Genomic DNA, 115,343 nt, shown 5'->3' on the forward strand with positions numbered 1-115,343 from the left:
GGTTAAAAAATTCGGCAAGGTGCCGGTCGTTGTGAAGCAGTCTCCCGGCTTTCTCGTGAACCGGATTCTCTTCCCTTATCTCGATGAAGCAGCGCGACTGGTGACGGAAGGTTATTCGCCGCGCGACATCGACCGTGAGGCGAAAAAATTCGGCATGCCGATGGGGCCGCTGGAGTTGCTTGACGTTGTCGGAATCGATGTGGCTTTGGACGTATCGCGCACACTTTCTCCGCTCGCGCAGCAGTCGACTCCCGCGCCCGACCTCTTTCAGCGGATGTGTGACGCGAATGAGAAAGGGCAGAAGACAGGTCGGGGCTTCTATCAATGGAACAATGGCAAACGGGGGGAGCCGACCGAACTGGCCGGAGTCACAATCACATCGCCACCGACACCGCTCCCCGACTGGAATGTGGGGGGGGAAACATTCGGCACACTGCAGCAACGGCTTGTCCTTTCCATGCTGAATGAAGCGAAGAAATGTCTGGCGGAAAAGGTTGTGGAAGAACCCTGGATGGTCGATCTGGGAATGGTTCTCGGGACCGGCTTTGCTCCGTTCCGGGGAGGGCCGATGAAGTGCATTTCGACCTGGGGTGTCGAGACGGTCAATCTGCGTCTCAAGCTGCTGGCTGCCCGTCTCGGACCCCGGTTTGAACCGGCCGAATTGCCGGAAGAGCACGCGTTACTCGCGGAAAAGCATGGCATCAGCTGAAGAATTCCGCGGTCGGACCGGCATCGACTGCCTACGATAGGAGCAGCAGAAATCAGTGCCTCGACGGACAGTTCGAGGGACTACATCTGACAGCGCAGGACTCTGGACGGAGGTCAACAATGTCCACTTCAATGCGAGACAACGACACGCAGGCCAACGACATCAAAGCAACAGTTCCCGGATCGGCAGGCAATCCCTCCTTCGCCGAGACAGCCATGCGGCTCGGGGGAAAATCGGAAGACGAGTCCCGCCGGATGGGTGCCGTCGATGCCGCCGATGAGCAGGTGGAAGAACTCTACGCTCCGCGCTATCAAACGACGGCGAGCCCGGTGCATCGAGCCGTCTGGGATGATCAGTTTCCCGGAGATGTCTTCGGGTTTGCCGAGGCACCCACGCCCCCCTCTGCGAAAGCGGCCGGGGTGATGGAGCGCTCGCTGCAGGTGGTGACCCGGCATGCGCAGAACAAAACGGTTCTGGACGAGCAGGGCAAGATCCGCGATGAAGTGCTGCAGGAACTGGCCGCTGCGGGCTATTGGGGTCTGCTGGTCGACGAAAAGTACGGAGGTGCGGGGGCGCCGTTCTCGCAGTTCGCTCCTTTCCTCACGAAGATGGCAACCGTCGATCCGACCATTGCCGGGCTGGCTTCGGTTCATGCCTGCATTGGTGCGGTCGATCCGGTGCAGGCGTTTGGTAACGATGAACAGCAGGCCCGGTTTCTTCCGCGACTCGCCTCGGGTGAAGCGCTGTCGGCCTTTGCCCTCACAGAACCGTGTGCCGGTTCCGACCTGACCGCGCTGCGGACCCGCGCTGTCCGTGATGGTGACGACTATCTCATCTTTGGCGAGAAACTCTTCATCACGAATGTCCGTCCGGGCAGAACTGTGGCGGTGGTCTGTCTGATTGACGACAAACCGGCCGTGCTGATTGTCGATCTCCCCCAGGAAGAGAACGACCAGTTCCGGCTGAAGAAATATGGCCTCTACGCTCTCAAGCATGCCTACAACCAGGGGATGATCTTCAACGGTCTGCGCGTCCCCGCCAGCAACCTGCTGGATGCGGGTCGCGGAGATGGGCTGACGATCGCCTATCACGGCTTGAATCGTGGCCGCGTCGCTCTCTGTGCCAACGCCTCGGGCACGATGCGAATGATGCTCGCGAATATTCTGCCCTGGGCCCGCTTCCGCGAGACGTATGGCGAAGCGATCGTCAAGCGCGAACTGGTTCGACGTCGGGCGGGTCATCTGGCCGGACTGATCGTCGCCTGCGACGCCCTCACCGACTGGACCGCGGGACTGCTCGATCTGGGTTATCGAGGCGAGATGGAATGCATCATCGCCAAGATCTTCGGCAGCGAAGCTCAGAAGGAAGCGACGATCGAAATCTCCATGAAAACTCATGGAGGACGATCCTTCCTGCATGGACACTGGTTCGGGGACAACGTTCACGACCTGCTGGCCCCCTGCATCTATGAAGGGGAAGGGGAGATGCTGGGAATGGCGTTCTTCAAGTCGCTGGTGAAAGAGCATGGTCGACGGTATTTCGAATCGATTGGCCGTACGCTCTACGAACATCAAATCAAGAATCCGAATCTGCTCAACCCGTCGCACGCGTGGGTGCTGCGCAAGCCACTCATGGCCTACGCCCAGTGGATGGCGACAGAGAGTGCCCGGATGTCTTTCAGTTCGGTCGATACGTCCGCCTTTAGCAGCCTGCCTGCGGGCTCGCGTGAAGAGCGGGAACTGACCGAAGCCCTTCGCGGTCACTATCAGTTTGCCGGCAACTTCCTGCGGAAGTCACGGCTGGAGATCTCGGGGATCATGCGGAAATATCAGCTGAAGCTTCCCGATCGCCAGTGCCGGATGGCCGAGGTTTCCGGTCGGGTGCAGACAGCGGTCGTCATGCTCTGCCTGGCTTTGTACGGAGCCCGTCAGCAGGATGAACTGACCCGACTGGCGGCTGAGGTCGGCTGCAGTGCCCTGGCGCGCAAGCTGACCGGCAAGCGTGTCAGTGATCGGGAACTCCGGAGCGTGACCGCGCTGGGGGCCCGCATCGCCGAAGGGGGCTTCCGGCAGATCGAAGGGATTCCGACGCAGGAAATCCTGATGCCGTATTCCCGTGAGAAAGCGTGACGCAGCGCTGCGATTCCCTCGGTTGCAAACTCTGCAGCCGACGGTGAAGATGGCTTCGTCCGGGCAGCGGACGCGTTTCCCGATGCCGTGTCGTGCGGCGTGCCGCAGGAATGACTGCTGGCACTCTGTTCACGGTCCGAGGAGTTCGGTTCCCCTGCCCGACGCGACGGGAGGTCGCTGGACGATTTCATTTCCTCGACGGACAGGTTTGCCTGATGCGGATCTTTTTGTTTCTTCTCCCTGTCGGGCTGTTGTGCTCGCTCGTCAGTGCCGCTGAGCGGCGATTGCCCAACATCGTGTTCATCATGGGAGACGATCTGGGCTACGGTGACATTGGCTGCTACGGTCAGCAGCAGATCCAGACGCCCCACATTGATCAGCTGGCTGCGGACGGCATCCGTTTCACGAACTATTATGCCGGCTCAACCGTCTGTGCTCCCTCCCGTTGCGTGCTGATGACCGGGCTTCACACCGGACACGCCCGCATTCGGGGGAATGCCGCGATCGAACTGAGCCCAGAGGATCAGACGGTGGCCGAACTGCTGAAGTCGGCCGGCTATGCCACCGGGATGTTCGGTAAGTGGGGTCTGGGAGATGAAGGGGGAACCGGACTGCCGACGCGGCAGGGGTTCGACGAGTTTGTGGGCTATCTCAATCAGGTGCATGCGCACAACTATTACCCGACATTCCTGATTCGTGGCGAGCGCCGGTCTCCACTCCGGAATGTTGTTCCCGACGCCAAAAAGAACGGCGCCGGCGTGGCGAGCTTTCGGGCGGATTATTCTCCGGATGTCATTCGCGAGGCGGCGCTGAAGTTTGTGGATGACGTCCACGATCGTCCCTTCTTCCTGTACTACCCTTCCACCCTGCCGCACGCCAACAATGAAGCCAAAGAGGCAGGGATGGAAATTCCCGACCTCGGCCCTTATGCCGACAAAGACTGGCCCCCTCCGCCAAAAGGGACGGCCGCCATGATCTCCCGACTCGACACCGATGTCGGCGAGCTGCTGAAGAAGCTGCAGCAGTATCAGCTGGAGCAGGAGACGATCGTCTTTTTCACCAGCGACAACGGCCCGCATCGCGAAGGAGGGAACGATCCTGAGTTCTTCCGTTCTTCCGGTGGCCTGAAGGGGATCAAGCGGTCGATGCACGATGGGGGAATTCGCGTGCCGCTGATTGTCCGCTGGCCCGGAAAGATCTCCCCCGGCAGCGTGACCGATCAGGTCGCCTATCATGGCGATCTGCTGGCGACGCTGTGCGAGATCTGCCAGATTCCGCAGCCACCGAACCTCGACAGCATCAGCTACGCTCCGACGTTGCTGGGCCAGCCCACCCGGCAACAACAGCACAAGTTCCTCTATTGGGAGTTTTACGAACGGGGCTTTCAACAGGCGGTGCGCTCGGGGAACTGGAAGTTTATCCTGCAGGACGGAGAGGGGCGGCTGTATGATCTGCAGCAGGACCCGCACGAAGAAAACAATGTCGCCCGGCAGCATCCCGGGACCGTGAAACAGCTGTCGGAGTTTGCCGCGAGTGCGCATGTGCCTGATCCGAACTGGACTGTCAAACGGCGGCAGTCCGGCTTCAAATGATTCCCCCGCTCCGGTTCGCGAGGCCCCGACATGAATGAACCACCCTCACGCATCAGCGGCCTGCTCGAGCAGGCGCGGCAGGGGAATACGTCAGCGCGTGACGAGTTGTTTCAGAGTTGCCGGAACTATCTGAATCTCGTGGCCCGGATGCAGGTGGAAAGCTGGATGCGGACCCGCGTCGACGCTTCCGATCTGGTGCAGCAGACCCTGCTCGAGGCGCATCGCGGTTTCGACAAGTTCGCCGGTTCCTCGGAAGGGGAATGGCTCGGCTGGCTCAAGCAGATGCTGACGCACAACACGCAGGATTTCATCCGTCAGCAGCGAACCGCCAAACGGGGAGGCGCCAGGGAAATTCCGATCCATAACGACTCCGCCTTTCTGGGCGGGATCGGACTGAGTCAGCTGCACGATAAACTGCCGACACCCAGCCAGTTGCTGATGGCCCGCGAACGGGAACTGGAACTCGCGGACTGCGTCGCCGAACTTGCGCCCGACTATCAGGAAGTGTTGCAGCTGCGGAGCCTGCAACGACTCTCCTTTGACGAAGTCGCCGAGCGAATGGGTCGGAGCCGATCAGCGACGCAAATGCTCTGGATGCGGGCCGTGCAGAAGCTGGAACAGATGCTGAGTGGACGTGAGGATCCATGAGCCTGCCCGCCGAGGAAGAGCCGCTCAGTGAAGAGGAACACCGGCTGCTTGCGTGGCTGGAACAGCAGGAGGTCCACGGTGGTCGTTTCGAGCCCTCCGCCGTGCCTGTCGAGCTGCGGCAGACCTTCGAGCGCTTGCCGCAACTGCTGGAGTGCCTGAATCAGCTTCATTCCTTCGCAGGTGAGCCCGCACCCGCCACGGGTTCGGACAACTCGCTCTCGATGAACGTGCTGCCGCGCGATTTTGGTCCCTACCTGCTGGAGGAGGAGATCGGCCGTGGTGGAATGGGTGTGGTCTACAAGGCCCGTCACCGGAAACTGCAGTCGTATGTCGCTCTGAAGATGGTCCGCAGCTGCGAGTTTGCGACGCAGCAGGAAGTTCGTCGGTTCTATCAGGAGGGGCAGGCCGCAGCCCGGTTGCGACATCCGCACATTGTCAGCGTCTACGATGCCGGTGAGCTGCACGGAATTCCGTATCTGGTGATGTCGTATGTTGATGGTGTCACTCTCGCCGACCGTCTCAGGCAGAACCGGGTCGAACTCGATCAACTCGTGAAGTGGCTGGTTGCGGTCGCTCGGGCTGTCGGCTATCTGCATCGCGAAGGGATCGTGCATCGCGATCTTAAACCGGCGAACATTTTGATCGATGCCCATTCCCAGCCGTACGTCACCGATTTTGGTCTCGCCAAGCTCTTCTTTGACGATGGGGAACGGACCGCCACCGGTACGGTGATCGGCACTCCCGCGTACATGGCTCCGGAGCAGGCGTGGGGCCAACCGGTCGATGTCACCCCTGGCTGTGACCTGTATTCTCTCGGGGCGATCCTGTACGAGATGCTGACCGGGAAAGCTCCTTTTGCCGAGCTCAATCCGTTTGATCAGATCCTGCGGCTGCGGGAGGCCGATCCTCCCCGACCCCGCCACCTGCGTGCCGATGTCCCCGCCGAGCTGGAACAGGTCTGTCTGCGCTGTCTCGAACGGAATCCGCAGAACCGCTACGCGACGGCGGATCTCCTGGCCGACGATCTGGAGCGGTTTCTGCGGCAGGAACCGATCACGCTGCAGCCGTTCGGACTGTGGCAGCGGTACCGCAGATGGATGCTGCGCGAGCCGGCTCTGTCGGCACATTTGTCGGCATTTGCCACGCTGGCGATCGTGGTGCAGGCTGCCGAGCTGCTGTCGACACGGCATCGGGAATCGTATTGGCCGGTAATGACTGTGCTGGCGGTCTGGGCCGGTCTGTCGACGGTGCTGCAGTCGCTGCTGTCGCGTGACGTGCAACGGATCAAGCTGGTCTGGGTGGCGGTTGATGGGGTGCTGTTCACGGTGGCGGTCGCCTATGCCCAGGCGCCGATCGAATCGCTGGCGGTCGGTTATGCGGTGCTGATCGCCGCCAGTGGTCTGTGGTATCAGCGGTCGCTGGTCTGGCTGACGACGGCGGTCTCGGTGGTGTCGTACGGACTGCTGATCTGGTTCCGGGGAGCCGCCGAAACTCCGGGGCATTATCCCTTTCTGGTGATGGGAATGCTGGCGGTCGTCGGTGGAATTGTCGGCGGTCTGGTGAAGCGGATTCGCCAGCTGCTGCACGTGCAGGCGGGGGGATAACCCGCAGGCGTGAAGCCGCAAAGAGGGCTCCCGCTGTCGACGAACCGCTTACCCTCCCCGCCGAGGCTCTTCAGTTTGACATCCCGTTCACTCGGCGACGGGGAGTCGAAAAGCCCGTCACCGGTGCCGACCGCAATCCCGGATTGACCAAAATTGAAAAATTGGGGTAAGTTCCGCCGCCTTTCAAACCTCCCCCTTCTGTGGCGGTCAACTTATGTCCCGCAAACGACTCACCGTAGTGCAAGTGCTCCCCTCGCTGGATGGCGGGGGGGTGGAACTCGGTACGGTCGAACTCTCGCAGGAGTTGGCACGCCGCGGGCACCGCTCGATTGTGATCTCCGGCGGTGGAAAGCTGGTGGAACAGATCGAGGCCGACGGCGGTGAACATGTATGCTGGCCCATCGGCAAGAAATCGCCCGCCACCCTCCTCTGGGCAAGACAACTGAAAAAACTGCTGCGTCGGGAGAAGGTCGATATCCTGCACGCCCGCTCGCGGATCCCCGCCTGGGTCTGCTGGGTCGCACTGAAGACGATGATCTTCGGCCGTAAGCCTCGCTTTGTGACCACCGCGCACGGGCTCTACAGCGTCAATCGTTACAGCGAAATCATGACCAGCGGAGAACGGGTCATCGCGATCTCCGAGACCGTCGAACACTATCTCCGCGAGAGTTACCCCCGGTTGAATCCCCAGCGGATCCGGCTGATTCCCGAAGGGATCGATGAAGAACAGTTCCCCCGCGGCTTTCAGCCCTCTTCCCGCTGGATCGACAAGTGGTACGCCGAATATCCGCAGCTGATGGGGAAGCCGGTGATTGCCCTCGTCGGCCGCATCACCCGCTGCAAGGGACATGACGACTTCATCGAGATCGTGGACCAGCTGCGGCTCTGCTGCCCGGACATCATCGGACTGATCGTCGGAGGAGAAGATCCCCGTCGCCGCTCTTATGCGGATGAAATCCGCCGGCTGGTGGAGCAGCGGGGACTCCAGGAACACATTGTTTTTACCGGGCACCGCCGTGACGTGGCCGAGATTTTTTCCAGCTGCAATGTTGTGCTGTCGCTCACGTCCGATCCTCCCGAAGCTTTCGGCCGCACCACGGCGGAAGCCTTGAGTCTGGGGATTCCGGTTGTCGGTTACGACCACGGAGGCACCGGAGAAATCCTGCGGAAAGCCTTTCCCGAGGGGCTGGTCCCTTCCGGGAATGTGGCTGCCGCGGCCCAGCAGGTCGGGCGAATTCTGGCGGAGGGAGCTTCGGTTCCCAGCGATCATCCCTATTTGAAAGACCGGATGCTGCGGCAGACGTTGTCGTTATATGAGGAACTTGCGGCATGACACCCAAGCATGAGTCCGCCGCGTCGGCCCCGAGAGCTGAAGCGACAAGCCTGAACACCGAACACTCTCGCCCCTGGATGGAATTCGGGCAGATCCGCTGGGATTGCCCGCGCGCCCTGTGGAACGAAACCACGGCCGATTTCGGCTGGAAAGCGCAGCGGTTCGATCCGACCATTGGCTTTTTCGCCTGCCTGCTGCTGATCCAGATGATTGTCTGGACGCTGTTGCCGGCGCTTACTCAGCCCAATGTCCCCGCAGAGACACTGGCTCTGCTGACGGCGGGCCGCCAGTTCGCCTGGGGATATCCCGTCGCTCCGCCGCTGGCCGTCTGGCTCGCTTCCGGAGCAGCGGCGCTGACCGCGCCGTCGATCTGGCCGGTCTACTTTGTGTCACAGGTCTGCGCGGCGATCAGCATCTGGTCCTGCTGGATTCTGGCTCGCCGGTTCCTGCACCCCTGGACCGCGCTGTGTGCGGCGCTCGCCCTGATGGGAGGTTTCGCGCTGACGGTCTCTTCCGCAGAGTTCAGTACCGCGCAGGTGGCCCAGTGCTGCTGGACCCTGTCGATTCTGGCGTTCCACACCGCACTGACGAATAACCGCCGCCGCTACTGGGTGGCAACCGGTATCTGCCTCGGGCTGGGCATTCTGGCCAGCTACGGCACGATCCTGCTCATGATTGCGATGTTTGCCTTTACCGTCTGGGAACCGCGTGCCCGCCGCTGCTGGGATTCTTCGTGGCCGTTTCTGGCTGCGTTTGCGATGGCGGTCGTCGTCCTGCCGCACGCGCTCTGGCTGGCGAATCACCAGTTTGTCACGATCCGGCTGAACATCGCCTCGGCCTCTTCAGTCGCCGATCACCTCGTGCAGCCGCTCTCCTTTCTGGGGCTGCAGCTGCTGTCGATGGTTCCGCTGATTCTGGTGCTCGCGCCGCTGGTGGCGTATTTCAGCTTTGAAGAAACTTCGGTCACCGCCGATGATGACCGCGAATTCGCGCGACGCTATCTGTTGTGGATGACCTGCCTGCCTCCTGCAGTGATTTTCTGTCTGGCACTGGTGGCTGGACCTTCGTCCGGGATATTTGCGACCGCCTCGGTCTGGTCCTATCTCGGGATCGTGATCCTGATGTGGAGCCATCTGCGTGAAGACCGCATTCCCTGGCGACGGGTGATTTTGCGGACCGGCGTGGCTGGCGGATTACTGGCAGCGCTGCTGATCGTGCTGAATATCATGTGGCCGCAGCTGCGCGGGAGCGGCAGCTCGGTGCACTTCCCGGGCAATCAACTGGCACAGGCGGTCCAGGGAGCGTGGCTGCGTTCCGGTTACGGTGGCAACGTTCCAGTCGTCGCGGGAGATGCCCATCTGGTCAGGAATGTCGGCTGGTATGCCGAGTCTGACGTTCGTCCGAGTCTGTATCCGGATCTCGACCCGCTGCAGAGTGCCGGAATCAATGATCAGAGTCTGAGCGAGCACGGGGGCGTTGTGGTCTGGAAAATTACCGACCCGCAGGTCACTGTTCCCGCAGAAATTTCGGGACGGCTCACCGGCTCGACCTTGCTGGAACCGGTTTCGCTGCAGTGGCAGTCGCAGCCGACGTTGCCTCCGGTGCAGATCGGCATGGCGATTGTCCACCCCCGTCGGGTGACTCCCGCAGCGGCTGTCGTGCCCCAACAGAATCCCTATCAAGGGACAGCCACGCAGTCGTACCTGCAGTACCCTTACGAACAGCCGACGCTGCCGAACAGTCTGCAGTCCCTGCAGCAGCAACCGCAGACATTACAGGGCCAACCGGCCCAGCAGAGCTTGAGCTGGCCTACGACGAACACGACGCTGCAGCAGGCTCCCACGGGGCAGGCGAACGACACGCAGAGCTATCCCGGTCTGCAGCAGTCCAAAGCGATCAAAGATCCTGAAAAGCCGCAGTGGAACTGGGTTTCTCAGTAGCCGATTCAGTGACGGACGCTGCTGGAACGCGACGGGCCGTGGAGGATCAACTCTCTGGCCGCTGCGAGGGCGCGATGTCATGAATCTCCATCAGCGTGTCGAGTCGGGTCGTCGCCAGCACTTCGCGAATTTCATCGCAGGGGTTGTAGAGGTGCACCTTGGCCCCATGATTCCGGATGGAGGCCAGTAGCCCCAGCAGCCCGCTCGGCAGGAACGTCACCCCGGTCAGGTCGACCGCCATCGTGGTGCAGCGCTCATCTTCCATCAGCTGCAGCAGTTCTTCGCGGCAGGCAGCGACATTGGCGTCGCTGATGACATCTCGGCCACCGAAACCGACAACGGTCGTCGGCCCCTTGGCATAAACTTCAAGGATGGGAGCTGCCATGTGAGGACCTCGTGAAGTGCGACGAAGCGGACTCGGTGACGACTGTCAGCAGACTGTGGAACGGTGAGAATGGTATAACGCTCCAGCGCCTGTGGATTCAATGCCGGCGATCCTCAGGGGCAATCTCCGTCGACTCTCGTTGTCCTTTGTCATTCTGCCGCATTCCTCCCGGTCGGGGCCAGCGATGGTCTGCTTCGCCAAGGGGAGGGAGCCCGTTCGGCGCCCCGTGCCGTCAGCGTTTCGTCTGGTGAAAGGCTCACGTCCGCGTGGGGAGAGCGAGTCAAGCAAATGCCAGAATGTTCTAGCGCAAGGACCCGCGCAGTCCGACCCGATGATTCATGTAATGCCGCAGAACGGCATCGAGCGGTGTACTCGTCCGGACTGTCTGGAAGTCGATGACGTTTCGCGCACAGCGGCGTCGCAGGTCGTCGAGAAAGGCGGTCATCGCTTCGAGGTAGCCCGCCCGCAGCGAATTCGGATCGCAGACGAGATCGCCCGACTCCTCCATGCCGACGAACTTGGTCGTTCCGGTGAAGGTGAAGTCGAGTTCTTCATCATCCAGAATCTGGAAAATCAGCACGTCGTGACCGCGCTGCCGCAGCAGCTTCAGCCCCTTGAACAGGTCGTCCCGATCGCAGAAGAGGTCGGAGATCAGGACCACCATCCCTCGCTGTGACTTCTCATCGGCGACGGTGCGCAGCAGGTTGAGCATGCTGGTCTTGCGGGCCGGCTTGTCGACTGCCAGCACCGACAGAATCGCCCCGAGATGATTCTGGGCACTCCGCGACGGGGCTCGGCCTCGAATCTCTTCATCGAAGACCGCCAGACTGACGGCGTCCTGCTGTCGCAACAGCAGATAGGTCAGGGCAGCGGCGATGGAACAGGCGTAATCGTATTTGGTGGCGTCTTTCGGGCCGAACTGCATCGATTCGCTGGCATCGACCAGCAGCGTGGTCCGCAGGTTGGTCTCTTCCTCGTACTGCTTGACGTAGTAGCGATCGGTTTTGGACCAGACCTTCCAGTCGATCCGGCGGACATCGTCACCCGGAACATATTCGCGATGCTGAACGAACTCGATCGATTGCCCGAAGAACGGACTGCGATGCTGGCCGGAGAGAAAACCTTCCACCAGATGCCGGGCCTTGACCTCCAGCCGGGAAATACGGGCCAGAGCGTCCGGCGGCAGATGGCGATCGAGGTCGTTCTTCATGGCAGATCAAACAGCTCGGACAGGAAAGGGCAGCCGCTTTGTGACGCTTACGAATTGGCGTTCGGTGCCGAGAACATCGCCTTCAGCCGGGGATCGCTGGTCAACTCTCCCTCTTTGGACGGTGTCACCTCCAGCAGCTTGCTGATCACCTTGTCTGTGGTGATGCCTTCGCTCTCGGCCGAGAAGTTGGTGACGATGCGATGCCGCAGCACCGGGCCCGCCAGATGCTGCAGATCCTCGGCAGAGACGTAGGTGCGACCCTTGAGCAGGGCGCGGGCCTTGGCTCCCAGCAGCAGGAACTGCACCGCTCGGGGACCAGCACCCCAGCTGAGCCAGTCGTTCACGAAATCGGGGACCCCGGGCTGGCCGATGCGGGTCTGGCGGACCAGCGCCAGGGCGTAATCGACGAGATGCTCTGTCACGGGAACTTCCCGCACGACCCGCTGCAGTTCGAGGATTTCCTCGCCCGTGAGAACCGGTTCGATGATCTCATGGCGGTTGCTGGTCGTCTGCATGGCGATCAGCTTTTCTTCGTCGAAGGTTGGATAGTCGACGAAGACTTTGAACATGAAGCGGTCCTGCTGCGCTTCGGGCAGCTGATAGGTCCCTTCCTGTTCGATGGGGTTCTGTGTGGCGAGCACGAAGAACGGATCGGGGAGCGCATGCCGCGTTTTGCCAACGGTGACCTGCCGTTCCTGCATTGCCTCCAGCAGTGCTGCCTGAGTTTTCGGCGGGGTCCGGTTGATTTCGTCCGCGAGGATGACGTTGTAGAACAGCGGTCCGCTGATGAACTGGAATTCGCGGCCCCCGGTCGACTGGTTGGTCGTGAGGACATCGGTGCCTGTGATGTCGGCGGGCATCAGGTCCGGAGTGAACTGGATGCGGCTGAAAGTCATTGACAGGCACTTGGCCAGCGAGTTGATCATCAACGTCTTCGCCAGCCCGGGAACTCCTTCCAGGAGGCAGTGTCCCCGGCTGAACAGCGCGATCAGCAGCTGGTCGATGACCTCATGTTGACCGACGATGATTTTGGACATCTGCTGGCGGATGTCTTCGTAGGCCCGGCTGAGCTTGTCGATGGCTTCGGATTTTTCGGTCATGCCTCATCCTGGTTCGGCGGTTGGGTCCGCAACGGGTGCAGCGTGTATGGTAGGCTGCCACGCGCACACTCGCCAAGTGAGGTTGCCGCAGTGAGGAGATTCGCGACCGTTTGACAGGTCCGGTGATGAGCGACCTTGAAATCCCGTCGTGGCTGCAGCGGACTCGGTCAGACGCCTGCCGTGCTGAGACTGGAAAGAGTCGCCTGCGCGGGCGGTGGTGGTGTCCAGCCCATGTAATCCTGCAGCTGTCGACGAAAACGATCGCGCTCAGCAGTGGTGGCAAAGGCGTAAAACGGAATCCAGCAGGGCATCGCGACAAAGGTGCGGGGATTCAGTGGAATTTCAAGATGAAATGCGGTCTCGGTCTCCTGAAATCGACCGACTTGCCGGATCTTTTCCCATGAACACCGAAAGCCAGCAGTCTGGCAGGGATGCGACAGCGGGGAGTAAACCTGACCTTCCATGCCGTTGTCGGTAAAGCGGAGCACCCACAGCTGGGGGCTGCGGACGAATGACTGGCAGAGATCGTCCTGAATTCGTCTCGGAAGCAGCAGGATCAGCGCTGAACACGCAACTGCGAAGCTGGTCATCCAGTACGATTGTGGGCCGCCACGATCAGGCGCAAACAAGCTCAAGCTGCCGAACAGAACGACACTGATGAGGAACAGGGCGGCGCCCAGCTTCAACCCCTTGATCAGCTTCAAATCGTAGGCGGAGGGGGGGACGTTTTCTTTGGTGCTGACAAAACTGAGTTCGAATTCCTTGTCGGAGGCGGGGAGTGGGGCTGGTATCCGATCACGAATCCATTCCGCGGTCGCCTGCATTTCGGACTGGCAGCCAAACTCCCGAGCTGGGATTGTCAGACAGGGGATGGCCGGGTGGCCGACAGGTTTTTCAACCAGGAGGTGGACTCCAAAGTCATTACACAAGACGCTCTTCAGCAGGCCCGGACTGTCCCAGGGAATAAATCGGGACGCGACCGACTTCCGCCTTCGCAGAAGTTCAACATGGACCCCGGCTTCGCGCAGCTTGATCGAGCAGTGTGAGCCCGAATGATACCAGAGTGCTGCAAGACAGCCGACGACCCAGGATGTCAGGAGAAGGAGAGTAAGCAGGGTTGTCGCTAGATGTATCGAAGGGACGAAGAGGGAAATCACCCAGATCGGGTTCAGAGCCACCATCCTCAGAAATGACTGCATCTCCAGCCGGAGAGAAGATCCCCGCAATGCGGCTGCCTCACCCATGGTCAGCGGAAATTCAAAATCGGTTTTCATGATCGCCCTCGTGACCTGACCGACAGCTTGCCCATTGGCCATTATCCCGGTCGATCCCGTTCGACACAAGAGGGATGGCCGACGCGGACGGCAAAACCGGCTGAAAATCGCGTCACCTCAATCGCTGTCGTTGGCAGAGTTGGCGCCGTTCCTCTTGCATCAACGTTCCTTGTTGCCCGGGCGTGACCTCATTACCCTGCGAGGCTTCTGTGATTGCGATAAGGAAAAGTGAATGTCCAGAAATGCCCGCGTCGGCCTGATCCTGTTCTTCTTTTATCTGGCGTTCTACGGCGGATTCGTTGGCCTGAGTGCTTTTTCTCCCGACCTGATGGACTGGACCCCCGTTGCCGGAATCAACCTCGCCATCCTGTACGGATTCGCGCTGATTCTGGCGGCCTTCGTCCTGTCGCTCCTGTACGGAGCCGTCTGCAGTGCTGAAGGGGATCGCCGCGAAGGGGGGCAGGCATGATTTACGAACACAACACGATGGCCATCGTGATCTTTCTGGCATTCGTCGGCGCGACGATGGGGCTCAGTTTCTTTCTGGGTCGGAAAGCCAAGTCCTCGGCCGGTTACTTCGCCGCCCACGGCCAGATCCCCTGGTTCATCAACGGCGTCGCGTTTGCCGGAGATTACCTGTCGGCAGCTTCGTTTCTCGGCATCTGCGGCATGATTGCCTTTTTCGGGTATGACGGGTTTCTGTATTCGATCGGGTACCTCGCCGGCTGGATCGTGGCTCTGTTCGTCGTGGCGGAGCCGCTCAAGCGGATGGGGAAGTTCACCTTCGCGGACGCACTGAATGCCCGCTTTCAATCCAAGGGAATTACGCTGGCGGTCGGCATCAGCACGTTGGCGGTGAGTCTGTTCTACCTGATCCCGCAGATGGTCGGAGCCGGGGTCCTGATTCAGCCGCTGCTGGGGCTTCCGCATTGGGTGGGAGTTGTGCTGGTGGGAGCCGTCGTGATCGCCATTGTCGTCTCGGCGGGAATGGTGTCGACCACCTGGGTGCAGTTTCTGAAGGGTTCGCTGCTGGTGGTGTTCAGCCTGATTCTGACAATGATGATTTTGAATAAGGGGCTCCGGACCGCCGATGGCGGGATCGATGGCTATCACTTCCGGACTCTCGGACCGATCGAGAAATCACAGCTGACTGCCGAGTTCTGGCAGGAACGCCAGTTCGCGCCACTGGAACTGCTTCCGGCAACCGACGCGTGGAAAGATCGTCCCTTCATCCGCACGCGAAATCGTCAGACGGACGAAGTGCTGACCTGGCAGGTTGTCCCGGCGGCAGAAGGGAAAGTGCTGTTGCGGGAGGCCCAGACACTCACCAAGTCCGACGATGGCCAAATCCTGGTCAACAACCTTCCAATGGGGGAGAAAAAGGGGGATCGCGAACTGCATCCCGTCGGTTATATTCAAAAGTTTGAAGGGCAGACCGCAGAGCAGGAATCGACGGGACCACTGAATCCGGTGGAGTATCTCCGCAAGATCCGTGAAAGTGAAATCGTGCTCTGGGGAAGCGAAGTCATTACGGATGAGACTGGAAAAACAACGGTCTACTTTCAGAATCCGACCTCCGGCAAAGATATCCTTCGACCGGGGAACAATCCGACGTTCAAGGGAATTCGCAGCCCTTACCTGAAGGACAAGCTGAACTACCTGTCGTTGATGCTCGCGCTGTTCTGCGGCACCGCATCGCTGCCGCACATTCTGATCCGCTATTACACCGTGAAAGATGAAGCGAGCGCCCGCAAGAGCACGATTGTCGGGATTGCGGCGATCGGCTTCTTTTATGTGTTGACTCTCTATCTGGGGCTGGGAGCCATGACGAGCGGTGCGCTCGATGTCACCAACAGCAACATGGCCGCGCCGCTCTTGGCGAAGAGTATGAATGAATGGCTGTTCGCTGTGATCTCGGCGATTGCCTTCACCACGGTGCTGGGGACGGTCAGCGGTCTGATTCTGGCGGCCAGCGGAGCGGTGACGCATGACCTGCTCAAGAATGTGTTGCAGATTCCGATGACCGATGATCAGCAGGTGCGGCTGGCCAAGCTGTCGTCGATCGTGATCGGAGCGTTGGCCATCGTTCTGGGAATAGTCTTCGAGAAGATGAACGTCACCTATCTGGTCGGCTGGGCGTTCAGTGTGGCGGCCTCTGCCAACCTGCCGGCGCTGGTGATGCTGCTGTTCTGGTCGAAAACGACCCGTCAGGGGGTGATCGCGGCGGTGATTGTCGGCATGGTCACCTCGCTGGCCTGGATTCTGGCGAGCGGGGACACCTACAAGGAGATCTACGGCCTGAACCCGGCCGATGCGGTAGTTCCGTTCAGCCAGCCGGGGATCGTGACGATTCCGCTCGGGTTCATCACGCTGATTCTGGTGTCGTTGCTGACACAGAAAGGTGGCCACGCGGGGAACGCTCGCGTCGAGCCGGCGCGGTAGGCCCTCCGGGGGAGTTGTCCGGTTCGGCGCAACGCTGCGCGCCGACCGGGAGTGGGCGGAGTCTGGAGCGGATCGTTTGGGCGCTCAGGGCGGGGCTGAAACATCCGGACAGCGCGGTATGCGATCTCGGCCAGCATTGCCCCGGGCGCAAAGTGTGACCCGCTGGGGACGAGTCTTCCTCGCGGAGGGGCGGTTGCGGTTTCCTAAACAGCACGGGCGGCACGCCAAGCTTTCCGGGATTTTGCAATCCGGGGACCAGAGTGACGGACTGGCGTTGGTGTATTCCGTACGACTGTCAGAGCCTCTCGCGGTGTCGGAATCCTTCGTGGGCGAAGGGTTTTCGGCTGTTGCGAAATTGCGGATTCGCCCGAAGTTCCAATTCTCTCCTCGGATTCTGCGCCGTAGAATCGCTGAGATTCTTAACTCGATTTTCAGGATTTTTTCTTCCCGCAGGTTTCAGTATGCAACACCTCAAGATCTTCACCATTGAGCGGCTCGAGAACACTCTCGTGGTTTGCCCGCACGGCGAAGGGAGTGCCTTCCGGTATCAGGATCTCCATCTGGAGGCGAATACCATCCGGGGGCACATGATGAAGCCCGGAATTAAAAATCTGGTTGTGGATTTGGGCGATCTGGATTATTTCGGCTCGGAATTCATTGGGGCCCTGGTGTCGATGCTGCGGGAAACCCGGTCGCGGGGGGGGAAAGCCTGTTTCTGTCGGGCCAAGCCGCAAATGCTGCAGGTTCTGCAGAATATGAGCCTGTTCAAGCTGTGGCCGCACTACGAAACCCGGGATGAAGCCCTGGCCGGTGTCATGGTCCCGGTCGGTTGAGAAACGTTTCTGTGGCCCGCATAACCCGAACGAGCGGCACTACCGGTTCGGTCTGTTGCCGCGGGGCGGGCCTCATTCTTGCGCAAGTGGAGCGGGATTCCCGATTAGCGGCGAGAGGGCAAATCGAGAGCGCCCGCCGGGAAACTCAAGTCCGTTCGCTCCGGTGACGATGTTGTGCTGGCAGCAGCGATGTCGCGCATCGCTGTGAAGGGGCACAACGGAGCGTCAGCGGGAGCAGGAGGCTCCTGCCGGTGTCCATCCAGTGTGGTTTTCACCCGGAAGCCGCCTGTGCCTGCGACAGAACAGCCACGTCTCGTATGGAAACGCTCTCAATGGCGCAATTGGCGAATGAAGGCCGGCTGCAAATCGGCTTTCTGCGAATCGCACAAACCGATCAGGGGTACGTCGGGGGATTGCTCGTTACCAATCACCTCGGTCGGCCATTGGAGTTTCAGTGCACGACTCCTGTTCGCCCCAACCGGACGCAGGAAATTCTGTACGGCTCCACGCTGCAGCCGTTTATCTACGCCGAACTGATCGGCAAGACCCTCTTTGAACGGCTCGCCATCAAGCCGCAGCTGCTGGTGATTCAGCAGGAAGAATTGTTCGATCTGCGTCGGCACATTGAACTGCCGCTGGGGCTGCTGTCGACAAAAGAAACAGCGACAGGTCCGACGCAGGCCCTCGGCCGGCAAGTGGTGACGTGTCACGCGGAGTTTCCCCAGGACGCCGCGACGATTCAGAATTACCAGAACAAGATTCCAGCCGATGCCGATTTGCAGGAGCCGTTGGAGCGGGTCAAAGACGCTCTGCAGGAAACCCTGCGGGCCAATGCGGTTGCCTGAAATCCCTGGCGAGCGATCTCGGGAACACCTTCGGGCTCGCTCGGACTCACGGCTCCTGAGGAAAAGGGACGAAGGCCAGAGGACATCGTGCCTCGCGGGCCTTCGAACACAACACTGATTCTTTCGAACCGTCGAATTGATGCGACGGATGGGTGACAGGATGTCACAGTCAAATTCCAATCCGATTCTGGATCCGACCGGCGCTCCATATTCGGGAGCACCGGTTCCAGTCTCCGATCGGCTGGAAGTCGGTTCCCAGGCGATCCCCCTCGACCTGCAGACGGGGAGCGGAATCGAATCACTGAGCTGTGAGATTCGTCAACCGGGCATTCACATCAGCGGGATGAACAGCGCGCTCAAGCGTGTGGTGCCGCCGGCCACGCAACAGCCCGAACTGCTCGACCGGGCCGCCGGTTTTGTCCCGCGCTGGAAACCGTACTGGCCAAAGCTGAAGACCTTTGGCATCACGTTCCCTGCGGGTATCGAGTTCATGCCCCCCAAGGTCGAAAAGGAACCGGGGGAAGGATTGCGGTCGCTGGTCGCGCCACAGGCCAAACCGGCGGAAGGGGAAGAAGCCGCGCCCCGCAAATCGACCCGCATCAAGCCCCCGAGCGATGCACTCTCGATCGAAGATCGCCTGTTCTACGTCTTGCAGCCGCCGCTGGAATCGTGGCTGCGCGGGCAGGAACTGATCATGCCCTTCGAGCCATTCCCTTATCAGTACGAAGGGATCGCCTGGATCTTTTCCCAGCAGGCGGCATTGCTGGCCGACGAAATGGGACTTGGGAAAACGATGCAGACGATCACGGCGGTGCGGCTCCTGCTGCGGGCGGGACAGGTCCGTCGGGTGCTGCTCGTCTGCCCGAAGCCGTTGATTCCCAACTGGCAGCGGGAATTCAAAACGTGGGCGGAAGAGATTCCTGTCACCACGATGGAAGGGGACGGCGCCCGTCGACAGATGCTCTGGCAAATCCCAGGCTCGATGATTCTGCTGGCGAACTACGAGCTTGTGGTGCGCGACTTTGCGGCGATGCAGCCGGACGAACTGCCGCGGTTCGATCTCGTGGTGCTCGATGAAGCGCAGCGCATCAAGAACCGGGATTCGAATACCGCGCAGACGATTCATCAGATTCCCCGGCAGCGGAGCCTGTGCCTCACCGGAACTCCGATCGAGAACCGGGCAGAGGAAATGATCTCTCTGTTCGAGTTCATGAAGGTGATTCCGCCCCATTCTTCGCCCGATATCCGCCAGCTCTCCAAGCTCAGCGAAGAATTCATTCTGCGGCGGACCAAAGATCTGGTGATGAAGGACATGCCTCCCCGGCTCGATCGCGACGAGATTATCGAGCTCAGCCCGGCGCAGCGTCATGCCTACGAGTTTGCCGAGAAAGAGGGGATCATTCAGCTCGGCGGCATGGGGGAAGACATCACCATTCAGCATGTGTTTGAACTGGTGCTGCGGCTCAAGCAGATCTGTAATTCCGATCCGCTGACGGGCGAGTCGTGCAAGCTCGAACGACTCGTCGCCAACATGGAAGAAGTCGCGGCCTCGGGCGGCAAGGCGATTCTGTTCAGCCAGTGGACGAAGACACTCGACTGGCTGGCAGAACGGACGAAGCAGTTCGGCTGCCTCGTGTATCATGGAGGAGTGCCGACTCCCAAGCGCGAGCCGATTCTGAAGCAGTTCAAGGAAGATCCGAAGAGTCATCTCATTCTGATGAGCTATGGCACGGGGGCTGTGGGACTGAACCTGCAATTCGCCGGTTACGTCTTTTTGTACGATCGCTGGTGGAACCCGGCCATTGAAGATCAGGCGATCAACCGGGCCCACCGGATTGGGCAGAAATCGCAGGTGATCGTGAGCCGGCTGATCTGCAAGGACACGATCGAAGAGCGGATCGATCTGGTGCTTCGCCAGAAGCGGGAACTCTTTGCCCGGGTGCTCGGCGAAGGGGACAATGAGGACGCTTCGCTCAGTCTGACCGCCAGTGAAATCTTTGGTCTGTTCGATCTGAAAGCCCGCTCGGGGGGGAAGGCGAAGTCGATTCGTCCTCCCGTTCCGGCCAAGGGTGTCGCCTGATAGCAGGCGGGCGCGATGTCGTGAGGGCCGCCGCCTGCCGGACCGGAAATTTCGCCCGGGCTTATTGGCGTAATTGCCTGCTGCCTGTCAAACTGACTGCATCAGGGGCTGTCGATCGGATGTTCTGCCGAGGCTCCTGACTCACTTGTGCGCGGTTTGACCTCCGCTGTCGTCCGGGAGAAACAATGAAGCGTCTCGTCCTGTTCCCCTGTCTGTTTGCCCTGTTGTCGTCGCTGCTCTCCGCAGCTGACCGTCCTGCTGCCAAGTCGGATTCCACGGCGGCTGGGGGGAAGAGTGCAGACGTGGCGGGTGAGAAGTGGATTTCGCTGTTCAACGGTAAGGACCTCGAAGGCTGGACTCCCAAGATCCGCCTGTGCGATCTGGGCGACAACTATCAGGACACGTTCCGGGTCGTCGATGGCTATCTGACGGTCAATTACGACGGGTATCCGAAGTTTGAAGAACGGTTCGGACATCTGTTTTACAAGGATCGCTTCTCTAAATACCGGCTGCGTCTGGAATACCGGTTCATCGGTGAACAGTGCAAAGGGGGACCGGGCTGGGCCAACCGGAACAGCGGGATCATGATTCACGGCGAAGATCCAGCCGGGATGGAAAAGAACCAGAAGTTCCCAACCTCCATCGAAGTCCAGCTCCTCGGTGGACAGAACAAAGGGGAACGTTCGACCGGCAACCTCTGTACGCCCGGGACGAACGTTGTCATGAATGGTGAGCTGATCACCAAGCACTGCACCAACTCCACCTCGAAGACTTATGACGGTGACCAGTGGGTCACGATCGAAGTCGAAGTGCATGGGGATAAGGTCATCCACCACAAAATCAACGGTGAGACGGTGATGACCTATGAACAGGCCCAGCTCGATCCGACCGATCCCTACGCTGCGAAGCTCATCAAGGATGGCAAACTGCTGCTGAGCGAAGGAACGATTTCGCTGCAGTCGGAAAGCCACCCGGTGCAGTTCCGGAACATCGAGCTGCTGGTTCTGGACGAGTAACCCTCCGCTGGGTGCTCCTGATCAATTGCGATCTTGTCTTGAGTTTTGTTGTCATGCGGAAACGCCGCCCCACACGCACCTGGTCCTCGCTGACGCATCTGGCGAGCATGATTGTGCTGCTGGCGGTGCTGGGGATGTCGATCAAACGGGTGCGTGATCCGGGACTCTGGACCTGGATCACGTCCGAAACTCCGACCGTCGCTGAGGTGGAGGGTGGGGCGAAAGCGTCGCCCCGGTCCCGTTTCGAGATTCCTTCCGACCAGGCCGAAACCGTGGGGCAGGAGTTTTCGCACGTCACCGACAAGTCTCCCATGCGTGCGGGAGATATGCCGGCGTACTGGCGGTTCATGAAATGGAGCGAGGAGAAATCCTTTGCCGAGCTGCAGTCACAGGCGCGGCAGGACCCGCTGTTCACCCATTTCTGGGAAGAGCCCGCCAAGTGGCGCGGTCAGTTGTTCGAACTGAAGCTGCGTGTGCGTCGCGTGCTGACGTATGACGCCCCCGAGAACACCGCCGGCGTCAAGCAGATTTATGAGGCGTGGGGCTGGACTGATGAATCGGGCGCCTTTCCGTACGTGGTGCTGTTTACCGACCTTCCGGAAGGGATGCAGCTGGGTGCTGATGTCCGGGAAGACGTGACGTTTGTCGGTTTCTTTCTGAAGGTGATGTCGTATCAGGCTGGGGATAATCCGCGCGGGGCGCCATTGTTCATCGGAAAAGCGATTCGCGAGACGCGTGTCCGTCCCGCAGCCGATGTGGCCGCCGATGAACGGCAGATGACCTGGCTCATTTATGGCTGCGGAGCGCTGTTTCTGATCACGACGTTCATCACGGTCGGGCAGATGTTGTTTCGTCGGAAGAATCCCCGCGCAGCCTTGCGTGGCGAGACCCCCCGCAGTCCGGAATCGACTCTCGACTGGCTGGCGGGTGGAAATCTCAACGAAACACAGCCGGAGACTGAGGCCGCGCCCCATGCTGAGTTTCCGCGCGGCCCATCTGATCCTCCTCAGCCAGGATAATCATGGCCTTGCCGGCTGAAACCCAGGCGCCGCTGCAACGAGCCCGTTTTTTCTGCAGATGGCTGCTCCTCACCCTTCCGCTGGGGGGAGTCGTCGGTTCCGCCTGCGCACTCTTTCTGTGGCTGCTCGATCTCGCGACGAACACCCGGTTCCAGCATCCGGCGCTGCTGTTTCTGCTGCCGCTGGCGGGGGGAGTGATTGGCTGGGTCTATTCCCGTTTCGGCACGGCTGTCGAAGCGGGGAACAATCTGATCCTCGACGAGATCCATCAGCCCGGAGGGGGAGTGCCGTTGCGCATGGCTCCTCTGATTCTGTTCAGCACGGTCGTGACGCATCTCTTCGGCGGCTCTGCCGGTCGGGAAGGGACCGCAGTGCAGATGGGGGGGAGTCTCGCCAGCGGCTTCGCCCAGCGACTGCCGTGGTTGAAGGAGTCGGACCGGCGGGTGTTGCTCATGGCGGGAATCGCGGCCGGCTTTGGCGGGGTGTTCGGCACTCCTCTCGCCGGTGCGGTCTTCGCACTCGAAGTGCTGATCGTCGGTCAGATTCAGTTCAGCGCGATGATTCCCTGCCTGATGGCTGCGATCCTTGCCGACCAGACCTGTCTGGCCTGGGGAATCGGCCATACGCATTTTCAGATTGTCAGCCTGCTGCCGGAACAATCGGCTCAGCATCTCGCTCCGTTTTCGCTGGGGTTGTGGATACGGGTTGCGGCAGCCGCAGCGCTGTTCGGACTGACGAGCTGGCTGTTCGCCCGACTGGTGCACGGCTTGCACGCCGCGACGAAGAAACGGATCTCGTCTCCGATCCTTCGGCCGATGGCGGGAGGCCTGATCATCATTCTGCTGGTGCAACTGCTGGGGACGCGGGATTACCTTGGGCTGGGAGTCACTTCGCCCGATCCGCATGCCGTCACGATTCTCAGCTGCTTTCAGGCGGGAGGGGCCCATCCCTTGAGCTGGTTCTGGAAATTGCTGTTCACGGTGGTGACCTTAAGCAGCGGCTTCAAAGGGGGAGAAGTGACCCCGCTGTTCTTCATTGGGGCTGCACTGGGCAACAGTCTCGCCGTGTTGTCGGGAGCACCGGTGGATCTGCTCGCCGGGATCGGCCTGGTGGCTGTCTTTGCAGGGGCGACCAACACGCCGCTGGCCTGTACGCTGATGGCGATTGAGCTCTTTGGAGGGGAGTACACGGTTTATTATGCGACCGCGTGTCTCATCGCTTTTCTCTGCAGCGGGCGGGAAAGCATTTACCTTTCGCAGCGGCTCTCGCTTCAGGCCGAGCAGACCGACGCCGGGAGAGAACTCCCGACCGTTCGCTCGCTGCGCAGCCGTCGAGAGCAGGCTTCCTGACACGGAGGCTGATGAGCATCGGATGGACCACAGAGGCACGGAGGAGACCCGGCTTCAGTCGGCTCTTTCGTTGCAGTTCTTTTGCGCTTCTCAGCGTGGTTCGCCACCTCGGGGGGTCTAGTTTTTCATCGAGCCTCTCGACAATCTCAAGCAGGTTGCTCTGTCCTGTGCCCGCGCCGCCAGTGTTTCGTTTAATGAAATGCTCATTTCCGTCTGGTGAGAACGGGGACATCAAAGGCGAAGATGCTGTAAACTCAGCAGTTTAAACAACCTGGACAGTTGAAGCCCGAGGACTGGAACCGCGATGTCTCTGCCACTCCCGACACCCGGAACGCCCCCCGATGCAGCCCGTGTCGGCGCAGCCTTTTCCGAACTGTGTGATGTGATCGCCCGTCTGCGTTCGCCCACGGGGTGCCCCTGGGATCGGGAGCAGACGATGGCCAGTATCAAGCCCTATACGCTGGAGGAGTGTTACGAACTGCTGGAAGCGATTGACGCCGACGACAACGCCGCCATTCAGGAAGAGCTGGGCGATGTGTTGCTGCAGGTCGTGCTCGATGCGCAGATCGCCGCTGACGAAGGGCGGTTTAATGTCATTCAGGTGATTGAGGGAATCCGTCAGAAAATGATCGCCCGGCATCCCCATGTGTTTGGTGATGCTCAGGCCCGCACAGCCGCCGAAGTCCGCCAACATTGGGAGCAGGCCAAAGCAGAGGAGAAGCAGCGGAGTTCCGCCCTCGATGGCATTCCCGCTGATCTCCCGGCGCTGGCGCGGGCGGCCCGGATCACCAAGAAAGCGGCGGGCGTCGGCTACGACTTTCCGCATCGGGCAATGCTGTTTGACAAGTTGACCGAAGAGATCGGCGAACTGCAGGCGGAGTTGTATCCGGCGGGAGACCTGCCTCAGATTCCTGCGGCGGTCGACATGCCGCCGGTGCCTGATGAACCGATCGACGATCCGCAACGACGTGATCGGATCGAAGGGGAACTGGGTGATGTGCTGTTTGTCATCGCCAACATCGCCCGTCGCTGGGGGATTAATCCGGAAGAAGCACTCCGGCGATCGAACCGGAAATTCGGCTTCCGCTTTCAGTTCATCGAGCGGGGGCTGGCGGAGCAGGGAAAGACGATTCGGGACGCCACGCTGCCGGAGATGGAAGCTCTGTATCAGGCGGCGAAGAAGCTCGAAAAACAGGGCTGATCAATCAGCGCGGGGTGCGAACAACCGGTGCTATTGCAGAGCCCGGGCCCGCACCGTGGCGGCCCGTTCGGTCGTGACCCGGACAGCGATGCGGGTTTCCCGCAGCAGGATGATCGAGCCATACATGATGGCGCCGACCGCAACAACGCCTGCGCCGACCCCTCCCACTTCCAGCAGCCGCACCGTCACCGCGGCTTCCAGCGGTTCAAAGATGATGCCCAGCAGGGAAATGAGTGAGGCTGCCGCGAAACCTCCCAGCGCCACATAAAAACTGCGGAGACTGGTGAGCAGGAGCAGTGTGCGCGTTTCGGCAGCGTTCAATTCGCGGAGGCGTCGTTCCGCTTCCGGCGAGGCCAGATCGGTCGTCGCTTCGAGCTGTTTGGAGAGTTCCCGAGCCCGGTCGACCGCCCGCGCGAGCCGGTTACTGGTACTCATGATCATGACCGATGAGGCATTCGTCAAAATCGCCGGTGCCACAATCAGTGAGAGGGCGGCGAAGGGGGTCGGGTTCATGGCCATGCAGATCCGGCGTATGCCGCTCGACGTTCAACTCGGGAATTGAATCAATGCCGCACCGGGGGCGCGTCCCGGAAGGGGTGGTGGTGGGATCCCTGTTTTCGCAACGCTCCGTGCCCGCCGGAAGGATGCCTCACCAGAGGTGTCTCGACGGAGCGGCCACGAATCGGAAAACCAGATTCCCCTGTGTGAGGAGTACAGGGGAATTGACTGCAGGGGATCGGCTTCTAAGTCGGCCTGCCACATCACGCAGAGCGGACACTTCCATCATAGCGGTCGCAGGTGCCCGGGGAATGCAGGAGAGACTTCAAAGCTTCTTGATGCGGAGGGAGTTGCCGTCCTTGTTGTGCTTGTCCGGGCAGAAGACCGATTTCTCCGTGCCGATCACCGTCCAACCCGGAGGGACCGGTTGATCGGAGCAGATCGTCATCTCCGCGCCGGCGAAGGGAGAAGGCTTCTGGATGATCCAGGCGTTGTAGCCCAGTCCATTACAGCCGACAGAATGTTTGCGTCCCACGACCACGAATCCGGGAGGGACGGGACGATTCATGCAGACCCAGGTTGCGTCGCGCTCGTCATAGCTGGCGCGGCAGGGAACCGGGGCGGGAGGACAATAGGCCTGTTGGACGGTGCGGCTCCGGCGGCCAGCCGAAGCGCTGGTTGTCAGTGAAACGAGGCAGATTCCCAGTAGAACTCCCAGACGGATCGCGCGAGGCATTCCATTGCTCCCGAAGGTGAGACGGTCAATTTGGCATGGTGTACGAAAAAATGTCAAAATCGGGCAAGATCAATGCGCTGGCGCCCCGTTTTTAACTGTCCAGAAGCTTTGCGTTACTGAAATCAAGCGGTCTGGATGGGACCGGGATCACGGACAGGGGCTAAATTCATCACTTTTGGCTCGATTACTGCACAGTTTTGTGCTGATGAAACAAACGGCCGCGGGTCGTCTCGTCTCCGGTTTTCGTGCCGCCTATAATGCAGCCGTGATTTTGACACCAACAGGAGTTCTGGTTCCTGAATCGGAAGGCCTGTCAGTCGTAGTGAACTTTTTGCCTTCAACGGGAGGGCTTTTCCATGGACGAATTTGTTGAACCACTGGGTCCCCGGATCCTGATTCGCAAAGATCAGAGCCGACAGCAGACGCGGGGCGGAATTGTCTTGCCAGACCAGGCTGAGATTCCGACGATCACCGGACGCGTGGTCTCGGTCAGCGTGGAAGTGGAAAACGACGACGAATTTCCGGTCGCCAAATACGACAAGGTGCTGTTTCACCCCAAGAATGCGATTCCGGTCGATCTCGAATCGAATAACGTGCTGTTTGTCGTTCCCGTCGACGATGTCGTTGCTGTCTTCCGCCGCACGCCCCGGCAGACAGACGAAACGCAGGAAGTCGAGGACGACATCGGCGGGTTGTCGGATTATGATGATCTCGACGACTAGTGCAGCTCGTGTTGACGACCGCCGCGGAGCGGGATTTCTCTCCTGCTGCCGGTGTTGCTCGTGACAGGCATCGATTTTGTAGTGCGGAGACAGGTTGTTCCCATGGTCTGGTAAATCGTGACATCCCCGGCAGGCAGACTCGTCGGCAACAGCTGTCAGAACATTTTTGAATATGCGACTCGCCGGCCTTTTTCGGGGCCGGCGACTCCCATTTCTGGCCCCCCTCCTTCAATTTTTGAGAACGTGTCGGTGACAGAATCCCAGTCGTCTCAGCCTGTTGATGTTGCTGCCCAGATTGTCGTCCGTCCGGCAATTCCGGATGACGCCGACGATGTGTTCGATTTTCTGGAGCAGTTCGTCGAAGCCCGGCGCATTCTGCCCCGGACGCTGGATGAACTGGAGCAACTGGTGCCGACCGGCTTTGTGGCCGAAGTCGACGGTCAGATCGTCGGCTTTGCGGCGCTCGAGATCTATTCGAAGAAGCTCTCCGAGCTGCGGTCGTTGTGCGTGCACCCCGGCTATCAGGGGCGAGGGATCGGAAAACGACTCTCGCAGGCCTGTGTGGAACTTGCCCGTCAGCGGAATATCTTCGAAGTCATGGTGATTACCTCCTCGGACGAATTCTTCCGGGTCTGCGGGTTTGACTTCACACTTCCGGGTGAGAAGAAGGCCCTCTTCATGCAGACGCGGGAAACTCCCTGACTCCGCAGCCGTGTGACACGAGCGGTGCGTCCCCTCGCGGGTTCACGACTGCGCGACCTCCTGCGCTGCGACCTCCTGCTGTGCGAATGCCTACAGTGGAACGCGGGCCTCCGCCCACTCCTTCAGTTCTTCCCGGTTGATCTTCACGTTGTGCCGCGTGTCGACGGGCAGGCCGGGATGAATGACCACGTCGTTGATCGCGGCGGTATGCGGATGCTGTTTGCCCAGTTGCAGCAGTTCCTCGCGCAGCTGCTTCTCGGCCTGAACAGACTTCGGAAACTCACCCCGCTCCGGCTCCGCCACGATGACCGGTCGCTGGTTCGGCCGTTCGCCGACGCCGACAAGAGCGGTTCGATGAATGCGCGGATGCTGGTCAAAGATGGCCTCGCAGCAGACCGAGTCCAGGCGGGTTCCTTCCACGACGACGATGTGGGCCTTGCGTCCGCAGAACCACAACAGCCCTTCCTCATCGATGTAACCGACATCGCCAGTCCGGTGCCAGAAGCGATCGCCATCGGGAATTTTCGCCAGGGCCGTCGCTTCGGGACGCTGGTAGTACTCGCGGGTGACGGAAGGACCACTGACAATGATCTCCCCCACTTCTCTCCCGGGGGGGACCTGATTGGAAACAAGCGGACATGCTTGCGGTGGTGCCGTCGCGGACGCGGACCCGAGGATCGGAACGTCAGCCAGTGCAGCGATTGGGCCTTCGGTAATCGGAATGATGCGAATCTCAATCTCGGGGAATGGTCGTCCCACGCAGGTGCCTGCCCCCCGCCGTGTCGCGGCGGCATGTTGCGCGAGAACTTCCCGGGCTCCGATGGAGGAGACCGGAAGACTCTCCGTCGCTCCGTAGGGGGTGTAGAGATCGGCTCCCGGTTTTGTTAGAGTCCGCGACATGCGCTCCAGCACATGATTCGGGACCGGTCCCCCAGCCGACAAGGTTCTTCGCAGTCCGGGAAAGGTGAGTTGATGCCGCTCGCAATAGCGTCCGACCCGGTTCCAGAACGCGGGTGACCCGAATGCCTGCGTCACGTGGTAAGCCTCAATCGACCGCGCGATCTTCACCGGATCGACCTTGGCGGGCTTGGTGGGGTTCATTTCCGGGATCACCGTGCTGACCCCCATCGCGGCGTTAAACAAGCCAAACAGCGGGAAGCCGGGGAGGTCGATCTCTCCCGGTTCGATGCCGTACTGCTGCTGAATCAGACGAACCTGCGCTGCGAACATTCCATGCTCATAGAGCACTCCTTTGGGAGCCCCCGTGCTGCCGCTGGTGAAGATGATGGCGGCCGGGTCGGTGGCCTGCACATCGGCCGCCCGAAAGTTGCTGCTGTCCGTCTTGAGCAGTTGCTGATAGGTGGCCGTCACTCCGGGAAGCCGGGGACCGACACAGATATTGAAGCGAGCCTGCCGGAACTTCCTGGCGAGCAGCCAGCGGACCGCATGCACCGAAGGGATGGCGACAAATCCGTCCGGGTTCACTTCCGCCAGACACTGAAAGATATTCTGCCGACCCATACCGGGATCAATCAGCACGACGACCGCGCCCGCCTTCAGCAGGGCAAACGTCAGCACGATAAATTCAATACTGAAAGGGACGAACAGCACGAGCTTCATCCCCGGTTGCAGGCCGTGCTGGAGCAGACCGGCGGCCACCGCCTCGGACTGGGCATCGAGCTGGGCGAAGGTGAGTTCGCGATAGGTGGTTCTGCGCCAGCGGCTGGTCTGCGGCGCAGCAATGGCCAGTTGCTGTGGGCGCAGCCGGGCCATCTCGCTCAGTCGGGAAGCAATATTCGCAGAAGACATGGAGTTGATTTCCCAACCGCACTCCGGCAGTCGGAGAAGATTCCGGCGCTTTCCTGACGGACCGTGCAAAGACCAGTAAACGATGAGGGAAAATTCAGTTTTCGGCAAGTGTATCGCTGGCCCCGGAGCCCGTATGTGATCCGGGGGGAAGGCGAAGAAATTTCTTCGCGAACTGGTCACGGTCCTGCGCGGGGCCGTATAAATCGCGGTGGATCACAGCTTCCCCGTCTCAACACCGACGAGCCATCCCGGCAGCGGTGACCACGACATCAGTCTCGCTTCCCTGCTCCTGAATTTTACGCGTGTTGTTGATGAATTCGAGTTCACTTTCGGCAGAACTTTCAGATCAGCCCCGATTCACACCGGGACAGGTGGGAATGCTGTTCTTTCTGCTGTCGGAGATTTCGTTCTTCAGCACGCTGCTGGTGGCTTATGTTGTTTTTGCCGGCAAAGACAGTGTGGGGCCGACACCGGCGCAAGCACTCTCGCTCCCGCTGGCTGGGGCTTCGACCATCTGTCTCCTCGCCAGCAGCGTTACGATGGCGCTGGCAGAGCGGGCGCTCGCTGCGGGGATGATGCCCCGATTTCGGAAACTCTGGTCACTGACGTTGCTGCTGGGGGGAATGTTCCTGGCAGGGACGGCGCTGGAATGGCATGGGCTGATCACGAAGCATCAATTGACGATGAGCCGGAATCTGTTCGGGACCACTTACTACACGGTTGTCGGCTTTCATGCCTTTCATGTGACCTGTGGCTTGCTGGTCATGGCGGTCATGTTGAGGCTGGTCTCGCGGCGGTCGGGCGATCGTCGGCCGGTGCAGGGAGTGCAGCTGGTGAGCTGGTACTGGCACTTTGTTGATGTGGTGTGGATCGTGGTCTTCAGCGTGATCTATCTCTGGCAACGATAGCAGGATTCTGTTGATTCATCCGGATGGAACAGGTCGCAGAACTGTTTCCCCCGAGCAGGAAGCCCCTGATGCAGGACCCCGAACAGGGCAGTACAGCGAACACGGAACAGGGAGAGGAATTCGTCCTACTGCCGCGGCCAACGGCTGCGCCACTCGTTGTGGCATTGGGAGTCGCACTGCTGGCCCTGGGAGTTCCGTTTGGAGTCGCCTTTGCCGGCGTAGGGGGCGTGCTGCTGTTTGTCGGACTGAGGTCGTGGATCGCCGATCTCGGGCGGGGAGCGGGAGAAGTTCTGGAACCGTTGCGGGCTGCGGAATTCCGGGCCACTCCGATTCAACCGGCTCCGGGGACCGTGGCAGAACTGAAACCGGGAGTCCCCGGCTATCGCTTCCGACTTCCGGAACGGGTGCACCCACTCTCCGCAGGGGTGCGAGGTGGAATCATCGGGGGTCTGGTAATGCCCGTCCCGGCGCTGCTGCACGGAATTCTGAGCGGACATGGAATCTGGTATCCGGTCAACCTGCTGGCGGGGATCATGCTGCCCGGAATGCAACGACTGGACGTCGCCCAGCTGGAGCAGTTCCGCCCTGGCGCTCTGGTCGCCGGACTCATGGTGCATGCCGTGATCTGCCTGATCGCCGGACTCATCTATGGAGCGGTATTGCCGACCCTGCCCCGTCTGCCGAAGCCGATTGCGTGGGGCTGGCTGTTGCTGCCGCTCCTCTGGTCGTCCGTCAGTTATGGTCTGATGGGCTTCGTAAATCCGCTGTTATCCCGAGAAGTCGACTGGCCCTGGTATGTGTTTTCCCAGTTCCTGTACGGACTCAGCGTTGCGGTGGTGGTCTGGCTGTTGCCACGGTGGAAACCCGTGGCAAGTGGAACGCTCGGAGGTCTGATTGGAGGACTGGTGATGCCGGTTCCGGCGATCGCGTGGGCTCTGATTTCGGAACGGACGATCTGGTATCCCGGCAATCTGCTGGTGGCGATGGTGCAGCCGGCTCTGCAGTCGCTGTCACCGGCTGAGCTTCAGGAGTTTCGCCTGGACTGGATCGCCATTGCGGTCGGAGTTCACTTTGCGATGTCGACGATCTTCGGAATGCTGTTCGGACTTTTCCTCCCCCGTGTTCCGCGATTGCCGACGACATGGCAATGGGGGGGACTAGTGCTCCCCTTGCTGTGGACCGGTATGAGTTATGGTTTGATGGGAGTGGTGAATCCGCTGCTGCAGACGCGGGTGGACTGGCCCTGGTTTATTGCTTCGCAGTTTGTGTTTGGTGTCGTGACCGCCATTGTGGTGGAACTCTCGGAAACGGTTTCCATTCCTCCTGCCGGGCTGGGGCCCGAGGCGGATCAGGCTGCCGCTGTGGACTGGATTCAGGAATGAAGAAGGTCTCAACAATCGGTCCCTTGTGCACACCGGCGGCAGCGCGATGCGTTGCTGGCTGCGGGGGGCAGCGTCTCTGTGCCGTGCTGCTGGTGGGAATGGTTCTCGGCAGCGGCTGCGACTTTCCCGGTCGACCTCTGCCCGAGGATCAGGGGACAGCGCCGGCAAAAGTGATGGACTTCGAGACGCTGTACGCGCAAAACTGTGCGGGATGTCACGGCGCGGATGGGGAATTCGGCGCCGCTCCTCCGCTGCAGGATCGTCTGTTTCTCGCTCTTGTCACCGATGCCGAACTGGAAGAGCTGATTCGATGCGGACGCAAAGGGACATTGATGCCCCCCTTTGCATTGTCGCAGGGAGGCCGACTCTCTGACGAGCAGATTCGGAGTCTCCTCGCCGGGCTTCGTCTCGCGTGGGGGGGCCACGTGCCGACGGCGAATGTTCCTGCTTACCGGGGGGAGCCGGGAGATCCGGTGCGGGGGGCGGCCGTTTATCAGCAGGCGTGCGCGAACTGCCATGGTGAGAACGGAGAAGGGGATGTCCCCGGCGGGGCGTTACGAGACGTCGCTTTTCTGTCACTGATCAGCGATCAGGCGCTGCGTCGAATTATCATCACCGGTCGGTTCGATCTGGAAATGCCCAGCTATGCTTCGGTTGTCGGCCGAGACAGCAATTTTCAGCCATTAAGCTCCCGTGACATCGATGATGTGGTCGCGCTGCTGGCCCACTGGCGCACCGAACTGTCGCAGCCACCCCTTTCCGGGAGCAGCCGATGACGGACAGTGAAATCACCGATCGCGAAACAATCGATCGAGCAACAATCGATCGTGAATCATCGCCTGACCCGGCCCGTCGATCCTTCTTCGAGAAGATCACGTACCTGCTTGGAGGGCTGGCCTCGTTCCTGTTGGGGCTTCCGCTGGGGCGATATTTTCTGGGAGTCCGTTCGCCGCAGGCTCAATGGGTATTGCTTGGAGAACTGCAGTCGTTTCCGGTCAACGAAACCCGACTGGCGACATTCAAAAATCCACTCGCGCAGCCCTGGGATGGTCACACCGCCGACACCGGCGTCTTCGTCCGTTGTCTGGAAAACAGTGACCCCATGCAGCCGCAATTTCAGGTGCTGCTGATGAACTGTGCCCATCTCGGCTGTCCGGTCACCTGGTTCGCGGAATCGGGGCTCTTCATGTGCCCCTGTCATGGAGGGGTTTATTACGCGAATGGCGAACGGGCTTCCGGTCCCCCTCCGCGAGGGCTGTTTCATTGCCGCTGGCGAGTTGACAAGGGACAACTGTTCGTCGAAGCACCTCACTTCCCCACGTTGTACGACACGGAGATTCGGCCGGCAAAGGGATTCGCTCAACGCTGTGATGCGGGGGCAAGGCCTCATGTTTAACCTCCTGTCCCGGGTCGGCACCTGGTTCGACCAGCGTCTGCGCGTGCGTGAGACGTTGCTCCCCATGCTTGAGCATCCGATACCCCGTGGTGCCGCGGGGCGGCTGGGCTGGTGGTACGTCTTCGGCAGTGCGTCGATGACATTGCTGGCGATTCAGATTCTGACAGGCATTGGCCTCGCGCTCGTCTACGTCCCTGCGCCGGATCAGGCGTATGAGAGTCTGCTCTTCCTCAACTTTCAGCAGCCAGGCGGCTGGTTTTTGCGGGCACTCCATTACTACGCCGGCTCCGGCATGGTCGTACTGGTGCTGGTGCATCTGACTCAGGTGTTTCTGCATGGGTCGTACAAATACCCGCGTGAGCTGACGTGGGTGGTCGGCGTGCTGCTGCTCTGCTGTGTGCTGGGGATGTTCTTCAGCGGACAGATCCTGCGCTGGGATCCCGATGCTTACTGGGGTCTGGCGGTCGCTGGCTCGATGGCCGGTCGCGTTCCCGTGATCGGGCCGATGCTGGTGAACCTGCTGCACGGGGGACCCGTAATTGGTGGGGGAGCACTCAGCCGGTTCTTCGCACTGCATGTCTTTGTGATTCCCGGCACCTTGCTGACGTTGCTCGGAATTCATTTGTGGCTGGTGTTGAAATGTGGCATCAGCGCTCCGCCGCAGCCGGGGAAAACCGTTGATCCCCGCACGTACGATGTGGAGTATCACGAAGAGCTGCGCACGACCGGGGTCCCTTTTCTGGGTGACGCCCTGCTGAAGGATGCCTTCTTCTCGGCGGTGACGGTGCTGGTGGTTCTCACTCTGGCTGCGGTTCTCGGTCCGAAGGGGCCCGGTGAACTTCCGGATCCGACGATCGGCGGAGCGAATCCCCGCCCGGAATGGCCGTTTCTCTGGCTGTTCGCCCTGCTGTCGTTAAGTCCTCCCGCGAGCGAAACCTTCCTGATTCTGGTGTTCCCGCTGTTACTGGTCGCCGGGTTAATTCTGGTTCCATTCGTCAGCAATCGGGGTGAACGGGCGCCGAGTCGACGACCCGCAGCCGTTCTGGGAGTCATAGTCATCGCGACGACTCTGGCAGTGCTGACCTATGAAGGGGCCAGTGCTCCGTGGTCGCCGAAGATGCAGGCCTGGAGCGCTGACGCTGTCCCGGTTCGCATCATCAAGGGCTGCACGCCGGTGCAACTACAGGGGGCAATTGTGTTCCAGAACAAGAGCTGCCGGAATTGCCACGCACTGGATGGAATCGGCGGTCGTCGGGGGCCGGACCTTTCTACGGTCGGGACTCGACTCACCCGGGATCAATTGATTGATCAGATCAGCAATGGAACTCCGGGGGGTGGCAATATGCCGGCCTATGGAAGTCAGATGGGACCGCAGGAGATGGCGGCGGTCGTCGACTTTCTGTCCAGTCTTCGACCGGATGGTGTTCCACCGGCTCAAGTCGCCACAATGGAAAAACTTCCACAACAACCATGAATTCTGTCTTCGATGCGTTTGTTCGCTCGTGGCCGTCCGCACCGTGGTTCGTGGCGGGGTTGCTGCTCTGCATGACGGTTTATGTCCGGGGCTGGCGCGTGCTGCGAGTTCAGTCGCCGCAGAACTGGGGCTGGGGGAATCTGTTTGCTTTCGCGGGAGGCTTGTTCGCACTCTTTCTGGCGATTGCTTCTCCGATTGACCCGTTTGCCGAACTGCTGCTGCAGGTGCATATGCTGCAGCATCTGTTGCTGATGATGGTCGCTCCACCCCTACTCTGGTTGGGAGCACCGTTATTCCCTCTGCTCAGGGGACTGCCGCGCAGCCTGCGGCGCCACTGCGTCAGCCCCTGTCTGCAATTACGTTCGCTGCGAAATTTCATGGAGCGGTTGACCCGTCCGTGGGTGGCCTTGCCGATCTTCGTCCTCACGACCTGGCTCTGGCATCTGCCGCCGGTTTACGATGCGGCGCTGCGGAACCCTGCCTGGCATCACCTGCAGCACCTGTATTTTCTCCTGGCAGGGCTGCTGTTCTGGTATCCGGTCGTCCGTCCCTACCCGGCAGCGCCCCGGTGGTCGACCTGGTGGCTGATCCCTTATCTGATCCTCGCGGATGTTCAGAATACGGTGCTGTCGGCCTTGCTGACCTTCTCGGACCGGTTCCTGTTTCCCCACTATGAGTCCGTTCCCCGCTTCGCGGGCATCACCGCGCTGGGCGACCAGTCCGCAGCGGGCGTCCTGATGTGGGTGCCCGGTTCGATCGCATTTCTGGGACCGCTGCTTTGGATCGGGACCAAGTTGTTTTTCGCAGCGGACTCTCCCCGGAAAACAACGAGGCGACTCTCTCCCGCGCCGACTGGCATTTTTTCCGGAATCGATCGGGCGACGGGCCTGTCTCCTCAGCACCGACCGGTGAAGAGGTTTGATCTGCTGCGGGTGCCGGTGATCGGGACATTTCTCCGCTGGCGCTGGGGGCGTCGGCTGGCGCAAGGGACGTTGTTTCTGCTGGCAGTGCTGATTGTCGTCGACGGCCTATGCGGCCCGCAGCTGGGAGCGATGAACCTTGCGGGAGTTCTCCCCTGGATTCATTGGCGCGGCATTCTGATTTTCCTGCTGCTGGTCGCCGGCAACTTTCTCTGCTTCGCCTGTCCGTTGACATTGCCCCTCCAGCTGCTGGGACGTTGGCTTCCGCAGGGAGCGCGGTTTCCGCAGTTCGTCCGGAACAAGTGGATCACCGTTGTCCTGCTGATCCTGTTTCTGTGGGCTTATGAGGCGTTTTCTCTCTGGGATCGCCCGGGAGTGACCGCGCTGGTGATCGTGGCGCTCTTCACCGCCGCCTTTGCGATCGACACGCTGTTTCGAGCCGGCTCCTTCTGCAAGTACGTCTGTCCGATCGGCCAGTTCAACTTCGTGCAGGCGTTGGTCTCACCGCTCTCTGTCAGCGCCCGCAATCCGGCTGTCTGCGCGAACTGTGTGACTCGCGAATGCATCACCGGTCGTGATTCACAACCGGGATGTGATTTGCAGCTGTTCGTCCCCATGAAGCAGGGAAACCTGGATTGCACATTCTGTCTGGATTGCGTGAAGGCCTGTCCCGCGGACAACGTGGCGATTGTTCCTCTTTCTCCGGTTACGGGACTTGTCAGTGATGGTGAACGGACGGGGATCGGCCGGTTTTCGCAGCGGGGAGATCTGGCGGCACTGATGGCAGTGCTTTGCTGCGGCGCCTTTGCCAATGCCGCGGGCATGGTGGCCCCGGTGGTGGGGGTGCTGAAGTCGGTTTCCCGGGCATGGCAACTGGAATCACTGCTACTGCCGGTGACGCTGTTCAATGTGCTGGCACTCCTCGGGATGCCGCTGGCAGCGGGCTTGATGTGTGGCTGGTTCAGTCGTCATTGGGGAAAACTGAAGATTCCGCCGCTGACGCTGGCGCGACGGTTCGCGGTGGCGTTCGTGCCGCTCGGCTTTGCCATGTGGTCGGCTCACTACAGTTTTCATTTTCTGACGAGCTGGCAATCGGTGGTGCCGGTGGTACAACGCTTCGCTGCCGATTGGGGCTGGATTCCGCTGGGCGAGCCGCTGTGGCGCTGTGCCTGCTGTCAGCTTCCCGCGAACTGGTTGATCTGCCTTGAGATTCTGGCGCTGGATCTGGGATTGCTGGCTTCGCTGTACGCCGTCTGGAGAATCTCGTCGACGCTGACTGCCGAGCGGCGGCTGATCGCCTCGATTGCCATTCCCTGGGCGACACTGGGCACGCTGTTGTTCGCGGTCGGCGTCTGGCTGGTCTTTCAGCCGATGGAAATGCGGGGAACGTTGACGTCGAATCTGGCGGTGGCGGGCAAAGCTCGCATCCTGAACAGATTGCCACAGCCGGCACCATCCGCCGGCGACCATCGTCTACGAGAGTTCTGAGGTTCGAATCTTACTCGGCTGGTTGTCGCCGCTTCGGGAGCGGGGCTACGAACCCTCGGGGCTGGACTTCTCTTCTTCGCGCAGCTGCAGGTAGAACTGAAGCGCTGCCCGGTGCTGCGGTGCTTCTTCGATCGACTGCAGCAGATGTCGTTTCGCTTCAGCTCGACGACCTGTGGCGTGCAACAAAATCGCCAGACGGTAGTTGAGTCCTGCAATGTCCGGATTCGGCAGGAACAGTCGGGACTGCAGTGCAGAGATGGCGGTGACCGGGTCCTGGAGTTTCTCGGACGCCTCTGCCAATGCCACATGCGGAGCAGCGATCAGCGGCCGGATGGCCATCAGACGCAGCGCATCTTCGCGAACTTCAGGCCAGTCGGCAGCGGCCGTGTCGAGTTCAATCAGCCGCAGCAGCGCCGTTGCGGCATCGTCATCAATCGCGACGAGCCGCCGCAGCGTTTCCCGTTCGGCGACGAAATCACCTTGCTCGCGCTGCAGTTCCGCCAGTTGCAGGAACGCATTGCCGGATCCGGTTTCGAGCGGAAACCAGCCCGTAGCCTGCTCGAGCAGCTGCCGCGCCAACGCCGGTTCACGCAATTGTCGGAGCAGCGCGGCACACAGCTTGAGCCCGTTGTAGTTCCTGGGGTTGTCCTTCGCCCAGCGAACCAGCTTGCTCACGGCATCCGGTTCGGCCGCCAGTGACACGACGTCGTTCGGAGACCAGTCGACAGCCCAGCCATAGAGGAGCGCCTCCTGCCGGAGTGACGTGGCGAATTCCTCTTCGAGTTGAGCCAGCGGCGCCGTGTGACGTTCGATCGCGTCGTTGATCGGAACTCCGGCGCCAAGGTCATTCAGAATCGCCAGCAGCGCAGCGAGACCGTAGCGGTCAACAATGTGCTCGACCGCCATCGAGCTTTCGTAGTAAGCGAACAGCAAATTCCCTTGCGAAGAGAGGAACGCCTGACTGAGCTGGCCGATCGGCTTGAACTTGCCATCGAGAATCAGCTGCCGGTATTCCGGAGTCATTCGCTCTCCCCAGGAGGGATCGCGCAGCCGTTCCTCGTAGACGGAAATTCCTTCGCTCAGCCAGCGCGGCATCCGGTTGTGGGTCTTGTTGAGCGTGATCACATGCGCGAATTCATGCCACAGGACCGACTCCCAGTTCACAGGCTGACCACCCTGCGAAGCGGGGCTTTTGGCTGTGATGACATCACCGAAGCAGACCCCCAGATACCCTCCCGCTGCGGGAATTCCGAAGGTGCGGACCGCAAAGTCGGCGGGCTTCGGAAAGATTTCCACCAGCGTGTCGTTTTGCAGCTCGACATCGTACTTGGCACAGAGCGTTCTGCGGGCTTCTCCCAGCAACGCGACCACGCGGTCGCCGTAGACATCCGCTTCGTGAGCGTCCATGCGGATGATAAAGCCATCCTGTTCGATGGTGCGGAACCGGGACAGTTCATCGCGTAACGTCACGAGGTTATAGCTGGCGATGTCGTATTCATCCTGTTGATATGCCCGGTCAGCGAGTTGCCATCCTTCCGCTTCCTGTCCCAATCGGAGCAGGTCCTGCGCCAGCTGCTTCTGGGAGGGGAGAAAGTCGGACTGGAAAGCGAGTGCCTGCCGCTGGGCTGCGGAGCCTTCCCGGAAGCGGTATTTCTGTGACAGCTTCAGCCCGATGAGGTAGTCGACTTGGGGATTTGTTTTCCACCGCGAGAGCGCTTTTGTTCGCAGGGCTTCGCCGGAGTTCTGGTCTCCCTGCAACTGGGCAATGACGGACTTCAGGGCCAACGCGTCAGGCAGCCAGGGATTGACCTGAAGTACCTGATCCAGCATCCCGACCGCTGCGTCGTATTGTTCACCGTCAATCAGTCGATGCGCCTGAACGAGGAGCGCTGGAATAAAGTGGGGATTGATCTTGAGCACGCGCTGCAACAGCTCGCCGGACTCTTCGGCGTCCGATTCCGCCAGAGCCCGCGAGAGTCCGAACAGGATTTCAGGATCGTTCGGAAACATTTCGCTCGCAGGCCGAAAGAGGTCGGCAGCGAGTGCGAAATCCCGCTTGTCGAGCGCCAGATTGGCCAAAGCGAGTTGGGGAGCCCGGTGCTGGGGATTGTTCCGACGGGCCCGCTGGAAAAAGGCATCCTGCACCTGTCTGGCATCGATGCGCTCAGCGAGCAGAAACTGGCCCAGCGTGCACAGATTCTCGACGTCGGAGTACCGCCACGGGGAAGTCTGCACGAGCGAGCCGATCTCCTGTCGCAGGCTGCTGACGAGGTCGGCGTGTTCTGTATAAGGAGCGACCTGCATCGCCACCCAGCGGAGTCGAATGCTGGTGGTGAACTGCCGCAGTCCCTCCTGCAGGGACTTCAGAGCATCGTCGTACTTGCCTTGCGCGAAAAGCGCCTCGGCTCGCAGTCGATAGAAATCTTCCTGTGCTCCCCCCTTTGCAATCTGTTCGCTCGCGACCCGTTCACATTCGGTCAGTTGTCCCAGCAGCAGGAGGCGCCGGCATTGATCCGCCGGGGATTCCTGCTGAGATGCCGTTGGCGTGAGGCGATTCTGGGGGAGAGAGGGGGCTGGCAGTCTGGAAGGAGGCACCTGTTGACTCCAGGCCGTGGAGGTGCCGGAGAAGAGCACGACCGTGAGGAAAACTCCTCGGACTCTGAGAGTGCAGCTGCGCATCGGTTTCGCCCCGTCAAAGTGGCTGGAACTGTTCCGATTCTAACGGAAATGGACAGGGATACCGAAGCGAGCAGCGGCATTTCCCGGTTGCGCAATCGTTGCAACCCGCACGGTCGGACTGGCGGCACGGGCTGGGGGCGATCCGGATTTTCATGCTTGTTGAGTGATTGCATCACTTCGTGAAATTTTCAGCAAAGTCGATTTGACAGCATTTCCTGGAACCTATGGTTACGGAATTGAGCGATTGAAATCCGCACCTTTGCGTAGAACTGGCGACGCAGGCCCCATGCAACGCAGACCGACAATTCGACGATCGACCGCTGGCCGCCGCGGGGTGGTGCTGGTCGAAAACGCGTTGGTCATCTCTGCGTTTGGGATTTTTCTCGCCGGGATTCTGGAAATCGGCCATACGTATATGGTCATCAGCACGCTCAACACCGCTGCCAAGCGGGCCGCCCGCTATGGAGCCTGCGAGCAGATCACGACCCAGCAGGTCAAAGAGCACGCGAATTCATTCCTGTCGAAGTCCTTCAAGTCCTCGAAAGCCACCATTCAGGTGAAAGACGCGGGTGTCTTCGATACGTCCAATGTCACTCCGGGCAGCATCGACTATGCCGCTCTTCCGAATCTGGAGTTGTCGAACGCGAAAGCGCGGCAGCTCTACATTGTGCGGATCACCGTTCCCTACAAAGACGTGGCCCTCATTCCTCCTTTCTGGGTGAAGAATCTCACGCTCAAAGGGCAGGCTGTGATGCGGCATGAATAAGACTGTTTCCTGATCACCATGCAAGTTCGACAGACATATCCACGGAACAAGCCGGACGATCGACGCGGAGCCGCGACGGTCGAGTTCGCGATTGTGGCGCCGATTTTCCTGTCGTTGATTCTGGGGATTTCGGAAATGTCTCGCGGGTTGGAGGTGTCACAGAACCTTTCCGCCGCAGTGCGCGAGGGGGGCCGGTTGGGGGCGTCCGACGACAAGTCGGTCCTGTCCTCCGGTGTGACGATGAACAGTAAAGTCATCACCGATATCCGCAACATGATGACCGCGACCGGCATCGACGGCAGCAAGGTGGCCGTCACCATCACGCATGCGGACGGCGAGCAGGCGGGACAGCCCTTTAACTTCGCGGATGAAAGCAATTACCTGAAGAACTTCAGGATTACTGCCCAGATCAATTATTCCGACGCCAGCAAAATTGCAGGTCGGATCATGAAAAACAAGAAGCTGACCTCTTCAATCGTGCTGCGGCTGGGACGCAGCAGATTGTCGACGTGAGCAATTTTCCTCCTGGTGACTCTATGAACTCCGCATTCCGTAAAACGCGTTGTCCGGCCGCTCCTGCTCGGCAGGAATCCCGGCGCGGCGGCTTTGTGATCCTGGCGCTCGTCTGCCTTGTCGTCTGTCTGGCATTCGTCAGCCTCAGCGTCGACGTCGGCTACATCACCATGCAGAAAACCCGCATGCAGAATGCGGTCGACGCGGCTGCGCTCGCTGCGGCACAGGAAATCAGCCATGCCGTGCAGACCAGCCCGGAAGACATTGTTGATGTCACCAGCTACGCACTGGAGAAAGCCCGCATCGTGGCCCGCGATGTGGCAAAGCTCAACGACACTTATATCGATCCGCAGGTCGACGTCGAGTTCGGAACACGAACCTATAATCCCACGACAAAAAAGTACGGGATCAACTGGGGCTCGACTCCGGCCAATGTGGTCCGCGTCACCGCTCGCCGGACCGATGATGATACCTCCAAGCAGGATGGCCAGTTGAAGCTCTTCTTTGCGGGAGCGGCTGGTGCCAATAAATTCGCCAAGGTTCAGACCAGCGCTGTCGCCTTTATCGAGTCCCGCGATCTGGTGGTCGTCCACGACTTCTCGCGGTCGATGAATTTCGACAGCCACTTCCCCTTGAATAATGAAGCGACCAGCCGTCTGTCCAACACACAGATTGTGAACAACCTGCAGACCGTCTGGAATGACCTCGGCTATGGGACGAGCGGTCTGGGAACGATGACGTTCACTCCTCAGTATCTGACGATGTCCAAATCGCAGAGTGGTGTCACGCAGACGGTGAAGTTCCGCTACGACTCCGCCGACATCTCGGTGGATAAGGGGACATTAACGTCAATCCGGACCAGCTACTGGACAAGTTCCAGCCGCAAGACGTTGAGCTCTGAAACCACCACCAACATCAGCGGCAGCAAGACCAGCTATACCTATACCCTCAGCGGGAAAGATCTGGCACGGGTGGTTGTGGTCTCGACCTATACCCCGCCCGCCAGCCCCGAGACAATCACGTCCAACAGTATGACGGTTGTGTTCTCGGCAGACCGCAAGTCAGCCACGATCTCGTCTTCGACGAAACTGCGGGACATTCAGGTGACCTTTACTAATGGATCGACCGACACCAGCCTGACCTGGGCAAATAACGCCGGACCGACCAGCTACACCTATTCCTCCTCCAAGGTGATCGACAAAATCGATCTGCGGCGTACCAGCAGCAGTACCTGGGGTGCTTTCGACGCCTCTCCCGCCACCCAGACGCTGACGATTACGCAACAGTTCGACGACACCGACGCCAATGTGCAGGCGGCCTTCGGGCTCGATCGCATCAGCTATCCCTATGCCGGGGGAAGCTGGAACTCCTTCATCGCGCATGCCCGCGACGACGAACAGATGATCGCCAAGGGATATCGCGAAACTTACGGAGGTCTGTCGTTTGTGAATTACATCTTCCGGGAGCAGTCAGGGCACTGGCAGACCCCCAAGCTGTGCGAGACCCGTCACTATCCGTTCCATGCGATCAAGGAAGGGCACGACCTGCTCTGCAACTTCCTGGGCAATCTCGGCTTCGACGACCATATCGGCATGGTCAGCTACGACACCAGCCACCGCGTGGAAACAATCCTGAACGAGGCAGGTTATCCACAGGTGAATATTTCGACCAAGCCGATCACGAACGACTATGTCTCGGTCAATAACCTGATGAAGTACAAGCAGGCGAACCATTACTCCGGCTCCACGAACATGGGAGGCGGACTGGAGGACGCCGTCACGTTGCTGAAGAATCATTCACGTGCCGGTTCACGCCCCACGATTCTGCTGATGACCGACGGAAACTCGAACTACTGGGACACCGGTCGAAACGGGAATCTGCCGTCTGATTGGAACTGGGACAAGCTGTTCGACTACAACCAGGATGGCGTCAAGGATTACACCACCAGCGACACGCAGAAGCGGTACGTCCTCAAGACCGCCAAGGCCGCCGTTGATGCCGGATACACCATTCATACGATGGCTGTGGGGGCCGACGCCGATGCGGAACTGCTGAAGGCGATCGCCTGGCTGGGGAACGGAGTTTTCATCAACGTTCCGGGGGGCTCGAGTGTGTCGGACATGACCGAACAGGTGGAAGCGGCATTCACCAAGATTGCCGCCTTCGTCCCCCCCGCCAAGCTGTTGAACGACACTCCATAAGAATTCCTGCGGTGAGCAATGCGTTGAAGCCCGGCTCTGCCTGCCGGGCTTTTTTCGTTCAAGTGGTCCGGTGGTCGAGAGCGGCTTTCACGGCCAGAATCGCTCGCCGTGCCAGTTGAGGGAGGGACGGGTCTCCACTTCGCAGTCCCCCTCGACTTTCGTCTGGCAGGCCAGCACCATCGTCTCTTCCTTGCCGATCCGGGCGATCATCCACAGGGGATTGATCACCTCCAGCACTGCCTCCCACCAGCGTTTCCTCTGCAGGTTCTTCTCTCCGGATTTCACATTGACCCGGCAGCTGGCACAAAGCCCATGCCCCTTGCAGTTGAGCTCGGAGTGGAGCCACGGATGAAGCTGCACCCCTTGGCGAAGGGCTTCCTCTCGCAGGTTGGCTCCCCGGGGGACTTCGATCGTCCGCTGTTCGTTCGTAAACGTCACCTTGGGCATCGTTCCGACCTTTCTCGAGCAGGTTATTTTTTCCAGTCCCCGCGCAGTGAGCACTGCCTGTGATGAGAGGCCCAATTCCGCACGGTGAGAACGGCTCAATCCAACTCACGGAGTCACTCGTCCCGATGCCGGTGAAGTCTCACGAACTTGCAGGGACAACTCTGGGGCGACGCCTGGTGTCCCGCCGCCCGGACACCAAACGTTCTGGGGAATGGTTCTCCCGCTGAACGCTCTTTCCATGTCTCGTCCTGCATGCACATCGAGTGATCGACACGCTCGCGCCCAATGACGAAGAGGCCGGCCACCTGGAGAACCGCTCCGCGCGGGATGAAACCTGAATCCAACAGGAATGGTTGATGTTAGATCAGATCAGACCGGGGAGTACCAGTGCGGCGACCGCCTGGTCTTCAAAAATTTCGGCCCCTGGCGTCAGGGGAGTTCGCGCAGCCGGTCCGGTTCAATCGGGGGTGCGGAGGGCTGCCCAGCCGGGAGTCGTGGTGGTGCGTCGCTCGTCCCCTGATTGCGATTCGACAAAGTACATCTCGGTCCCGGGATGTTTCTCTAACAGACGGGAACCTGCTTCCCGACCGAGTATCGCCACAGCCGTCGACAGGCTGTCCGCTGCGATTCCGGTTTTGGCAAAGACGGTGACGCTGCAGGGGGTCGTCAGCCCAATGCCTGTCCGCGGATTGACGATGTGGGAATAGCGGACCCCCTCGATCTCGACGAAACGGTAGGCATCTCCGGACGTCGACACCGCCCCGTTGACCAGTTGAATCCGTTCCGGGGAAGACCCGTGCGGCGAGCCCCCGCGCAGCGGTTCGATCTCAACCCGCCAGAACGATCTCCCGGGAGGAGGATCACCCGCGACGAGATCCCCCGCGACAGCGACAAGCGCCCGGTGCAACCCCCGTTCACGTAAAATGCGCAAGGCTTCATCGGCGGCATAACCTTTGGCGATCGCACCGAAATCCAGTTCCATGCCGGTCTGAAGGAAGGTGACGGTCTGGCGTTCTTCATCCAGGCGAAGTTTTTGATAGCCAGTCCGGCTCAGTGCTGCCGCGAGGCGATCCGGTGCCGGCAGGGTTCGGGAACGTCGGGCACTCCGCCAGAGTTTCACGAGGGGACCCACGGTGACATCAAAGGCCCCGTCCGTCTCCCCGGCCAGCTGCTGGGCCCGCTGCAGAACCAGCCAGAAATCGGGGCTGACTGCTTGCGGCACGCCGACAGCTGCCCCTTTGCAGACCCGCATCAGTTCGCTGTCGTCATCGTAGTCGCTCAGCAACTGGTCAAGTTGTTTCAAACGGGCGTAAGCGGCATTGGTAGCCTCATTTGCAGACTCCTGTGTGGAGGCATAAACTGTAAGGCTGACCGGAATTCCCATGCGAATCCGCTGGAATTCAAACCGCTGCAGTTCTTCCTCTGCGGCGACTTCCGGCAGACTCACGAACAGGGCACAAAGGATTGCAGAAATTCTCAACGTGTTCGTCGCCGAACGTGCGGAAGGTTGAGAACTCATGGCCAGGGACTCCAAGGCTTCAATCAATCGAGAAAGTGCAGTTATGACGTTACGGTTTCGCGAAGCCCTGTGGCAAGTGGCTTTGGTTGTGGTGATGTGGGGAGGCGCTGCCGCTTGGGGAGCCGAGCCCTCCTCGCAGCCGGCAACCGCTGCGGAGATGAAGCCCTATACGCAGTCGATTCGGGACACGGACCTGTCGTTTGAGATGGTGCCGATTCCGGGTGGCGAGTTCATGATGGGAAGTCCCGAGAGTGAAGCGGGACGTGTGGAAGACGAATCGCCGCAGCACAAGGTGCAGGTGGCCCCATTCTGGATGGGGAAACACGAAGTGACGTGGGATCTGTATGACACCTGGCGGCTGAAGCTGGATGAACAACGACGCCAGCTCAAGAACCGGGAAATGGATGCGCTGGACAAGGCGGCCGATGCGGTGACCCGTCCCACACGTGAATACACGGACATGACATTCGGGATGGGGCACGATGGGTTTCCGGCGATTTCGATGACGCAGGTGGCTGCGAAGATGTACTGCGAATGGCTGACGGAGAAGACCGGGGATTACTACCGGTTGCCGACGGAGGCGGAATGGGAGTATGCCTGCCGGGCCGGGACGACGACCGCATATTCGTTCGGAGATGACCCGGAGCAGCTGAGTGACTATGCCTGGCACTTCGGCAACTCAGGAGAGACGTACCACAAGATTGGCCTGAAGAAGCCGAATCCGTGGGGTCTGTACGATATGCACGGAAACGTGGCGGAATGGGTGCTGGATCGTTACGAGCCGGAGTTCTACAAGGAGTCGGCTGCTCAAAAGCTGGCGGTGTTCCCCCTCTGTGTTCCGAATGGCGATGAGTACCCGCGCGTCGTTCGAGGCGGCTCCTGGAGTGATGATCCGGAACTGCTGCGGAGTGCCGCGCGTGTTGCTTCCAGTGATGACTGGAAAATTCAGGATCCCCAATTGCCCAAGAGCATCTGGTGGCTGACGGATGCCCAGTTTGTGGGGTTCCGGGTGGTGCGTCCGTTCACCCGTCCCACTCCTGAAGAGATCGAGAAACAGGTGCTGCATCCGGATATCCCGGAAGACCTGAAGAAATAATGCATGTCCGGGAACTGGCTGTTCTGCAGTCGCTCCCTCCGCTGAATAGTTTCCTTGAGGAGTCATGGCTGTGCTTGAGAACGATGTGGCGATCAACAAGTTTCTGTTCGGCTACCTGCAGATGCTGCTGAGTGATCTGCAGGATGAGCAGCTGGCGGCTCAGCCGGTGGCCGGAACGAATCATCCCCTTTGGACACTCGGGCACCTTGCGGTCTCCGCAGACTCCTGTCTCGGCCGCTTTGGCAGTGAGAAGACGTTGCCGGAAACATGGGGAAAGCTGTTCGGTCCCGGTTCCACGCCGACTTCGAATCCCGCTGACTACCCATCGCGTCAGGAACTGCTCGCTGCAGTCGAGGAACGCTATGCCACGCTCTGTGCGCTGGTTTCCGGCTGGACTCAGGCAGAAGCGGGGCAGGCGAATCCGCATCCCCGGCTGAAAGAGAAGCTGCCGACTGTGGAAGGACTAGCTGCCTTTATCCTCACCGGACACTACGGAATTCACCTCGGTCAACTCTCCATGTGGCGGCGGACCATGGGGCTGCCGGCGCTGTTCTGACGGAGAGCGTGATTCACTGTGGCGGGACGGCGGATTCACAATGCTTGTGCGCCGCTGCTTCCGGGATGCCTCCGTTGGCCGAATCCCTTTGGAGTCGATTCCGTCGCAGGAGCCCCCCACACGACGGGCGGGCCATGACAACGAATGTGAAGACCGGATGTCGTGCCGGTTGTCTTGCAGGCAGACACGGCTCTCCAACAGGGTTGGTCTTTCCCCTGCCCGCGCAGCACGTTTTTCGTCTGGGGAAATGCCGACATTCCCGTGGCGAGAGCGGGGCGATGAAAAGTCGAAATGCTCTAATTGCCGGACTGCTGGAGACGGTACAGTTTGGGCGCAAGACCGAATTTGCGCTGAAAGACTTCGCTGAAATAACGGCTATTGGAAAAGCCTACCGAGGCCGCCACTTTCTTGATCGAAAGATCCGACCCGATCAGCAGCCTCTGGGCCTCTTCCAGCTGAACGCGGAGGACTTCTTCTTTGAGTGATCGACCCAGGAACTGCTTCATGCGTCGTTCCAGTGTCCGCCGTTCCACCGAAACGGCTCGCGACAGGTCTTCAATACGCAGGCCCTTGCAGGCATTCGCCCGGAGATAGCTCAATGCCTGGCGAAGCTCCGGATTTTCCACAGCATAGATGTCCGTGGAACGCCGGGAGACAACCCGTCCGACCTGCATAATGACCGGTGCGGTCGGTGCAGGCTCACCCTTCATCATCGAATCGAGCACTTGCGCAGCCTGATAGCCGACGCGGTCCAGACTAATATCGATGCTTGTCATGGGTGGATTGGCAACTCCGCACAGGAATTCGTCATTGTCGACACCCATGACAGCCACATCTTCGGGCACTCGCACATTCGCGCGGCGACAGGCGTCCAGCAGTTGCAATCCTCGTTCATCGTTGTAGGCCAGAATTGCCACCGGTTTCTTCAACGTATCCAGCCAGCGGACAAGATCGGCCTGGTCCTGCTCCCAGCTCCACGTCGTCCGCCGAGTGGGGAAATCTTCGCATTCAAAGCCTTGCTGCCGCGCTAATTCGAAAAAGAGATCCCGCCGGAAATCCATGCAATGTGACAGACCGGTCGGGTAACCGCAAAATGCGAGACGACGAAATCCGCGGCTGATGAAATGATCGATGGCTGCGGGAACGATCGTGCGGTTGTCCACGCCAACGGCAGGGATTTTGAGATCCGGGACGTTAAATCTCAGATCCACCGCGGGAATGCCTGTCCCTTCGATAATGCGGGCGGCAGCCGGATCTTCAATGCGGGCGAGAATGCCATCGCCCTTCCATTTCTCCAGCCAGTTGGGAACCGGGTCACAGATGCCGCGCGGCTGGAGAAAAAATGACCAGGGTCCATGCTGCGTCTGATAGCGCAGAATGCCCCGGAGCAGGCTGCGCCCGTATTCACGTGAAGTCTCAATGAGCAGAGCGACATGGGGCAGCCTTTTCAAAAGCACCTCCCTCCGAGCGTCTCGTGGTCCATGTTGCGCAGACGACTTTATTGTCGCAATCTCGGACCTGTTTGTCATGAATTTGATCTGTGTTTAAGGATGAAGCCGGCGTATTTTGCATTTGCACCCCAACGGGGCTCGCCTGCGTGGAGGGAATGCTGCCGTTCCAGCGGAACTGGCTTGGCGTCCGGCTTTCTCGCAAGTCATCCCGCGAATCCGGGGAGACAGTGGGTAACGGAATTCTGCAGAGCAGTTTCGTGAATCGTTATCGACTGATCATCGATCAGGCATTTTTTCGCCTGTGAGTGAATTTCTGTTTTTTCTGTTCCTTTTCAGGAGAGTTCCATGCGTGATCCGGAAACGAGGAAGAGAGCGCAGCAGACCCGATTCGGTTTTACGTTAATCGAGCTGTTGGTAGTGATTGCCATTATCGCGGTGCTGATCGCCTTATTACTGCCAGCGGTGCAGCAGGCGCGCGAGTCGGCTCGACGTGTGCAGTGCAAAAATAACCTGAAACAGCTGGGATTAGCGGTACATAACTATTGTGATGTTGCCGGCTGTTTTCCTCCCGGAGCACTTTATGATCACCCGACCTGGAACAGCAATTCAGGCGGCTGGCCGGTGTGGACGTGGTCGATTTTTCTGGCTCCTTATATGGATCAGGCAGCACTTTATAACGCCGTTCAGCCCGGGTCCGGTTCCTCGGCAGCGACTAGTAACACGCAGAGTTCCTTCGGCAGCAAGCTCAACACGTCGCCGACCAAGCAGATGCTGCAGCAGCCGGTTCCAGCCTTCCGTTGCCCTTCGGATAACGCGCCTGATCTGAACGTTCTCTATGGAATTAACGGCAATGCCACCACGATCGGGTTGCTGATGGCGTCAAGTAATTATATTGCCAATAACGGCTCGGGCGACCCATATCCAGGGCTGGGTTCAACGCCCGCGGGGGGCCTGAGCACACTCTCGACGAACTTTCGCTGGAATAATGGAATGTTTGGAGCCATTGGAAAAGGCTCTCAACGTCTGGGAAATCCGGACGCGGGAATTGATCCAGCGAATCCCTACATCAAAGGCGGTGTCTGCCGGCTGATTCGCGATGTGACGGACGGGTTGTCGAATACGATTGCGATCGGAGAGCGCGCCTGGGAATCGGGCGGAATTATCTACGGCGCAGCCACGCTTTGGGGGCAGCGGGGAGTGACGCATTATGGGTGCGGCGCTGTGGCGGTTCCGGGATATGGGGACAGCAATGTCGGGATGCCGCTCACGCACGGTGCCGGACATTTTCTGATGAACCCTCCTGTCATCACGACGTCCTGCCAGCAATACCACCGCTGGTCGTTTTCAAGTCAGCATCAGGGTGGGTGTCATTTTCTGCTTGCCGATGGAGCAGTCCGATTCATCAGCGAGAACATCGATGCTGCCGAAGGAAACGGGCTTCAGGCACCGTCGCAGTTTCGCACGTATGCCCGGCTGTTAGCCGCTGACGATGGACAAACGCTTGGCGATTATTAACGCAGTGGGCTCTCTTCGTGCTCGCGCAGTGCGGCGCCCTGTGGGCAAGGGGGCGCTGCCCTGCGGAAACGGGATGAGCCATTAGCTCGCGTATTGGTAGGGGGGGCCTGAGCAAGGAGAGAAGCGCCCTTGTTCTGCAAAACGTGTTTTCAGCATTGAGAGTGATTGGACAATGATGTTTTCCAGATCAGGCTTTCCGTTGTCAGTGTGGCGGTTGCCGCTGATTGCAGTCGTAGGTTTACTCGCAGGATGTGATTCAGGTGACGTGGACCTCGGCAGGGTCTATGGGAAAGTGACTCTGGACGGGCAACCGCTCCCGGAGGCAGCGGTCATTTTTGTACCCACGGGCCCGGGCCGCAGTGCTCGCGGCAGGACCGATGGGCAAGGGTATTACGAACTGCAGTACAGCGCGACGAGTACGGGGGCGCTGGTGGGACCGGTGTCCGTCGAAATCCGGTTAGGAACCCCGGAGATTCGAGAAACACTGCCCGCGAAATATCACAACAAAACCGTCCTCAAAGAAGAGGTGAAGCCGGGAAAGAATGAGATCAACTTCGATCTGCAGTCGAAATAGAGCGGGTTGCCCTCTCCAGTACGCGCAGCCGCCGTTTCGTCCGGTGAAATGCTGGCTTTCACGTGGGCGAGGAGGGAGCAATCCAAGTTCAAATTCTCTCGCTGTCTCTGTGCCAGAGATCACCTGGAGCGAGTCGTGAGAGGGCGGTCGCTTCGGTAAACGCACCGTCCGTCCACCTGCTTTGGAGAAGCGCGACGGCCGGGAGGGTGAAGGGCTGAGACATCGTTGCGGCTTCAGGCCCTCACGAAAAAACGGTGGTCCACGTTCACTTCGCTCGGGGGAATCACGGCCCGCGGATCATTTGATGCCGATCAACGATCAGATCACGTAGTCGGTCTTCTGGCCGAGCAGCCGGTCCACCAGATCCTGCGGCAGCTCGATGGAAGCGGAATCGCCATCATCGACATCAGAGGGATTGATACCGCAATAGCTGGACCACGGACCCAGGTGACGCCAGCGGCCGGCACGTTTCGGTTCTCCGGGCATCACTGGTGTGGTGCAGCGATTGCAGCTGATCGTCGAATAACCCTGTGAGTGCAGCGGATTGACAATGACCCGGTGTTCTTCGATGTAAGCCAGCATCTGCTCGTCGGTGAAGTTGGCGAGCGGGTTGACTCGCACGGTGTTGGTCTCGGTATCGATTCCCAGAATCGGAGCTTTGAACCGTTTCCCCCCATCGGCCCGTCGAAGGCTGCCGATCAGGGCATCGTACTGCCCTTTGATGCGTAGCAACGGCTCGACCTTTCGCATGTGGCAGCATTCTTTCTGCCCTTCCACGGACAGATACAGCACGCCATATTTTTCGGTCTGTTCGGCCATGGTCAGTTCGGGGAGCAGGGTGCGGATTTCGAGTCCATATTCCTGTGCAATCCGGTCGCGGGTCTCCAGTGTTTCGGGAAAGGAGACGCCGGTGTCGACGAAGACCACCGGGATATCCAGCTGCAGGTGCGAAATCATATGGCAGACGACGCTGCCCGCTTCCTGCATGGCGGAGAGTCCGCCGATCCGGTCGCCGAAGGTCACTTTGGCCCAGCGCAGCAATTCTTCAGGAGTCCGGTCCTCGAATGATTTCGCCAGCTGATTGAGCTGGGCTTGCGACAGACGTGCCATGTGACCTCAAACGACCTTTCGAACGAACACAAATTGCAGGGAAACAGTTCTTGCTCCCGATGCGGCGGGAGACTGAAATCCGGAAATCACCACACAGCCCATCGGGCAGGAAGTGTGGAGGCCGGCAGCATTTCTTTCCGGGACTCGCGCCGCGACACGCTGACAGGAAGTGGGGAAACGGGCTCGATTTCCGAGTGCTGCAGTCGGGGCAGACGCTCAGTGATCGGAGCAGGACCGCAATTCCCGCTGCGAAAGTGTAGCAGTCAGTGCACCGGCATCAAATTCGACTTCAGGAGTGCGTCTCCCGGTCGAACGTGAAACTGGGGCCGCAGGACAGGGGAGGAGATCAGTCCCAAACCTCGAAACCGTGGTTCAGGATTTCCCGCTCGTGGCTGCCGCAGCGATGCGTGACAGGACCGGTCAGGCTTTCGGTGTCGATCTCATCGGATGAGTTGCGAATGGAATCGCACCGTTCGGCCAGCAGATCTTGGTCCTGTTCCAGGTTGAGCGGCAGGTCTTCGTAAGGTGTGGGAAGTCCGTTCATGGCCGGCTCCTGGCCGCGAATGCTGAAATTGCCTGATGTGAATGGCTTCAGTATAAGCGAGCACTGATGTTGCGTCACGCAAGACCGGAGTGGAATTTATAAGTGGTTTCTCCTGTGAAGGATACGTTGCGGTTGTGGTGGCCGGACCGACGGGGGCCGGGCTCGAGATTCTGGAAAAAATTGTCAGCAATCCCCGTTTGATCAGGCTGAGGTTCCGGAAGGAGCGAGGATCGCTTCGCGGTTGACTCAGTCGGCCCAGGGGATCATGTCACCCTGATAGCGTTCGTAGAACAGGAAGCCGAGCCGCTCGCTGAGCCGGGAGAGGTATTCCTTCTTGAACTGCGGCAGGGGCTGGTCGTACGACGAGCGGGGAACTTTGGTCGGGAACACGAAATCGAGTTCCTTGGTGAAGATCCGTTCCCCCTCTTCGAACTCATCGTCCATTTTCACGACATGCACGTAGGCCTCTGTGCGGCCCCGGTACAGCGTGGTGCTCTCCCCCTCATACAGGGAGAAGTCCGCCAGCTCGACTTCGATCACATAGTTGGCGTGAAAGAACTTTCCGATCTCCGAGGCCTTCTCCCAGTCCGGATGCTCATCGCAATAGGCACGGATATAGTCGGGCTCGATCACCTTAATATGTTTTTCTGCCAGCCGATACGTCAGGTACTTGGCGACGTCATCGTCAATCTGCGGGAACTTCCACTGCAGTTCGGTCGGTGCAAAGCAGACGACCGCCACCACCTTTTTGGGGGCACTCATCGATTCGCCGGTTTCGGCGTCGAAGTCCGGTTCAATCGATGGCGGACCATGCAGCAGATAGCTGATGAGCACGAACTGCGAACAGCCGCAGGCGGTCACCGACAGACAGGTCAACGTCAACCAGCACCAGAGCCGGGTCTGTAAGCGAAGTTTGCGGATCAGAGAGACGAAAGTCATGGCTCGGTCCAGTTGGTCCGTTCAGCGGTCTGAAGGAGGTGAGAACAGGTTGCCCGGGTCAGTCCCCGCGTGTCAGGAACAGGTGAATCAACCTGCTCTAGTTGGCAAACAGGCTGTGCTGATTGACTGAGTAAAAGGAATTGCCGAGGCAATCCGTGATCTGGTCGATGCATTCCCGCAGGAACACGTTCTTGGGAATCTGGTCCACGGGAATCGGATAGGTCGAGGGATACGATGTCTGAAACGTCTGATCCATCACCTGGACCGTGTGCCGGCTGTCTCCTTCTCCGCGGACCTCATAGACGGTGACCTTGCCATTGCAGCGGCCGCGATACAGTGTCTTGCTGGCAGGCTCGAGGCAGGAGAAGCCCTCCAGCCGCACATGCGCGATGTAGTCGACATCGGGCAATTCGCGTGCGAGCAGCTTCGGATCGAATTTTCCGCCGCGGCTATCAAGCACCCGCGAGGCGTCATCGGATTTCGAGACGATCAGTTTGTGACGCCGCATTTTGCGGATCAGCTCTTCCTGCACGTCCGAGGTGAGGGACGAATAGTCGTCCGTCACCAGTGCGGGCGAGCTGCAGTACACCAGCACTTTCTTCTCAGCCTTCTTCAGATTGATGCCGGTAGCCTGTTCGAGTGCCGACTGCTGAATCGGGTCCCCCGAGAGAACCTTCGCGAGCATCATGAAGTTCTGCACGCAACCGGTCTGGAAGACGCACAGCAGACTGAGCGCCACGACTGCACGCAGTCGTCGTCGGCTGATCCGGAGGTGTTTGGGGATGGACATGAAACGTTCCTGCACGAAGACTCGACTGCCGTCCTGTCGCGGAACCGCGACGGCATTCAGGGGGCCAGTGGGCAGTCTGAGCACACCGGAGGGGAGGTGGGACGTTCGGGAGGGAAAACGGGAAGGGAAATCGAAAGGGGAGCTTCAGGCAAAACAGACTACGTAACCCCACTGCAGGCCGGCGAACACCGCCAGCGCGATTAACAGGGTCAGCAGGCAACTGAGTGGCTCATCGACAGCCACACAGTAACCCCGCCGGAGACTCAGCCAGGACCAGGGAAGAAAACAGGCTGCACAGAGTGCCATGATGAAGACCGTGGCATTGGCCCGCAGGGCACTCGACCATTGGCCTCGCACGAAATGAGCAACACAGGTTGTTCCACCGCATCCGGGACAGGGGATTCCAAACAGGGATCGAAAGGTACAAGGGGGGAGTCCGAATTGCTGATGGGTCCCAAACCCACGCGGGTCGGGTGTCACCAGCCAGGCGGACGCAAATCCGCACAGCACCACCACGCTCAGGCCGAGCAGCAGAAACCACTGCCGTCGGGAAAGCTTGGCACCATGCGTTGGAGGAAAGGACATGGGACAGGAGGGGGGTTGATACAAGCGTGCCAGTCGGGCATCAATGTCAGTCTACGGTTCCCGCGGATTTCCTGACTAGAGTGCAAAAATCTGCCGGTCCTGTCCGGAATTGACTCAAGTTTCACGGGGCATTGTTCTCGAAATGGTCTCAAGCCGTTCCTGTTCAGCCTCGCAGGGCGTGGAGCTGCGGGCAGAACCCTGTCTGAAAAGGGGCTGCGAGGAGGGCGCGGAGAAACTGCGTAAGCTTCTGATTCGCAGAGAGATGGGAGAGGGTCAGGCGTCGGCTCGCTTACCGATCCAGCACTCTTTATGCTTCTGGAATCACCTGATTTCGCTACTCAAGGGAATTTCCATGTCTCGCGCGATGTCTCCGGTTCAATGGGCGCTGGCCGTTTGTCTGATCTCCAGTACCAGCCTGCTTCAGGCTGAAAATCCGACGGCACCTCCGGCGGAGCAGAAGGGGGCTGCGGCGGCTGCGAAATCCCTGGAACTCCCCGCGACAGACGACGGCCTGCCGGGAGCGGGACCCCTGCGCCGGACGAGTTCCTATCAGAAGAAGTGGAAGACCCGCAGAGAACAGTTCGCCCGGGAGGCGGCTCAGGACCATGATGCCGTCGTGCTGCTGGGAGATTCCATTACCGAAGGCTGGAAAAATCTGACCACGGAGCTGTTCCCCGGCGTCAAGATTGCCAACCGCGGGATCGGCGCTGACACCACCCGGGGAATGCTGTACCGGCTACAGGACGATGTGCTGTCGATCAACCCGAAGTGCGTGGTCCTGCTGATGGGCACAAACGATCTGGCGGACGGCATCAAGCCCAGTGTCGTGGCGGGCAACCTGAAGCTGATTGTGGCGGCTCTGAAGAAACACGATCCGAAGATGCCGATCATTTTCTGTCAGATCATGCCGAGTGCGGAATCCAAAGCTCGTCCGGCCGCATTGATCAACGAAGCCAACAAACTTTGCCTCCAGGCGATTCAAGGAGATCCGCACATCACAGCGCTGGATACCTGGTCACTCTACGCCACCCCGACCGGCGACGCTCCGGTCGAGCTGTTTCCGGATCTGCTCCATCCGAACGCCGCGGGCTACGCCCGCTTTGCCGCTGCGTTGCGGCCGCTGCTGGCGACTCTGGGATTCATGGAAACCGAGCCGGATCAATTCTCCGTGGAGCCGGGCTTCAAGAGCCTGTTCAATGGCCGCGATCTGACTGGTTGGGGCGTTCGTGAAAAGAAAGGGGATGACACCGTCACTCCTGTCGGCAGTGTCACCGCGACTCCCGATGGTCGCTACGTCGCATTAAACGGTCGACTGATTGTGACCACCCCACCGGAAGGACGCCGCGTTCAGGTGCTTTGGACAACCGAAGAGTTCCCGAAAGACTTCGTGCTGCGGCTGGAATTCCGTTGCACTCCCAAGGCGGACAGCGGAGTCTTCATCCGCAAGCCGCAGCTGCAGTGCCGCGACTATCTCACCGCCGGTCCTTACAAGGAACTGAAGAAGTACAAGCCCCAGGACTGGAACGAAATGGAAGTCGTTGTGAAAGGAGAGACCGCGTACTGCACCTGCAATGGGGAAGTGCTGCAGGAGGCTCTCAAAGTTCCAGCGACCGGTCCCATTGGTCTGGAAGGGGATGCCGGGCAGATGGAATATCGTCGCATTCGCATCGGCCAGCCCGAATAGTGCGTTTTGACAGTTGGATTTCCCCGTCTTCGTCACACGGCAGCCAGCATTTTACCAGACAATGCCCCGGCTGCGCGGCGACTGGAAAGAGTACCTGCTTTCAAACGTGCGGGTGGAATTCCGGTCCTCGCGCTCCAGTCGAGTCTGTCGGCTTGGAGCCGCGAGGACCAGTTAATTTCTATGTCGGGCGCTGGTCCGCACTCGGCGAAATCTTCGCCCCGTCACCGCGTGGCGTTCAGTTTTAGGACTTCAAGCCGGTAAAGGCATGTGGACTTTGGATTGCTCCGTCGGAGCCATGCGGATGTCAACATTCCCCAGACGAAGCGCTTACTGAGCGGGCCCTGGAAAGAGCAGCCGGCTCTAGCGAAACCCCCCGGTGATGTTCAGCAGCTGACCGGTGATCCATGAGGCTCCCGGCGACGCGAGAAACGCAACGGCGGGTGCGATGTCGCGTGGGAGTCCGCTCCGGCCGAGCGGGGCCGTGGCGATGAAGTTCTGGTGCAGTTCGCTGCCGATAAAGCCCAGTGAGTGGGTCCCCTCGGTCTCCACCATGCCCGGATTGACCGAGTTCACTCGAATCTGCCGCGACCCGAGTTCGTTGGCGAGTGTCCGCGTGATCGAATCCACAGCCCCCTTGGTGCCATTGTAGATCGACCCTTGCGGTGGGGCAGCAGTGGAAACAACTGACCCGATATTCACGATGCTCCCCCCCTTCGGATTGAAGTGTCGCAGGGCTGCCTGGGTCGCCAGCAGCAAGCCCAGCACGTTGGTGTCGAACATCTTGCGAAACGACTCGGTAGTCAGCTCTTCAATCGGCTGAAATTCGTAGACGCCGGCGTTGTTCACCAGCGTGTCGACCTTGCCGAAGTTCTGCTCCGCTGTCGCGAAGAGACGGGCCATGTCAGGGATGCTGGAGACGCTCCCCTGAACAGCAATTCCCTTTCCTCCCGCTTTTTGAATCGCGGCGACCGCCTTGTCGGCTCCCGCTTTGTCGGAAGCATAGTTCACCACGACCGCCGCTCCGGCTGCGGCCAGCTCCCGGGCGATCTCAGCGCCGATTCCTTTGGACGCTCCAGTCACGACTGCCACTTGACCAGCGAGTAACTCTGACATTGAACAGCTCCTGGGTGACGAGCAGTCTGCCCCGCCGTCCAGCAGGCTCCTCTGTTGAGAGGCTGCGGTGGGGGGAGTAAGAGATCAGCTGCTCTGGTTCGACGAGCGCGTTTTGTACTACTGGGTACAAAATAGTCGCCGACTCTTGGAGCGTCAAGGAGGTTTGTGTACCATTTAGTAAGAAATTTCCGAGACAGCCTGCACGAGATGAGACCATGCCCCCCGGGCGACCCCGCGCCTTTGACATCGACCACGCCCTTGGACAGGCCATGAAAGTGTTCTGGGAAAAGGGCTATGAAGGAGCCTCGCTGCCTGAACTGACGCGTGCCATGGGAATTAATCGTCCCAGTCTGTACGCCGCATTCGGGAACAAGGAGAGTCTGTTTCACAAGGTGATCGATCACTATCTGAGCGGGCCGGGCTGTGAGGCCAAAGACTCCCTCTCGATGCCGACGTCACGGGAGGTCGTGAAGCACTGGCTGCAGTCCCGTGTCAGTCTCGCGACTTCGCCCGAGCAGCCTCGTGGCTGTCTGATGGTGCAAAGCGCCCTCGCCTGTGGAGAAGGGGCGGAGTCAATTCGACGGGAGCTGATTCGTCGGCGTCGAAACAGTGAACTGGGGCTGCAGGCTCGATTTCAGCAGGCGATCGATGAGGGAGACCTCCCCGCAGAGGCCGATGCCGCCGCTTTGGCCCGGTATCTTTCCGCTGTCACTTACGGGTTGGCGGTGCAGGCAGCCGGAGGAGCCAGCCGGCAGGAACTGGAAGGGGTGGTTGATCTGGTCGTCCGGTCCTGGCCTCCCTGAAAGTTCTCCGATGATCCTGCCTCTTCCGCGCTCTCCTGCCTCTGCTGGGTGACTCGCAAGGACGTGTGGCGATCTCCTCGTGCGGGGGGCCTATGGCGAGCTGTGATGGACCGGCTAATCAGGCTGGTCCTTTTTCCTGAAAATTCATATGCTCAGGAAATGGCTCGTGGGAACGTGTCCAATTCGGTTGTGGGTTGTTCGCCAACAAGGAGTTTAGGGCGTGGCGACAGTTGCCGACGGTAATACAGAGAACGCGACCCACCCGGGGAATGAAAGAACATTGTTCACGCGTCGCACCTGCTCCCTGCTGGGAGTTCAAATTGCAGGAGTTGGCTCCTATGTTCCCGAACAGGTAGTCACCAACGACGAGCTGAATCGGCGGTACGGCTGTGATCCGAGCTGGATTGTCCAGCGGACCGGAATCACCGAGCGTCGGCATGCTCCTCCGGAAATGGCGACCAGCGACCTGTGCGTGGAAGCAGCCCGACGGGCGATTCGCTCCGCAGGTGTCGATCCGCAGCAGATTGATCTGCTGGTTTGCGGCACATTCACTCCCGACTACCAATGCCCCTCCACCGCCTGTCTGATTCAGGATCAGCTGGGGCTGGATTGTCCTGCCTTTGATACCGCTGCCGCCTGCGCCGGTTTCATGTATGCCCTGGTGACCGCGGCTCAGTATGTCGCCACCGGCAATGCCCGCTATGCTCTGGCTGTCGGCGGCGACGTCAACAGCCGCATCGTCAATCCTGCTGACCAGAAAGTTTACCCTCTGTTCGGCGACGGAGCCGGGGCGGTCCTGGTCACACGGGGAGGTCACGATCAGGGGCTGGTCTGTTATCAGCTCGGTTCAGATGGAAGCGGCGGGCCTCTGCTGGATCGCCCCGCCGGAGGAACCAAGCTCCCGCTCACCGCCGAGTCGGTACTGGCGGGGCAGCACTTCCTGCGGATGGATGGCCGCAACGTCTTCAAATGGGCCGTGCGGGTTCTGACCGACACGATCACGCTGGTGCTCGAAAAGAGCGGCATGACGATCAACGATGTCTCGCTGTTCCTGTTGCATCAGGCGAACATCCGGATTATCTCCGCTGCCGCAGAGCAGCTGGGAATCCCGGAAGACAAGCTCTTCAATAATCTGCAGAAGTACGGCAACACGTCCGGCGGCTCGATTCCGATCGTCCTGGACGAAGCGATTCAGGCCGGAAAAGTGAAGCGGGGAGATACCCTGCTGATGTGCGGCTTTGGCGGTGGTTTGACTTGGGGAACCGGACTGTTTCGCTGGTAGGCGGCGCGGCTTCTCCCTGAAGTTCCCGCAGTCATTCCCTCTCGCAGTCGAAGTGTTCGCGCGAGACAGGCAGTTCCGGAGACAGACAGCGCCGGAATTGGATCTCCGGCTTTTTCTTTTCCCCGCGATCCGTTTAGGATACGCGTTTCCATCCGTTCCCATTTTGTTGAAGTCACCGACATGGCTCATTCCACTCCCGGCGGTTACCTCGAACGCATGTTCGGCCTGCAGCAGAAGACAGCGGTGGTGATTGGGGGAACGGGTGTTCTCGGCGGGGCGATGTGCGACGCGCTGGCGGCCGCGGGTGCGCATGTCTACGTCGTCGGCCGGAACGAAGATGCCGGCCAGGCGGTCGTGGACCGCTGGCAGGGCCGGGCGACATTCTTCCGCGCGGACTCCACCAATCGCGAAGAGCTGGAATCGCTCGTCGGCCACCTGCAGACTCATGGCCGTGCCTGCGACATTCTGATCAACGGCGCCGGGGTGAATTCACCGACACCCTTCCTGGAAATCACCGATGAAGAATGGGACCGGATTCTCAGCATCAATCTGACCGGAGTTCGGGTCGCCTGTCAGGTGTTCGCGAAATACATGCTGAGCAGCAACACCAGCGGCTCGATCATTAACGTCGCTTCGCTGTCGGCGATCACACCCCTCTCTCGGGTCTTTACCTACTCGGCGAGCAAAGCGGCGGTGCTGAATCTGACCCAGAATCTGGCCCGGGAATGGGCTGCGAAGGGGATTCGTGTGAATGCGATTTCTCCGGGCTTTTTCCCGGCGGAGCAGAATCGCAAAGTGCTGACCCCCGAACGGGTCGAGAGCATCATGCGTCATACGCCGATGGCGCGGTTTGGAAATCCAGAAGAATTGGCGGGAGCGATTCTGCTGCTGGCGTCAGACCGGGCCGGAAGCTTTTTGACGGGTCACAATCTCGTTGTCGACGGCGGCTTCAGCGGGATGACGATCTGAAGCGGGTGGCTTTGGATTGGCCCGATCTCGCCTGGGGTCGTGAACCCTTGAGGACGCGAAAGAGTTGCCGCGCGGGAGCGGGAAAAGAGCGGCCTGCTCAAGGCACGATCAAAGAGGCCATTCAAAAAGGCATCATGCAATGAGTGGCTGGCCTCCGTGAGCTGGAGGACAGGCAGGGCAGGAGCGACGGCGGAGTCAGGGTTCGTCGCCGGCGGGAACCTGTGTCGACTTCGCCAGTTCGGCCGATGCCCGTTGCAGGGCTTCGTAGACCTCGTGACGATGGATCGGAACGTCTTTGGGAGCCTCGATCCCCAGACGAACCTTATCCCCGCGGATTTCCACCACGGAGATGACGATCCGGTCATCGATCACGATGCTCTCGTTCTTCTTGCGCGAGAGAACCAACATTGGTATGTCGCCTCATCTGCACGCTTCGCTGAGAAGAGAACGCGAAGCGTTCGCTCACCCCTGAATTTATCGCTCACTACGATAAACCCACTTTTCTCGCTTGACATCATACGACCGACATTTTAGCCCGTCAACGAGTGAATCGGCAACAATTGCCGATTTCTCGTCAACGTCGCGACTTACGTCGAATTCCGCTCAACTTTGCAGCGGAAGGTCAGCTGTCGGTCTTGGGCTCCTTCTTTGCATCTCCTTTTGTAGAAATGACTTCCGGACGAAGGAGTGGAAAAAAGATCACGTCTCGAATTGTGTGACTGTTGGTTAACAGCATCACCAGTCGGTCGATTCCAATGCCCAGTCCCCCCGCCGGAGGCATGCCGACCTTGAGCGCCTTGATGAAATCCCAGTCCATCTTGGCCATTGAATCTTCTTCCGAAAGACCGGCCAGCTGCGTCTGGAACAGCTCCTCCTGCAGCTTCGGATCGTTCAGCTCGGTGTAAGCGTTGGCCAGCTCCATGCCGTGGACGAACAGCTCGAACCGTTCCGCCAGGTGGGGACTCCCGACTTTCCGCTTGGTCAGGGGACAGATCGAAGCCGGGTAGTCGGTCACGAACACCGGTCCGACCAGCTGGTCTTCGACACAGGCTTCGAAGACCTCGCTGACGACCACATCCGGGTGAATGTCGGTGGCATCGAGCTTGGCGATGAATTCCGGCTTGATGCGCCCCAGGCGGGCCTGCTCGCGAGCCTTCTGCCGGACCGCATCGCTGTCGGTCATGTCGCAACCGGCGTATTCCCGGAAGAGGTCGCCGTAAGTCCGGCGGGGCCAGGGGGGAGTGAAGTCAATCTCCTTGTCACCCCAGGGGAGGACAAGTCGACCGGTCGCCGCTTCCGGAGATTGCGTCGCTGCCAGCACCGCCCGCGCGGCGTTGGTCACGATCGCCTCGGTCAGATCCATGATCGTTTCGTAATTGCCGTAGGCCTCGTAGGCTTCCAGCATCGTGAACTCGGGATTGTGCGTGGCGTCGATCCCTTCATTCCGGAAGACGCGACCGATTTCATAGACCCGTTCGATGCCCCCGACCATCAGCCGCTTCAGATGCAGCTCCAGGGCGATCCGCAGATACAGTTCGATGTCGAGTGCGTTGTGATGAGTAGTGAACGGTCGGGCGGCCGCTCCCCCCGCAATTGCGTGGAGCACCGGAGTCTCGACTTCCACGAACTGGCGTTCCCGAAGTGTCTGCCGAACCGAATCGACGATCGTGCTCCGCAGCAGTAGCTTGTCCCGGACCCCCTGTGTGTAGATCAGGTCGAGCTCGCGATGGCGAAGCAAGGTTTCGATGTCGGTGACACCGTGATGCTTCTCGGGGGGCTGTGTCAGCGACTTGGTCAGCACCGTCAGTTGCTGCACGAAGATTGAAATCTCACCGGTGTCCGTCCGGCGGAGGACCCCGTCCACGCCAATCAGGTCGGCGAGGTCGAGTTGCCCCATCAGCTCCCACTGGGCATCCGACAGATCACCCCGTGAGAAGAGGAGCTGGATTCTGCCCGTGGCGTCGGCGATGTCCAGAAACCGCAGTTTTCCTGCCTTGCGCCGCAACATGATGCGCCCCGCCACGCGGACTGCGGCTCCATCCACGCCATTCTCGGCGGGAGCCTGCGCGCGGGCGGCGGAGATGGGAATTCGGCCGTCGTAGCGTTGTCCAAAGGGGTCGTGACCGAGTTCGACAATCTTGGCGAGCTTATCGAGACGGGCCTGTTCAAAACGGTCGGGCTTCATGGCTGGGCTCGGCATCTTTCACAAAAAATCCGGAAGGAGAGACCCCTGCCGGTGCAATCAGGTTCCAGTGGATTCGAATTGCTGTCAGCCGGACTGCTGACAGGGCTGAGATCAGCTGCGCAGCGTCAGCGGTTGTTCTCCGATGGTCAGCATCGTCACGTTTTCCGCAGGGTAGCGTCGGGCATAATCTGCAATCTGGTCGATCGTGAGGGACTCTACCAACTGATGGATCTCCGCCAGAGTGTTGACTTTTTTCAAGTGAAACCAGTCCCGAGCGATCGATGAAGCGCGGGCGCCGGTCGATTCCTGCTGCATGATCAGCGAGCTTTTCGCGCGGGCTTTACAGCGGGCTAGTTCCCCCTCGTCGAGGTGATCGCCAATGCCGCGCAGCTCCTGCAGCATGACGTCGAGAGTTTCCTGTGCCCGTTCCGTCGTGGTCCCGGCGTAGGCCAGAATCCGCCCCTCGGTGAGGAGTGTATTCAGCGAGGCGTAGACCGAATAACAAAGCCCGCGCTTCTCGCGGACTTCTGTAAACAGCCGGGAACTGGTCCCTCCGCTGAGAATGCTCACCGCTGCCCATGCCGCGTAATAGTCCGCATGTCCAAACGGGACAGAATTGTAGGCCAGCCCGATATGGGTCTGGGTCGACTCATGAGGAATGTGCTTAACGGTCTGAGAGACCGGGACGCGCTGAATCCGGGGCTCGGGGGAGGGGCCCCAGTCGCCGAACGCCTGTTCGACCGCCGCCCGGACTTCGGCGGCCGAGACGTTCCCCGCCACACCGATGAGTGTTCCATTGGGACGGACGTGCTGCCGGTAGTGGTGCAGCAGTCCGCGGTGATCGATGCCGTCGAGCTCTTCCAGAGTTCCGTCACTCGGGCGATTCCAGGGGCTGTCGTAGCAGCAGCGCCGGAGTTCGACGAGGACCTTCCGCTGCGGTTCGTCTTCTTCGGTCAACAGGCTTTGCTCGACGCCGCTCATCACCGCGGGAAACTGTTCTTCCGCGAGTTCCGGGCGCCGGAGCATGTCGGCGTAGATCGGCAGGGCTTTCACCAGATTTTCCGCGAGGGTGGCTCCGGCAAAGGTGATGAAATTCCAGCCGACGTTCTCGCTGCGCTGCACTCCGAGGTTGTCGAGGGCGTTGGAGATCTGCCGGCTGTTGCGACCGCCGGCGCCCCGGGTCATCAGGTCACAGAGCGCCGCGGCCGTTCCGTTCCGCCCTTCCGGTTCGTAAATCGTGCCGGCCGGCGTCATGATCGCGAAGGAGGCCGACTGCACGTGGTGCATTTCCTCCACGAGCAGGGTCAGGCCGTTGGCGAACGGAAAAATCTGAATGGATTGATCGTGCATGGGGAACCGGGATCGTGGAAAACGGGTCAGTGTAAGGGAGAAGGGAAGGGGCTGTCGAATGCGGAGGGTCCCCGCCGCATTGCCAACCGGAAAACGACGCCGGAAAGCGGCTCTCCCCCGTGTCGGCCGTGAAATCACCGGGCGTCATAACTACACTGCACGTTCCCGTTTCTGCATTATCGATCTCGAAAGACCAGCTCTCATGGCGGACATGGAACGCTCGCAACTCATGGACAAAATCGTCGCCCTCTGCAAGCGACGCGGGTTCATCTTCCAGAACTCCGAGATTTACGGCGGACAGAACGGGTTCTGGGATTACGGCCCCCTCGGGACGGAGCTGAAACGCAACGTCCGCAACGTCTGGTACGAGGATATGGTCTTGCGGCACGACCCGCTCGATCCTCCTCCCGGGGCTCCGTCGGCGTTTCAGATGGTCGGCATCGAATCGGCGATCATCATGCACCCGCAGGTCTGGAAAGTGAGCGGTCACTACGATCTGTTCTGCGACATGATGTCGGACTGCCGCGAAACCAAAGGCCGTTTTCGGTTTGACCACCTCAAGTGTCGAGCTGTCGAACTGGTCCCCGAGGGAGCCCAGGCCGACGCTCCGACGCAGACGTTTGTCATCGCTTCTATCGCGGAAGACGACGCCGAAAGCGACATCGAGACTCTGGCGCTGAAGTTCTTCAAACTCAAATCCAAAGAACGCCATCGTTTGCAGTGGAAAGAGGCGGTCCGTTCCCTCTCCCCGCAGGAAGACCTGAACGTGGTGGTCGCTCCCGGAGCCACCAAGCCCGGGACACTGACCACTCCGCGACACTTCAACCTGATGATGGAAACCGGCATTGGCGCCATTCAGAGCGACGACAACAAAGCGTTTCTTCGACCGGAGACCGCACAGGGGATCTTCGTCAATTTCAAAAACGTGATGGACTCCACACGCGTCAAGCTGCCGGTGGGAATCTGTCAGGTCGGAAAGAGCTTCCGCAATGAAATCACGCCGCGCAACTTCACGTTCCGCTCGCGCGAATTCGAACAGATGGAAATTGAGTTCTTCTGCCGTCCCGAAGAATCGCAGCAGTGGTACCAGTACTGGCGCGACCGCCGCTTCGCGTGGTACACGAATCTCGGGATCGGCCCGAAGCACCTGCAGCTGCGCGATCATGCCCAGGATGAACTCTCGCACTATTCAGTCGGAACCGCCGACATCGAATACCAGTTCCCGTTCCTCGAACCCGGGGAGTATGGCGAGCTGGAAGGGGTCGCCCATCGGGGTGACTTCGACCTCCGCTCGCATATGGAAGGGAAACTGCACACCGGCCCCGATGGCAAGTTGACCGTGGAACTCGACGCCAATGGCCAGCCGAAATGGCGCGGCTCGGGCAAAGACCTGACCTACTTCGACGACCAGACCCGCGAACGCTTCCTCCCGCACGTGATCGAGCCCTCGGCAGGAGCCGACCGCGGGACGCTCGCCTTCCTCTGTGAAGCCTATCACGAGGATCAGGCCCCGGATGACAAGGGAGCCATGCAGACCCGAGTCGTCATGAAGTTCCACCCGAGACTGGCACCGGTGAAAGCGGCCGTCTTTCCGCTGGTCAAGAAGGATGGACAGCCGGAGAAGGCCAAAGAGGTTTATCGCGCCCTGCTGCAGGCGGGAATCGCCGTGACGTACGACGAGCAGGCTGCCATCGGAAAACGCTATCGTCGGCAGGATGAAGCGGGGACGCCGTGGTGCATCACCGTCGATAACGACACGCTCAGCGGCGATACCGTGACGATTCGCGACCGGGATTCGCTGGAGCAGGTCCGGCTGCCGGTCAAAGAGGTGGTCGGCGAGATTCAGCGCCGGCTGCGTGGGTAATTGCTGTTGATCCCTGGCTGATTCATCCGTACCCCGGATGCGTCAGTCAGGTTGAACAGTCACCACCGCGATGGAGACGGACCGCGTTCCAGACGATTTCGAAACCGGGAACACAAAAAACGCGGTCTCCCGCGGAGAGAATTGCAGCTGAAAGTTTGCCGATCGGGCAGTGGTTTCAGGAGGAAGTTTCTTTCCCCAGAATTTATTGCTCATTGGGCTGACCACGTCAGTCTGACTCACATTCAGACTGAGCAGAATCCGGTCCTGACCGACAGGGCTGACGCAGAGCGCCCCTCGAAGACCAATAAAACCCTCGGAGCGCGTGGACTTCGTGAGTTCCTCACGGACACCACCCTGAGCAAAGGGGGTTTCTTTCTTCGGGATGACTCGAACCGAAAGACGCTCCTCTTCCCGAAGCAGACTCACTTGGGCCAGACGCTGCAAAGCGGGCAGGGCTTGCTGCGTTGGATAATGTGCGGGGCCGGATCTGGTCCACTCATCTTCAGTGAATCCTGGCTCCGCCAATTCGCGACGGAGCTGAGGATTCTGCTCCAGACCATCGAGGTCCAGCTGCACCAGTCGGAGTTCGCAAGTATAGGATCTTGGAATTCCGAGCTGGCGTCGCAGTTGGTCCGCTTCAAACTCCAATTGGATCAGCCGTGCATGTTGAGCTTCCCAGTCCTCGGCTGTCGCCGGAACAACAGGAAGCAGTTCCAAGACGACTGCTTCCTGTGCCGTTGCCTGGGATAACCCGTTCAGAGATGCCACGAGAATCAGAATCCGCGTCAGACGCATCACGATCTCCGATTCGGAACAACTCTTTGATCCCGGACCTCAATTCGCCACGTCGTCCGGGATCGGTTCCAGCTTCACCTTATGTGACACGGGAGCAGCGGTGGTTCCTTCCGTGACGGTCAGCGCCATGAAGCGCTGCCACTTCTCGCCGTTGCGTTCAAACTCCGGGCTGAGCACGACCAGTGTCTTACCGGTGGGAATGGCCCGATCGATACTTCCAAACCCGGCCAGTCGAGCTTCAGCGCTGGCAGCTGCGGACTGAGTCGGGCTGGCGAACGTGACCTGCTGGGTCGGCACCGGCAGGGAATTACAGATGTTATAGGTCAGCTGCAGGTGGACCTGATCTTTCGTGAAGGGGGTAATGATCCCGTTCATGTCGCAGATGCAGTCGTTGGACAACCCGGTTTCGGAGGAACCGGAGACCTGAGCCACCTTCGGGGCACACGAAATCTGCACCCGGGCGAGCTGCCCGGCCGTGGTTGTCAGGCTCGGGGCACTCAGGATTTTCAGTGCGTAATGTGATTTCAGATTCTCGAGTTCCTGCTGGAATTCGGAGGGCTGGTACACCTTACCGTGAGCAAGTGGAGGCCACTTGACCCCTAATACGGAAAACGTCACCCCAGAGTCCACTGGCAGGTCAATTGTTCCGGAGGCCTTGTTTCCAAATCCAATGTATCCGTTCAATGTTTGAGAGTTCGGCGGCGTCGCCATAATCTCGCCCACTTTGGCTTCAAGGTGATACTGTGTCAGCAGGCCGGTCTGTTGCTCCAGTTCAGCAATCTCGCACTGCAGCTGCAGCAGCAGACGGCGTTTTTCCTGCAGATCCGTGAGGCGCTGCTCCTGCAGATCATCGAGCTTGCGCTGCAGGTTCGCGGCATCTTCTTCCAGGCCCGCCTCTTTGAGGTGCTCGATCGCCTGTCGCAGGTGCTCGCTCGAAGTGAGGGTGCTCGCCTTGGGGAGGGGAACCGGCGCAAAATCGAGCGGCTGGATTGATCCGCTGGCCGGTCTGGGCTCTGCAAGACGACTGGCTACGGGGGGGAGGGCAGCATCCTCAGCTGCCACACAAGTCCCCAGCAGAGCGAGGGTAAGCAACGACTTCGCCACAGATCGCAACATGACGGACCTCCTTGCCCGAGTAATAGCAGTGCCGGATGAACCGGGCAGAATACCCGCTTCCGGCAGAATCAGGCAACGGGAAGTTGGCCACCGACCGGACAGGCAATTCCTGAGGTGTTCCTCGCGGACGCGCTGCAGCCTTCAGCCGTAAGTGGCGCGACGGGTCAGCTCAGGTCTTTGTACGCGTCGTATGCCAGATAGCAGACGATCCCCGAGCAGATGATGAACATGATATCCATGACCATCGTCGACTTTCCGGAGAACGGCACTCCGGTGACAATGTCAGCAATGGCAGCGACAGCCACCAGGGCAGCCACAGCCATCGAGCCGATGATCACGCGTTTGGGCAGATCCTGCATGGAAGTCTCTATCGGAATGTCCCTGAACGACAACTTGGATCGCCGCAGCAGCTTGCGGCGGCCCGCGAGTGCAGGAGTATAAACGCCGGGATTGACCTCGGACCAGAGAAACCGCCCAGATTCAACTCACCCACCGGTTCGGCCGTCTGCGGGTGCAGTTGTACAGGTCGTGTGGCTCGTGTGCGATTCTCCGTGCACACACGTCCTGCGGATTCTCCGTTCTTGTTCTGCCTCAGTCCCTGGAGCGTCCTTCCGGCATTTCTGCCTGCTGTTCGACCCGCATCGCGGCCGGATCAACCCCTTCCCGCCGGGAGACCTCCGCGCGGGACAGAACCCCGGCTTCGATCAGTCGCACGTCGGCCATCCGCTCGCGGGGACGGTCCCGGTTCACCAGTGGAGGGAAGGTCCAGCTGGTCGTCACCCGGGAGAAGAAGTCGTCGGGCAGCAACCCGAGTTCCACAGCATCGCCCATAATGGAGCGCCAGAGCCGGGTGAATTCGTGAGCGAAGAATTGCTGCTCGCTCTGGAAATATTTGACCGCCGGACCTTCCGCGATCATGGTCGACGCGAAATTCGCATTCGAGGCATCGGCCGTGAGCATGAATTCGGGCAAACCTGCCCCGGCAGCGACGCTCAGCAACAGCATCCGCCCCAGCGAGACCGCATCCCCGAAATTGGTGTTCGGCTGCAGAAACTGAATGTCGGTGCCGTGATTGGTCGTGAGGATCGTGCCGGGGGCGAACCGTTCGCGTCGGGCCTCTCGTCCCGAACCCGATTGCCCCGCCTGATCGGCTACCGACTCGGCCATCTGCGGAGAACCCTGCACCTTCCGCCAGAGAACGACCGAGGATTGCAGCTTTCTCGCCAGCAGTTCGGTTTCGAGCCATTTCTCATAGCAGTCGAGCGAGTCCAGCACCGGAGCAAAGACCGAGATCCCCCGCTTCTCGTTCGAGTCAACGCCGATCCGGGTCTGCAGCATGACCTCCGCGGGAATTCGCTCTGCCCCCTGAGATCCCGACTGTTGTGGCACCACCAGATAGTACAGCGGCAACTCGGCATCCTGCGGATCGCAGACGATTCCCTGCGAGTGAGGAGCTTCTGTGCTGGGGGCAATTTGCTCTGGATCCACAAACCGAACCGCCGGCGGCCAGCTGTCACTCGGAAACTTGCGGACGAAGCATTCGCCGTCGCGCCAGGTGCGGCGGGCATGTTCACGAAAAGAATAGTGCCGACAGTTCGACGCGAGAAACGCTTGCCACAGCTGATCAGCCCGCTGCAGCAGTTCACTGTCTCCGGCGGCCGTCGCTGCGATCACCGTGTGATGATTGAGTTGCAGTCCCGGTCCGGTCACGTAGGCCTCCAGCAGCCGCAGCAGGTTGCTGGCGTGCGGATTCTGGCGGACCAGTCGCCGGGCCCGATCCCGGACGCTCGATTGCCCCTGTGTCGACAGCTGTCCTTTGGCGGTTCCGACCAGTTGCCAGTCTCCGGGGTCTTCTGAAACCGGACGTTGGGCCGACTCCTCTGTCAGCTCCAGCAGCCGTTCGTGGACCAGTCGCTGGTACCTGGCTTTCAACTGAACCGTCGCCCATTGGTCACGCAGATACTTGAACATGCTCGCGTCCCGATCCCCCGGAGGCCTGAGTGCGCGGAAATTCCGCTTCAAACTGCAGGGATGCGGTTGCGCAGGAAAGAGGGCCGTGAGACTTCGCAGTCCGGGATGAGCCGATCGCGAGCCCATGGAGGATTGCGGTCGATGGAACTGCCGGGAAATTGCCGATCAATTCATTTGCGACCTTGCTCAACCCGCCTCGGCTGTTCCAATAGAGAGTCTTGTCCGGTCAGCGAGCACGAAGAGTGAGAGGAGAGAACTGATGCAGAAGCGCGTGGATCTCGGCACACAGCAGTTGAATGTCTTTGACGCGGGATCGGGTGACCCGCTGCTGTTCGTGCACGGGTTTCCACTGAATCACCGGATGTGGCAGGCACAACTGAATGAGTTCTCCGCCACGCATCGGGTGCTGGCTCCCGACCTACGGGGCTTGGGCAAGAGTTCCGGATCGACCGGAATCACCACGATGGAGCAGTTCGCGGATGATCTCGCGCTTCTGCTGGATGCACTGGAAGTCCGCAAGCCGGTCACTCTCTGCGGGTTGTCGATGGGAGGATACATCGCCTGGCAGTTCTGGAGACGCCATGCGGAGCGGTTGGAACGACTGATCCAGTGCAACACCCGCGCCGCTGCGGATTCCGAAGCTGCCCGCACCGGCCGTCGGGAAACCGCGGCGCGCGTGCTGGCCGAAGGGGCCCGGGTCGTCGCCGATTCCATGCCTGCGAAGCTGTTCTCCAAAACCTTTCAGCAGCAATATCCGGAGCAGGTGGAAGAGACCCGTCAGATCATGCTCTCGAACCCGCCGCAGGGGATCGCGGCCGCCTTGCATGGCATGGCTGTCCGCGAAGATCTGACCTCCCGCTTACCGACGATCGACATCCCGACACTGGTCATCGCTGGAGCCGAGGATGAAATCATTCCCGCACGGGAAATGCAGACGATGGCTGCAGCCATGCCCAACGCCCGGTATCTCGAAGTCCCCTCCGCGGGGCATATGACTCCACTGGAAGCTCCAGCGCTCGTCAACGATGCCATCCGAGACTTCCTCGACAGCTGAGTGCCGGCGAGAGGGTTTTGACTCCTGAAGTCCCCTGTCGGCTGCTCGGCAGTGAAGCTTGAAACCGACGCCCGATTCCTGCGCGAAGAATGAATCCGGCGAACTGCGCCTCGTTACAGAATTCCCGAACCGAATTCATCGGTCCGAAGAGGAAGGTCCACAGCGGAGTGCGGTGGCTGACGGAAAGGATGAGGACCGAGATCCCAGCGGTGCTGGCGTCCCGGCGCCGCCGCTGAGGGGGCTTCTTCATCCCAGTGTTCGAGCTCGTCGGGGGTGGACTCGAACTCTCCGAAGTCATCGTAGCGACAGATATAGCCGGGCTGCTGCGCGAGCAGAATCTCTTCTTCAAACGCTTGCAACACCCGGTGCTGAATGGCGTCGCGACATTCGGAGTTAATGGGGTGTGCGATGTCGGCGTAGAGCTTGGCGCGACCATCGGCCGCCTTGGGGGAGCGGTTCTCTCCCAGCATGCGACCGCAGTTCGAACAGTAAGCGGCCCGCAGCTGATTCTTGTTACCGCACTGGCGGCAGCGATCGGTCAGCTTGCGGCTGGGCATGGCCACGAAAGGTCCTTTGCTTCCCCGGATGATCTTCAGGTCGCGGACCACGAATGCCTTGTCGATGGTGATGGAGCAGAAGCCCAGCAGGCGATCCTGGCCCCCCTCCATCAGCTTGATTCGAACCTCTGTGATTTCCATGACAATCCTCCTTGAGGCCAGCCCGGGAAACGAGTCGTTCGCTTCAAAATTGATCTCACTGTCGCAGTGCCGGCCGGTTGACCTGCACTTTCACATTCCTTCCGCTTTCAGACTCCCGTTGAAGCCAGATAGACCTGGCCGAGATTCCAGTGACGACAGCGGCCAGCCAGTGTTCGGGCCTGTCGCGATGAGTGGCAGATCAAAAAACAGGCGGAGCCGCTGCCGGTCATGCCACAACCGAGCGCGGGCAGTGTCTCCAGCTTCTGCAGCAGTGCATTCATTTCCGGGTTCAGGCTTCTGGCAGGTGAGGCCAGGTCGTTATCAGTGACCTGCGGCCAGGCTGTGGCGTCCGGTCGGGCCGCGGCCTCGACCACGGTCGCCAGATCGGTACGGCATTGCTGTCCGAACTGTTGCCACGCCTGAAACACGCGGGCTGTGGAGAGTCCTGAAGAGGGTTGAACGATGACGAAATTCAGGGGACGTCGCAGCTCGATCGGAACGATGGCTTCACCGCGACCGGTGCAGGCTGCAGCGACGGGTGAATCGAGAAAAAAGTTGACATCGCTTCCCAGTTGGGCTGCCAAGGCGTGCAGCTGTTGAGGAGTTCTCTCCAGATTCCAAAGTTGGTTGAGACCCACGAGTGTGGCGGCGGCGTCGCTCGATCCTCCTCCCATCCCGGCTTCCATCGGAATCCGCTTGGTCAGGTGAATGCTCGCTCCCTGGGAGTGTCCTGTCTGCCGGGCCAGCAGCTGGGCAGCGCGTACCACGAGATTCCGTTCATCGGTCGGGATCGTTGCTGGCGAAGCGAGAGCCGATGCGCACGTCAGCCGGATCGCCGCATCGACCGTCGGCGAAAACTTCAAGGTGTCATACAACCCGACGGAGACCATGAGCGTCTCCAGATCGTGGTAGCCATCGGGGCGACGGCCGACAACCTGCAGATAGAGATTCAGTTTGGCGGGGGTCCGGACGACCAAAGACGAACCCTGCCACGTGACGCGCATCCCTGTCCTCTTTGTTGCCGAGTTCTGTCATGCGACACCCGGTCTCTCTGGAACGGCAACGCCGTCGCAGAGACTTCCACTCTCCCCGATGGTACGGCGTGACGGGGAGGTGTCAATCAAATTCTCTGTCCGCAGCAGATCTGCCGCTGCATTTCAAAAGACCTGCCTGCAGAAAGCACAAGACACCGGGCAATTGCCGGTGTCGAAGCGGAAGTGGAACATCTCGAAGTCGAGCATCCTGTTCCCATGGCTTGTGCAACCCGGAAGCTGACGGTCAGGTCTCTTCCTGGCGTGTGGCGGTGTTTCCGTGACAAACCTGGCTGGATCGCCTGCTGTTCCGCCGCCAGAACAGGAAGCGTGTTGGAGATTTGTCTGGAGTTCCTGGACGTTTGTTTGTCCCGTTCTTCAGCACGCGGGAGTGTGCGTTTCGTCACACGCAATGCGTGCTGCGCGCGGGCCGGAAATTCCAGTCCGAATTTAGTAACGGGGCATCGGGGCAATGGCGGCGGTGGAGTAAGCACCAGCCGGCAGCACTCCGGGAGTGGGGATATTCGCTGATGTCGGTGCACCGAACGGCATCGCCGAAGCGGTTGAAACCGGCATCGCGGTGTTCATGGGCATGGCGCTGGTCATCGGCATGGCACCGGGAGCGTTGTACGCGACAGCAGTCGTAGTCGTTTCCATTGGAGCAGCAGCGGTGGCGCCAAACGGTGCGTAGGCAGTCGTCGACCCATTGAAATAAGCACCTGACGGATAGGTCGCCCCACAGGCTCCACCCGGACATCCCCCTCCATAAGGAGCGACAGGGGCAAAGCCGGCGCCGTAGCCTCCGCATGGACCGCACGGTGGCGGAGCACATTGACGCTGGTGACAGCAGCAGCCGCTGCCAGCGAGGAAAAATGCGCATGACAGCAATAAAGCAAACCGCTTCATGGGAACTTCCTTGATTGGAGAGAGAGTGATTCGGGGAGGGGCTGAAGTCTGCTGAATCGAGGACTTCAGGGGGTGGTCTGACAGGGATTCAATGGATGTGAAATCGAGGGGGCGGCTCGAGGTCCGCGTTGTGGGCGGGGAAATTAGAAGCGTTCGAAAAAACGGTCAAGACGACTTTTTAAAAAAGTCGCATTCCGCTCAAGTTTCGTTGGGTGGTTGCCGCACGGGTCAAGAAGTGGACCTCTGGTCAGTGTTTCTGCTTCGCCGGCTGTCATTGTGGGTGATTGTCGCGCATTCGCTACGACCTGCATTTTTGCAATTCCGGGAAGAATCCCTCCAGAGTCAAGTTTTGGTGAAGTGGGGAACAATTTTCCTGTGGGTTGCTGAAGACAATCGCTCCGATGCATGGGAAGAGGAATAAGGATTAGGTGTGTATTCCTGCGGGCCACATCGAAACAGGTACGCGAGTTGCATTTCCCGGGGAAGAGTCCGTGGATCACTCGAGAATTCACTTTCGGATGACGCCATGAATACGCAAACAGCAATTTCAGCACGGAAGGATCGACATCAACGGCCGACGGCGCGGCATCCCTATTCCTCCGCAGCGAAATCGACTCTTGTGAAACCCTCTGCAGCGGGCCCGTCCCCTCTGAACTTTGTTGTCGAGAGGCTTGGCCATCAGGAACTCCGGCGGCGGCTTTGGCACTTCGCGCCCGGGTTCGGGGCGATCATCGCCACCCAGATCCCGCGGTTGAATCCTGTTCCACTGCCAGAGATGGTGATGGCTGTCCTGCTGGCAATTGTCATCCCGGTCTATTGCGCTGCCCGCTGTCACGGCATGATCCGTCGACGCAGTGATGAAGACTCTACGCCGATCATCGGCTACGCCATTCCCATTACAGCGCTGTGCCTGCTGTTTCGTGGGCACCTCGAACTGGCCTTCACCACGACCGCGATCATTGCGTTCGGCGATGGGAGCGCCACGTTTGCCGGCCTGCTTCGGCAGGGGGATCGCATCCCGTGGAATCCCAGTAAGAGCTGGGCAGGGATGAATGCCTTTATCGTCGTCGGCACCATTATGGGCACACTAGTGTATGTGCTGTCGGCCCCGTCGGTGCCGGTGGCAACCGCACTGCTCTGCGTGATGCCCGCGGTGACCTTGTGTGCTGTTGTGGAGACTCTCCCGCTCCCCGTCAACGATAACATCTCAGTCAGCTGCACGGCCGCGCTGGCGATGATCGGGATGCAGACGCTGGCTGTCGGCTGGTAAGCCTGTCGGCGGCCGGTGCGGGTGTCAGGCGAAATACTGAACGGCGTTGCGGAAGATTTTGATGCCGTCCCCTTCACCCCGCAGGTTTCGTCGCGTCCACTGCGGATGTTGCGTGGCGAACAGGAACCGTTCCGGATGCGGCATCAGGCCCAGCACGCGGCCACTCGGATCTCCGAGTCCGGCGATATTGCCGACTGATCCGTTCGGGTTCATGGGACTGTCGAGCAGGTCGTTGGTCGGAACGACCTCCGGGGCACTGGTGTAGCGGGCAGCGATCTGATCCTGCCGGCGCCATTTCTCGAGCACTTCCGCATCCCGGACCACAATGCGTCCTTCAGCGTGTGCGATCGGGCATTCCAGTGACTCGATTCCCCTCAGAAAGACGTTGTTTTCCGAGCAGATTCGCAGCGTGACCCAGCGGTCCGTGTAACGTCCGTTGGCGTTCCAGGTCAGAGTGGCGTCAGGCTCGAGTCCTGCTTCCGGTCCCCACGTGGCCGCTCCACCCGGGAGAATTCCGGCCTTCAGCATCACCTGAAACCCGTTGCAGATCCCCAGCATCAGCGTGTCGCGCTGAAGAAAATTCCCCAGAGACTCGACCAGCTGGACCCGCAGCTGGTTGCCGAATACGACACCCGCCCCGACGTCATCTCCGTAGCTGAACCCTCCCGGGATGCAGAGTGCCTGATACTGATTCAGCAGTTCGGGTTGTTCCAGCAGGCGGAAAAGATGCACGCGGTCTGCCGTGGCGCCACACTGTTCGAAAGCGAAGGCTGTTTCGTGATCGCAATTCGTGCCCGGGGCACGGAGCACACAAACTCGGGGAGCCGCCATGACTACTGTCTATTCTCGCTAAATCCGTTGAATTTCTGGTCGATTCGTCCTCGCCAAAGGGAACAGGGGATTCCACGATTCAAATGGCCAGCCGTCGGGGGGACGAGATCGAGCAGGCTGCGCGGGCGAGGACAAACAGATTTCCAGAACTGACTCTACAGGGACAGGTGGTTGGAGGCAAATGGTGGAGCGAATTCCCCAGCGCTGTCGGCCCCCCTGCGAGTGGGAAATCCTTTCCCGCTTCCGGAAGCCCCCCGCAAACCGCAACTCTTGCGGTTCACGGCGGATGGATTCCTGTCGACCAGGGAACAAGAGCTTTCCGAATTGCCGCCGGTCGCCTAGAATCTCGTATGTCAAATCAACCTCAGCTGTCACCCGCAGTGGCACAGAATACTCCCATGAACTTCGACGACCGTCTCCGTAGAGCACTGGAACGTGGCGAAAAGACCCGTGATGCCCTGGGGCGCGCGGCGTTGGCGCGGGAACTCTCTGTGGAAGAACTGCGGGCCATGCACTCCAGCTACCGGCTGGATCTGTCCGACCACATTGAGGAATGCCTGCTGAAGCTCGTGGATCATGTCCCCGGCTTCAAGTATCAGAGCGTCGTCAGTGATGATGGTTGGGGGGGCCGCCTGCTGCGCGACGACCTGCATCTGACCCCGGGTCGACCGCCGGAATCGCGGCACAGCCGACTGGAAGTGCTGATCAGTCCGTTCAGCCCCAATGCCAGCATTCTGGAACTGGTGGTGAAGGGGACGGTCCGCAATCGGGAAGTCCTGAATCGCAAGCACTATCAGAAGCTGGTGGAGTTCGACCGCGACGCGTTCATGGAACTGATCGACCAGCGGGTGCTGGAATTCGCTGAACTGTACGCCGCCACGCATTGACGGTAGAACATGGGAACACTTCGCCCCGGAGTGCAGGATCTGTGCCGGCGGGGGCGAACCGATTGTTCCAGCACCCATGTGTTTCCATGCCCAAAGAGTCCGACCTCCAGCGCGTTCTGAATTCCGGAATCGTCTCCATCATCCGTGCTCCGGATGGGGCCCAGCTGGTCAAGGTTTCCGAGGCATTGCTGGCGGGGGGAATCGATGTCATTGAGGTGACATTCACCGTTCCCCGGGCGCTGGAGATCATCAGTCAGATCAGCAAAGAGCTGGGGAACAAGATTCTGCTCGGTGCGGGAACCGTACTGGATCCCGAAACGGCCCGCGCCGCGATTCTGGCCGGGGCCGAGTTCATCGTGACGCCGGTGGTCAACGTCGAGGTGATCAAGCTCTGCCAGCGGTACGGCAAGGTCTGTATGTCTGGTGCGTTCACCCCCACCGAGATTCTGACCGCCTGGGAAGCGGGAGCGGACATCGTCAAGGTGTTCCCTGCCGATATCGGAGGTCCGAACTACCTGAAGGCGGTGCATGGCCCTCTGCCGCAGGTCCGTCTGCTGCCGACCGGGGGAGTCGACCTGAACACGCTGGGAGATTTTGTGAAAGCGGGTGCCTGCGCCGTCGGGCTGGGGACCGCACTGGTTGAGAAAGAGGCGCTCGCCAAGGGAGACATGCAGCGCATTCAGTCTCGCGCGGAGGCGTTCGTCGCCAAGATGAAGGAAGCCCGGGCGAAGTAGGACCTCGGGATCACTGCTCGCACTGATCCTCGCCGGCCCGTGCCGTGGAAGGGCCGGCATCAGTCGTCCAGAAGCTCCTGCAGGACACGGGCGAACGCTCCGTGAGCTCCTTCGCTGAACAGCACCAGCCGCACCAGTTGCGGCTGTTCGTGTTCCTGCAGGAAGTCGACGATGGTGGTCAACGCCACTTCTGCTGCCCGGTCGAGAGGATATCCATAGGCTCCGGTACTGATTGCCGGAAACGCGATCGAGCGACATTCGAGCTCCGTCGCCAACTGCAGGCAGCGCTGATACGCCGAACGCAGCAGGTCCGGTTCCCCTTGCCGTCCTCCGCTCCAGATCGGTCCGACAGCATGGAAAACAAATCGTGCCGGCAGCAGTCCGGCTGATGTAGAGACCGCAGAACCGGTAGGGCATCCCTCGGGATAACGGGCCCGCAATTCCTCCAGCAGGGAAGGTCCGGCGGCACGGTGAATGGCACCGTCGACTCCTCCTCCGGGGATCAACTGGGCATTCGCGGCATTCACGATTGCATCGACAGTCTGGGCCGTGATCTCTCCGATCACGAGCTCCACCACGCAGTCATCCAGCATTCGACGCATGTCGACTCTCGAGCATGTTGTCTTTTGATTGCCTCGTCCTCGCCACGCGGACGTCAGCATTTCGCTAGCCGAAACGCCTGCTGCGCGAGGACTGGCAAGAGCGATCTGCCGCTGCGTCCAGTCGCACCACTGCGGGAAAACGGCAGGGACTCAAAAAAGAATCCCCGGGTTAACCCGGGGATTGCAAACCAGAGGGCTTACTTCTTGGTTTCTTCGTGCTTGTGATCGTCGTGGTGATCGTGAGCCAGTTCGGCGGTGACCGACTTGCCGGCAATCGTCAGGATGATTTCACCTTTGACGTCTTCGATGTCCTTGATGCTGTCGGGCAGCCCCGTCACGGTGAAGACAGAGGTCTTGCCGTCGGTTTCACCTTCCAGCGGAGCCGCCTTAAGGGCGTATTCCTTCTCTTCGGTGCCGGTGTGCAGGTGCAGCGCGGCTGTCGCGTCAGCCACCGGAACGGCGGTCTTGGCGTCCGCGCCGAGGATGTACAGCGTCAGGACCCGGTCCGTGCTGAAGGAGACTTCGCCGTGGTGTTCTCCCAGTTCAATGATATGACCACCGTGCGGGCCGTGGTCATGGTGATGGTCGTGGCCGGCAACCGCCTTGACTTCATCTTTGTCTGCGTCGGCTCCCAGCTGGTGAGTCGGAGCTTTCGGACAACCGCACATCAGGGTGACAGCCAGACACAGGGTCAGCGGGGATGCGAAACGAATCATCGTCTTCCTTTCAGCGGGATGCAAAACAATCAGATACGTGAGGTTTACGCGAATTTCAGCGCAGTCGCAACCACGGTGCCGCTGCAGGCGACCGGTTCCGGACACGGGCATTCACTTGAAACGGCGGTGGCGATTGGTGCCGGACACCGGAATTTACTGCTTTCCCTCTTCGCGTCGGGACCACCAGGGGAGGCTGACCCCGCCGTCCAGCAGGACGGTGCTGCCGGTCATGTAATCGCAGGCGTCCCCCATCATGAAGGCGACCATCTTGCCAATTTCTTCGGGCTGTCCGAGCCGTCCCAGAGGGATCGACTGGGCGCCTGCCTCGAGTTGTTCTTCCGTGAAGAACTTCCGCTCCCCGGGGGTGTCGATCCACCCCGGGTGCATGACGTTGACCCGAATGCGGTGCGCAGCCAGTTCAATCGCCGCCGTCCGGGACATGTGATCGATTGCAGCCTTTGCCATGTTGTAGGCCATCGCGTGAGGGATCGGGATGACCGCATGCGGAGAGCTGACCACCACAATCGAACCTCCGGTCCCCTGCCGGACGAGCTGTTGGGCGACCGCCCGCACCCCATAGAAGGCTCCCCACATACTGACGTCAATCGTCTTGCGGAAGCCGGCCATGTCAGCTGCGATCATCCGTTCGCGGTCGCTGTAGGCAGCATTGGAGACGAAGCCGTCGATGCCTCCCCACTCCTCCACGACTTTCTGCACCATCTGCTCGACGGCCTCTTGATCAGAGACATCTGCCTGCAGAATCAGAGCCCGTTGTCCCAGCGCGCGAATGGCGGCGGCGACCTCCTCAGCCTCTTCCGGATGCGAACGGAAGTTGACCGCCACGTCCCAGCCACTGCGGGCCAGTTCGAGTGCACAGCCGCGACCAATACCGCGCGATGCGCCGGTCACCAGAACTCGACGAGAACCAGTCGACATTTCTCTTCTCCCTGACAGATTTCAAATCAACATTGGCTGCGCGGGCACAGGCCAGAGCAACCTGCTCTAAGCCTGCCCAAGTTCTTCGATTCGGGCCGCCACTTCGTCGACATGTCCTTTGACTTTCACGTTGGGCCAGACCGCCAGCAACTTCCCGTCCTTGCCGATCAGAAAGGTGCTGCGCTGCAGTCCCATGTAGGTCTTGCCGTAGTTCTTTTTTTCCACCCAGACGCCGTACTTCTCGGCGACGGCATGATCTTCATCGGACAGCAATGGAAACGGCAGCGTGAACTTCTCGGCAAACTTTTCGTGAGACTTCAGGCTATCGGTACTGATCCCCAGCACGACCGTGTCGGCCTGCTGCAGTCGAGCGAGATTGTCGCGGAAATCACACGCTTCCTGCGTGCAGCCCGGGGTATTGTCGCGCGGGTAAAAGTACAGCACGACATTCGATTTTCCGGCGAAGTCGCTGAGCTTGATCTTCCCGCCAGGAATCGAAGGTAGCGTGAACGCGGGGGCTTTTTTTCCAACGACGGGGAGCGACATGAACGGCATCCTGAAATCATGTTCGAGACAGTTTTGCAGTTTAAAGCATTTTGTCTCGGGAGCTACCCTTCGCCATCACTTCACCCTGTAGGCTCCCATCGACCGCAACGGGAGCTGTGATCAGCCGATCCGGCTTCCAGGTTTCAAGCGAACTCAACGAATTGGAGGCGTGTCCACTTCTCCTCGGCGAGAAATGGCTGCGGCAATCCGTTCGAGATGAATCGATGACAGCCGTACCCCCATCGCGCGGGCGGTTTCCTGAATCTGCTCCGGACGTTTGGCTCCGCACAGCGCTGCCGTGATGCCCGGTTGCTGAATCGTCCAGGCGATCACCAGTTCCGCAATTGAGCATTCAGCTTCCGCCGCGATGGGTCGCAGCTCATCGAGAAAATCGTGTGTCTTGTCCCATGCTTCGCCCACGAATACCGGGTAGCGCTGCCGGCCGTCCCGTTCGTCCCAGACATGATCACGGGAAATCTTTCCCGCGAGGAACCCTTTCATGAGCGGCCAGTAGGCCACGAGCGAGACATTGTGCTCCAGACACCAGGGGATTTGCTCCCGCTCGATCTGCCTCTGCAGCATGTTGAAGGGTGACTGCACCACGCTGATCGGGCAGACGACGTGAAACGCGTTCAGTTGCTCCAGCGTCTGGAAGTTGGAAACGCCGGCGGCCCGGATTTGTCCCGCATCGAGCAATTCCCGCAGCGCGCCGGCCGATTCTGCCACCGGCACTTGCGGGTCAGGAGCGTGCAGATAGTACAGGTCAATCACCTCTCTCTTCAGGCGACGGGTCGATTCCGCGAACTCGCGAAAGATTGTTTCTGGCCGGGCATCGCGCGTCTGTTGGCGATCCGCGTCCCAGTGCAGGCCGCATTTGCTGGCAATGACGAGCCCCGCATCGCGGGAGGCAAAGGCTTCGCCGATCAGCGTTTCACTCTCCCCCTCATACCCGTAGATGTAGGCGGTATCGAAGAAGTTGATGCCCGCATCCACAGCCGCCCGCAGGGTTCGCAAGCTCTGCTCACGGGTCACGTTGATGCTGGTGACTCCGGCAATCGGCCAGCAGCCCATCGCCACCGGCGTCACCCGCAGCGCTGTTTGTCCCAACGGTCGTAACGGAAACTGGTTGGCGGACGATGTGCTCATGCGTGCGTTCTCTGGGAATCTCCATCCAGCTGCTTCAGTTGCAGCCGCTGTTTCTGGGCTGTACTCAGGAGTTGCTGCAGCTTCGCTGAGTCCCCTGAGAGCAGTCCCTGCCGGAATTCTTCCAGTGTGGAGATCAGGTCGGCAGTGAGTTCCGCCAGATGCTCAGCATTCATCGAGAAGATGGCCGTCCACAGGTCCGGGTCTCCCGCAGCAATCCGGGTCGTGTCACGAAAGCCAGTCGCTGCGAACGGGAAACAGCTTGGGTCGACCTGAGTCGCCACCGCCGCGGCAGCCAGATGCGGCAGATGGCTTGTGAGGGCCAGCATCCGATCGTGTGCGGAGGGGGACAGTTCCCGCACCTGCATTCCGACCGCTTCCCAGAAGGAGCGGACAAACTGCAGCTGTCGCGGATCGGTCGACTCGGTCGGTGTGATGACACAAAGCCGACCCTGATACAGATTGGGATCGGAGTGCTCGAAACCCCCCAGATGCGAACCGGCCAAAGGGTGCGAGCCCAGATAGCGATGACCTTCGGTCGTGCTGGAAACTGCGGCGACGATCGCCTCTTTCACACTGCCGGCATCGGTGACGATCGTTTTCGTGGAACCGCTTTGCAGAACCCGGAGGACATCGGTCGCGATCCGGTCGGGCGGGGTGCAGACCACCACGAGATCGACATCATCGAGATCAGCGGGATCGATCACTCCGCGATCAATGATTCCCATCCGGCTGGCGGCCTGCAGTCGCTCGGAACTTCGGCCAATGCCGATGACTTCACGTGCGAGTTGGCGCGTTTTGGCAGCGCTGGCCAGCGAGCCGCCGATCAGCCCGACTCCCACGATCGCCAGACGCTGCAGTTGAAAGGTGTTCCCGGTCATGGCCGGATTGTACTCCTGCGCTCTCCGGAAGTGGAACGCGCCGGCGAGCGGGATCACTCGTCGGCGCGTTGAATTCAAAATGGGGGAGGAGTTCACTCCCGGCCGGAGCGGGTCAGATGCCGCCCAGCGTGAGACCACCATCAACCGTCAGCACATGGCCGGTGATGTACGAGGCTTCATCACTGGCGAGAAAGGCGACCGCGTTGGCGATGTCTTCCGGCTTGCCGAGCCGACGGACAGCGATCCGCTTCTTGATTTCTCCTTCAGCGGCGTTGCGGACGCTTTCGGTCATGTCGGTTTCGATGAATCCGGGAGCGACGGCATTGACCGTGATATTGCGACGGCCGATTTCCGTGGCGAGGCAGCGGGTCAGACCCTGGATGCCCCCTTTACTCGCGGCGTAGTTCACCTGACCCTGATTGCCGAATTCGGCGGCGACGCTGGAGATATTGACGATGCGACCGTAGCGCTGCGACATCATTGGTCGCATGACGGCCTGCGAGAAGTTGTACACGCTTCCCAGGTTCGTGTTGATCACCGCCTGCCAGGCATCCGGCTCCATGACCGCCAGCAGACCGTCGCGAATGATGCCAGCGTTGTTGACCAGAATGTCGATCCGCTGCCACTTGGCCAGCACGTCGGCCACGATGCGATCGGCTTCCGCCTTGTTGGCCACGTCCCCCTGGATGGCCCACACTTCATGCCCTTTGGCGTTCAGATCGTTAGCGATCTGTTCGGCAGAGGCCTGACTCGATTTGTAAACGAAGGCGACTTTCGCTCCCCGCTGTGCCAGAGTTTCCACAATGGACTTGCCGATGCCGCGGCTGCCGCCTGTGACCAGTGCGATCCGTCCGTCGAGTTTCATGTCTGATTTCCTTGATTAAAAAAGCGCCAGCAGGGGCTGAAGCGGTTTGTTTGCGATCTGATCGGAGTTCGAGGGCCTCACGGTGTGCTCGTCGACCGAATTCGGCCCGTCGGGCAGTCGAATCAGCGATTCGCTTCGGACCACAGAACCGCGAAGATCTCTTTCATTTTTTCCGTCTGCTGCGAATCGGCGTTCGTCAACTGGGGATACTTCTCAATGACGTTGGACTGTTCCAGTGTCAGCCGGGCGGAGACGGTGGAAATCCCGTCGACTTCACCGGCCGCCTTGAAGGTCCACTCGCGGTCTCCCTTCTTGTGGACGCTCGAAGTGATCTTCAGCGTTTTGCCCGGAGAGACGAAATAGCTGAACTTGACCGCCTTCGCTTCCTTCAGCACGACGGTGCTGTACTGGAAGTTTTCGGTGGCCCGCATCAGCCAGGCACTGGTCTGAACCAGCGCTTCCACCAGCAGCACTCCGGGCATCACGGGGAACCCGGGAAAGTGGTCCTGAAGATATTCTTCGGCCAGCGACAGGTTTTTCACTGCGCTGATCGATTCCCCAGGCTGCAGTTCCGTGATTTTATCGAGAAGCAGAAAACGCATGTCATCGGGTATCTGGAACAGTTCAAATGCGGGCCGGCTGCGGATTCCGTTGGGCAGGCGAAGCCAGATCTGACCCGCACGTCGCCCGGCAGCACTTTCCTCGCGGGACTTCTGAAGGGCTGGAATATAGACCCGGCCCCCGCAAACCACAACCGCCGTGCCGCTTTCCGCCCCATTCCGCCCACGGTAGCAAAGGGCGGATGGAGTCGCATCTTCTGCTCCAGCCGTCACTTTCAGCGACTGGAGCAGTTCTGCGTCATGGGTTACTCGACGATCGTCGTCACCACGGAACCGTTCTGCTGAATCACAGAGAACGGAGCCGGCGTCGGCGTGTTGTCGAAGATCACGGTGAAGTTGGTGTTGTTGTCCGCCATGATGTCGTAGCTCTCTCCGCCAATCGGGGCGAAGATCGAGTCGATGAATTCCACGCGAGCCATCGGGTTATAGTTCAGGAAGGCGTTGAAGCTGTCGTTGGCTGAATTCCCGAGATCGGTGTTGACCAGCAGTCCGTCAAAGGAGGACGGAGTCGGTGCCACCTGATCGCCGATGGAGGTCAGCTGGAAGCCGTTGTTTCCGGCACTGCTGAAATCGATATCGCGGATTTCAAACGTCAGCGGCGAGGCACCGTCGAAGCCGTTGTAGTTGGTGAAGTTCAGATCCAGGCCGTTGTTCCCCGCTCCGGAGAAATCGGCCCGTGACCCACCCGGTCCGCTCAGCCCGAGGAAGAAGTCTCCCTCGCTGCCACCGGTGACACTGGCGTAGACCCCGTTGTTTCCGGCATTGGCGAAGGAGCCGAGATTCTGCAGGTTGACGGAAACCACGCTGTCGGTGGAAATGATGTGGATGCCGTCGTTACCGGCCCCCGAACCGGAGACATTGTCTCCTGTGACCGTCACGTCCGAACCGCTGACGGCGTTGATGTTGAGGGCATTCGTGCCGGCGTCGTCCAGGGCGACATTTCTCAGGTCTGCGACCAGATTTCCTGCATTGGCATTCAGGTTCAGACCGTGATTGCCCGCTCCCGTGGCGGAGGAGTCGATCAGGTTCAGGTTGGCCTCTGCCGTATTGACCGAGACCGACACGCCATTGTTGGTGGCATTGTCGAAGGTGGAGGTGTTGAACGTGCCGTTGAACGTGCCGTTCGAATTGACGCCGACCGCCAGGCCGTTGGCCCCGGCATCGTTGAAGCTGGAGCCGGTCGAATTGACAGTGACCGTCGCGCTGCTGGCGACACTGATCCCGGCAGCATCTCCGGCGACGGTATTGTCGAAGGTGCTGTTCACGAGGCTGGCGTTGACGACCGAACTCGTCTGGGCGTTGATGTTCAACGCACGGTCCTGTGCGTCATCGACCGACGTGTTCGTCAGGTTCAATGTCAGGTTGGCATTGGATGAAGTGAGCGCCTGCACGTTGTCATCCGCGGCACCGTCCAGATTGCTGTCGGTCAGGGCCACCAGTCCGGTCGCTCCCTGCAGATTGATCGACAGGTTATCCAGGGCGGAACCGGTTGCCGTCACGTTGGACCCGTTCAGGTTCACGCTGCCGCCGCTCTGGCCGACCACGCCGATATTCCGTGCGGTCAGGCCGACGGCATCGGTAAAGCTGCTGTCCGCCACGGTGGAATTGACGCTGCCACCATTGCGGGCTTCGAGCAGCAGGCCGACCTGATTTTCGGACGCATGCAGATGGCTGAGATTGGCGTTGATCAGGGAGTTGTTGGCAAACAGCTCCACCCCGTGCACTCCCCCTTCGATGAAGCTGGAGTTCTGGGCGGTGAGGTTCAGAGCGGGCTGATTCACGTTGCGAATCACGATTCCGCCGTCAGCTGTTGTCGTATTGTCGGCCCGGAAGTTGAAGCGGTTGATGGAACCGGTGCCGGTGGCATTCGTCAGCACGATCCCCCCGCCTGAACCGGTGGTCTGCACCGGTGTGATATCCGTGTTGATATCGCGGATGGTGAAGTTCTGGATGCCGTCGCCGCCGATCATATTCCCGTTCAGGGACGAGATCATATTCAGGCCGATGACCTGATTGTTGTTGGCGAGCGTAATGATGTCTCGACCCGCGTTGGCGGTGACGAACGGACTGCTGCCGGTTTGATCCCAGTCCGGGAGTGCCACCGGGCCAGGGCGATTCGCAGTCTGCAGCAGGAAGGGAACCCCTTCGCCCAGGACGATCTGGTTGTCGGACAGGGTCAGGCCGTCTCCGGCCTGCAACAGATTGGCCCGGGTGGTATCGCCCCGATGGACGAGAATGAAGTCAGTACCGCTGCCGGAGGCCAGTCCCAGGTTGTCGTACCGGTCTTCATCCGTTCCGGTTCCCCCGTCGCCGGCGGTGTTGTCGACATGCACGAAGGTGTACGCCAATCCGGTATTGGGATTGATGGCGAGTTCGTCGACCTGGTCGGTGTATTTCTGCGTCAGGATGCGGCTGCGTTTGCGGACCCGTTCATGCAGCTTGACGTCGAGATTCCGCCACCGCGGAGCAAACACAAACGGTCCGCCGGCCGTGCGGATTTCCGCGCCGAAGTTGACGGTCGTCCCGAAGGTGGAGTCGTTCTGCACCGACAGGTCGAAGATCGCGCAGGTCATGTCGACCATCGCGCGACCGGAGACGCCGCGGACTGCCTCCCCCTGATGGGCGTCGAAATAGTAGGCGCCGCCGTACAGTGACAGCCATTCGATCCCGGGAATGGGCGAGCCGACTTCGCCGTCGACTCCGGCCATCTGCTGTTCCACAACCTGCTGATTCAGGAAGTAGAGGTTGTTGTTGCGGAACTCGGAGTTGTTGGTGAGGATCGGACCGCCGACATTCTCCTTGTCGGTGTTGAACGGAATGTAGGCGTTGAAAGAACCACCCAGGTAGTTCGTGAACCATTCCGCGCCGATGCTGTACCGTTGGAAGGAACTGCCGTCGTTGGTGGTGTCCCACGTGAGGAAGTTGTTGATGCCGAGGGCGAAATTCGAATCACCGACCAGAGAGCGGTAGCCGAGTCCGATATCTCCGCCGACGTAGGCCTGTTCGTTGACCCACATTTCACCGTCGATGAAGTACAGGCTGTCCGGCCCGTAGATGTGCATCGGGACGAACGTTCCCAGAGAGAAATAGTCTCCCTGCACGCCGGGGCGTTTCCCCATGTCGCCGCGAGCCCACAGATAGCCGTCTCCGAACGCCATCGAGCCGGTGTAATCATTGGCCGCCGGCAGGGTCGCGTAACCCCCCTCTTCCGGGTAGAAGGTTTGAGCGGACGCCTGAATCGGTGTCAGCAGCAGGCTCAGCAATCCGACCTTGCAGGCTTTTCGCAACTTCATTGTCTGCCCCTCTGCAGCGAAACCGTAACCGGCACTTTCTGCCGATCCCGACCGGAAAGAACGGGTTCCATTCACGTAGACCCTCCGCGGTCATGAGAGACCGTATGGGTCGTATCAGTTATCGGCACGGAAATGGGCAGACTCGATGCGAACTGTAACGCTTATGCCAGGTTGACCGGATTTACCCGATGTGACACGGATAGCGGTCGTGTCCGGGGAAGCAAACAACCCGGATTTCTTAAAGAACTGCGCAGGCAGAACCGCAGCGCGCACGGGACGGGGCGCGCCCTCGTCAGGCATCGAATCCGGTCGGCAGTTACTTGGGAGAGATCGTTTCCGCCAGCGCGAGCGCCTTCAACAGACCTTGCGCCTTGTTGAGCGTCTCCTGGTATTCCATGGCAGGGATGCTGTCGGCCACGATTCCCGCGCCGGCCTGCACGTACGCCTTGTTCCCGACGATGACGATCGTTCGCAGCGCGATGCAGGTATCCATGTTGCCGGTGAAGTCGATGTAGCCGACCGCTCCGGCGTAGGGGCCGCGTCGGTGCTTCTCGAGTTCGTCGATAATCTCCATCGCCCGCACCTTCGGCGCCCCTGAAACCGTCCCGGCGGGGAGTCCGGCCCGCAAGGCATCGAGGGCGGTCAGCTCCGGTCGCAGCTGACCGGTGACATTGGAGGTGATGTGCATCACGTGGCTGTAGCGTTCCACCTGCATCACGTCCGAGAGGACCATCGAGCCGTATTCAGCGATCCGGCCAACGTCATTGCGGGCCAGATCGATGAGCATCACGTGCTCAGCGCATTCTTTCGGATCGGCGAGCAGTTCGGCCGCCAGCGCCTGATCTTCTGCTTCTGTCGCCCCCCGTTTGCGTGTCCCTGCCAGCGGGCGAATCGTGGTGACCCCATCTTCGACCCGCACCATGATTTCCGGAGAACTCCCGACCAGCGTCGTCCGGGGAGTCTGCAGCAGAAACATGAACGGGCTCGGATTGACGACCCGGAGCGCGCGGTAAAGGTCGAGCGGCTGTGCTGTAATCTCCACTTCCAGCCGCTGGCTGAGAACGACCTGAAAGATATCGCCAGCACGGATGTATTCCTGACTGCGGGAGACCGCTGCTTCGTATTCCGTCTGTGTGAAGTTGGAGGTCCAGTTCGTGAGTGGCTGCTGATTCAGCGAGACGTCGGGAATGCTGAGCCCTGAATCGCGATCCTGCAGCTTCTGGCAGAGGACATCGACCCGGGCGCACGCCCGTTCGTATTCCCCACGCAGGTCGCCGCTGTCGGTCCGGGCATGGGCAATCACCAGCGTCGTCTTCTTGATGTGATCGAAGACGATCATCGTGTCATAAAACGCAAACGAGAGATCCGGCAGACCCCGATCATCTTCCGGAGGATGCTCCAGACGTTCGGTGTAGCGGACGACATCGTAACCGGCGTAGCCGACTGCTCCCCCGACGAACCGCGGCAGCCCCGGCAGGTGCACGGACCGGAACTTCTGAATCAAGGTCTCCAGCTCCTGCAGCGGGTCGTCGACCGTGCGACGTTCACTCTGCTTGTCGCTGGTCGTCACCAGTTCGCGACCGAAGGCTTCGATCCGCAGGAACGGGTCCCCCCCCAGAAAACTGTAGCGGCCGATCTTTTCGCCCCCGACGACACTTTCAAACAGAAATGCGTCAGCCGTCCAGCCTGCTTTGCAGAACGCGGAAACCGGAGTCAGCGTGTCGCTGTACAGCATCCGGTAAACCGGCAGGAAGGCGGTCTGCTGGGCGAGGGTGGCGAAATCGGTAAAGCTCGGCTGATGCATGGCAGGCCTGAGAATGAAGGGGTTTGGCCGTATCTTAATCAAATTCCGATGCAGCAGAAATGAGGGCTGGCGTCGGCATCGGCCTCTGACTGTGCTGGACAGTTTCCCGCCCGTGCAGGTTCCCTGATCTTCGCGATGAGTCCGCCGACCGGCCGTTCAACCCGCTGCCAGAGGCGAATTGACACTGGGAGTTGCCGTTCTAGAATTGATTTTGTCGATTTTATCGCAGTCGAATCAGCCGCAGCAGTAACGGACGTGGAGACTTTTCTGTGAAAAAATGTCTGCGGTGCACCAAACAGGCAACGTTGCACATCACGGAGCTGAAGGGGGGCAAGACCCTCTCGCTGCACCTATGTGAAGGGTGTGCGCAGGAATACCTCAGCACGGTGGATGTGGGGGGCGTCCCCGACGAATTCACCGCCGTTCCCGGGCCGAAGTCCGCGCCGGCCGCCAGTGAAGATGAGGAAGAGCAGCCCGAAGTCGGGGCCCGCACCTGCCCCCGCTGTGGCATTACGTTCAAGCAGTTTCGCAGCCAGGGGCGGCTGGGCTGCCCTCACGATTACGAATTCTTTCACAGTGAACTGCTCCCCCTGCTGGAGAGCATTCACAGCGAGACGCAGCACGTCGGCAAATTCCCGCCCAAGGTCTCCGACAACAGTCGTCGCCAGCATGAACTGATTCGGCTGCGGAACGAGCTGAAATCGGCGGTCGACGATGAACAGTACGAGAAAGCGGCCGATCTGCGGGATCAGATTCATCTCATCGAAGACGAGCTGAAGCGTTCGCTCTGATCACCGGCGGCGGCTCCTGCGGTGAGCGGCGTGATTGCGGGACGGTGCAGAATCGGCATAACTGTTGAATGCCCGGAAATTCGGGACGGTTCCGGGGAGATTGGCTGAGTTCGCTCAACCGGCAGCACTGTGCGTTCGAAAGCATTCCATACGTTGGTTGGCGCCTGCCGGAGGGATTCTCATTGAATCACCCCGGATGACCGGCACAACTGCTGCGGACGGACTGTCTGGTTTCAACAGTTCTGACGGCTGAGAGATGGCCATTCGTGAAACCCGGTTGGGGGTGTCCCCGAGCGGAAGAGGCCAATTGACGCTGCTGCGCAGCCGCTGGTAGAGTGGCAGGAACGTATTGAGAGGAACACTGTGCTGCGGTCACACATCACATCTTGCGTTCTGCTTCGTTCGCTGGTGCTTTCACTGGTCCCTGCGCTGGGCCTGCTGGCGGTGACCGCCTCATCGGCTTCCGCGCAGCTGACGCGGGGGTTCGCGACCCGCGCGGGAGCCAACGCCACTAACGAAGAACTCGTCCGTCAGCGCGACTTCTGGATCATGGAAGTCGAACTTAAGCCGATGCGGATGGTGGTGGTCAATCTGAAGGACCCGCAGACTGGAGAGCTCAAGCCGGAACCGGTCTGGTACCTCGCGTGGCGTGCCATTCGTCGACCTGTCGCAGGCCGTGATCAGGGAGACATCGCCGCACAGAACGAACTCGACCCGCTTCCGGGGCCTCGGCAGTTTGTTCCGGAATTTACACTCGTCGCTTACGACAATCCCAAGTCGGAAATCCCCTCTCAGATTCTGACTGACGAAATCCTGATTCCTGCCATGCAGGAAATTCAGCGCATTGAGCGGGATCATTACAAGAACACCGTCACCGTCGTGCAGGATCTGCCTGAGCCAACTCCTTCCAATCTGGAGGAGCAGCAATGGATCTACGGAGCGGCCACGTGGCGAGGAGTCGATCCGTCGACCGACTTCTTCAAGGTGATTCTGTCTGGCTTCACCAACGGGTATGATTCCAAACCGGGACCGGAAGGAACTCCCCAGATCTGGCGGAAGGTGCTCGTGCAGCGGTTTGCCCGTCCCGGTGACGAGTTCGACCCGCACCAGAAGGAATTCCTGATCAGCGGGAATCCCGAATGGACCTATCAGCCCGATGCCGGCAAACCGGAAGCTGCTTCCGCCAAGCGGCCGGTCCAGCAGCGCTGAGCCGAGTCAGTAGGACTCGCAAGCCAGTGACGGAATGTCGACGAACCGGTCGGCCACATTGCCCGGTTCGCATCTCACAGGCGTTTGCAGTTTTCGCGGCGTCAGACGGTCTTTCCATCGCCATCGCCATATTTCGCGGTCGCGGCGCGGATCACTCCGGTTCCGTCAGAGGAGTGATTCCGGGCAGTCGAGTCAATTCGACCTCCAGTGGATCTCCCGGTTCCCCCGCATGCGTCACCCGGACACGGTACCCCTGCCATTCGCAGGTGTCTCCCACCTGGGGAAAGCGGGCGAGTTCATCGTGCAGCAGGGCGGTGATCGTCACGGGAGAATCCTCTTTGACCTCATAGTCCAGATCGAGCCGGCTGGCGAGATTTCTCAGACTGGCGAGCCCATGAGCGATGATCCGGCCGTCCGGCGCAAAGACGACCGGCTCCCGCTCGAGCAGGCGTTGAGCACGATTGGATGTCGGGTTCAGCACTGTGTCGAGAATATCTTCCTCGGTCAGAATGCCGATCGTTTCCCCATACTCGTTCACGACGCACGCCACGCTCACCAGCTCACGACGGAGCGTCGCCAGCGTACTGGCGACGGTTTCGCACCACGGGACGTAAATCACGTTGTCCGCAATCGCTTCGAGGTTCCGCTGCGGCAGTTGGCTGAGTTCGTAAAGGGGCAGCGCCTTCTCGATGGTATCGCGGTCCGCGCCGCAGATGAGCAGTAGTTCCGGGATGAGGCCGCGCTGTCGGAGATGTTCCAGATGCACCGGTGACTGCCAGACCGGATACGTCCCCCGCGGTCGCATCAATTCGCGGGCGGTCATGTCGGACAGTTCCAGCAGGCGACTTAACAGCAGCTGCTCGAGCCGGACCATTTCTCCCCCCAGCTCCGACGTCTCGATAGCCCGCTCGATGTCTTCGATCTGCAGATACGGCTCCGGTACGAGATTGGGAGCCATCGCCCGCCGCAGGGCGGTTGTGATGCCGCGAAAGAGCGGCAGAACCGGATCGAGCAACCGCGAAGCGATGACCAGCGGAACGCTCGCGACGACCGCGATCGGCCGCGGGTACAACACTGCCAGACTCTTCGGCCCCACTTCCCCCAGCAGAATCAGACCTGCCACTCCGACAAGACCGATCACCACCGCCGCGGTCGATTGCTGGGCGGCGATCAGATGTTTGGCCGTGACGAGATTGACCGCGAAGTAGGTCAGATTGACGATCAGGTTCCAGAACAGCACGACGGTCAGCAGGCGGTCGGGGTCGCGCATCAGCGAGGCTGCCAGCCGTTCACTGGCATGCCCCGACTGCATTCTCCGCAGCTCTTCGCGGGAGAGGTAGAACAACGCGGTTTCGCTGGCCGAGAAAAAGCCCGAAGCCCCTACCAGTGCGAGCATTGCCAACACCCCCGGCAGCCAGATGCTCGCAGTGGCCAGAAATTCGCTCATCCCCGGTCAACCGTTGTTCGTCCCAGGGCCACGTCAAAGGCGCTCACTGCAGGGACCAGCATGGCGATCGAGGTGAAGCCATACGCGACCACCACCGCCGCACAGACCGCCGCCGTGTCACCCAGCAGAAAGCTGACGATGCCGTAGAACGTCAGAAACGGCAGGGACCAGGCGCAGATCGTCAGGGCGGGTGATGGATTCTTGTGCGTCAGCGACGTCCACAGCCCCACGCTCCCCCCCAGAATAAACAGCAGGAACGGCACGAGCTGCAGGATGAACGACGTGCGGGCTTCGACAATCAGCATCATGCAGATGAAGATTCCCACGAACAGAAAGAAGATCGTCCCCAGACTGTTGGCGATGGCGGCGCGGGAATTCTCATAGGAAAACGCGGCATGCAGCCCCATCATTGCCGAGAAACAGACCAGCACGAGGTAACCGATCACGGCGAAGAGAAACGGCTCCAGTGACATGCTTCCGCGGAACAGACTCAACGTCGCGAACAGCAGCGGAATGATGATCACTTCCTTGGTATTGAAGAAGATCCCCCCTAGCTTGCCGAACACAAACTCTTTGGCGGTCACTTCGGTGACTAGCAGCAGTTCCAGCGTCTGGCCATCCCGTTCGGATGTCAGCGATGTCACTGCCTGGGCATTGACCAGCACCAGCGAGACGAGCGACAGCATCACGAAGACCAGTCCCTCTCCGGACAAGGCGCCGAAGATCAGCGGACTGTCGACGGGCATCCGGCTGAGCCAGAGAATGCAGAAAAAGGCGAACAGAAAGTAGGCGAACTTGATGATGCCGACTTTTCGTCCATAAGCCTGCGTGCAGATTTCCCTCCACAGAATCGGAGTCGACCAGATTTCACGCTGCGTCTGCCGAACCGCTGGTGCGGGGTTATTTTCTGCTTCGGCAGCCGCCTCGGCCGCTGTTTCTTCCGGCTTCGTATACAGGAATCGGGAGGGGTTCCAGACCCGCACACGGATGCAGGTCCATGTCCACAGGCCGACAGCAATCACCGCCAGTGCCAGCACCGAACCCCATGCGCCCACTTCCGGCACGGTTGCATTGGGCAGGGCACTAAGGGGATGCAGGATGCTGCTCAACGTCCGGAACGGATTGCAGTAGCCGGCGATTCGTCCGACCGCGCTGTCGGTTCCCGCAATCGAACAGATGGTCTCGGCCAGACCGATAAATAGTCCCGCCCCCAGGAGCGAGACGGCGATGATCTGAAACGTCTTTTCGCGCCAGTAGGCGACCAGTGTTCCCCAGGCGGATGCCGCCAGCGCGGCCACGAGACACAGCAGTTCTACCCAGATCACCTGCGACAGACTGATGCCGCCAAGCATGCGCACAAAACAGAGCACCGGCAATGACACTCCGATCAGCACAAGGACCGGAAGGGTCGACCCCAGCGATTTTCCCAGCACCAGTTCCGGAGAGCTGAGATCGGTCATCAGCAGCAGAATCAGCGTGCGTCGGTCTTTCTCCTGAGCGACATTCCCGGCTGAGAACAGCAGCGAAGTCGCGATGACCAGCCCCAGCTGCAGCACGCAGAGAATGTTGAAGATGAAGATTCCGAAGTTCGCGATGTCACCCAGTCCACGCAGCGGCGTCAGGCCAAAGGTGGTCTGGGCGCCGGTATAGATCAGAATGCAGAGCATTGCGACATAACCGGCCCGAATCCCGAACTGTTTCAGGTGACGAGGGGTTGTCAGCAGCTCCCGCACCAGCAATGGTCCGCCAATCACGTCCGTCCTCTCCCCTGTTGGTCACCTGCCACGGCTCGCAAAAACTGTCCCGCCAGTATATCAGTCCCCGCAGCGGGAATCATTCGGCCCGCATGAGGAGTGGGTGCCGCTTCAGTCGGTGTTGTTCGCGTCCAGTCCTGCCCGCAGCAACTGGCGTTTGGCGCGCCAGGCCAGATAGGCAGGCACCAGAATCGGCCGCACCACCAGTGTGTCCAGCAGCACGCCGAACGCGAGGGCAAAGCCGAGCTGATTCATCCGGGCCAGTTCGCCTCCGATCGCCAGCGCGGAAAACGTCCCCGCCATGATCAGACCGCAGCTGGTGATAATGCCCGCGGTCTGGATGATCGCATGTTTGATGCTGCCCAGCGGGCCGTGGTGCTCACGTTCCTCGTGCACGCGGGTGATCAGGAAGATGTTGTAGTCCTGACCGACCGCCACAAGGATCGTGAACAGGAACAGTGGCACCGTCCAGTCGAGTCCCGGGAACGTTTCCGGTTCCAGCGCGGCGAATAGCAGATACGTGATGCCCAGAGTGCACAGGAAGCTGAAGATCACGCTGGCCATCAGATAGATGCTGTCCTTGATGCTGCGGATGAGCAGAATCAGAACGACGAAGACCGCGGCACAAACCAGTGCATTGATCCGCACCCGGTCGATGGCGGCAATCTTCTGCAGGTCGCGTATGCTGGCAGTAGAGCCGATGAAGAAGACCTTGCCCCCATTCCGCAGCTGTTCGGGGAGGGCTTTCCGGACTGCTTCTTCCAGCGCGTTCAGCGTGGTGACGCTTTCCCGTGCGAAGGGATCGCTGTCCAGAATGATGTCGAGTCGGGTGATGTGAGCACCGGTTTCAGTCTTCTCGCCGATGTAATACTCGCGGGTGCTGGCCAACCCGGCTCCCTTGCGGAGGATGCGGTTAAACGGCCGTCCCCCGCCGGAGGTCGTCTCGAGCTGATGGTACAATCCCAGCGGATTGGAAACGCTCCGGATATCGGTAATGTGGAGTTCGTCCTTGCGGGCGGCGAGGGTCTCTTTCAGCTCCTCGATCAGCTTCTGGCCTTCGCTCTTGCTGAAGTCGAGGGAGGTGTTCTCGATCATGGCTGTGACCGGGCCGGTCAGACCCGGAGAGAAGTTCCGGGCAATATCCCGGGTGCCGCTGACGCTGGCTGCCCGGGTGCTGAGCTGATTGACAAGTCCATAGTTGACGTGGTCATAGCAGTACACACCGACGACCGTGAACGGCATCATGCAGGCGACCGCGATGATCCACGAGCGGACCGGATGCACGGTCACCGCCGTTGCCAGCGATTCCCAGAATCGGGTCGAGGCACTGTGCATGGTGACGAAGCGGACGACCCGGCTGAACAGGCCGACGCTCGGCAGCTCGGGTTGTCCAAAACTCGGGACTTCCGGCCAGAACGTCCAGCGACCCATCAGTCGCAACAGAGCTGGTGTGAAGGTGAGGGCTGCAATCAGAATCACAAAGATCGCAAACGGAATGCTGATTCCCGCCTGATGAAACTTCCCGAACTCGGCAAAGACCATCATGCCGATGCCGAAAATGACGGTCCCGGCGGCAGCGGCGATGGCCGGACCGACGTGCTGCAACGTGCGCGTGAGAGCCTCTTCTACCGATTTCGTGCGTCGGATCTCCTCGTGGAATCGGGACGTCAGGAACATCGAGAAATCGACCCCGGCGCCGTACGCGACCACCATCGTGTAGACTTCAATCCCCTCGAAGAGATGAATCCACTTCCACTTGGCCGCCAAGGCCAGCAGCCGCATGGCGACCCGCATCGCGACAAACAGCGTGGCCAGTGGAACAATCACCGGCAGCGGAGCCCGGTAGACCAGCAGCAGCAGTGTCACGATCAGAATCAGCGTCCAGACTTCGACGTTGTGAGCACTGCGGCTGAGTGCCTCGCCGACATCACGCCCCACGACAGCACTGCCGCTGAGAGCGACATGCAGACCGGCCGGAATCTGTCCGTCCGACTTCAGCTCTTCGACAACCCCCTGAATGGCATTCGTCGGCTTGCGCGTCGCCGAGGCCATGAAGTCCGCCTTGAGGTCGACGATGACCAGAGCCCCCTTTTTGTCAGCGCTGGTCAGCAGCTTTCCGATTTCTTTACTGGCCGGTGACCGGACCCGCACGATTTCCGGAAAGGTGACTCCCCCTTTGCTGATCGCCTCTTCCCGGACGTCCGGATTCTCGGCGATGTTCTCGGCAGCTTCCTGATCTGGATTGGCCATCAGGCTTTCCAGGCGGGGCCGCAGCTTGTCTTCGATGAACGTTGAGTCATCGCTGTTGAGGGGTTGTCCATCGTCACGATAGACAACGATCACCACACTGCTGCCGAGCAGGTCATTCGGAAAGGCCCGCTCAAAGAGGGCTTCCCCCTGCCGGGTGGGGCTTTCGTCCGGGAGAAATTTGAACTCCCCGGGCTCGACCACCGATTCGAGTGTCGGGGTCCATTTGGCCAGCGCAATCAGGGCGACGATCCAGGCCAGGATAACGAGATACCAATACCTGGAGATCAAATGACCGAGCGGTCGAAACATGTTCGTTTCTGATCGTATGATAAGGAGGCCCGTGAACCGGTGTTCGTCCTGCGGACGACCCCGTTCGCTGACCGACATGGAATTTCGGATCTGCGCCTCGACTGAGGCATGTTTCCGCAGTGTGGCGGGCGTCAGCCTTGCAGGCAACCGTGTCTCGGGCAGGGCGTCAGAAGCTGTCGCGCGAGAAAGAGCCGACGGAGGTGGAGTCACGTGGGAGGCGGAGCAGAAGCTCGCAACTGGCGAAGAGGGCGGAGCCTTCCCAGTCTGCGCAACCGGAAAAGTTCTCTGCGGCTCAATCCCGAGGCGACCCGGCGAGTCTCGACGGCTTGCGCCGACTGACGGAATGGTGGTTTCCCCCAGCGAGCGGTCCCGCCAACACCGGCTTCACCACGAAAAACCGGGGAAAACCGCTCCTTTCCCCGACGTTTCCAATCTGACCCCGACTCTGTTTGACGCGCATCGACTCACTCACTAACATGCGGGGCTTCCCCTTTTCAGGGGGAATTACTGTATCAGCATTGCTGGAGAGAGTTCACGTGGCGGAAATCGTGGTCAAGGACATTCTGGAAGCGGGTGTACACTTCGGTCATAAGACCAGTAAGTGGAACCCGAAGATGCGCCCGTACATTTACGGAAAGCGCAATAATATCCATATCATTGACCTGAAGGAGACCATTCGCGGTCTCGTTCGCGCCCAGAAATACCTCTACAAGGTGGCTGCCCAGGGAAGCCTCATCCTGTTTGTCGGGACGAAGCGGCAGGCCGTCGACATCGTCCGGCAGGCAGCAGAAAGCTGCGGCATGCCCTACTGCACCGAGCGGTGGCTGGGGGGAACCCTCACCAACTTCCGCACCATTCGTGTCCGTTTGAAGCGGCTCGAAGAGCTGGAAACGCTGGAAGCCAGCGGGGAACTGGCGACCTACTCCAAGAAACAGCAGTCTCGCCTTCGCCGCGAACTGAACAAGATTCGCAGTAACCTCGGCGGAATTCGCGAGATGAACCGATTGCCTGAAGCAATCGTGATCGTCGATCCGAGCAAGGAAAAGAACTGCATTCACGAGGCGAAGATCCTCGGAATCACCACCGTGGCTCTCATCGACACCGACTCCGATCCGGACTCGGTCGACCTGCCGATCCCCGGCAACGATGACAGCATCCGTTCCATCAAAATCATCCTGGGTTATGTTGCCAACGCCATCAATCAGGCCAAGGCCACGCTCCCGCAGAAGTCCGAACAGCCCGCAGCTGAAGAGCCCAAGGCAATCGGTCGCATCGGCTAATTAGCCGGACCCGTCGTGCTTCCAGAATCCGCAGGAATCCCCTGCGGATTTTTTTTTGCGCTCGGCGGTGCAGAGCTGGAGGGCTCTCTTGTTCGCCAGCGGTCAGCAATGACGAGTGCCTCCCGTTCAGTTCGTATGCGAACTGTTGTCGCCGTCGAGTGTTATGAAAAATGGGTCGACACGGACTTTCGTTTCCTGCTGCTTTTGGTCAGGATGGAAGCTGGCGAAACGGGAAAACAGGATGAATCTCGTCCTGTCCTCTTCTGTCTCCCGTTTTTCCATGAGTCGAATTCATTTCGAGGCATGTCCAGGGCAGGGCAAGCTCTTCAGGCCATTGGCTGGCGTTCACTGACTCAGGGGCTGAGTGACCTTCGCGATTTTCGATGAAATCTGCCGGACTCCGCTGTCGGGGTGGCCGGTGAGAATCGGGTCTCGCTGTGGAAACTTCTCTCTCTCGACCTCTCGACAATCCTACTGGGGAATGATCATGTTGACGCCCGCCAAGACGTGCTGGAAGCTGGCCCTTGCAGCACTGCCTCTCCTTACCACAGGCAGTTCCGGACTCGCTGCCCCGCCACCGAAGAGTCCCGTGGCTCCAGCCCCAGTGATGAACCGGAGCGGAGTGAGCCTCGAACAGGCGCTCGAGGCTCTCTCGCCTGTGGCTGACAACAGCAGCGAAGAGTTCGATGTGAATCCCGAATTGTCGCGCGGTCCCGCAGCGATCGTGTTCCCCAAAGCAGCACCCTCCGTCGTCGTGGTGCACACACCGCGGGGGCATGGGACAGGCTTTATCCACGACAAGAGTGGCTGGATCATCACGAACTACCACGTGATCGCCAACAGCAACATCGATCTGGCGACCGGCTGCCGAATGGCCAACATCTACCTGGGCAAGCTGGAAGAGGGATTGATGGAGCTCGATCCCAATGCCTACCGGGCAATTGTGTATTACTGGGATGTCGATAAGGATCTCGCACTACTGAAGCTGGTCGAACTTCCCAGCGATCGTGATCTCGTCCCGCTCAAACTGGCCGACAAGGGACTTACGCCGGGCAGTGACTGCGTGGCCATCGGGCATCCGACTCGGGGAACATTGTGGACGGTGCGGAGTGGAGAAATCGCCGGCATCGCCATGTGGCCGTCCGATTCAGCCGACATGCTGACCAATCGGCTCGCCCTCACTGGCGCGGAGAAAGACAACTTCAACCGGCAGCTGGCCAGCAGCGCGAAACGCAAAGTGATGCTGTCGACCTGCGGCATCAACCCGGGAGATTCAGGCGGTCCGCTGTTGAATGATCAGGGGGAACTGGTCGCTGTCACATTCGGAATCCCGAAGGGGGGGACATCCGAAGGGGTCAGCTTCGACAAGTTCTCTTACCATGTCCATCTGGATGAGGTTAAGAAATTCCTGGAGAAGCGTCCCGCGAGTCCTTTGCTGTTTGTGCCGACCGAATGGCCCGCTGCGGAATTCAGCGCCGTGCTCGACTTTGATGACGATGGTTTCGTCGATCGTCTGCAGTATGCCAATCTGAAGAAGGCGGAGAAGCCGGATGCTCCCAAGGAGTACGCGGTGGCCGGAGTTCTGGTCGACCTCGATCAGAACTCACCCGCCGATATCAAAGAGCAGATCGCCAAAGACACAACCAATCGAGAGAAGTTCGACTATGAACTCGTCCTGCAGTTCGGTCCGATCAACAAGACTTTCTATGACACCGACAATGACGGCCAGCTCGATCTGATTCTGACCGACATCAATGGTGACGATATCTCGGACCTGTCGATTCGACTGATCAACGGCAAGTGGACGAAGGCGGATTTGAAGAACCAGAAGCTCATCGACGGAGGTCTTTTTGCGGATCAGCAACTGGCCGGCCGGATGCAGGTGTTGCTTTTCGGAAAGCCCAAGCCGCAGTCGGAAGCGAGTGCGGAGCCTGCAGCCGAAACGCCACCACCCGCCGCCGCACCTCCCAGCCCTCTCCTGGAGTAGAGTCCGAACGGATCGAGGTATTTATTGAAATGAGAAACCTCCCGCTGGCAGTGGTTCATCACCACGGTCGCGGGAGGTTTTTCTGCTGTCGGACACGCGCTCACGCGGGCTGAAATTCGCCCAGCGCTTCCTTCAAGCGGTTCCGTGCGGTGTGCAAACGCCGCTTGATCGTCCCGACCGGGCTGCTGAACCGGTCGCTCATTTCCTTGAGAGACTGCCCCTCGAAGTAGAACGCCAGCAACGTTTCCCGGTCGAGTTTCCGCAATTGCCGCAGACCGGTGCGAACCTGCAGGGCCCGTTCGGACTCCAACACTCCGTCGACCGGAGAGACCCGGCTGGTGAGGTTGAACAGATCGGGAGCCTGACTGGTTTCTTTCGGCCGGCGGACAGCGCGGTTGATCGACATCCGGACGGCAATCCGCTTTAACCAGCCGATGAACCGTTCGGGCTCACGCAGCTGATTGATTTTCCGCATCGCCCGCAGGAACACTTCCTGCGTCACTTCGATGGCTTCGGAGCGATTTCGCAACCGGCGGAAGGCGATGCCGAAGATGGCGGTTTCGTATTCCTTGGCCAGCAGGCCAAAGGCTTCCCTGTCGCCCCGTTGAGCGAGCCGGACAAGGGGCAGGAGTTGGATTTCGTCTAACATATGGAGGCTCATTTTCAGAGTGGGTTTTCATCAAGCGGAATCCCGGTTCCAAACGTGACCGGGTCAACGTCGAACTGCAGACGATCCCTGTTCGCAGAATCTGTTCGGTGGACCGTGTGACGACGGACAGATGTCGACCACGAACGGCAGCCGCCAGCGCGGCGAACAGCTTCGCGAGGGGATCTACTCCGAATTCGAACTGCCCGGACTTTCTGGCAGTTCGGGAACCGCTGCGACGGTTCTAGACGGAGGTCGCTCGGCTAATGGCGAGCGCTGCCCACGCGGCCGCCGGCAGTTCGCCTGCCGGGGTTGTGCGTGTGGTCATCGTGCAGGGTGTGCCCCTGCCGGATGACTGTCCCGATCGTTCGGTCTGTTCGGAGACCGCTACGACAGGGGGTACGCTCGGTACATAGCACGAGAGTCGACTCATCGCTGACATGAGACGTTTCCCTGGAAAGCGCTTTTGAATGCGTGCATCACGACCGGCGACGACTGCGTGCACCGAGACATTGCTCGCGTGGGCATTGACGTTCAAACCGTTGATGATGTGCTGACGCATCGGGCACCTCCTGCGAACGTGTCGCAGACTCCAAAGGGAAACTCAGAAAAAGCGCGGTCCCGTACATTCGGGACCAGGTTCTGAAAACTGGCCATCCAAAGCCCGGCCATGGCATGGTTGGAATCTCTCCCAACCAGTACGCTCAGGGATGCTATTTGTATCAGATTGGTTCGCAAAAAAGTTCACGATTTTTCGACTTTTCCCAGACTCCAGATCTGCTACGAATTTTCAGCGCCGGTTTCGGGAACGCTTTGACAACGGGGAGCGAGTTGATGTTCCGCCATATCCCATTGTGCCTCTTGCGGTTGCTGCTTGTCCTGAGTTTCGGGACAATGCCGGCGCTCGCTGCCGACGACCGGTCGTTTGGCGTTCAGTCCGATCCGGCTGTCCACTCCGAACCCTTGACGGGACAGTTTTTCGTTTTCTTTTCGAAGGTGAACCGGCGGGGGGCCTCACACGGAGAAGCACCCGAGCCACGCTTCGGCCCGAGCTGGTTCGACCCCCAGCCGTTTCTCAGTCTAGATGTGGAGAACTGGCAACCGGGGACATCTCTGACGTTTGATCTTCTGGGCCCGAATGTTCGTCGGTTTCCACAAAGCCTGACGGCAAAAGATCTTAATGGGCTCTTGGCCCAAGTCGTGTTTCGGCAGAACCCGGATGAGCGGCAGATTGGAGCGGGGCCGGGGAATCTGTATGGACCGGTCCTCGCAGTCCCCCCGTCGGAAACTGTGGCGCTGATGCTGGATGGGGTCGTTCCGGAGCCAGTCGTGAAATCGTCCGAATGGTTGAAGCCACTTCGGGTTCGCTCCGAACTGATCAGCAGCTTTCGGCGACGAAACACCGACCTGACCGGCTATGTCCGGCTCCCCCCCAGCTACTATCGCGACCAGGGACGCCGATATCCAGTTGTCCTTGAAGTTCCGGGGTTCGGCTGGAGCCACTCCCACCTCGGGGAGTACACGGGGCCGAACCAGCCGTCCAATACGCTCGGCGTGGAATTCATTCACGTGACCCTCGATCCGAATTGCCGGCTGGGGCATCACGTTTTTGCAAACTCTGCGAACAATGGCCCTTACGGTGATGCGCTGGTTCGCGAGCTGATCCCGGCACTCGATCAGGAATTCCGCACCACCGGCCGCCCCGAAACCCGATTTCTGACGGGCCATTCTTCCGGGGGCTGGAGCACTCTGTGGCTGCAGGTGAACTACCCCGACGACTTCGGCGGGGTCTGGAGTACGGCTCCCGATCCGGTCGACTTCACCGATTTTCAGCGGATCGATTTGTCTGCCCCCAGGGCCAATATGTTTGTCGACCCGCAGGGGAAGCGGCGGCCGCTGGCCCGGATGAACGGGTCTGTCCTGGTCTGGTACGACACCTTCTCCCGGATGGAGGACGTCCTGGGAGATGGTGGGCAGCTTCATAGCTTTGAGGCGGTCTTCAGTCCCCGAGGGGACAATGGCCAGCCTCTTCCGCTCTGGAACCGCAGCACCGGCGAAGTCGATCCGGTGGTGGCGGAAGCGTGGAAAAAATACGACATCCGGCTGCTGCTGGAGCAGAACTGGCCTCAACTCGGGCCGAAGCTGCGAGGAAAACTCCACATCTACATGGGGTTGGAGGATACGTTTTACCTCGAAGGAGCAGTCCAGAAACTCAAAGCATCCCAGCAGCGACTCGGCAGCGATGCGGAAATTGAACTGATCGCCGGCCGCAACCACTTCGATCTGGTGCACGGGGGACTGGACAAACGGATCGAACAGGAAATGGCGGCACAGACACTGAATGTGCAGCCTTCTATCTTGCAGAACCGTGCACCATGAGCGATGTTGACAAAATCAGGTTGACTGAAATCGAGATCGGTCCGATAGGGATCTATCGTTTTCTCGGGCCCTCGATTTGAGTTCGGTTTTAAAGGTCGTCGCTCCATGACTCCATTGGCTTCACTGGTTGCCTGCGGTACGAAACTCTGGCTGGACTCCATCGATCCTGACTTGGTCCGAGAGAACCGGGCCTTCGGGGCAACCGGGGCGACTTCCAATCCGATCATCGTTTCCGATCTGATTAAGACCGGCCGGTTCGACAGCGAGATCACCCGTCTGGCTGAGCAGGGACTCGATGACGACTCCCTCGCCTGGGCACTGACGGACAAGCTGGTGAAAGACGCTCAGGCAGTCTTCGCTGGAGTGAATCAGGAAACGCACGGCGACGACGGCTATGTCAGTTTTGAACTCGACCCGCTGCTGGAAGACAGCACCTGTTCGCTCACCACCGAGCAGCGCGCCCAGCGATACATCGAACTCGGCAAGAAGTGGGCTGCCGGTCACACTAACCGCATGATCAAGGTTCCCGCGACACCCGGAGGACTGGCTGCGCTGGAAGAACTCTCCGCAGCCGGGGTCACGCTGAATGTCACGCTGATTTTCTCGGAACGGCAATATCAGGCAGCGCGGGATGCCGTGTGGCGCGGGGCCCAACGACGCAAAGACCGCAGCACGTTGAAATCGGTCTACAGCATCTTTGTCAGTCGCATTGATGTCTATACGGCCAAGCATGTGCCCGATCTCTCCGCAGCCGCGCAGGGACAGGTCGGCATTTTGAACGCGAAACGTCTCTGGCAGCAGAATGCGGAATTCTGGAGCAGCAAGGGACTGCCGCTGCATCAGGAGATCATTTTCGCCAGCACCGGAACGAAGTCACCGAGCGATCCGAAAGACAAGTACGTGGCCGCGCTCGCCGGCTCCGACATTCAAACGAATCCCCCCGAGACCAATGCCGCCGTGCAGGGACTCGGAAAGACCTATCAGCGGACGGTCGATCAGCTTCCCCCGCAGAGTGTCATCGACGAGATCGACAGCAAAGTCGACTTCCAGAAGATGGAAGAAGTTCTGATGAACGAGGGGCTCGAGAAGTTCGCCAATCCGCAGAAAGCGCTGCTGGCACTGATCGGGGAAAAGCGGGCGGCGCTGAAATCCCGGTGAGCATCTGGTATTCATGGTCATCCGTTCCGAACTGACGTCGGAAGCCCGCTGATGAATCCCCCTGGATCCGCTGGATGGCTCTGAACCCAGACGACATCAACGTCATTCTTGCGACCGATTGCGGGAGCACGACGACCAAGGCGATTCTCATCGAGAAGATCGATGGGCATTACCGTCAGACGTATCGCGGGGAAGCTCCTACAACTGTTGAAGAACCGGTTGCGGATGTCACGGTCGGCGTCATCAATGCGGCCACTGAAGTCGGGGAACTGGCGGGGCGTCGACTTGTTGACGAGCAGGGACGGATCATTCGCCCTGCGCGGGGCAACGAAGGCTGTGACATCTACATTTCCACCTCCAGCGCGGGAGGGGGACTGCAGATTCTGGTGACCGGCGTGGTGCGGGAAATGTCGGCTGCCAGCGCGGAACGGGCGGCACTCGGTGCAGGTGCGATCGTGCTCGATCTGATTGCCTCCAACGATCGACGTCGACCTCACGAGCAGATCCAACGGATCCGTGAGCTTCGTCCTGACATGGTGGTGATGGCGGGGGGAACGGACGGCGGCACGGTCAAGCATGTGGTTGCGATTGCGGAACTGCTGGCACCCGCCAAGCCGAGGCCCCGCTTCGGCAGCAACTATCAGATGCCTGTGATCTATGCGGGCAATCGTGAAGCGGCGGAGCGCGTGGCGGAAACGTTTGATGATTCGGTCGCCCTCTCGATCGTTGACAATGTCCGGCCGGTGCTCGAGCAGGAGAATCTGGCTCCCGCCCGCGACAAGATTCATGATCTGTTCCTTGAGCATGTCATGGCGCATGCCCCCGGCTACGACAAGCTGATTGCACTGGCCGACGCCCCGATCATGCCGACGCCGGGAGCGGTCGGAAACATCCTGCAGGAGATCGCCAAAGCTCGCGGGATCAACTGTGTGGGAGTCGACATCGGCGGAGCCACGACCGACGTTTTCAGCGTCTTTACCGAGCAGGGCGTCCCCGTTTTCAATCGGACTGTCAGTGCCAATCTGGGGATGAGCTATTCCATCTCCAATGTTTGTGCGGAAGCGGGGATGGCGAACGTGCTGCGCTGGGTCTCGCAGAGCATGGATGAAAAGGAACTGAGGAACCGCGTCAAAAACAAGATGATCCGGCCGACGACCATTCCGCAGACGGCCGAAGCGCTGGAGTTTGAACAGGCGGTCGCGCGGGAAGCACTGCGACTGGCTTACAAGCAGCACAAGGAATTCGCGACGACTCTCAAGGGAGTGCAGCAACAGCGAACCGTCGGCGATACGTTCACCCAGTCTGCCAGCGGTCGATCGATCGTCGACAACATGCGATTGAATCTGCTCGTCGCTTCAGGAGGGGTGTTGTCGCATGCTCCCCGCATGGAGCAGACGGCGATGATGATGATCGATGCTTTCGAGCCGGAAGGGATTACCGAACTTGCCAAGGACAGCATCTTCATGATGCCGCATCTGGGTGTGCTGGCCTCCGTGCATCCGCAGGCTGCGATGGAAGTCTTCGAGAGGGACTGCCTCATTTACCTCGGCACAGTGATCGCACCGAAAGGGACCGGAAAGAAGGGGAGTCCCAGCTTCCGCTACGAGATCACCGGAGGACTGCAGGCGAGCGGACAGATGCTTGTCGGAGAGCTGCAGACATTCCCACTGGCGGAAGGGGAGACCGCACAGGTCCGACTGTTCCCTGAGCGCGGCTTCGATCTGGGAAATGGCGTTGGCAAGACTGTCGAGTCCGAAGTCCGTGGGGGAACTGTCGGCCTGATTCTGGATGGACGGGGTCGTCCTCTCTGGCCAGCCTGATTTCATCGCGCAGGCTGCCGCTGCACGAACCTCCGAGTGCGTGTTCAAGCGGCAGACCTCTCAATATCATGACGGGGAGCGCGGGCCAACTTGTGCACGGGGAGACCGGCACGAGTGCGGATTGTCCCCGTTTCACCCGGAGTTGTGCATGCGTTTGGTTTCGACTGCGTTCATCTGGCTGGCCGTCTGGTTCTGTATCGATGGAACGTCTGCCGCGGCGGCTGATCTCCCGCAGAACTCAACAGCCAGCGAAGCGGAACTGGCCATTCAGTCATTCCAATTTCCCGCGGGCATGAACTGCGAGCTGTGGGCCGCGGAGCCGCTGCTGGCGAACCCGGTGGCGTTCTGTCTCGATGAGCAGGGACGGATCTACGTGTGCGAAACCTATCGACAGCAGAAAGGGGTCGAGGACAATCGCAGTCATAAAGAATGGCTGGCTGAGGATCTTCGCCTGACAACTGTTGAAGAGCGGCTCGAGATGTTGAAAAGACACCTCGGCGATCAGGTCTCGACCTACATGCAGGAAGAGGACCGGATCCGCTTGCTGGTGGATACCGACGGCGACGGTCGAGCCGATCAAAGCACTCTGTTTGCCACCGGATTCAATGGCATTCTCGACGGCACGGGTGCCGGTCTCCTCGCCATTGACGGGGATGTTTATTTCACCTGTATCCCCAGTCTGTATCTTCTGCGCGATCGGACCGGCGACGGGATCGCTGACGAGAAAGAGACCCTGAGCACGGGCTACGGCGTGCGTGTCGCTTTTCGCGGGCATGACCTGCATGGGCTTACACTGGGCCCCGACGGCCGCATCTACTTCAGCATTGGCGACCGAGGCTTCAACGTCGAAGTTCGCCGTCCCGAAGGAGACAGCACTCCCTCCCGGCGACTCATTCTTCCCGATCAGGGAGCGGTCTTTCGCTGTGAACGGGACGGCACCGGACTGGAAATCGTTGCCGAGGGGTTAAGAAATCCGCAGGAGCTGGCCTTCGACGACTATGGCAACCTGTTCACGTGTGACAACAACTCCGATGGCGGAGATGAGGCCCGCTGGGTGCATGTAGTGGAAGGGGGGGACAGCGGCTGGCGGATGTACTTCCAATACCTGCCCGACCGGGGCCCGTGGAATCGGGAACGCATCTGGTCTCCCTATCGAGCCGATGACGAAACGACCGCCGTGCAACCGGCCCACATCATTCCCCCGCTGGCGAACATTGCGAATGGCCCCTCGGGACTTGTGGCTTACCCCGGCGTGGGCCTGCCTGCCGAATACTCCGGCCACTTCTTCCTCGCCGATTTCCGGGGCTCCTCCGGACAGAGCGGCATTCGTGCCATCGCCAATGAACCACGCGGGGCGACCTTCCACGTCACCAGCAACCGCTGGTTTCTCGAGCACGTTCTGGCGACCGATGTCGATTTCGGTTCCGATGGCTGGATGTATGTCTCGGACTGGGTCGAGGGTTGGAACGGTCCCGGCAAGGGACGCATCTACCGGTTGGGCGATCCCCGGTTCCGCCAGACGCCGGCGATTCAGGAAGCCCACGAGCTGATGAAAGCGGGCTTCAAAGATCTCAGCGCGGATCGTCTGGTCGAGTTGCTGGGACATCCTGATCGCCGCATCCGTCAGCGGTCCCAGTTCGAACTGGCCCGGCGCGAAGCAGTCGAGCTGCTGGCTGAAACCGCAGCCCGATCCCAAGCGGAAATGGTGAGAATTCACGCGCTGTGGGGACTGGGTGAACTGATTCGCAAAGGGACCGCTCCCGCTGACCTGCTGTTGCCCTTTCTTGCAGACCGAGATCCCGAAATCCGGGCACAGGTCGCTCGTCTGGCAGGTGATTGCATGGTCACCGCTGCCGTTCCCCAGCTGCTGCAGTGCATGAAAGAGGGAACACCCCGTCTGCAATCACTGGCTGCCATGGCTCTCGGAAAGCTGGAGGTCGCCGAAGCGTTTTCGTTGATGGTCGAAGGGCTCGAACGGAATGCTGACAGTGACCCGGTGCTGCGACATGCATTCGTGATGGGACTTGCAGGAGGCTCAACGCCCGAGCAGCTGCTCACGCTGTTGCCACACGATTCGCGTGCGGTCCGACTGGGTGCTGTCCTCGCGCTGCGGCGGCTCAAATCTCCGCTGTTGCAACAATTCCTTCACGATCCGGATGCGGCGATCGCGCTGGAAGCGGCCCGGGCGATTCACGATCTGCCGATTGTCGCCGCGCAGCCCGCACTCGCCACCTGTTTCGCCCCCGCGCGAGGCTCGGACCCCTTCGCCCGCCGGGTGCTCAACGCCAATTTCCGTCTGGGGGGGCCCGAACAGGCGCTCGCCGTTGCGGAGTTCGCTGCAGACTCGGAGAACAGTGAAACGCTGCGTCTGGAGGCGCTGCACGAGCTACTTCTGTGGGACAACCCTCCCGATCTGGATCGTGTCACCAATGAGCATCGTCCTCTTCTCTCTCGGGATTCACCTCACGCGGCCGCTTCGGCAGTGCAACAGCACTTTCGGGGAATGCTGCAGGGGAGTGAAGCAATCACCGCAGCTGCGATGGACCTGCTGATCCGTTATCCCTTTGCCGAGGCGGCACCCGAGCTGCTGGCGATTGTGGACTCAGCTTCTGCTCCCGCGCCGCTCCGCTGCAACGCGCTGGCCGCCATTTGTGAGCTAGATCTGAGTGAGGCTGATACGGTGCTCCGGAAGGCTCTGGCCGACCAGTCAATGCCCGTGCGGATTCGAGCTCTGGAGTTGTTCGCGTTGCGCCAGCCGACCGCTGCGATCCCGCTGCTGGAAGAAGCAATCCAGAGTCAGAGTGCTCCACGGGTTCAATCGGCATTGGTGACAACGGGCAAGCTGGATGGAAAAGCAGCCGATCAGCTGTTACTCGAATCCCTGAATCGCTTGAGTGCGGGGAAGATCCTCCCGGAAGCGGAGCTGGAGTTACTGGAAGCGGCTGCCCAGCGAACCTCTCCCGAAATTCAGGACCGTCTGGCCGCACTTGTCGCGGAGCGGAAGCAGGCCCCTGAACCGTTGGCTGGACATCAGGAACTTTTGCGCGGCGGGGATGCTGCACGAGGTCGCGAGGTCTTTTTCGGGAGTACGACAGCCTCCTGTCAGCGCTGCCATTCCGTGGACGGCAAGCAGGCTCAGGTTGGGCCCGATCTCTCTTCGATCGGCTCGCAGCAGCCACGTGAATACCTGCTCGAATCAATGCTGTTCCCGAACGCGAAAATCGCCCAGAACTTTGAAACGGTGGTGCTGCAACTGGCCGATGGCCGAGTCGTCACCGGGACGTTGCGTGGGGAAAACGAGGAGACGGTTACTCTGTTACTTCCCAGCGGAGAGACTGCCACGATCAGCAAATCCGAGATTGAGGAACGGGGACGTGGTCGATCCGGAATGCCCGACGATGCCGTCAAACAGCTGTCACGTGGTGAGATTCGGGATCTGGTCGAATATCTCAGTACGCTGAAGAAAGGGGCTCGGAAAGAGAAACGCAAAGGGCACTGAGAATCTCCTCGGCAGCGTGGATCAGGTTCATTTGGATCTGGACGCTGCAGGTGACAAGGGAGCGATCAGAACACAACGTTCCCTCACCATCAATGCCGCATGGCCATCAGTTCACACGGCGCTGCATTCTGTTTCACTGATTTCCGGACGTGACAACGATGTCGAAACCTGCTGTTTATCCTACGGTCGTTCTGGCGAGTCGAAACCAGAAGAAGAGCGCCGAAATCCGGGAGCTGTTGGCTCCTTATGGAATCCCGCTGCGGTCGGTCGCCGACTTCCCCAATACCGAGGACGTTGTCGAAGATGGCGCGTCGTTCCGCGAGAATGCCGAAAAGAAAGCCCGCGAAACAGCGCTCGTAACCGGGTATTGGGCCTTGGGGGAAGACAGTGGGCTTTGCGTCGACGCCCTCAAGGGAGCGCCGGGGATTTACTCCGCCAGGTTCAGCGGTCCCGGCGCCACCGATGCGGCGAATAACGAGAAACTGCTGCAGGAACTCGCTGATGTGCCGGACGATCGACGCGGGGCCCATTACGTCTGCCACATCGCGGTCTCTGATCCGGACGGAGTGATTCAACTGAATGTCGAAGCGACCTGTCAGGGACGCATCGCCCGGGAGCCCCGCGGCCAAAATGGATTTGGGTATGATCCGTACTTCCTGATTCGGGAGTACCATCGCACCTTCGGCGAACTCGGATCGGTGGTGAAACAGCATCTCAGCCACCGGGCTCGCGCCTTTGAGCGACTGATCCCACAGTTGCTCAAAACGCTCTCTCTGGCAGCCCGAACCCATCAGCAGTCTGACCCGAGCTGATCATGCCCGGAAATGAAAAAGGGAACCCGCTGCAGGAGCCGGGTTCCCTCGATGATCTTGCGATCGGGATCTTGTCTCGCCACGTGATCAAAAGGCCTGGATCGCCGGGGGCGTCGAGGTCATGGCGGGTTGCCCCAGTTGAGGATAAACCTGTGTGATCGGGACTGGCTGGCCGAGTTCGATCGGCTGGGCAGGGCTTCCGGGCATCATCGGTTGCGGCGTAATCATGGCCGGCTGTCCGGGATTCACCATCGGTGCGGGGGAGTACATCATGGTGTTCTGACCCGGAGCCATCTGCGGATTGGGGACCGGAATGGACATCGGCTGCTGCATTGCCGGCTGCCCGTGCATGACGGTCGGTCCGGAGAGGATGCCAGGCTGGGCGTTCATCATCATCGGTTGGGTGCTCACCATCGGCTGGCCCTGCATTGTCATGGTCTGACCCGGCTGCATCATCGGCTGGCCGTTCATCATCATCATTGGTTCGCTCTGCATGACCATCGGCTGGGATCCCTGCATCATCGGCATGGCAGCACCCGGCTGCATCATGGTCTGGCCATTGGTCGGCATGGGGACCGACTGGGAATCCATCATCATCGGCTCGCCCATCATCATGGGCTGTCCGTTGATCATCGGGGCTCCCATGCCGGGCTGGGCCGAGGAGTAGCTGGCGAGGACCGGTCCCAGCGACATGGTCGGATCGGTCTGCACCATCAGGTTGGCTTTCTGGATTCCCCCATCGGGAACCTGTGCCATCGCCATCTGGTACATGCGGGAAGAGACATCGGGCTGATACGACCGCATCTGCAGTGAGCGTGCGTAGTAGCTGGCGGCGACGTCGTTACGTCCCATCTGCTGGTTCAGCTCGGCCATCTGATTGAGGGCTGCTGTGTTTTTGGGATTCATCCGCATGGCCGCCTGAAGTCGCTGTTCGGCACCCATGAAGTTGCCGGTCCGCTGATCCATTCGGGCCATTTCAATTTGCGAGGCCGCGTTGTAAGGCTGCGTTTCGGCCCAGGCATTGAGGAGGTTCTGCGCATCTCCCTGTCGTCCCTGCTGCACCAGCATCTCCGAGAGGTCGTGATACGACGGCTGGTGCATGGGGTCGATGGTCAGAGCATGCTGGAACATCCGCTCCGCCGAGGCGTAGTCTCCCTGCCGCTCCATCGCTTTGGCGACGTTATAGGCGTAGTTGGCATTGTACGGGTCATCGAGCAGGGCCCGTTCGAATTCGTAGCGGGCTGCGGTGTAGTTCCCCTGCTTGTAGTACCCCTTGCCTGAGGCATTCATCACGTAGCCGTTCATGCGGGCACAGCCGCAGAACGTGGAAGCCACGCAAACCCAGACAATGCCGCCGGCGACGAGGCCCATCCGGTACAGAACCCGGGCGAATCCTCGACGGATCCGACGGGTTTCAGGACCTGTGACAACGTCTTGAGCGGAAATGCACCCGGCATCCATGAGGGTGTTCCTTCGGAGGAGGTAGGAAGTTCAGAGGAGGGAGTCGCGGCAGCATCCGGAGGAATCTCCGCGCCGCTGCTGCGGAAGTGACTGTGGACCGGCAAACTATCCCTGCCCAAAATTCCGGGCAAGTCGTCTTCAAGTTTTTCGCCGGAATTGCCGACGCCGACTCTCTGAACGGCAATTGTTGCAGATTCCGCCGGACTGCTGAGAAGCGAACCACGCTACCTCATGGACAGGCGCACAGCAATCCGTTAAGTTCGGTATCATGGCGAAGAGCGAGCGGATCTGGCGGAAAGGGACGAGCCTCCCGCCGCCGCTGCCGATCTGACTTGAACAGGTGCTGCAAGTTTTCAAACGTCCCCAGCCATCGCTGGGAACTGCGAGTGCAACGGATACTGCATGGTTCGGGAACGGGTTTTTCGTGACGACTCCGATGACGACGAGGTGAATGCCCCCCTCGCCGAGCCCCTTCCGGTTCAGTACGACCTGCAGGACCCGGAATTCGACGAACGGCTTCGCCCCCAGCGTCTCGACGACGTGATCGGTCAGAGAAAAGTCGTCGACCGGCTGAAAATCATTCTGCAGGCCACCATCAAGCGGGGGGATACTCTGGGGCATCTGCTGCTGGACGGGCCCCCCGGAATCGGCAAAACGACGCTGGCGACGGTCATTCCCCGTGAGCTGGGGGTCCCCGTGCAGATTGCTGCCGGACCGGCGCTCGACGCTCCCAAGGACCTGCTCCCCTACCTCACGAACGCGACGGCGAATTCGGTTCTGTTCATCGATGAAATTCACCGGCTGCGACCGGCGGTTGAAGAGTTCCTGTACCCGGCGATGGAGGATTTTCGCATCGACATCGCGCTGGGAGAGGGACTGAATGCCCGCACGATCAATATGCAGTTAAAGCCGTTCACACTAATCGGGGCCACGACCCGTGCGGGGCTGCTCACCGCCCCCATGCGGGACCGCTTCGTGTACCGGGAACATCTCGATTTCTACGACACCACGGATCTCGTGGAGATTGTTCGCCGGAACGCCCAGAAGCTGCGGACCAGTATCTCCGATGCGGCAGCGTTGGATGTGGCTCGTCGCAGCCAGGGAACCCCCCGCAAAGCGAACAATATTCTCCTCCGGACCCGGGATTTCGCCACGATTCGACATCCGACCGGCGAGATCACTTCGGAGATTGCCGACTACGCTCTGTCCGTGCTGGAAATCGACGATCAGGGGCTGGAAAAACAGGACCGCCGTTACCTCGAGACTGTGATCGACGTCTTCGGCGGCGGCCCGGCCGGCCTGTCGGCGATTGCTCACAGCATGGCGGTTCCGCCCGATACGCTCGAAGATGATATTGAACCATTTTTGCTGCGATCGGGACTGATCCACCGTACCCCGCGCGGACGGGTGGTGACCCGGAAGGGCTACGAACAGGTGCGCCGGACCCCGCCGCACCAGCCCGGCGGCCCGAATCCCTTGTTCTAGAACTTCGGTTTGAATTCATCAGAGCCCGACGCGTCAGCGAGGGTTTTTGTCTGGGAGAGTGCTGACTTCTCTGTGGCGAGAACAGGCGGATCAGCACGCTCTCCGGCCACCTGGTTGCCGGGTTGCCCTGAACGCCCGAAGTGGACCGCTGGAGTGCACCCTGAAACGCAGAAACGCCCCCATTGCTGGCGGCGTTTCTGTGCTCGATTGGCGATGGCGAATCTCAGGCGAATTCCGGGCGACGGCGTCGCAGCTGATCTTTGAGTCGGGCCACGATACTGGAGTGCATCTGGCTGACGCGGCTCTCCGAGAGGCCCAGCGTCTGGCCGATTTCTTTCATCGTCAGTTCCTCATAATAATAGAGGATGATGATGAGCCGCTCATTGCGATTCAGCCCTTTGGTGACGAGCTTCATCACATCGCGTTTCTGGATGCCGAGGGTGGGGTCTTCCCCCTTCATGTCCTCGATGACATCGATTTCGCGAACATCTTTGTAGCTGTCGGTTTCGTACCACTTCTTGTTCAGACTGACGAGGCTGACGGCACTCGCCTCGGTCTTCATTTTATCGAAGTCGTCGAGGGACATTTCCATCTTGGCCGCCAGCTCAATATCTGTGGGGGGGCGACCGTGAGCCGCTTCGAGTTCCTTGCGGGCCGCTTCGAGTTTGCTGGCCTTGCTCCGGACGAGACGGGGGACCCAGTCCATGGTCCGCAGTTCATCGAGCATGGCTCCCCGGATGCGGGGGACACAGTAGGTCTCGAATTTCACGCCCCGTTCCAGGTCGAAGGCCTCAATGGCATCCATCAGGCCGAACACTCCGGCGGAGATGAGATCATTCAGGTCAACGCCGTCCGGCAGCTTGGCCCAGACACGTTCCGCGTTGAAACGGACGAGTGGAAAGTAGTTTTCGATGAGCCGGTTGCGAAGTTCCTGGTTCATCTGGTCTTTTTTGAATTCAAGCCAAATGGATTGAATGTCGGGCTTGACCTTCGTGGTCATATACTCCTCCGTGACCTCGTGTCGTCGCCGGAATCAGGCGAAAACCTGCAGACGAGGCGGCGGGGCGGCTTGTCCCGTCGACCGGTCGGCAATCTGTCTTCAACCTATTATCGGCTCTTCGAGGAGAGTGATTGAGGGCGAATGTCACAGGTTCTGTGACCGTTACAAACTAACTCTCAAAAACTGAAAAATTGTGGGCTGGGGAAATGGAAAAACTGAAAGGGGGACCCGATCGGGTCGGCTCGAACGTTCCGGAAGGAACACTGTCGATTCGATTCGAGTCGACTTTCAGCGGGTGGGAGGAGGACGTGTGAACGTTGCGGGGGGAGAAATATCGGAATGCTCCCAAGACTGTCCAGTTGCTCGTTGCATTTTGCTGAGGAGCCGATCGTCCGGTCGCAGAACTTGCCGACGTACCGGTTTGGAACCGATTTCCGCCGTCTGAACATGCGAAAACTGCTGGTCGACGAGGGGCGTTGAGAGAGCCGGGGAGTCAATTGCCGGAGCCGAAAACGAGCGAAGGCGTCGCCGATGTCGGCCACGCCTTCGCTACGGAACTCAAATTGACTGTCAGTGCAATTTCTTCGTCGGACCGCCGACCGGGCTTACCAGCCCCAGCCGTAGTTCCGGACCCGGACAACGCCGCGATACGGACGGACGGTCACGCGCTGGTAGGCGGGAGCGATCACCGGCGCGGGATACACGACCGGGGCACCGACGTAGCCGACCGGAGCCACCGGGGCAGCATAGGCCGGTGCGTACGGGGCGTAATAGGTGGTGACCACCGGAGCGGCCGGGTAGTAGACCGGGGCCACTGGAGCGTACGGAGCATAGCCGCTCACCCAATAGTGTCCCGCTTCTGCCTGACGACCGGCCCATGCCGCGACTGTCAGTGCCAACGCAAATCCAGCAATCTTCAACACTCGCATGATGAACTCCCTACTGTGAAGTTGGGTGAATTGAGCGACATTTGACGGAATCGAGAATACCCGCTCCCCGGCGGGATGTCGACCATCAGGTCGGGGGCGCTCGTTGCATCTTGCGTATTTGTCCCTGCTTAACTTCTCGCTCATCGCTTTCAGAATCGCGTTTTGGGAAATGCAAACGGCAACGTTCAAGAACACAAAAAAACCGCGCTGCCTGCAAGGGTCAGCGCGGTTCTTCTGTTAGTCGTTTTCGATTCGTCTCATCGCCCCTTCACATCACCAGGCGAGAGCGGGCGGTCCCGAAATCGGAAGACTCTAGGCCAGCACCTTCGACCGCAGGGTCTCCAGCAGCCGAATGGCGGTGCCGACATCGGCTTTCTGGCGTTCCCGGTCCTGGGGGATTTCCCGTTCGACGGTCAGCGGTCCTTCATACCCAATCTCCTGCAGTGTCCGTAGGTATGTCTCCATGCCGACGTCCCCTTCTCCCAGCGGAACTTCAGTTCCCCAGGCGACCCCCCGATCCGCAGCTGCCCATTTCCCGTCTTTGCAGTGGACGCTGCGAACCAGATGCCCCACCTTCTTCAGCGCTTCGATCGGATTCCCGGTCCCGTACAGAATCATGTTCGCGGGATCGAAGTTGATGAACAGGTTGTCCCTTCCGACATCGCCGATGAACTCGAGCAGGTGGTCGGCGGTTTCCTGTCCCGTTTCGAGATGCAGCGCCTGACGGTTCTGCTGGATATGATCCAGCAGTTCCCGCGTGACATCCAGCAGCTTTTTGTACTCTGCAGAATTCCGGTCCTGCGGCACAAAACCGATATGGAGTGCCACCACGTCGCAGCCGACCTGGCGGGCAAAGTCGGAGATCTCTTTCATTTCCTGTAGCCGGGCGGCCTGCGTCTCCGGTGGGACGAGTCCGACGGTCCGGGCTGTTTCCGCGATGCTCGCGTAGCTCTCTCCTTCGAATCCGCCGAAGACAGCGGTGATCCGGATATTGGCTTTCCGGCAGCGTTCCAGAAACTCCTCAGCGGTCCGCGCGGTTCGGGATTCCGGATGCGGTGCGTGAATCTGAACCGTCGGAATCCCCAGCTCCTGGACCACTTCCAGGTGGACTCCCAGCCCAGCATCCACAGATGTAAAGACCCCCAATGG

The 115,343-nt window shown here is 60.0% G+C and carries 96 protein-coding genes (2 of these 96 cut by a window edge); 50 read left to right on the forward strand and 46 right to left on the reverse strand.

Annotated features, from left to right (window positions below; genetic code table 11):
• The 7 genes from SH664x_RS02145 to SH664x_RS02175 form a co-directional block, all read left to right on the forward strand.
• Positions 1 to 709: the final stretch of a 3-hydroxyacyl-CoA dehydrogenase NAD-binding domain-containing protein gene (locus SH664x_RS02145; RefSeq protein WP_437204643.1), read on the forward strand. Its footprint begins 1,469 nt before the window's first position; the window shows 709 of its 2,178 coding nt (coding positions 1,470-2,178); its start codon lies off the left edge, out of view; the stop codon is at positions 707 to 709.
• Between the two features lie 119 nt (positions 710 to 828).
• Entirely contained in the window at positions 829 to 2,838 is a 2,010-nt protein-coding gene (locus SH664x_RS02150) for an acyl-CoA dehydrogenase family protein (protein WP_437204645.1), read from the forward strand.
• Positions 2,839 to 3,053: 215 nt separating this feature from the next.
• The gene (locus SH664x_RS02155; RefSeq protein WP_437204647.1) at positions 3,054 to 4,430 is read left to right on the forward strand and encodes an arylsulfatase; all 1,377 of its coding nucleotides are present in this window, start codon (positions 3,054 to 3,056) and stop codon (positions 4,428 to 4,430) included.
• A 30-nt stretch (positions 4,431 to 4,460) separates the two neighbouring features.
• Positions 4,461 to 5,078: a sigma-70 family RNA polymerase sigma factor gene (locus SH664x_RS02160; protein WP_437204648.1), complete on the forward strand. Its 618-nt coding sequence runs from the start codon at positions 4,461 to 4,463 to the stop codon at positions 5,076 to 5,078.
• On the forward strand, positions 5,075 to 6,682 hold the full coding sequence (locus SH664x_RS02165; RefSeq protein ID WP_437204650.1) for a serine/threonine-protein kinase: 1,608 nt from the start codon (positions 5,075 to 5,077) through the stop codon (positions 6,680 to 6,682). Before SH664x_RS02160 ends, SH664x_RS02165 begins: the two co-directional genes overlap by 4 nt.
• Positions 6,683 to 6,896: 214 nt before the next feature.
• Positions 6,897 to 8,015 (forward strand): glycosyltransferase family 4 protein, encoded by a 1,119-nt coding sequence (locus tag SH664x_RS02170; RefSeq protein WP_437204652.1) that lies wholly within the window; start codon positions 6,897 to 6,899, stop codon positions 8,013 to 8,015.
• Complete coding sequence (locus tag SH664x_RS02175; protein ID WP_437204654.1) at positions 8,012 to 9,955, forward strand: glycosyltransferase family 39 protein; 1,944 nt, start codon at positions 8,012 to 8,014, stop codon at positions 9,953 to 9,955. The genes SH664x_RS02170 and SH664x_RS02175 overlap by 4 nt, the downstream gene beginning before the upstream one ends.
• 46 nt (positions 9,956 to 10,001) lie before the next feature.
• Here SH664x_RS02175 and SH664x_RS02180 read toward each other — a convergent pair whose 3' ends face one another.
• From SH664x_RS02180 to SH664x_RS02195, 4 genes are all read right to left on the reverse strand, one after another.
• Positions 10,002 to 10,340: an STAS domain-containing protein gene (locus SH664x_RS02180; protein ID WP_437204656.1), complete on the reverse strand. Its 339-nt coding sequence runs from the start codon at positions 10,338 to 10,340 to the stop codon at positions 10,002 to 10,004.
• 301 nt (positions 10,341 to 10,641) lie between these two features.
• A complete protein-coding gene (locus SH664x_RS02185; RefSeq protein ID WP_437204658.1) occupies positions 10,642 to 11,550 on the reverse strand; it encodes a DUF58 domain-containing protein in 909 nt (302 codons plus the stop codon).
• A gap of 47 nt (positions 11,551 to 11,597) precedes the next feature.
• Positions 11,598 to 12,650 carry an AAA family ATPase gene (locus SH664x_RS02190; RefSeq protein ID WP_437204660.1) on the reverse strand — a complete coding sequence of 351 codons (1,053 nt, stop codon included), beginning with the start codon at positions 12,648 to 12,650 and terminating at the stop codon, positions 11,598 to 11,600.
• A gap of 167 nt (positions 12,651 to 12,817) precedes the next feature.
• The gene (locus SH664x_RS02195; protein ID WP_437204662.1) at positions 12,818 to 13,924 is read right to left on the reverse strand and encodes a hypothetical protein; all 1,107 of its coding nucleotides are present in this window, start codon (positions 13,922 to 13,924) and stop codon (positions 12,818 to 12,820) included.
• 232 nt (positions 13,925 to 14,156) lie between these two features.
• On the opposite strand from SH664x_RS02195, the gene SH664x_RS02200 reads away from it, so the two are divergent.
• The 9 genes from SH664x_RS02200 (at position 14,157) to mazG (ending at position 24,709) form a co-directional block, all read left to right on the forward strand.
• Entirely contained in the window at positions 14,157 to 14,393 is a 237-nt protein-coding gene (locus tag SH664x_RS02200) for a DUF485 domain-containing protein (RefSeq protein WP_437204664.1), read from the forward strand.
• Complete coding sequence (locus SH664x_RS02205; protein WP_437204666.1) at positions 14,390 to 16,366, forward strand: cation acetate symporter; 1,977 nt, start codon at positions 14,390 to 14,392, stop codon at positions 16,364 to 16,366. Before SH664x_RS02200 ends, SH664x_RS02205 begins: the two co-directional genes overlap by 4 nt.
• Before the next feature lie 461 nt (positions 16,367 to 16,827).
• Positions 16,828 to 17,199, forward strand: a complete 372-nt coding sequence (locus tag SH664x_RS02210; protein ID WP_437204667.1) for an STAS domain-containing protein — start codon at positions 16,828 to 16,830, stop codon at positions 17,197 to 17,199.
• Positions 17,200 to 17,531: 332 nt separating this feature from the next.
• On the forward strand, positions 17,532 to 18,044 hold the full coding sequence (locus SH664x_RS02215; protein ID WP_437204669.1) for a hypothetical protein: 513 nt from the start codon (positions 17,532 to 17,534) through the stop codon (positions 18,042 to 18,044).
• 160 nt (positions 18,045 to 18,204) lie between these two features.
• Complete coding sequence (locus SH664x_RS02220; RefSeq protein WP_437204671.1) at positions 18,205 to 20,124, forward strand: DEAD/DEAH box helicase; 1,920 nt, start codon at positions 18,205 to 18,207, stop codon at positions 20,122 to 20,124.
• A 185-nt stretch (positions 20,125 to 20,309) separates the two neighbouring features.
• Complete coding sequence (locus SH664x_RS02225) at positions 20,310 to 21,140, forward strand: 3-keto-disaccharide hydrolase (RefSeq protein WP_437204672.1); 831 nt, start codon at positions 20,310 to 20,312, stop codon at positions 21,138 to 21,140.
• Positions 21,141 to 21,193: 53 nt separating this feature from the next.
• Positions 21,194 to 22,159 (forward strand): hypothetical protein, encoded by a 966-nt coding sequence (locus SH664x_RS02230; RefSeq protein ID WP_437204674.1) that lies wholly within the window; start codon positions 21,194 to 21,196, stop codon positions 22,157 to 22,159.
• A gap of 2 nt (positions 22,160 to 22,161) precedes the next feature.
• Entirely contained in the window at positions 22,162 to 23,508 is a 1,347-nt protein-coding gene (locus SH664x_RS02235; protein WP_437204675.1) for a voltage-gated chloride channel family protein, read from the forward strand.
• A gap of 304 nt (positions 23,509 to 23,812) precedes the next feature.
• The gene (gene mazG, locus SH664x_RS02240; protein ID WP_437204677.1) at positions 23,813 to 24,709 is read left to right on the forward strand and encodes a nucleoside triphosphate pyrophosphohydrolase; all 897 of its coding nucleotides are present in this window, start codon (positions 23,813 to 23,815) and stop codon (positions 24,707 to 24,709) included.
• A 30-nt stretch (positions 24,710 to 24,739) separates the two neighbouring features.
• On the opposite strand, the gene SH664x_RS02245 is transcribed toward mazG, so the two are convergent.
• Together SH664x_RS02245 and SH664x_RS02250 are read right to left on the reverse strand one after the other, a co-directional pair.
• Positions 24,740 to 25,228, reverse strand: a complete 489-nt coding sequence (locus SH664x_RS02245) for a DUF2721 domain-containing protein (RefSeq protein WP_437204679.1) — start codon at positions 25,226 to 25,228, stop codon at positions 24,740 to 24,742.
• 304 nt (positions 25,229 to 25,532) lie between these two features.
• The gene (locus SH664x_RS02250) at positions 25,533 to 25,943 is read right to left on the reverse strand and encodes a hypothetical protein (protein WP_437204681.1); all 411 of its coding nucleotides are present in this window, start codon (positions 25,941 to 25,943) and stop codon (positions 25,533 to 25,535) included.
• A gap of 356 nt (positions 25,944 to 26,299) precedes the next feature.
• Between SH664x_RS02250 and SH664x_RS02255 the strand changes: the two genes are divergently transcribed.
• Together SH664x_RS02255 and SH664x_RS02260 are read left to right on the forward strand one after the other, a co-directional pair.
• The gene (locus SH664x_RS02255; protein ID WP_437204683.1) at positions 26,300 to 26,665 is read left to right on the forward strand and encodes a co-chaperone GroES; all 366 of its coding nucleotides are present in this window, start codon (positions 26,300 to 26,302) and stop codon (positions 26,663 to 26,665) included.
• A 249-nt stretch (positions 26,666 to 26,914) separates the two neighbouring features.
• Positions 26,915 to 27,367: a GNAT family N-acetyltransferase gene (locus SH664x_RS02260; protein WP_437204685.1), complete on the forward strand. Its 453-nt coding sequence runs from the start codon at positions 26,915 to 26,917 to the stop codon at positions 27,365 to 27,367.
• 90 nt (positions 27,368 to 27,457) lie between these two features.
• Here SH664x_RS02260 and SH664x_RS02265 read toward each other — a convergent pair whose 3' ends face one another.
• On the reverse strand, positions 27,458 to 29,176 hold the full coding sequence (locus tag SH664x_RS02265) for a fatty acid CoA ligase family protein (protein WP_437204687.1): 1,719 nt from the start codon (positions 29,174 to 29,176) through the stop codon (positions 27,458 to 27,460).
• Positions 29,177 to 29,553: 377 nt separating this feature from the next.
• Here SH664x_RS02265 and SH664x_RS02270 point away from each other — a divergent pair, with 377 nt between their 5' ends.
• The 6 genes from SH664x_RS02270 to SH664x_RS02295 all read left to right on the forward strand — a co-directional run bounded on the left by SH664x_RS02270 (position 29,554) and on the right by SH664x_RS02295 (position 36,744).
• Positions 29,554 to 30,084, forward strand: coding sequence for a cytochrome c oxidase subunit 3 (locus tag SH664x_RS02270; protein WP_437204689.1), 531 nt, complete (start codon positions 29,554 to 29,556; stop codon positions 30,082 to 30,084).
• A gap of 68 nt (positions 30,085 to 30,152) precedes the next feature.
• The gene (locus tag SH664x_RS02275) at positions 30,153 to 31,466 is read left to right on the forward strand and encodes a hypothetical protein (RefSeq protein WP_437204690.1); all 1,314 of its coding nucleotides are present in this window, start codon (positions 30,153 to 30,155) and stop codon (positions 31,464 to 31,466) included.
• Positions 31,463 to 32,242 carry a c-type cytochrome gene (locus SH664x_RS02280; protein WP_437204692.1) on the forward strand — a complete coding sequence of 260 codons (780 nt, stop codon included), beginning with the start codon at positions 31,463 to 31,465 and terminating at the stop codon, positions 32,240 to 32,242. The genes SH664x_RS02275 and SH664x_RS02280 overlap by 4 nt, the downstream gene beginning before the upstream one ends.
• Complete coding sequence (locus SH664x_RS02285) at positions 32,239 to 32,862, forward strand: ubiquinol-cytochrome c reductase iron-sulfur subunit (RefSeq protein ID WP_437204694.1); 624 nt, start codon at positions 32,239 to 32,241, stop codon at positions 32,860 to 32,862. Before SH664x_RS02280 ends, SH664x_RS02285 begins: the two co-directional genes overlap by 4 nt.
• Entirely contained in the window at positions 32,855 to 34,336 is a 1,482-nt protein-coding gene (locus SH664x_RS02290) for a cytochrome b N-terminal domain-containing protein (RefSeq protein WP_437204695.1), read from the forward strand. Before SH664x_RS02285 ends, SH664x_RS02290 begins: the two co-directional genes overlap by 8 nt.
• A complete protein-coding gene (locus SH664x_RS02295; RefSeq protein ID WP_437204696.1) occupies positions 34,333 to 36,744 on the forward strand; it encodes a cytochrome c oxidase assembly protein in 2,412 nt (803 codons plus the stop codon). The genes SH664x_RS02290 and SH664x_RS02295 overlap by 4 nt, the downstream gene beginning before the upstream one ends.
• A 45-nt stretch (positions 36,745 to 36,789) precedes the next feature.
• On the opposite strand, the gene SH664x_RS02300 is transcribed toward SH664x_RS02295, so the two are convergent.
• Positions 36,790 to 39,339: a tetratricopeptide repeat protein gene (locus SH664x_RS02300; protein WP_437204698.1), complete on the reverse strand. Its 2,550-nt coding sequence runs from the start codon at positions 39,337 to 39,339 to the stop codon at positions 36,790 to 36,792.
• Between the two features lie 370 nt (positions 39,340 to 39,709).
• Between SH664x_RS02300 and SH664x_RS02305 the strand changes: the two genes are divergently transcribed.
• Genes SH664x_RS02305 through SH664x_RS02315 form a run of 3 tightly spaced genes read left to right on the forward strand, consistent with a single transcriptional unit; the run spans position 39,710 to position 42,903 of the window.
• Positions 39,710 to 40,189: a TadE/TadG family type IV pilus assembly protein gene (locus tag SH664x_RS02305; RefSeq protein WP_437204699.1), complete on the forward strand. Its 480-nt coding sequence runs from the start codon at positions 39,710 to 39,712 to the stop codon at positions 40,187 to 40,189.
• Between the two features lie 18 nt (positions 40,190 to 40,207).
• Positions 40,208 to 40,702: a TadE/TadG family type IV pilus assembly protein gene (locus tag SH664x_RS02310; protein WP_437204701.1), complete on the forward strand. Its 495-nt coding sequence runs from the start codon at positions 40,208 to 40,210 to the stop codon at positions 40,700 to 40,702.
• Between the two features lie 23 nt (positions 40,703 to 40,725).
• Positions 40,726 to 42,903 (forward strand): pilus assembly protein TadG-related protein, encoded by a 2,178-nt coding sequence (locus tag SH664x_RS02315; RefSeq protein WP_437204703.1) that lies wholly within the window; start codon positions 40,726 to 40,728, stop codon positions 42,901 to 42,903.
• Positions 42,904 to 42,990: 87 nt separating this feature from the next.
• Here SH664x_RS02315 and SH664x_RS02320 read toward each other — a convergent pair whose 3' ends face one another.
• Both SH664x_RS02320 and SH664x_RS02325 read right to left on the reverse strand, forming a co-directional pair.
• A complete protein-coding gene (locus SH664x_RS02320; protein WP_437204705.1) occupies positions 42,991 to 43,350 on the reverse strand; it encodes a 2Fe-2S iron-sulfur cluster-binding protein in 360 nt (119 codons plus the stop codon).
• Positions 43,351 to 43,807: 457 nt separating this feature from the next.
• Positions 43,808 to 44,869 (reverse strand): FAD:protein FMN transferase, encoded by a 1,062-nt coding sequence (locus SH664x_RS02325; protein WP_437204706.1) that lies wholly within the window; start codon positions 44,867 to 44,869, stop codon positions 43,808 to 43,810.
• Between the two features lie 43 nt (positions 44,870 to 44,912).
• Here SH664x_RS02325 and SH664x_RS02330 point away from each other — a divergent pair, with 43 nt between their 5' ends.
• Together SH664x_RS02330 and SH664x_RS02335 are read left to right on the forward strand one after the other, a co-directional pair.
• Complete coding sequence (locus tag SH664x_RS02330) at positions 44,913 to 45,965, forward strand: formylglycine-generating enzyme family protein (protein WP_437204707.1); 1,053 nt, start codon at positions 44,913 to 44,915, stop codon at positions 45,963 to 45,965.
• Positions 45,966 to 46,029: 64 nt separating this feature from the next.
• Entirely contained in the window at positions 46,030 to 46,521 is a 492-nt protein-coding gene (locus SH664x_RS02335) for a DinB family protein (protein WP_437204709.1), read from the forward strand.
• 296 nt (positions 46,522 to 46,817) lie between these two features.
• Here SH664x_RS02335 and SH664x_RS02340 read toward each other — a convergent pair whose 3' ends face one another.
• Positions 46,818 to 47,972 (reverse strand): substrate-binding domain-containing protein, encoded by a 1,155-nt coding sequence (locus SH664x_RS02340; RefSeq protein ID WP_437204710.1) that lies wholly within the window; start codon positions 47,970 to 47,972, stop codon positions 46,818 to 46,820.
• 345 nt (positions 47,973 to 48,317) lie between these two features.
• Between SH664x_RS02340 and SH664x_RS02345 the strand changes: the two genes are divergently transcribed.
• Both SH664x_RS02345 and SH664x_RS02350 read left to right on the forward strand, forming a co-directional pair.
• Entirely contained in the window at positions 48,318 to 49,487 is a 1,170-nt protein-coding gene (locus SH664x_RS02345; protein ID WP_437204712.1) for a DUF1559 family PulG-like putative transporter, read from the forward strand.
• Positions 49,488 to 49,752: 265 nt separating this feature from the next.
• Positions 49,753 to 50,061 (forward strand): carboxypeptidase regulatory-like domain-containing protein, encoded by a 309-nt coding sequence (locus SH664x_RS02350; RefSeq protein ID WP_437204714.1) that lies wholly within the window; start codon positions 49,753 to 49,755, stop codon positions 50,059 to 50,061.
• 318 nt (positions 50,062 to 50,379) lie between these two features.
• On the opposite strand, the gene SH664x_RS02355 is transcribed toward SH664x_RS02350, so the two are convergent.
• From SH664x_RS02355 to SH664x_RS02375, 5 genes are all read right to left on the reverse strand, one after another.
• Positions 50,380 to 51,171, reverse strand: coding sequence for a phosphoadenylyl-sulfate reductase (locus tag SH664x_RS02355; protein ID WP_437204716.1), 792 nt, complete (start codon positions 51,169 to 51,171; stop codon positions 50,380 to 50,382).
• Positions 51,172 to 51,517: 346 nt separating this feature from the next.
• Entirely contained in the window at positions 51,518 to 51,715 is a 198-nt protein-coding gene (locus SH664x_RS02360) for a hypothetical protein (protein ID WP_437204718.1), read from the reverse strand.
• Positions 51,716 to 51,961: 246 nt separating this feature from the next.
• Positions 51,962 to 52,654 carry a hypothetical protein gene (locus SH664x_RS02365; RefSeq protein WP_437204719.1) on the reverse strand — a complete coding sequence of 231 codons (693 nt, stop codon included), beginning with the start codon at positions 52,652 to 52,654 and terminating at the stop codon, positions 51,962 to 51,964.
• A 97-nt stretch (positions 52,655 to 52,751) separates the two neighbouring features.
• Positions 52,752 to 53,444, reverse strand: coding sequence for a hypothetical protein (locus tag SH664x_RS02370; protein WP_437204721.1), 693 nt, complete (start codon positions 53,442 to 53,444; stop codon positions 52,752 to 52,754).
• Between the two features lie 144 nt (positions 53,445 to 53,588).
• A complete protein-coding gene (locus SH664x_RS02375) occupies positions 53,589 to 54,029 on the reverse strand; it encodes a DUF2752 domain-containing protein (RefSeq protein WP_437204723.1) in 441 nt (146 codons plus the stop codon).
• Between the two features lie 352 nt (positions 54,030 to 54,381).
• Between SH664x_RS02375 and SH664x_RS02380 the strand changes: the two genes are divergently transcribed.
• On the forward strand, positions 54,382 to 55,713 hold the full coding sequence (locus tag SH664x_RS02380; RefSeq protein WP_437204725.1) for a GDSL-type esterase/lipase family protein: 1,332 nt from the start codon (positions 54,382 to 54,384) through the stop codon (positions 55,711 to 55,713).
• Positions 55,714 to 56,073: 360 nt separating this feature from the next.
• Here the strand turns inward: SH664x_RS02380 and SH664x_RS02385 are convergent, their stop codons facing one another.
• Complete coding sequence (locus SH664x_RS02385; protein ID WP_437204727.1) at positions 56,074 to 56,826, reverse strand: glucose 1-dehydrogenase; 753 nt, start codon at positions 56,824 to 56,826, stop codon at positions 56,074 to 56,076.
• A 215-nt stretch (positions 56,827 to 57,041) separates the two neighbouring features.
• Between SH664x_RS02385 and SH664x_RS02390 the strand changes: the two genes are divergently transcribed.
• The 3 genes from SH664x_RS02390 to SH664x_RS02400 all read left to right on the forward strand — a co-directional run bounded on the left by SH664x_RS02390 (position 57,042) and on the right by SH664x_RS02400 (position 59,880).
• Positions 57,042 to 57,629 carry a TetR/AcrR family transcriptional regulator gene (locus tag SH664x_RS02390; protein ID WP_437204728.1) on the forward strand — a complete coding sequence of 196 codons (588 nt, stop codon included), beginning with the start codon at positions 57,042 to 57,044 and terminating at the stop codon, positions 57,627 to 57,629.
• A 280-nt stretch (positions 57,630 to 57,909) separates the two neighbouring features.
• Positions 57,910 to 58,911: a beta-ketoacyl-ACP synthase III gene (locus tag SH664x_RS02395; protein WP_437207173.1), complete on the forward strand. Its 1,002-nt coding sequence runs from the start codon at positions 57,910 to 57,912 to the stop codon at positions 58,909 to 58,911.
• Between the two features lie 180 nt (positions 58,912 to 59,091).
• A complete protein-coding gene (locus SH664x_RS02400) occupies positions 59,092 to 59,880 on the forward strand; it encodes an SDR family oxidoreductase (protein WP_437204729.1) in 789 nt (262 codons plus the stop codon).
• Positions 59,881 to 60,075: 195 nt separating this feature from the next.
• Here SH664x_RS02400 and csrA read toward each other — a convergent pair whose 3' ends face one another.
• From csrA to SH664x_RS02415, 3 genes are all read right to left on the reverse strand, one after another.
• Positions 60,076 to 60,288, reverse strand: coding sequence for a carbon storage regulator CsrA (gene csrA, locus SH664x_RS02405; protein ID WP_437204731.1), 213 nt, complete (start codon positions 60,286 to 60,288; stop codon positions 60,076 to 60,078).
• A 214-nt stretch (positions 60,289 to 60,502) separates the two neighbouring features.
• Positions 60,503 to 62,065 (reverse strand): lysine--tRNA ligase, encoded by a 1,563-nt coding sequence (gene lysS / locus SH664x_RS02410; protein WP_437204732.1) that lies wholly within the window; start codon positions 62,063 to 62,065, stop codon positions 60,503 to 60,505.
• 111 nt (positions 62,066 to 62,176) lie between these two features.
• On the reverse strand, positions 62,177 to 63,415 hold the full coding sequence (locus SH664x_RS02415; RefSeq protein ID WP_437204734.1) for a M16 family metallopeptidase: 1,239 nt from the start codon (positions 63,413 to 63,415) through the stop codon (positions 62,177 to 62,179).
• A gap of 229 nt (positions 63,416 to 63,644) precedes the next feature.
• On the opposite strand from SH664x_RS02415, the gene SH664x_RS02420 reads away from it, so the two are divergent.
• Positions 63,645 to 65,279: a glycine--tRNA ligase gene (locus tag SH664x_RS02420; protein ID WP_437207175.1), complete on the forward strand. Its 1,635-nt coding sequence runs from the start codon at positions 63,645 to 63,647 to the stop codon at positions 65,277 to 65,279.
• Positions 65,280 to 65,321: 42 nt separating this feature from the next.
• Here the strand turns inward: SH664x_RS02420 and SH664x_RS02425 are convergent, their stop codons facing one another.
• The 4 genes from SH664x_RS02425 to SH664x_RS02440 all read right to left on the reverse strand — a co-directional run bounded on the left by SH664x_RS02425 (position 65,322) and on the right by SH664x_RS02440 (position 69,161).
• Positions 65,322 to 66,077 carry a hypothetical protein gene (locus SH664x_RS02425; protein ID WP_437204735.1) on the reverse strand — a complete coding sequence of 252 codons (756 nt, stop codon included), beginning with the start codon at positions 66,075 to 66,077 and terminating at the stop codon, positions 65,322 to 65,324.
• A gap of 36 nt (positions 66,078 to 66,113) precedes the next feature.
• On the reverse strand, positions 66,114 to 67,190 hold the full coding sequence (locus SH664x_RS02430) for a hypothetical protein (protein WP_437204736.1): 1,077 nt from the start codon (positions 67,188 to 67,190) through the stop codon (positions 66,114 to 66,116).
• A 164-nt stretch (positions 67,191 to 67,354) separates the two neighbouring features.
• Positions 67,355 to 67,549, reverse strand: coding sequence for a hypothetical protein (locus SH664x_RS02435; protein WP_437204738.1), 195 nt, complete (start codon positions 67,547 to 67,549; stop codon positions 67,355 to 67,357).
• A gap of 232 nt (positions 67,550 to 67,781) precedes the next feature.
• Complete coding sequence (locus SH664x_RS02440) at positions 67,782 to 69,161, reverse strand: phage portal protein (RefSeq protein ID WP_437204739.1); 1,380 nt, start codon at positions 69,159 to 69,161, stop codon at positions 67,782 to 67,784.
• 259 nt (positions 69,162 to 69,420) lie between these two features.
• Here SH664x_RS02440 and SH664x_RS02445 point away from each other — a divergent pair, with 259 nt between their 5' ends.
• Positions 69,421 to 70,215: an alpha/beta fold hydrolase gene (locus tag SH664x_RS02445; protein WP_437204741.1), complete on the forward strand. Its 795-nt coding sequence runs from the start codon at positions 69,421 to 69,423 to the stop codon at positions 70,213 to 70,215.
• A 113-nt stretch (positions 70,216 to 70,328) separates the two neighbouring features.
• On the opposite strand, the gene SH664x_RS02450 is transcribed toward SH664x_RS02445, so the two are convergent.
• The 3 genes from SH664x_RS02450 to SH664x_RS02460 all read right to left on the reverse strand — a co-directional run bounded on the left by SH664x_RS02450 (position 70,329) and on the right by SH664x_RS02460 (position 72,850).
• Complete coding sequence (locus tag SH664x_RS02450) at positions 70,329 to 70,913, reverse strand: septation protein SpoVG family protein (RefSeq protein ID WP_437204742.1); 585 nt, start codon at positions 70,911 to 70,913, stop codon at positions 70,329 to 70,331.
• Between the two features lie 107 nt (positions 70,914 to 71,020).
• Positions 71,021 to 71,917, reverse strand: coding sequence for a 4-(cytidine 5'-diphospho)-2-C-methyl-D-erythritol kinase (gene ispE / locus SH664x_RS02455; RefSeq protein WP_437204744.1), 897 nt, complete (start codon positions 71,915 to 71,917; stop codon positions 71,021 to 71,023).
• A gap of 477 nt (positions 71,918 to 72,394) precedes the next feature.
• Positions 72,395 to 72,850, reverse strand: a complete 456-nt coding sequence (locus SH664x_RS02460; RefSeq protein WP_437204745.1) for a hypothetical protein — start codon at positions 72,848 to 72,850, stop codon at positions 72,395 to 72,397.
• Between the two features lie 526 nt (positions 72,851 to 73,376).
• On the opposite strand from SH664x_RS02460, the gene SH664x_RS02465 reads away from it, so the two are divergent.
• Positions 73,377 to 74,120, forward strand: a complete 744-nt coding sequence (locus tag SH664x_RS02465) for a hypothetical protein (protein ID WP_437204746.1) — start codon at positions 73,377 to 73,379, stop codon at positions 74,118 to 74,120.
• Positions 74,121 to 74,144: 24 nt separating this feature from the next.
• On the opposite strand, the gene purQ is transcribed toward SH664x_RS02465, so the two are convergent.
• Positions 74,145 to 74,951 (reverse strand): phosphoribosylformylglycinamidine synthase I, encoded by an 807-nt coding sequence (gene purQ, locus SH664x_RS02470; protein WP_437204748.1) that lies wholly within the window; start codon positions 74,949 to 74,951, stop codon positions 74,145 to 74,147.
• A gap of 350 nt (positions 74,952 to 75,301) precedes the next feature.
• Here purQ and SH664x_RS02475 point away from each other — a divergent pair, with 350 nt between their 5' ends.
• Positions 75,302 to 75,838, forward strand: a complete 537-nt coding sequence (locus SH664x_RS02475; RefSeq protein ID WP_437204749.1) for a hypothetical protein — start codon at positions 75,302 to 75,304, stop codon at positions 75,836 to 75,838.
• Positions 75,839 to 75,924: 86 nt separating this feature from the next.
• Positions 75,925 to 76,572 (forward strand): bifunctional 4-hydroxy-2-oxoglutarate aldolase/2-dehydro-3-deoxy-phosphogluconate aldolase, encoded by a 648-nt coding sequence (locus SH664x_RS02480; protein WP_437204750.1) that lies wholly within the window; start codon positions 75,925 to 75,927, stop codon positions 76,570 to 76,572.
• 59 nt (positions 76,573 to 76,631) lie between these two features.
• Here SH664x_RS02480 and SH664x_RS02485 read toward each other — a convergent pair whose 3' ends face one another.
• From SH664x_RS02485 to trpE, 10 genes are all read right to left on the reverse strand, one after another.
• On the reverse strand, positions 76,632 to 77,174 hold the full coding sequence (locus tag SH664x_RS02485) for an O-acetyl-ADP-ribose deacetylase (RefSeq protein ID WP_437204753.1): 543 nt from the start codon (positions 77,172 to 77,174) through the stop codon (positions 76,632 to 76,634).
• Between the two features lie 197 nt (positions 77,175 to 77,371).
• A complete protein-coding gene (locus SH664x_RS02490) occupies positions 77,372 to 77,890 on the reverse strand; it encodes a hypothetical protein (protein WP_437204755.1) in 519 nt (172 codons plus the stop codon).
• A gap of 153 nt (positions 77,891 to 78,043) precedes the next feature.
• The gene (locus SH664x_RS02495) at positions 78,044 to 78,826 is read right to left on the reverse strand and encodes an SDR family NAD(P)-dependent oxidoreductase (RefSeq protein WP_437204757.1); all 783 of its coding nucleotides are present in this window, start codon (positions 78,824 to 78,826) and stop codon (positions 78,044 to 78,046) included.
• A gap of 66 nt (positions 78,827 to 78,892) precedes the next feature.
• The gene (gene bcp / locus SH664x_RS02500) at positions 78,893 to 79,372 is read right to left on the reverse strand and encodes a thioredoxin-dependent thiol peroxidase (protein WP_437204759.1); all 480 of its coding nucleotides are present in this window, start codon (positions 79,370 to 79,372) and stop codon (positions 78,893 to 78,895) included.
• Positions 79,373 to 79,525: 153 nt separating this feature from the next.
• On the reverse strand, positions 79,526 to 80,518 hold the full coding sequence (locus SH664x_RS02505) for an aldo/keto reductase (protein ID WP_437204761.1): 993 nt from the start codon (positions 80,516 to 80,518) through the stop codon (positions 79,526 to 79,528).
• On the reverse strand, positions 80,515 to 81,396 hold the full coding sequence (locus tag SH664x_RS02510; RefSeq protein ID WP_437204762.1) for a prephenate dehydrogenase: 882 nt from the start codon (positions 81,394 to 81,396) through the stop codon (positions 80,515 to 80,517). Before SH664x_RS02510 ends, SH664x_RS02505 begins: the two co-directional genes overlap by 4 nt.
• 112 nt (positions 81,397 to 81,508) lie before the next feature.
• Positions 81,509 to 82,261: a 3-oxoacyl-[acyl-carrier-protein] reductase gene (gene fabG / locus SH664x_RS02515; protein ID WP_437204764.1), complete on the reverse strand. Its 753-nt coding sequence runs from the start codon at positions 82,259 to 82,261 to the stop codon at positions 81,509 to 81,511.
• A 122-nt stretch (positions 82,262 to 82,383) separates the two neighbouring features.
• Positions 82,384 to 82,863, reverse strand: coding sequence for a 3-hydroxyacyl-ACP dehydratase FabZ family protein (locus SH664x_RS02520; RefSeq protein WP_437204765.1), 480 nt, complete (start codon positions 82,861 to 82,863; stop codon positions 82,384 to 82,386).
• Positions 82,864 to 83,126: 263 nt separating this feature from the next.
• Positions 83,127 to 86,174 carry an inverse autotransporter beta domain-containing protein gene (locus tag SH664x_RS02525; RefSeq protein WP_437204767.1) on the reverse strand — a complete coding sequence of 1,016 codons (3,048 nt, stop codon included), beginning with the start codon at positions 86,172 to 86,174 and terminating at the stop codon, positions 83,127 to 83,129.
• 316 nt (positions 86,175 to 86,490) lie between these two features.
• Positions 86,491 to 87,978, reverse strand: coding sequence for an anthranilate synthase component I (trpE, locus tag SH664x_RS02530; RefSeq protein ID WP_437204769.1), 1,488 nt, complete (start codon positions 87,976 to 87,978; stop codon positions 86,491 to 86,493).
• 269 nt (positions 87,979 to 88,247) lie between these two features.
• Between trpE and SH664x_RS02535 the strand changes: the two genes are divergently transcribed.
• Positions 88,248 to 88,769, forward strand: a complete 522-nt coding sequence (locus tag SH664x_RS02535) for a UvrB/UvrC motif-containing protein (protein WP_437204771.1) — start codon at positions 88,248 to 88,250, stop codon at positions 88,767 to 88,769.
• 363 nt (positions 88,770 to 89,132) lie between these two features.
• Positions 89,133 to 89,978: a hypothetical protein gene (locus SH664x_RS02540; protein WP_437204773.1), complete on the forward strand. Its 846-nt coding sequence runs from the start codon at positions 89,133 to 89,135 to the stop codon at positions 89,976 to 89,978.
• Positions 89,979 to 90,129: 151 nt separating this feature from the next.
• On the opposite strand, the gene SH664x_RS02545 is transcribed toward SH664x_RS02540, so the two are convergent.
• The 3 genes from SH664x_RS02545 to SH664x_RS02555 all read right to left on the reverse strand — a co-directional run bounded on the left by SH664x_RS02545 (position 90,130) and on the right by SH664x_RS02555 (position 95,738).
• The gene (locus tag SH664x_RS02545) at positions 90,130 to 91,425 is read right to left on the reverse strand and encodes a CNNM domain-containing protein (protein WP_437204775.1); all 1,296 of its coding nucleotides are present in this window, start codon (positions 91,423 to 91,425) and stop codon (positions 90,130 to 90,132) included.
• Positions 91,422 to 93,179: an ABC transporter permease gene (locus SH664x_RS02550; RefSeq protein ID WP_437204777.1), complete on the reverse strand. Its 1,758-nt coding sequence runs from the start codon at positions 93,177 to 93,179 to the stop codon at positions 91,422 to 91,424. The genes SH664x_RS02545 and SH664x_RS02550 overlap by 4 nt, the downstream gene beginning before the upstream one ends.
• 111 nt (positions 93,180 to 93,290) lie before the next feature.
• A complete protein-coding gene (locus SH664x_RS02555; protein ID WP_437204779.1) occupies positions 93,291 to 95,738 on the reverse strand; it encodes an MMPL family transporter in 2,448 nt (815 codons plus the stop codon).
• Positions 95,739 to 96,274: 536 nt separating this feature from the next.
• On the opposite strand from SH664x_RS02555, the gene rpsB reads away from it, so the two are divergent.
• Positions 96,275 to 97,018 (forward strand): 30S ribosomal protein S2, encoded by a 744-nt coding sequence (gene rpsB, locus SH664x_RS02560; RefSeq protein ID WP_437204781.1) that lies wholly within the window; start codon positions 96,275 to 96,277, stop codon positions 97,016 to 97,018.
• Between the two features lie 589 nt (positions 97,019 to 97,607).
• Complete coding sequence (locus tag SH664x_RS02565) at positions 97,608 to 99,005, forward strand: S1 family peptidase (RefSeq protein ID WP_437204783.1); 1,398 nt, start codon at positions 97,608 to 97,610, stop codon at positions 99,003 to 99,005.
• A gap of 100 nt (positions 99,006 to 99,105) precedes the next feature.
• On the opposite strand, the gene SH664x_RS02570 is transcribed toward SH664x_RS02565, so the two are convergent.
• A complete protein-coding gene (locus SH664x_RS02570) occupies positions 99,106 to 99,654 on the reverse strand; it encodes an RNA polymerase sigma factor (RefSeq protein ID WP_437204784.1) in 549 nt (182 codons plus the stop codon).
• Positions 99,655 to 100,485: 831 nt separating this feature from the next.
• On the opposite strand from SH664x_RS02570, the gene SH664x_RS02575 reads away from it, so the two are divergent.
• From SH664x_RS02575 to rdgB, 5 genes are all read left to right on the forward strand, one after another.
• Positions 100,486 to 102,030 carry an alpha/beta hydrolase-fold protein gene (locus SH664x_RS02575; RefSeq protein ID WP_437204786.1) on the forward strand — a complete coding sequence of 515 codons (1,545 nt, stop codon included), beginning with the start codon at positions 100,486 to 100,488 and terminating at the stop codon, positions 102,028 to 102,030.
• A gap of 105 nt (positions 102,031 to 102,135) precedes the next feature.
• A complete protein-coding gene (locus SH664x_RS02580; RefSeq protein ID WP_437204787.1) occupies positions 102,136 to 103,188 on the forward strand; it encodes a transaldolase family protein in 1,053 nt (350 codons plus the stop codon).
• Between the two features lie 74 nt (positions 103,189 to 103,262).
• Positions 103,263 to 105,008 carry a glutamate mutase L gene (locus tag SH664x_RS02585; protein ID WP_437204789.1) on the forward strand — a complete coding sequence of 582 codons (1,746 nt, stop codon included), beginning with the start codon at positions 103,263 to 103,265 and terminating at the stop codon, positions 105,006 to 105,008.
• Positions 105,009 to 105,156: 148 nt separating this feature from the next.
• Positions 105,157 to 108,507 carry a PVC-type heme-binding CxxCH protein gene (locus SH664x_RS02590; protein WP_437204791.1) on the forward strand — a complete coding sequence of 1,117 codons (3,351 nt, stop codon included), beginning with the start codon at positions 105,157 to 105,159 and terminating at the stop codon, positions 108,505 to 108,507.
• Positions 108,508 to 108,665: 158 nt separating this feature from the next.
• Positions 108,666 to 109,319, forward strand: a complete 654-nt coding sequence (gene rdgB, locus SH664x_RS02595) for an RdgB/HAM1 family non-canonical purine NTP pyrophosphatase (RefSeq protein WP_437204793.1) — start codon at positions 108,666 to 108,668, stop codon at positions 109,317 to 109,319.
• Between the two features lie 87 nt (positions 109,320 to 109,406).
• Here rdgB and SH664x_RS02600 read toward each other — a convergent pair whose 3' ends face one another.
• Positions 109,407 to 110,780: a tetratricopeptide repeat protein gene (locus tag SH664x_RS02600; RefSeq protein ID WP_437204795.1), complete on the reverse strand. Its 1,374-nt coding sequence runs from the start codon at positions 110,778 to 110,780 to the stop codon at positions 109,407 to 109,409.
• A gap of 402 nt (positions 110,781 to 111,182) precedes the next feature.
• Here SH664x_RS02600 and ruvB point away from each other — a divergent pair, with 402 nt between their 5' ends.
• Positions 111,183 to 112,265: a Holliday junction branch migration DNA helicase RuvB gene (gene ruvB / locus SH664x_RS02605; protein ID WP_437204796.1), complete on the forward strand. Its 1,083-nt coding sequence runs from the start codon at positions 111,183 to 111,185 to the stop codon at positions 112,263 to 112,265.
• A 223-nt stretch (positions 112,266 to 112,488) separates the two neighbouring features.
• Here ruvB and SH664x_RS02610 read toward each other — a convergent pair whose 3' ends face one another.
• The 3 genes from SH664x_RS02610 to SH664x_RS02620 form a co-directional block, all read right to left on the reverse strand.
• A complete protein-coding gene (locus tag SH664x_RS02610) occupies positions 112,489 to 113,265 on the reverse strand; it encodes a FliA/WhiG family RNA polymerase sigma factor (RefSeq protein WP_437204798.1) in 777 nt (258 codons plus the stop codon).
• Between the two features lie 605 nt (positions 113,266 to 113,870).
• On the reverse strand, positions 113,871 to 114,194 hold the full coding sequence (locus tag SH664x_RS02615) for a hypothetical protein (protein ID WP_437204800.1): 324 nt from the start codon (positions 114,192 to 114,194) through the stop codon (positions 113,871 to 113,873).
• A 312-nt stretch (positions 114,195 to 114,506) separates the two neighbouring features.
• Positions 114,507 to 115,343, reverse strand: the 3' portion of a protein-coding gene (locus SH664x_RS02620) for a sugar phosphate isomerase/epimerase family protein (RefSeq protein WP_437204801.1). It continues 12 nt past the right edge of the window; only the last 837 of its 849 coding nucleotides appear in the window; its start codon lies beyond the right edge, outside the window — the gene reads right to left on this strand; the stop codon is at positions 114,507 to 114,509.

It is taken from the genome of Planctomicrobium aquicomposti (assembly GCF_051466325.1).
Classification (GTDB): Bacteria; Planctomycetota; Planctomycetia; order Planctomycetales; family Planctomycetaceae; genus Planctomicrobium.

What these genes read in the sequence shown, in the direction of transcription:
- SH664x_RS02150 (WP_437204645.1), top strand. Translation starts at nt 829, where the DNA reads ATGTCCACTTCAATGCGAGACAACGACACGCAGGCCAACGACATCAAA.
- SH664x_RS02155 (WP_437204647.1), top strand. Translation starts at nt 3,054, where the DNA reads ATGCGGATCTTTTTGTTTCTTCTCCCTGTCGGGCTGTTGTGCTCGCTC.
- SH664x_RS02160 (WP_437204648.1), top strand. Translation starts at nt 4,461, where the DNA reads ATGAATGAACCACCCTCACGCATCAGCGGCCTGCTCGAGCAGGCGCGG.
- SH664x_RS02165 (WP_437204650.1), top strand. Translation starts at nt 5,075, where the DNA reads ATGAGCCTGCCCGCCGAGGAAGAGCCGCTCAGTGAAGAGGAACACCGG.
- SH664x_RS02170 (WP_437204652.1), top strand. Translation starts at nt 6,897, where the DNA reads ATGTCCCGCAAACGACTCACCGTAGTGCAAGTGCTCCCCTCGCTGGAT.
- SH664x_RS02175 (WP_437204654.1), top strand. Translation starts at nt 8,012, where the DNA reads ATGACACCCAAGCATGAGTCCGCCGCGTCGGCCCCGAGAGCTGAAGCG.
- SH664x_RS02180 (WP_437204656.1), bottom strand. Translation starts at nt 10,340, where the DNA reads ATGGCAGCTCCCATCCTTGAAGTTTATGCCAAGGGGCCGACGACCGTT.
- SH664x_RS02185 (WP_437204658.1), bottom strand. Translation starts at nt 11,550, where the DNA reads ATGAAGAACGACCTCGATCGCCATCTGCCGCCGGACGCTCTGGCCCGT.
- SH664x_RS02190 (WP_437204660.1), bottom strand. Translation starts at nt 12,650, where the DNA reads ATGACCGAAAAATCCGAAGCCATCGACAAGCTCAGCCGGGCCTACGAA.
- SH664x_RS02195 (WP_437204662.1), bottom strand. Translation starts at nt 13,924, where the DNA reads ATGAAAACCGATTTTGAATTTCCGCTGACCATGGGTGAGGCAGCCGCA.
- SH664x_RS02200 (WP_437204664.1), top strand. Translation starts at nt 14,157, where the DNA reads ATGTCCAGAAATGCCCGCGTCGGCCTGATCCTGTTCTTCTTTTATCTG.
- SH664x_RS02205 (WP_437204666.1), top strand. Translation starts at nt 14,390, where the DNA reads ATGATTTACGAACACAACACGATGGCCATCGTGATCTTTCTGGCATTC.
- SH664x_RS02210 (WP_437204667.1), top strand. Translation starts at nt 16,828, where the DNA reads ATGCAACACCTCAAGATCTTCACCATTGAGCGGCTCGAGAACACTCTC.
- SH664x_RS02215 (WP_437204669.1), top strand. Translation starts at nt 17,532, where the DNA reads ATGGCGCAATTGGCGAATGAAGGCCGGCTGCAAATCGGCTTTCTGCGA.
- SH664x_RS02220 (WP_437204671.1), top strand. Translation starts at nt 18,205, where the DNA reads ATGTCACAGTCAAATTCCAATCCGATTCTGGATCCGACCGGCGCTCCA.
- SH664x_RS02225 (WP_437204672.1), top strand. Translation starts at nt 20,310, where the DNA reads ATGAAGCGTCTCGTCCTGTTCCCCTGTCTGTTTGCCCTGTTGTCGTCG.
- SH664x_RS02230 (WP_437204674.1), top strand. Translation starts at nt 21,194, where the DNA reads ATGCGGAAACGCCGCCCCACACGCACCTGGTCCTCGCTGACGCATCTG.
- SH664x_RS02235 (WP_437204675.1), top strand. Translation starts at nt 22,162, where the DNA reads ATGGCCTTGCCGGCTGAAACCCAGGCGCCGCTGCAACGAGCCCGTTTT.
- mazG (WP_437204677.1), top strand. Translation starts at nt 23,813, where the DNA reads ATGTCTCTGCCACTCCCGACACCCGGAACGCCCCCCGATGCAGCCCGT.
- SH664x_RS02245 (WP_437204679.1), bottom strand. Translation starts at nt 25,228, where the DNA reads ATGGCCATGAACCCGACCCCCTTCGCCGCCCTCTCACTGATTGTGGCA.
- SH664x_RS02250 (WP_437204681.1), bottom strand. Translation starts at nt 25,943, where the DNA reads ATGCCTCGCGCGATCCGTCTGGGAGTTCTACTGGGAATCTGCCTCGTT.
- SH664x_RS02255 (WP_437204683.1), top strand. Translation starts at nt 26,300, where the DNA reads ATGGACGAATTTGTTGAACCACTGGGTCCCCGGATCCTGATTCGCAAA.
- SH664x_RS02265 (WP_437204687.1), bottom strand. Translation starts at nt 29,176, where the DNA reads ATGTCTTCTGCGAATATTGCTTCCCGACTGAGCGAGATGGCCCGGCTG.
- SH664x_RS02270 (WP_437204689.1), top strand. Translation starts at nt 29,554, where the DNA reads ATGCTGTTCTTTCTGCTGTCGGAGATTTCGTTCTTCAGCACGCTGCTG.
- SH664x_RS02275 (WP_437204690.1), top strand. Translation starts at nt 30,153, where the DNA reads ATGCAGGACCCCGAACAGGGCAGTACAGCGAACACGGAACAGGGAGAG.
- SH664x_RS02280 (WP_437204692.1), top strand. Translation starts at nt 31,463, where the DNA reads ATGAAGAAGGTCTCAACAATCGGTCCCTTGTGCACACCGGCGGCAGCG.
- SH664x_RS02285 (WP_437204694.1), top strand. Translation starts at nt 32,239, where the DNA reads ATGACGGACAGTGAAATCACCGATCGCGAAACAATCGATCGAGCAACA.
- SH664x_RS02290 (WP_437204695.1), top strand. Translation starts at nt 32,855, where the DNA reads ATGTTTAACCTCCTGTCCCGGGTCGGCACCTGGTTCGACCAGCGTCTG.
- SH664x_RS02295 (WP_437204696.1), top strand. Translation starts at nt 34,333, where the DNA reads ATGAATTCTGTCTTCGATGCGTTTGTTCGCTCGTGGCCGTCCGCACCG.
- SH664x_RS02305 (WP_437204699.1), top strand. Translation starts at nt 39,710, where the DNA reads ATGCAACGCAGACCGACAATTCGACGATCGACCGCTGGCCGCCGCGGG.
- SH664x_RS02310 (WP_437204701.1), top strand. Translation starts at nt 40,208, where the DNA reads ATGCAAGTTCGACAGACATATCCACGGAACAAGCCGGACGATCGACGC.
- SH664x_RS02315 (WP_437204703.1), top strand. Translation starts at nt 40,726, where the DNA reads ATGAACTCCGCATTCCGTAAAACGCGTTGTCCGGCCGCTCCTGCTCGG.
- SH664x_RS02320 (WP_437204705.1), bottom strand. Translation starts at nt 43,350, where the DNA reads ATGCCCAAGGTGACGTTTACGAACGAACAGCGGACGATCGAAGTCCCC.
- SH664x_RS02325 (WP_437204706.1), bottom strand. Translation starts at nt 44,869, where the DNA reads ATGAGTTCTCAACCTTCCGCACGTTCGGCGACGAACACGTTGAGAATT.
- SH664x_RS02330 (WP_437204707.1), top strand. Translation starts at nt 44,913, where the DNA reads ATGACGTTACGGTTTCGCGAAGCCCTGTGGCAAGTGGCTTTGGTTGTG.
- SH664x_RS02335 (WP_437204709.1), top strand. Translation starts at nt 46,030, where the DNA reads ATGGCTGTGCTTGAGAACGATGTGGCGATCAACAAGTTTCTGTTCGGC.
- SH664x_RS02345 (WP_437204712.1), top strand. Translation starts at nt 48,318, where the DNA reads ATGCGTGATCCGGAAACGAGGAAGAGAGCGCAGCAGACCCGATTCGGT.
- SH664x_RS02355 (WP_437204716.1), bottom strand. Translation starts at nt 51,171, where the DNA reads ATGGCACGTCTGTCGCAAGCCCAGCTCAATCAGCTGGCGAAATCATTC.
- SH664x_RS02360 (WP_437204718.1), bottom strand. Translation starts at nt 51,715, where the DNA reads ATGAACGGACTTCCCACACCTTACGAAGACCTGCCGCTCAACCTGGAA.
- SH664x_RS02365 (WP_437204719.1), bottom strand. Translation starts at nt 52,654, where the DNA reads ATGACTTTCGTCTCTCTGATCCGCAAACTTCGCTTACAGACCCGGCTC.
- SH664x_RS02370 (WP_437204721.1), bottom strand. Translation starts at nt 53,444, where the DNA reads ATGTCCATCCCCAAACACCTCCGGATCAGCCGACGACGACTGCGTGCA.
- SH664x_RS02375 (WP_437204723.1), bottom strand. Translation starts at nt 54,029, where the DNA reads ATGTCCTTTCCTCCAACGCATGGTGCCAAGCTTTCCCGACGGCAGTGG.
- SH664x_RS02380 (WP_437204725.1), top strand. Translation starts at nt 54,382, where the DNA reads ATGTCTCGCGCGATGTCTCCGGTTCAATGGGCGCTGGCCGTTTGTCTG.
- SH664x_RS02385 (WP_437204727.1), bottom strand. Translation starts at nt 56,826, where the DNA reads ATGTCAGAGTTACTCGCTGGTCAAGTGGCAGTCGTGACTGGAGCGTCC.
- SH664x_RS02390 (WP_437204728.1), top strand. Translation starts at nt 57,042, where the DNA reads ATGCCCCCCGGGCGACCCCGCGCCTTTGACATCGACCACGCCCTTGGA.
- SH664x_RS02400 (WP_437204729.1), top strand. Translation starts at nt 59,092, where the DNA reads ATGGCTCATTCCACTCCCGGCGGTTACCTCGAACGCATGTTCGGCCTG.
- csrA (WP_437204731.1), bottom strand. Translation starts at nt 60,288, where the DNA reads ATGTTGGTTCTCTCGCGCAAGAAGAACGAGAGCATCGTGATCGATGAC.
- lysS (WP_437204732.1), bottom strand. Translation starts at nt 62,065, where the DNA reads ATGAAGCCCGACCGTTTTGAACAGGCCCGTCTCGATAAGCTCGCCAAG.
- SH664x_RS02415 (WP_437204734.1), bottom strand. Translation starts at nt 63,415, where the DNA reads ATGCACGATCAATCCATTCAGATTTTTCCGTTCGCCAACGGCCTGACC.
- SH664x_RS02420 (WP_437207175.1), top strand. Translation starts at nt 63,645, where the DNA reads ATGGACAAAATCGTCGCCCTCTGCAAGCGACGCGGGTTCATCTTCCAG.
- SH664x_RS02430 (WP_437204736.1), bottom strand. Translation starts at nt 67,190, where the DNA reads ATGTTGCGATCTGTGGCGAAGTCGTTGCTTACCCTCGCTCTGCTGGGG.
- SH664x_RS02435 (WP_437204738.1), bottom strand. Translation starts at nt 67,549, where the DNA reads ATGCAGGATCTGCCCAAACGCGTGATCATCGGCTCGATGGCTGTGGCT.
- SH664x_RS02440 (WP_437204739.1), bottom strand. Translation starts at nt 69,161, where the DNA reads ATGTTCAAGTATCTGCGTGACCAATGGGCGACGGTTCAGTTGAAAGCC.
- SH664x_RS02445 (WP_437204741.1), top strand. Translation starts at nt 69,421, where the DNA reads ATGCAGAAGCGCGTGGATCTCGGCACACAGCAGTTGAATGTCTTTGAC.
- SH664x_RS02450 (WP_437204742.1), bottom strand. Translation starts at nt 70,913, where the DNA reads ATGGAAATCACAGAGGTTCGAATCAAGCTGATGGAGGGGGGCCAGGAT.
- ispE (WP_437204744.1), bottom strand. Translation starts at nt 71,917, where the DNA reads ATGCGCGTCACGTGGCAGGGTTCGTCTTTGGTCGTCCGGACCCCCGCC.
- SH664x_RS02460 (WP_437204745.1), bottom strand. Translation starts at nt 72,850, where the DNA reads ATGAAGCGGTTTGCTTTATTGCTGTCATGCGCATTTTTCCTCGCTGGC.
- SH664x_RS02465 (WP_437204746.1), top strand. Translation starts at nt 73,377, where the DNA reads ATGAATACGCAAACAGCAATTTCAGCACGGAAGGATCGACATCAACGG.
- purQ (WP_437204748.1), bottom strand. Translation starts at nt 74,951, where the DNA reads ATGGCGGCTCCCCGAGTTTGTGTGCTCCGTGCCCCGGGCACGAATTGC.
- SH664x_RS02475 (WP_437204749.1), top strand. Translation starts at nt 75,302, where the DNA reads ATGTCAAATCAACCTCAGCTGTCACCCGCAGTGGCACAGAATACTCCC.
- SH664x_RS02480 (WP_437204750.1), top strand. Translation starts at nt 75,925, where the DNA reads ATGCCCAAAGAGTCCGACCTCCAGCGCGTTCTGAATTCCGGAATCGTC.
- SH664x_RS02485 (WP_437204753.1), bottom strand. Translation starts at nt 77,174, where the DNA reads ATGCGTCGAATGCTGGATGACTGCGTGGTGGAGCTCGTGATCGGAGAG.
- SH664x_RS02490 (WP_437204755.1), bottom strand. Translation starts at nt 77,890, where the DNA reads ATGATTCGTTTCGCATCCCCGCTGACCCTGTGTCTGGCTGTCACCCTG.
- SH664x_RS02495 (WP_437204757.1), bottom strand. Translation starts at nt 78,826, where the DNA reads ATGTCGACTGGTTCTCGTCGAGTTCTGGTGACCGGCGCATCGCGCGGT.
- bcp (WP_437204759.1), bottom strand. Translation starts at nt 79,372, where the DNA reads ATGTCGCTCCCCGTCGTTGGAAAAAAAGCCCCCGCGTTCACGCTACCT.
- SH664x_RS02505 (WP_437204761.1), bottom strand. Translation starts at nt 80,518, where the DNA reads ATGAGCACATCGTCCGCCAACCAGTTTCCGTTACGACCGTTGGGACAA.
- SH664x_RS02510 (WP_437204762.1), bottom strand. Translation starts at nt 81,396, where the DNA reads ATGACCGGGAACACCTTTCAACTGCAGCGTCTGGCGATCGTGGGAGTC.
- fabG (WP_437204764.1), bottom strand. Translation starts at nt 82,261, where the DNA reads ATGAAACTCGACGGACGGATCGCACTGGTCACAGGCGGCAGCCGCGGC.
- SH664x_RS02520 (WP_437204765.1), bottom strand. Translation starts at nt 82,863, where the DNA reads ATGCGTTTTCTGCTTCTCGATAAAATCACGGAACTGCAGCCTGGGGAA.
- SH664x_RS02525 (WP_437204767.1), bottom strand. Translation starts at nt 86,174, where the DNA reads ATGAAGTTGCGAAAAGCCTGCAAGGTCGGATTGCTGAGCCTGCTGCTG.
- trpE (WP_437204769.1), bottom strand. Translation starts at nt 87,978, where the DNA reads ATGCATCAGCCGAGCTTTACCGATTTCGCCACCCTCGCCCAGCAGACC.
- SH664x_RS02545 (WP_437204775.1), bottom strand. Translation starts at nt 91,425, where the DNA reads ATGAGCGAATTTCTGGCCACTGCGAGCATCTGGCTGCCGGGGGTGTTG.
- SH664x_RS02555 (WP_437204779.1), bottom strand. Translation starts at nt 95,738, where the DNA reads ATGTTTCGACCGCTCGGTCATTTGATCTCCAGGTATTGGTATCTCGTT.
- SH664x_RS02570 (WP_437204784.1), bottom strand. Translation starts at nt 99,654, where the DNA reads ATGTTAGACGAAATCCAACTCCTGCCCCTTGTCCGGCTCGCTCAACGG.
- SH664x_RS02575 (WP_437204786.1), top strand. Translation starts at nt 100,486, where the DNA reads ATGTTCCGCCATATCCCATTGTGCCTCTTGCGGTTGCTGCTTGTCCTG.
- SH664x_RS02580 (WP_437204787.1), top strand. Translation starts at nt 102,136, where the DNA reads ATGACTCCATTGGCTTCACTGGTTGCCTGCGGTACGAAACTCTGGCTG.
- SH664x_RS02585 (WP_437204789.1), top strand. Translation starts at nt 103,263, where the DNA reads ATGGCTCTGAACCCAGACGACATCAACGTCATTCTTGCGACCGATTGC.
- SH664x_RS02590 (WP_437204791.1), top strand. Translation starts at nt 105,157, where the DNA reads ATGCGTTTGGTTTCGACTGCGTTCATCTGGCTGGCCGTCTGGTTCTGT.
- rdgB (WP_437204793.1), top strand. Translation starts at nt 108,666, where the DNA reads ATGTCGAAACCTGCTGTTTATCCTACGGTCGTTCTGGCGAGTCGAAAC.
- SH664x_RS02600 (WP_437204795.1), bottom strand. Translation starts at nt 110,780, where the DNA reads ATGGATGCCGGGTGCATTTCCGCTCAAGACGTTGTCACAGGTCCTGAA.
- ruvB (WP_437204796.1), top strand. Translation starts at nt 111,183, where the DNA reads ATGGTTCGGGAACGGGTTTTTCGTGACGACTCCGATGACGACGAGGTG.
- SH664x_RS02610 (WP_437204798.1), bottom strand. Translation starts at nt 113,265, where the DNA reads ATGACCACGAAGGTCAAGCCCGACATTCAATCCATTTGGCTTGAATTC.
- SH664x_RS02615 (WP_437204800.1), bottom strand. Translation starts at nt 114,194, where the DNA reads ATGCGAGTGTTGAAGATTGCTGGATTTGCGTTGGCACTGACAGTCGCG.